This is a genomic window from Corynebacterium sp. HMSC11D10 (assembly GCF_001806995.1).
Taxonomy (GTDB): Bacteria; Actinomycetota; Actinomycetes; order Mycobacteriales; family Mycobacteriaceae; genus Corynebacterium; species Corynebacterium coyleae.
The window spans coordinates 1-114,000 of sequence record NZ_KV787090.1; the positions used below are offsets into that span (position 1 = coordinate 1).

Genomic DNA, 114,000 nt, shown 5'->3' on the forward strand with positions numbered 1-114,000 from the left:
ACAAACGGCTACACCACTACACGGGACTTGACCTTTCGAGATTTCGCTTGATCGAAGGAGCGAGTAAAGCCTCATCAGGAATCAAAAAACGATTCTCCCGCTCTCGCACTAAAGGAAACTCAAATAGGGGACTTGACCCCTCAACAAGCATCGTGCCGACGTGCTTTTCAGGAAGCTCGGAAAGATTGATTGAAAAATCCTCCAGAATTTTTTGCACGACCGGTTCGGACTGGCCGGTGCTTTGAGCGACCTCTCTGGCGGAAAGCGTCACATCTTTGAAAGGCGGGGCAAACATGCGCGCCAACGCCCGCATTACTCGTTCAGCATCTTTGTCCGACAATTGAAACCGCTGGTTAAACAGATCAAGGAGCTGATCGGCAGCATTATTAAACCGGTCATCCGCCGAGTGCGCTAGCCAACCAAAGACCCTCTCAACGTCCCCAAAGGAATATGATCGATTGACCATGAGTAGCTCATCAATACTCGCCGCACTGAACAAGTCGTGGTTTATTTCCATCAGGACTGAACTGTAGGTGGACTCCCGAATCCACTGCCTGACCGCTGAATGACGCGCTGCTATCTGAGCTTGTGAGGACATCTGCCCAGTCTTGTTCAGTTGGAGGGCGGTGACTACCAATCGAATCTGCCGCATGATTTCAAAAAACTTTTCCGCTGCTTCATCCACCACTCCGTTACCGATAGCTGGTTCCGGAAAGCTATCTGCGTCTCTCACTTGAGCACCGCAGTAAAGCACAAGCGTTGCGGCTTCCACCAAGGAGATCGAATAATCTCGTCCTTCATTCAGTCGCTGGTACGAAAGCTGGTTACGGGCATTCACAAACGACAGCATGCGCATGACCCCAATCACGCGCGCTGGGTCATAGTTTCCTGCTAGCTCTCGGAATTGTTCGATTAAGCTATTTAACTTTGATTCTAGGAAACTGCGTTGATCTGTCGATTCATCGTAGTCCTCGGTGATTCGACCGAGCATTTCGAGTTGGTGCTCGATTGTCCACAACTCAGGATTCTCAATCAAAGCTGCCGCTCGGCGCTCCTCGTCCTTACGCGAGCGAACCAGGGCCTTGGTTCGCTGCTTCGACTTCCGATAAGCCATTAATCACGCCCTGTCTTTTAGCGCTGCCGCCGTGTACCCAATCGAAATTCTTCGGCTAAATCATGCATTGAGCTGCTAGCTTCCTTGATCTTCTCATACATGGCAAGCAACTTTTGGTTGGGCAGCTTAAGCATTCAGTTTGCTTCAACTTCGGGTTAAGTAGCAAAAAGTGTGTCCGCCCCGCGACACGTGGAGCGGACACACTTTTTGCTACTTAACCCACGAGCGACCTACTGGCCAATCTCAAACCGCCAGTTGCGAACTACCACACCCGCGGCGTACCGATAACTACACCACCGTGGGCGTTCATTTGAGATCCATCGGCTTCCATGCCGACGATCTCAACTCTGATGTTCTTCCCACGTTCGGTGAACTTGTGCTCAACGTACTGTGGCTTCCCCGCAGTAATCTCGACGTTCTTGACAGTCTTGCCATCAACACGGAAAATCAGCACTGCCTTTGCAGGCACCGGACGCGAGCGGCCATTGCCTTGGTCTTGAATTCCGACCACGGCACCAAATGCGTCGATTTCGTCGCCAGCAAATTCGAAATACCTTGTTCCCCATCCGCTGAAGATGCCGGTAGTTACAAGAGAGTCCATGTAGGTTTTCCCACCGAGTGAAAATGGGCCAAAACCTTGCATGTCATCTGCTCCGACTCGCAGGTCAGAGAGCAGCTTTCCCTTTTCGTATTCAGGCGATGTCTTAACCGTGACGGGGATGGTGCCGAAGTCTTCGCCCAAGCACGAGCTCAGCTCCGTCGCCGAAACCTCCGAGCTACCGCAATCCTTCGAGCGTGCAACTAGAGCGGCGATTGCCACCGCTGCACCAATCGTCACCTGCACTGCGAGAGCGCCCGCCTCAATCATCGAGTAGCGCTTGCCGAAAACGACGACATGCTGTCCGTCAACATAGAACGGGTTAGACATGTCCAGGCGCGGTGTTGCATATGGAGCGGCAACGTCTACCACTTTCGCCCCGCCAATCTGTGCCTGGGCAGGTGCGACACTTGTTCCACCAAACACAAGAGAGCAGGAAAGCGCAATTGCGATTCCTGCCCTGGTTTTATGTGAGGCCATTAGCTGGTTCCTTCCACAGAGATATCTACGATCATTCGCAGATTACCCTAAGGAAGTTACTAATATCCAGTATTTCTTCTGGAAATATTAGATTTCAGCGAGCTTAAAGACGCCCCTACACCCCAATCTCCGCCGGCGTACACACCGGCACCTCACGCATGAACGCCTCCGGCGCACCCTGCTGGCGCAGTTTGATGCCGTTGTAGCACGCCTGCGTCATGCCCGTCCGCTTCGTGCCATCCGCCGGAATCTTGGCCCACTTGCCGTCCGTGTTCTTGAAGAACAGGATCCAGTCCGTCCCCTTCGCACCCGCAACGGCCCACTTGCCGTCGCAGAAGTTCACGGTCGTACCGAACCCCGCCGGCCACTCCGGCACAACCGCGTCAAACGCGCTTGGCGAGCACGAGTTCCCCGCCGGTTTCGCATTCTGCTTCGGCGCAAGCGCAGGCACCGACAGTGCCGACGCGATCGCCGCTAGCCCACCAAGCACCTGAGCGTTGAGCGGCTCCGGTAGTTCCAGCCACCCCTGCTGTACCGCAACCGCCCCACCAATACCAACGGCTGCCAGGACACCCAGCGAGATGCCCACAATGGCGCCATTGCTTAACGACGACCCCTCATCCCCCGCCGTACCTTCCTCCCGAGTAACAGCGCTATCGCTTTGCGAGTCGCTACTTTCCGCAAACGCATACGGAGCAACAACAGCAGAGGTGGATACGGCGGCAGCGACGCCGAGAGCAAGCATCGGTTTCTTCATGTCGTCCACCCTACTCACCATCACCGCTTATGTCGCGGGAAATAGCGCAATTCCCCACACCCCAAGCGCAACCGCCGCAGCGATGAGCAACCACCACACCACCCCACGAGGCCGCCGAAACCAGCGATCCGCCACAAGCCACACCACCGACGGAATAATCAGCGCCAGGGCCAAGAACGTCAGCGCCCGCCAATCCTCAAAGCGCGGCGCTGTAAACAAGAACACGACACCCAGCCCAATCAGGCCACCAGCAAGTGCGTGTGGACGAACCCCACCAACAGGAATAATCATAACCGCCACATTAACGCACAATTACCCATATTGACCAGGCGATTTTGCACCTACAACAATCCACGCTATTGTTATCTCTCGTTGCACAGCAATGAGCAACATAACAAAATATTCCTCCATAGCTCAGTTGGCAGAGCATTCGACTGTTAATCGAAGGGTCACTGGTTCGAGCCCAGTTGGAGGAGCAGCAAAACGCCCCGCTCTCCGCATGCGGGGCGTTTTGGCGTTCATCACGGGTCAAACGGGGGTTAAGGCGGGTTAAGGCTCAAAAGTGTGTCTACTATCGGCGTGTCGCGGGGGTTAGATGTGGCCCTTTTGGATGTTGCGACCGCGTTTCTGGTAGCGGCGGTGTGACTTTCCGGTAGTGATTCAGTGGGTATCGGGTAGCAGTGTCGGCTGTGGGTTCTTGGTACCGGTGCTCCGAAGACTCGGTACTGCCCCGTCCCGAGTAGTTGGTACCGCCACCGTCACCAGAGCCGAGCCACCTGTCGCAGCCCGGCTGTATGAACTAGTACTAGTTGTCGTTCAGGTCTACTGGGACAGGAGCCTTGCGCACGGTGAAGTTTTTAAGCGGATTCGGTGACTGCGGTGTTGCAGCCGGAAATTCGGCAGCGGTGTTCGCGATCTTCCGGTGACGGTTTGGTAGGCCTCCTGGCAGCTCAGAACGCTCTGGGTCTCTCCCACGGAGCCACCATCACGTTGGTGGCTCGGTATCGGGACGGCATTGCATCTCGCGAGCAGGTCTCCAGACGGTTCCTTCCAAGCGGGAGCTGACAACGCAGACACAGGCCACCGAACGACGGTACTTCCAGCATCAACAATGGGAGAAAACTGAAGCGTCCAGGGTTTGGTTCCGCTTCTTTTATGGCCTTGTGTTGATGGGCTCGGTGAGATAATACTCGGTTTCTATTTCCTGTGGGGTGGCGTAGTCCAAGGCTTCGTGAAGGCGTTTGGTGTTCCACCAATGCACCCATCGCAAGGTGGCAAGCTCGACTTCGCCGACCGACGTCCACAGGCCGTGCGCATGGATAAGTTCAGCCTTGTAGAGACCGTTGACCGTCTCCGCCAGCGCGTTGTAATAGGAATCGCCAACGGTGCCGACACTCGGCCGGATTCCGGCTTCAGCTAAAGCGGCGGAGTACTTCAACGACACGTACTGACTTCCCCGATCACTGTGGTGTACCAGCTGATCGCCATGGATTCGACCGGCAGTTGTTAAAGAATGTTCCAAAGCCTCCATCGGCAGCGCATCGGTACGCATCGTAGAGCGTGTGGCAACACCGACTATTTTGCGGCTGTAGACGTCAGTGACAAACGCTGTGTATGCAAACCCTGACAGGGTGCGAACGTAGGTAATGTCGGTCACCCAAAGCCGTCCAGGTGCTGTTGCACGAAAGTTTCGCTCTACCAAGTCCGGGCGATGATCCGGTGTCTTGGCACTGATCGTAGTTATCGGGATTCGTCCACGTCGCCGACCAGAAACACCTGCAAGCTTCATCAAGCGTGCAGTATTGTCACGGCCGGCATGAAAGCCTTCGCGGTTCATCGCGTGCCACATCTTGCGGATGCCTTGGACCGAGAAGTTTTCCGCATGCACGCGTTGAATCTCTGGGATAAGCAGACTATCGCTTAACGCTGTCGCACTCGGGACACGAGTAGTGGCTTTGCGGTAGCCGCGAGAAGTGATGAATCCACGATCTGCCGGTTTCAAAACACGGCAGATGGCCTCGAACCCAAACTGATCTTTGTGCGCGTCGATGTAGGCGATCATTTGGTCGTGGGTCGGTCGAGTTCCGCCGCGAAAAAGTCGAGGCAGTCTTGAGGATTGCGTTGGCTCGTTTCAACTCGCGTTTTTCTGCGCAGCCGCTTAAGCTCTTCTTCCAAGGTTTCACCACCTGAAGGCAAAGCCTGCTCGTTGACTGCGATGCTGTCGCGGTATCAAGCGCGCAACGTGTGGTGGGACACGCCAAGAAGCTCTCCGACTTCCTCGTAAGCGCGTTGCCGTGAGCACGACTCCAAACGGATCATCTCAACGACTTGATGAACCGCCTTCTCCCTGAATTCGACGGAATACTTTCTGGGCATAATGCCAATCCTTCCTTAGCAGAGGTAGGAACTAAACCCAGGACGCTTCATGGCCCGTACTTAACTGGAACCCGCGTCCCTCTAATGCGATGCGATACGTGAACCTAAAGGGCAACGCCTGCCCCCAGAGATGACGACTTGATTTTGCAGCCCGTCTACTCCTTCTTTCTGTGCTGAAGCAGTTAAAAAGCTTTCGCTCGGGACGGAGAGCGATGCCTCCAACCGCTATTTACCCTGGAGGAGGAATGCTGTAGTGTTCTCAGAATGCTTAGACGAGACCTGTCACGTTTCGAAAACGTTTGCTCGTATCGGAACTTGGGCGACTTTTTTGCGTCTTCGCCCGATGCCGAGTTCATCACTGTCGAATACGGCGACAGTGAGTTGGATCTTCTTCACATTGATCGCGGGGCAGATACAACAATAGTCTGCTTTCACGCTGCACTCGCGCATGGGAAAGTATCTTCCTACCCGCTCTTCTCCGCTCTAAACGTTACCTCTGGGTTCAATGTAAATGTCATTTGCATTTCCGATCCCGTCCTATCAATGGGTCTCAGCCTTGGGTGGTTTGCGGGCACGAGATCACAACCTCTGCAAAGAGATCTGCCAAACGTCATTCGCCACCTTCTCAGTAGCTACGAAAAGAAGCAGCGCGTAATTTTCTTTGGAGCTTCGGGCGGCGGATTTGCAAGCCTCTTCTACTCTCACGGTTTTCCAGGTTCCATTGCACTGGCCATGAATCCACAAACAGACATCGCTGAATACAATCCCGACGTGGTCGCCGACTACGTCGAGACTGCCTGGGGGCAGTCGAGCCTTGAGTCGCTACCTATCGTTACCGATTTAGGCGAGTTATACCGAGACGGTTTCCCAAACACTGTGTACTTCATGCAAAATGTTTTTGATGGTCATCACCGCGACCGGCACGTCGCCTATTGGATGCGGAAGATTCCTGCCGAATCCAACAGGTTGAATCTGCTTATGGACGATTGGGGGCAAGGCCACGTCCCACCACCTATATCTCTAATTGAGTCCACTATCGGCGCAATTATCGCAAATGACCACGAGAAACTGGCATCTTTTGGTTTTGTCACCGCACCGGCGGTTGATGAACCAGCGCGACAGTTCCTTTCCCGCCGGAGTACGTAAATGCCACGGCCGCTTCTTCTCGCAACAACCCCACCGCAGTGGTAGGTGGCCCAACAATCCTGATTACACTCACAGACTTCTCCCCTGGCCACTACGACGGCGGGAATGCTATTTGCGACGATAGATATTCCAGTCACTTGTGCGTAGTAAATGCGGCCGAAACCGCATGAGTCGTTATAGCAAGCGATGCTGTCATTATTCGCCTTGACCTGAAGTATCGCTAAGGCGCCGACAGTTCTGTGATGGCTTTCTTACCGGTGTGCACTAGAGAAGAGCTTGGTCAGCCCCGTGTCGGGATCGGAAAGGGATCCCGCTTCATAGATGATATGCGAATTCACCTTCATAACTGACCGCTCGTTAAAGCTAACAAAGTCGCGGATCGGCGGTGAGTAGTAGCCAGGTGCGTAAAGAGCGATCATTCACTCTGCCTGAGCTGTTAGCAAGTCGCCAGTCTCGAGGCCGAAAAACTCCACTCTAGCTGACCGAACGGCTTCAAAGACTTTCGGCCTATCCGCACATACCCCAAGGAATAGTGGGTCTTTCAAGTACGCGCCATTCGTCATGAGGGCATGACAACTAACTATTCTGTCCCGTAACTTCCTACGAAGTGTAGGCTACCAGCACGCGACGGGTGGCAAAAGATAGACTGCAGGCATGATCTTTTTCGCGCTATTCCCCAAATCATCTGCAGCGAACGACCAGAACAGTCTCACTTCGCTCGCAGAGACGGTTTGTCGGTCCTTTGCCCCGTTCTTAGGTCCTCGCTATTCGCGGACTGCGATATACGACCACGACATCACGACAACCGGGGGTCTCTTAATTAGATTTGAGCCTTCGGCGCAGCAAAATCAGCCCTTCCACCGCGTACGAAAAGGGCGTTGGGCAGTCGCGACGAGCCCCAACGTCGTCGACGAGATCCTTACTTGTGTGACCAGCAAGACTGGCAGATTGCGTTACGAATCTTCCGTGTGGGGTTCATACGCTACTTTGGTCGGTGATAAGGGAACAGATCGTATCTACGGTTGGGCTACTGTACCGTCCCTCGAAACCCTCCACTATGGGCAATCCGATCAATTCATTGTTGTATCGAATCGACCTCTTCTCGCAGCGCTGACACTCAATGACGGTTCCCTGCACCGGATCCAACTGGATGACAAGTATGCATTAGAGTACCTCAATTTCGGCTACTCGGTTTCAGGGGTTACTCCCTTTCACGGGGTCACTACTTTGCCACCACGCTCGAGTCTGCAAATTGCCGGAGGGTCCCTCTCTATAGGAGCTGCGCCCGAAGAACCGGAATTGACGATTGAGGAGAGCAAGGACAGATGGTCCGAAGGTGTACCTGAGTTAGTCAACGCCTTTAAAGCATCCGTTCAACGGTCCGTTGCTAATCGTTCGACTGATTCGGTTCAGCTACGATTGAGTGGCGGACTTGATAGTCGCCTAATGCTTGGTCTTTTCAAGGATATCGAAGGAATCGAACTAACTGCGGTTACCCAGGGCAGTAAAGACTCTCAAGAAGTGATGGTTGCGGCCGAACTCGCAGAGCGGGCCAAAGTCAGTCACTTGGTTGTCGTCCCAAGCCCTATTGATCCCAGTAGTTGGATCAATTCTTTGGCGGGGAGCATCAGAGAATCGCAGGGAATGATTCCGTCTGAAAGTCTCGTCGCTCCGTACAAGAGCGCCGCGCCATTATCGCCTGGTGAAAATCTGGTAGCAGGACAATGGCCATTATTCAAAGGCGTTCTAGATAAAGCTGCGAATAACTCTTTGGATCGCGTCCGTGCAACTTTTTCCCGAATAGACGCGCAGCTACTGAACCCCGAGTTAAATGTGTACACCCAAGACGTTTTTGGTCAATGGTTAAGCTCCGTTGCTGCGCTATCTAATCTTGAGCTTTTGTACATGCACGGCTACGACCTCCGCTCATCTCGCTATTTGCAACCACACAGTATCCAAATCGACAGAGAATCGCAGGTGATGTACCCATTCTGCGATAGCGAAGTGGTTGCCGCCGCTAAGTCTTTGCCCACGATTAACCGCATGCAAAACATTTCCGCTTTTCTTGCTCTTCGAGAGATTTGGGAAGAGTCCCTAAAGGTCCCGCACGCATATGGGAAGGGCTTCCGTTTCGAGGCTAATCAACCTCTGAGTGGCGTCTCAGGGCCCGATTATGAGGCTCGATACGGCGCTCCCCGGCCCTATAACGGCCCGGTCTGGAAGCAGAGCGAAAACGGACCGGACTTTTCGCGCTACTTCACGAATCCGATCGGCGACACCGCAGCTTGGATTGTTCGGCACACCGAGTGGGAGGATGTCAAGGCCCTGCTCTCCGACGAGTTTTCGCAGTCGATAGAGAGAGTTGCTGGCTCTCCCTCGAACGTGGTCACGGAGCTTTTCCCAGTTCGAGCAGGGCGAAAAATCTTCAACCTGCGTCTTCAGCGGGTTGCCCTAGTCTTGCTATGGCGTACAAAGAGCTGGCTTGAGTAAACTTCTACATTGAGGTATTTGAACGCAGGGAGACCGCCATTTGGCGGCCTTCCCATCTCAATACCCTCCTCTATTGCGAAAATGCGCGAGACGTCAGACTCTGCCTAAAATTGAGGTAATCGTCCGGGGCAGGAGTCTCAATTCGACCGGACAGAACAAGTCGGAGATTTATGGCCACTAGGTCGTAGGGGGTAGGCACATAAGGTGGAGCAACGTCCAACTTTTCAACTACCTGCGACGAATACTCGGCAAGCACTGGTATCCGAGCTGCAAATGCACTTTCCGTGAGACTATCCCAAACTCCTCCACTTAAGGAGTCGATAAAGACGGAAACTTCTGCTGGCGTTTTTGCATCCGAATACTCAACGAAATCAATCATTGGATAGTCCAACTTCAGTTGCTCAAGAACCTCAATTTCAGACGCAGATCGCTCAGCAGGACCGATCATAACAACCACGCGCCCCTCGTCGTTTGACTGTTTTATGAGCGGAGTAGCATTCACCTCGCCTGGCAACCAAATAGAACTCGACGAAGCGACGAGGATGCTCGGTTGATCGGATATCAATGTAGAACACCGTGTCTCGCTAATCTCGATGGCTCGGGTTTTCATCTTCTCGGCACGTGCACTGCTGTTGCTATGCGCCGGGGCCTGTTCACGAGCGATGGAGTCTGCTTTCAAAATATCGCTCGCCGTGGTCCAGTTATAAAAACCGATACCAGCCTTCTCGAGCTGTCTACTGAGATTCTGCCCTACTCCCATTGCTTCGACGAACAACGGTTCAAAATCAGTTGCCACAAGAACGTCAGCCATAGACACTAGTTTGCGCCAAGTTTTGAAAGTCTCCTCAGCAGTACCAATTGCGGGTCCGAGGGTCCACCATTCCCCGTCCTCATCCTGCAGATAGATCTGCGACTTTTTAGCTAGCGCGACTCGCTGGGAACTGGCATGCATCGCTAAGAACAAGGGCGCCAGCTTCTTCGATCTCGCACGGGAAAATACCGCACCGGCCTTCACAAGCCCAAAATCCTCACTGCTTTCCGCTTGCTGCTGACTCTTTGGTGGCTCATGCGCTACTCGGCTCCACGCCTTCGCGAGAACAACTTCTTGCCTCTCCCACGTGTGCTCGTCGCGGATCTTCGTCACGTTCAATTGCAATTGCGGAAGGTCTGCGAGCGCCCTTTTGATGGCCTCAGCCATCGACCGCGGATCATTTGCGTCATGGGTTTCTCCAATTGAGTGTTTGCGGATGAAAGTCCCCTGCGCTTTAAGATCACTTCCCACAATCGGCAATCCCGCAACAATATATTCGCGAATCTTTGTCGCCAGTGCCTGCTCATGAGCAGGCGTACTGTACAAGGGGCTCAACCCAATATCCGCCGAAGAAATATAGCTGGTCACATAGCTGGACGGAACGTAGTCAACGATGCGGACCCGGTCAGAGACCTTAAATTGAGCAGCCAGATTGAAAATCTGATTTCGCGGCTTGAGATCCTTTGATCCGACAAATGCCAAATGAAGACTTGGAATCTTGGACACCGCTTCCACCGCGTCGTAGATACCACGTCGTTCGGCCAGTTTGCCCACGTACACGGCCAACGGAGCACCGTCTGGAATCCGGAGTTCCTCCCTCAACGATTGTCGATCGGGATCGTGATTCAAAACGTGGGCAGCAAGAGGTGCGTTTTCTACAACGAACGGTTTTGCACTCAAGTGGTGGCGATTTGCCAAAGACTCTGCGAGATCATTCGAAACCGTGATTACTGCGTCGGCCTGGTGAATCATTTCCGATTCTAGGCTCAGCCACCCATATCTATGTTGAGCGGGGCCACTAAACCGCTGACCGGGAAGAAACTCATGCGCATCATAGATCCAGGGCACCTCAATTCCTTTTTCGCGCATTTCGTCCGAGTACCGAACTGCCGCCGACATTGGATGTCTGTCATGGACATGAATTATGTCAGGCTCAATCAGACGTAACGCGGAGAGAAAGGCCTCCTCGAATCCAGGAATCTGGGGCCACAGGTTCTTCCACTCACCTGGAATTGCACTCTTACGCCAACTGCTTGCATTTTTCGCGTTTACTGTTGCACGAAGCATGCGCTGATACTGTTTTCGAATTGGCTGGGTCGCACGGTGAATGCACTGTTCCCAGTCATGCGTCGGCTGCGACGGGGCCCTAAACCTCTCAGGTGCCAAGAGGTGGGGCAACGCCTTGGCGGATTCCAACTCCGCCGATAATTTGGAGAATTTCACCTCCCAGCCACGAAGGACATTATTGAATTCCTGTTGCTTTCGATCAATGAAATCTTCCGCAGGCTCAGCCTCGGTATTCAGTGTCCTGCGCCACGCGGTATATTCAGAGAAATCTGGAACTGGCCTGAAGATCGGTATCGATTGGTATGAACCAAACTGGGGAACGGTTTTATTCTTGATTCCGACCAAATAGACATCGTGACCTAAGTTCTTGGCAGAAACGGCTGCTTTTTCGACACGTGAATCACCTTCAACCGCATTCCCAACCAGCATTGCCATTTTGCGTCGTTCGGCCATACTCTCTCCGCACTCTCCAGCCACTCTTACTGCAGACTACTTGCTTCCTGCAAGCTTTTGCTCATGCAAGTATAGTCTGCAGACGAAACGGTGGAAGATCTTGCCCTACGGTGGTGGCGAGTGGATCCTTGGATCCTAGCTCTACAGCCACGCACCTTCAGCCCACATTGCTGCGAGGGCCAAACGCGACAACGCCACTCTTTTGCTCTTCTTCTCGACGTAACTGGTAAACAGGCTCGCCGATCGGCTTGGCCCAGCTGCCACCACAGTCTCAACAAGTTGAACAGTAGAAGAGTCCAGCATCGGTCTGAGTTTTTGCCAAACAGAGCTCTGCGCTACATACTCAGCTGCATAAAACTCAATTGCCCCCATAACCTTGGCAAAATCAGTCCCTTTATAGACAGGCTCGTGGACGAAACCTGTAAATGGAGAAGGTTCGCCCCTCCTGTTCTTGAAAGACAGTCCAGATACGCCTGCTAGCGGACCATTCGCCTCAAAACGTAGAGTTTTGGTCGTGTTAAGTGGCACCGTTAGCGCCTCCGGCCAAATCTGCTGAAGCGCGAAGAAACTCACATAGTTCGGCGCGCGGTTTTCGATCGGGATCGCATCACTTAAAGCAGTAACTTCAGAATCTGCCATTGGGTAACTCACCTGGCAATCTCGGTCCGTTTGGCTAGTTTGCGCCTCAAGGTAGCGACTCGACCGCATATCTCGCGCAAAGTTATATAGGACCTCCGCGTTGGAGACCGCAACCATAGAGCTCAGCCACCTCTCAAGGACATCCGAGCAGTACTCTGAGAGTTCATCGTTCACTAAACCACTCCCGCGGGTGAAAATCCGATAAAGCACTTCGTTTTCATCAGTAGTTGGGACGCTGTCCAGATACCCTTTAAACAGAGGCCATTGACCGAGGGTGATTGCGCCCCCGTTTGAGGACGGGTTAGTGGGAGAGAAAGGCGCCACAAGAGACTCCGAGGGAATCAGCCCGCCACTGTCTTTAATGGACTTAACGAGCGACGAGAGGTAGTCGAAACGGACCAGCGGTTCCGGCGCCTTGATCACGTGAGACACTCCCGCCATTGATGCGAGTTGGGAAGCTATTGCAACTTCTTTGTCGCTAGCAACCCCATGAGTTACACACTTAATTTCGTCGAAATCTGTTTTCGAAAAGAGGCCTAACAGAAACCTCGAGTCCAATCCCCCACTGAGCCTAATTTGCAGATCTCCATAAGATGATCGCGCGTAACACCGGCTGGCAGCATTTTCTAGAGCAGTAGCTAATTCAGGCGCTGCGTACCGGCGAGGATCCGACTGTTGATCAATCTCCGGTGTCGATTGGATAGGCGCAGCAACAAACGTAAAGCTCCTGCCGCTAATTGATAGAGCAGAACGCGATGGGAGTGTTGTCACGCTCTGGAACGGCGAGATTCCGGAAATCGAATAGCCGAATTCTAGGTACTCCGCCAGATACGCATGGTTAAGGTCCTCAATGCGGACTCGTCGTTTCAGTTCAGCGAGTTTGCAAATGATAGGCCGATTGCTGATTAGAAAGTGTTCCTGGGAATCGCAGAAATAGATGGGGTCCATAGCAGGGACTGTGTTCCATGCCAGAACTCGTTTAGCACTCGAATCTCCGTAAACTGTCGCAAATGAACCCCAAACTGGTTCACTAAAATACGCAGCCCCTGCACGAGATCTAAGGTTTCGCGCCAAGCGAGATGCAGTTTGATTCGCGGAAGAAACACACCACCTGCCGCCAGTCTTTGCAAAAGTGTCGTAGTCTTTCCCATTGGCGGCATGCCATTCTGCGATCCAAGCACCGCTGGGGTTGAGATCGGTGTGGACTACGGGGGTCTTCGCATATCGCGGTCCTAGAAACAGGTCGCTGTTACGATTTAGCGCTTCGAGAGTTGATTCCCTATCCTTACTAGTTTCTGCATTATACTTGGGAATTTTAACGATAGACAGCGACACTCTTCTACCCTCTAGATCAACTTGAATTACGTTCTTCCCACGGTTCAGTGGCTAAGGCTTTAAGCCTTTAGGGATCCTCGCGGTCGGCCACTTGGGCGAGCTTCCTAGCTGTTGAAAGACGGTTAGCCCAGGAATGCTCGTGCCAAATCGAATTCCAATCGGCACCACCGTGGCCGAATAACTTGAGCTGTATCAGAGTTTCAGCCAAGCTCGTTACATCAGCTTCACACGGTATAACCACACCGCTTGGCCCGAAAAACCTTTCAACAGGCGATCCGCTGAATGCGAGGAATCGCAGCCCTTTCTCTATGTAGGAAACAGACTTATAAGGAAACGCTTGACTAGCATAAGCTGATTCAAGCAACAGCACCCCAACAGTCTCCTGCGTTCTAGGTTCATAGCTGTCGAAGTCCCCGTTAAGAATCCTGATGTCGGGATGGTCTGCAATTCCACGTTGCAGCAACTCATCCAGAAGAATGTGCTGTTCAGCGGGGCGTACCAGAAAGTCAAATAGTAGAGATCTGTCACTCAGTCCTTGATCTTCGGAAAGTAGGTATTGCGCCACCGCGTCTAAATAGCTGGGCATCTTGTACGCACTGCCGATGCCGCCTGAATAGAGTAGTGTGACGCCAAGCTCCTCGCCTTCAATCCTTACGCAGTTTGCATGGTTTACTCCCGGCGGGAGTTCATCATTAGTAAATTGCACGTCGATTTCGCGGGCCACGAGCTGGTTGAAGAGCCGCGCACTTTCTTGCGAAGGACTGAGAATTGTACCAAAAGAACGGCTTATCCGTTCTAGCTCGAATTTTCCAGCAGCCCTTGCTTCCTGCGTACTTCCGCGCGAAACAATCTCTTCATCCAACCAATGCAAGTCGCGAACAAACCAAGCGGATGGGGTTGCTTGGCGAGCAGACAAGTGATCTAAAAGGCGATATAGCATGATAATGCTATCTTTCGCTCTAACCGGATTCGTCGAATTCTCCCCATACACGAAATCGCACCTCATACCACGTGAGACATATTCGCGAACTAGCTTTTCTCGACGCGCTAACACTCGTTGTTCAAAATTGAGTTGGATGGTGAGCGAGTCTTCTGACAACGCCAGGAACATATTCCGAATGCGTTGCGGGCGGGCTCCATCGGATCGGTTCTCAACTGCAGCGACGCTTGGAAAAAGTGAAAAGCTTCCGACGTCGCCGTAGTCTTCCCAAAACCATGGGACCTTCGTGCCTTCAAGGACGCTATCAAGAATCTCCCAGAAGGGACGCCCAACATCGATCTTGGGATCGATGTCAACTGGAGTCACTACCCGTTCAGGACTAATCAAACGGTAGGCCCACGTGGACGGGCTACCAACCACTACCCTCCGCAATGTTCGGGATGTCAAGCTTGCGCCAACCGTAGGGCGCACGACGATCGGATGCGGAGAATCAACGATCCCCGAGTAAGCTGCGACGCTATCCGCATCATCGTCCCAGAAATAGAGATGCGAGACCCCTCTCAGTCGAAGGGACACGGTACCCGAGTAGCTTCTAGAGGCCATAAAGTCCTTGTACCAATAGAAGGCATTGGACTCCATAAAACGAAGAGACACACCAAGAATGTCGACAACTTCTTGAAGCGCCACGATCGACGGCTCCAGCCGTAAGTCTTCGAGCTTGCGCTGCCGAGAGTCATATACGACAGCTACATCTCCGCTTGCGGAGGTGAACGGAGAGAGATCCAATGAGTTCTTAGCCGGATTCCAAAGAAACTGGGGAATTGTGGATCCGTGAGAAATAGCCTTTGTCATATCCCACTCGTTCATCAAAACAAGCGCTTCAGAAGCTTGACAAATGCTCTTGAATTGGACCACACGTTTACGGTTGCGACCACTAAAATCCAGATCGCCGTGCATCAAAACAGTTAAGAGCTTTACGCCCTCGAAGCGCTCAAGCGCAGTAACCGCAGCCTCAAACCCAAGCGCGACAACTAGATTCGGTAGAGATTCGGCGCCTGAATTATAAAAACGCTGCCGAATGAGTGAACTTACTCCCGGGGCCCAGGCTGGGGAGGTTAATTCTGGACCAAGAAAACGGTCCTCACGTTGGAAGTGCACGGAAGGCACCAACTGAAGGGCTTTCAGCTCATCCAACAGAAAACCTAAAATCGGGGAAATCCGATCAGTTGTAATCAGAATGTTCATTACAAACCCTTCAGCGCGTCATTAATTCGATTTCGCGAGCTACCGTTGCCTCCGCACCATTTAAATCTGCGCTTCGTTGGGCAGCGGCACGAGACATGGCCGAGAATAATTCTGGATCTCTAGCAACACGTAAGTACTCCTCAACCGCCGTTTCCACTTCGTCCTCCGCAAAGAGAATAGAGCAGCTGCTATCAGCAAACTCGGGAACCGCAGTCACCGGGCAAGTAATGGGCACAAGACCAGACGACATTGCCTCGTCACGTGAAACGCCCTGAGTATCGAATCTCGTGGGGACGATAAACATGCCAAATCTCTTGTGAAGATCCGCAATCTCCTCTTGTTTAATGAAATCCCGTCGCACGGTAACAACTTCATCGTCACGAAATTCATCGAATTCGTTGAAGTACTGACCATCTCCCACGATCAGAACTTCAAGATCTGCCCAGACAGGGGTCAGTTTCAGCTGGCGTAGGAACTCGGCGGCGATGTCCGCACCGTAGTTGTGGGCGTTAGCACTACGGACCCAAAGCAACTTGAATCGTTGCTGGGGATCCTTCTTCTCGTAGGCGAAAATCCGCGTGTCGACAAAGTTGTGAATAACTTCGCTGTTTTCTGAGCCGAAGTACACGCCCAGGTCATCCATGGCAGCTTCACGCCACCAGTCCGATACGAAAATAAACCTGTCTACGTTTGAGTTGACGATTTCTTTCCATACATCCTCAGTCCGGAGACTGCGCTCAATTCGAGCATTCAGCATGGCGACATCACGGATCCCGTAGGGCAACCTGGACCAATTCCTAGCCTCGTATCCGTGAATATAGAAAACTAGGTTCGCCGAATCGCGGATGTTTCCCTTGAGAACTTTCCACATCTCGGAGTTTGGGAAATGGACACTCACAGATGCGTATTCACGGGTGGAAATGAGGCCGGCTAGTTCGTTGACGTATCCGGCAAGTACTTTCACTCCGTCAAAATCGTACACGTCTGGTCGAACACGTTTGCCAAAAGCAACGACGTCGACTTCCAACCCCGCTTCTTGATAAAATTTTACGCGGCGATGCACAAAACCATTGGCGTACCGCTTCTCCTTCGACGGGTACTCGTTTGCGATAACAAGATGGCGTTGTCCCATCTCCTGTTTCGAGGTTTCACGAAGAAATTGTCGAGTAAAGCAGTATCGCTCTTCGCTCTCCAAGAGCTCTCCGGAGGGCAATTCAAGGCCTGGCCCCACCGTAAAGGTCTTACGGTGGGATTTTAAGTACTCGTTTTCTAGATAGAGTCTCGTGACGAGATCATCGTCTGAGTAACTAGGGGCAATTATCGACCGAGGGAGTGGGAGGTCGAAGTTCGGGTTCATTGTCTTCGCTATCCGATAGTCAGCCGTGCAACTCCATCCCATTTCTGGGGCTGGGTGACGTTCCTGCCGTCAAAGAGGACCTTCACACCAGGGATATCGCTCGGACTCAGTTCACGGTACTCGGCGTGGTCGGCCTGAATAATGGCTGCGCCCGCCTGCTCTCCAAGGTGGAACGGCTCCCACCCAAAGTTACGCAGTTCATCATCGGAATACATCGGATCATGAACCTTGACGATGGCACCCCGGCTCTGAAGGGCTCCAACTGTGGCGAAAACGCCGGAGAACGCGGTTTCCTTGACCCCACCTCGGTATGACGCACCAAACACCACGACTGTCTGGCCGTTGAGAGCCCCAGATTCCTTCTCCAGTGTCTGAACACAGTACTCGGGCATTCCTGCGTTGAAGAGTCTGGACTCGCGCACTATCGAGGCATCGGGATCGGTGGATAGGTACAGTCGCGGATAAACTGGGATGCAGTGGCCACCTACTGCGATTCCAGGACGATGGATGTGGCTGAAGGGCTGTGAATTACAAGCGTCGATAACAGAATTTACATCGATTCCTTCCTTATCAGCGTAAACAGCGAACTGGTTTGCCAATCCAATATTCACATCCCGATATGTTGTCTCGGCGAGCTTTGCCAGCTCCGACGCCTCAGCAGACCCTAGGTCCCATACCCCGTTTTCCCTCGGTAGATCATCGCGCTCATCAAACTGCAATGCACCCGCGTAGAACTGTCGGGCAAGATCAGCACCTTCCTCAGAGAGCCCACCTATCAGTTTCGGATACCGGCGCAAATCCTCAAAGACTCGCCCAGTCAATACTCGCTCTGGGCTAAATACCAAGTGGAAGTCGTGCCCCTCTTTAAGGCCACTGATCTTTTCGATCATTGGCTTCCAGCGGTTACGGGTTGTACCAACTGGAAGAGTGGTCTCATACGAAATAAGGGTTCCCGGCGTGAGGTGCTCCGCCAAGGACTGCGTTGCTGAATCCATCCACCCAAAGTCAGGCTGCCACGTCTCCTCGTCAACAAAGAGGGGTACTACCAGGACGATGACATCAGCATCAGGAATGGCTGCGCCATAGTCTGTGGTAGCCCTAAGATGGCCACTGTTCACAACCTCCGCAAGATACTCCTCAAGGTGAGCTTCTCCGGGGAAAGGAGCGATGCCAGCGTTCACCTTATCGACTGTCTCCGCGTTCACATCGACGCCAGCAACTTCGAATCCGGATCGCGCGAACTGAACGGCCAGCGGAAGGCCGATCTTTCCAAGCGCGACAACTGCAACTTTTTTCATTTCTAAGCCTCCAAAAGGACAGTCTGGTTAGAATTTGCGGACTCAAGGGCAGCTTCAACAACGCGCATGGTCCGCAGCCCCTCAGCGAATGTAACGATCCCAGGTTTACCGTTCACGACCGCATCGCGGAATGCGCGGTGTTCCACAGATAGGGGCTCGGGCTTACTGATCGCGTAACGAATGACTTCGCCTTCAGAAACACCGCGGAAGTTGGATATCTGATCCCACTCGATTTCGTCGATACCGTTCTTGTAATAGGTAAGGTCACCCAGCACCGTTTCTGCGACTAGTGCGCCGTTCTCCCCTGTAACCACGGTCTTGCGCTCCTTGTAAGGGCTCATCCAGTTCACAAGGTGGTTGACGATGACTCCATTGGCGAGGATACCGTTGATCGACACAAAATCCTCGTAGTCACGTCCAGACGCATTGTTGGTAGTCGCCGAGATCGACTGATACTCACTCTTGGCTACCCAAGCTGTCAGATCGAGATCGTGTGTAGCCAAATCCTTGACTACGCCAACGTCTTTAATACGCGCTGGGAAGGGCGACTGGCGCACGGTTGCAATCTGATGGATCTGCCCCAGAAGGCCTTCTTCAATCTTCTCACGCATAGCGCGAATTGCCGGATTACAACGTTCCACGTATCCGACAGCCCCCACCACTCCATGTTCCTCAACAAGTCCAGTGAGCTCTCTAGCTTCTTCAATGGTGGCGGCGAGCGGCTTTTCGACTAATACGTGAATGCCATTTTCAATGAGTTGCTTCGCAACAGCATGGTGTTCCGACGTGGGGACTGCAACCACTACTGCGTCGACACCAGCATCAATCACCTGGGCAACGTCCGTGAACAGCGGGGTATCCCCTGCGACACCAAATTTATCTCCAAAGGGATCGGCAACTGCAATCAGTTCGGCACCATCGAGCGAACGAATGTTGCGAACGTGGTGCCGCCCCATCGAGCCGAGGCCGACTACTCCGTATCGCAAATCGGCCATTACGCACCAGCCTTAGCAACGAGGTTAACTGCTTCAACAATGCGGTTCAGATCTGCCTCACTCAAGCTCGGATGAACGGGTAGAGAGAGGCACTGCTTCGCATACTTTTCCGTCTGTGGGAGATCCACACCTTCTGCGAATCCATTGAGAGAAGGCAGGCGGTGATTCGGCACCGGGTAATACACGCCCGATCCAACACCATGTTCATCAGCCAACGCCTTCTGGAATCCGTCACGGTCTTCTTCAACCAAAACCGTGTACTGGTGGTAGACGTGAGTTGCCTCCGGATGCACCTTTGGAGTGACGACCTCAGAAATGTTCGAGCTTAAGAAACTTGCATTTTTCTGGCGAGTTTCGGTCCAACCCGCCAGCTTCTCAAGTTGAACTAGCCCAATTGCCGCGTGGACATCCGTCATCCGGTTGTTGAAACCCACGAGTTCGTTCTGATAGCGAACCTCCATACCTTGGTTCCGCAGAAGCTGAACTTTGCGCCGAACATCAGGATCGTTCGTCGAGACAGCTCCGCCTTCAGCAGTTGTCATATTCTTCGTGGGATAGAAGCTAAATGCACCGAACTTGCCGAAGGTACCGACTGGCTTCCCACCCCAAGTCGCTAAGTGAGCCTGTGCGCAGTCCTCGAAGACTTCAATTCCCGCTTCATCTGCGACCTGCTGCAAGGCCGTAAGATTCGCGGGATGGCCGTACAAATGGACCGGCATAATACCTTTGGTTCGATCTGTGATGCGAGACTTCACGTCTTCGGCATCCAAGCAGAAGTACTCATCAACGTCTGCGAAGACCGGGGTTGCTCCAACAGCTGCGACAGAGTTACCGGTGGCGGCAAAAGTAAACGACGGGACGATTACTTCATCACCCGGGCCAATACCAGCAGCCAAGAGGCCAAGGTGCAGCGCCGAGGTGCCTGAATTGACCGCGACCGCGAAACTATCCGCCAGGGCTTTCTCCCCAAACTTGTTTTCAAACTCTTCAACCTTAGGGCCCTGCGCGATCATGCCTGATGCGAGAACGGCGTCAACCGCCCTTCGCTCATCGTCACCGATAATCGGCTTCGCAGAGGGAATAAACTCAAGGTTAGGCATTTTAGATCTCCTTTAACTGATCGTCGGTTTCACGGAATTTTTTGCCTGTAACTGGGCACTGATAAACCGCTGTTTCACCATCTACTTGTCGAAGTGGCTGTCCAGCAGGGCCAACCCAACCGACTTGGCGCGCAGGCGTGCCGGCAACGATAGCGAAAGCCGGCACATCCTTTACTACGGTCGATCCAGCGGCAACCAATGCCCACTCACCGATCGTGACAGGAGCAACTAGAACGCTGCGCGCGCCGATAGCGGCCCCCTTCTGCACCGTAACTCCCACGGGCTCCCAGTCGGATGCGGATTTCAATGAACCGTCTTCGTTAATCGCGCGCGGATACTGGTCATTCGTGAGCACTACTGCAGGCCCGATAAAGACTCCGTCGTTCAGTACCGCCGGCTCATACACCTGAGCCAGGTTCTGAATTTTGCAGTTATCACCAATGACAACACCTTCACCGACGTATGCACCTCGCCCGACGATGCAATTTTCCCCCAGGCGGGCGTTTTCTCGGACCTGCGCTAGGTGCCAGATCTTTGTCCCATCACCAATTTCGCATTGCTCCGAAACATCCGCGGTGGGTTGGACACTCGTTGCCAACTTTTTCTCCTAATCTACGCACTGGTCGACGCTCAATCCGACCAGTTATGAGTATTACTTTAACGCGCGGCATTGAAGTTCTCTCACCAAGGTCACGCTAATTCCGCAAGAGTTCAAGCGAAACCTTGACTAAAGCGTTTCACTCCAGGCGGCTATCACTTTTTCGATATCCCAATCCTTTGCATAACGCTTTGCCGCTGCAGAACTCTTCTGGAATTCACTCCTATCTCGCAACGACAAAATCCTTAATGCTGCTTCGTCAATTGAGCTGAACACATTCTTTGCTCCGAAGATTTGCGCGGATCCTTCTCGCTTTCTCACAATCGGAACAGCTCCTGACGCCATCCCCTCGGCCGGCGCAAGATGGAAACTTTCCAAATCGCTAGGTGAAAGCACGAACCCCACGCGCCGGAGCCAGTTTCCCATGTCAGGGCTGAAGGGCTCGAATCTCACCGAGTCTTTCAGTGCAGGGTTTGACCCGATCCGATTAAAGAACGTCAGGTACCGCTGTTTTTGAACTGGCTTGTTCCATTCGTACGGGTACTCCCATGGCATTCTGCCCTTGAAGTGAAGTTGGTAACGATCGTCTTCTTCGATCAACCGCTCGAGCAATCTGACCGCCAAGTCCGGCCTCTTAAGAATCGGAACGAAGCCGATTACCCCTAGATGAAATTGAGCGTCACATTCTTTAGGTCGATCCAGATCAACGGTGTCTACTGCGTTGGGTATAACTTTCGTTTTTTCCCTGGGAAATTTCAGCTGACGAACGGCATCTTCGCGAATAAACTCCGATACGAAGATAAGCTGATCCACTTGGTCCCACGCGACGGCTTCCAACCATTTACCACCGAGTTCGAAGCGATGAAGTCGTGAAATTAGTTTTTGCCCGGGTTTCTTATTGTTTGAATACCAGACTAAATTTGGCCCCGCCCATTCGCAAAGTACGGTATCGGCCCAAGCAACATCTCGAGAACTGGACCGCTCATCATGCTGATGTAGGGACTTCCAACCATCAATGCGCAACCTGACGCGGTCATCGACGGTCCATCGCTCCATCAATTCCCCCATGAACTTCAAATCATGGGAAGCGATTAGCAAGTTCTTAGTCCCCCGGCGATCGGGAGTAGGGTCACCTACGGCTACGCGGTCGAAATGATCTCGGAATCTTTTAGTTGCCTCGTGAAAGGTGTACGCGCTTGCCGTATGCAATGCGACCCTTGCGCTTTCCGTCAGAGCAGACAGGTTTTGAGCGATGGTTCCTGCAAGATCAGCCGGTGTATCATCCGCGGAAGCAAAGAAGGGGTATTTAGCCCCTAGAAGCTCGACATGGTCACGCGTTCTATTGACGATAGGAACCGTGTGGTTCAGCCCATATTCCAATGCTTTGGTCGAAACCTCGAGGCTTGAATCAAGCTCACTGGTTCTCCACCCAACACCCAAGTGGGATTCTTGAATCAACTTAATCGAGTCGGATCTCGACAAAGATCCGTGCCAGGTCACTCCACTTCCAGGGTCACTGTCGTATGACTTCAGCGCCTCCAGCATCCGACCGGCCCATTCTGGATCGCCTTTTTTTGCGTTTACCTTCGCACCTGCCACATCAAGGGTCGCGCGGACTCCCAATCGAGCCAGCGCAGCAGGAAGTTCGAGCATCTCGAGAGTCTTCCACTGTGCTGCCATTTTTCCAGCGTAAACTAGCCGAACTGGGCGATCATGCGTACCAAGCTGCTCTGGGAACTCTGTGAGTACGGATCCAAGCTCTGGCACGGGAATCATCGGTGGAGTCACGATAGTTTTTCCGGCCGCCGAAGGCACAATGCTTTCAAGATACGCGCGTGCTGCGTCGGTTTGAGCCAGCATTCTGCGACTGCAACGTGCTACCTCGTCAACTTTCGCGATCCGCTCTTGATCCGCAGCGGATGGCGGGAACGGTAGGTCTGTTATGTAGCTCCACAGCTTTGGCGCGAGGGCAGTCCGTGCTGCAAAAGTAGTGCAGGCCTCTAGCCCTCGTACTATAACAGCATCCACGTGGTTTTCCGCTACAAACCTATCCACCCATTCCGCAGCTTGACTAGGAGTAAGGATATTGTTCCCCCTCCCCTTAGGTTCGTGCAAGGTAACCGATGGAATCTGCAATAATTGTTGAGTCAGTGTGTGGTCGTTAATCTTTGCTTTTAGAAAAACGTGAACCTCATCCACGACACTGGCCAGAACCTCGGATATTGAGCTGAGCCAAATCGAGGATCCGTCTATGAGATTGGGGTTGACATCACCGTAAAGAACCACTCGACTCATAGCTTCCCTCCAACGCCAACGTCGCGTATTCCTAGCGAAGCTAGCAACACAGCCTGCTCAGCAGACAGATGAGTCTCATCGAGAACGATATCTGCCAGCGAGAAAAGATCTGCTGAGAAATGATCTGGCAAAGATCCCGGAATAACAACAATGGGGATATGAATCTCTTTGCAGCGATGGAGGAACTCTCTAAGTATTAAGAATTCGGTTGTTCGGCTTGCATTTACGACGTCGCTCCATGGGTTTTGGCGCGCTTTTCGAAGATCAATAAGACAGCAGCTTGCGTCAAACGGGGGCTCTCCGATCGCAGAAGCGTATCCAACCCGAAGAAACTGTGCATTACCGCAAAGTGAGATTGAGTCCGGGGACCCGCCGATGAAGAGTATGTGCCTGATTCGCGACCGCGGGTCGGCCTCAAGGAGGTACGAAAGTTTCCAACGGTCATTCCCACTCATCTGCTGCGACGCCGCCTGGCGTCCGGCGTAGTGCGAATCCGGTTTTGAGATTATTCGAGTTTCAGGAATGGTCGCAGCCCCGAAAGTAGACATTGAGTCAGATCGGGCTCGCCCGATCGTCCCCTGCGCCTGTCCACCGAGACGGCCGAGCGTGTTGAGCAATTCCTTTGCTACGGCATTAGATTCCCGACGAAACTTCTTACGCTCAGCCAATTCAAGCTTCCATGCGCTCGCAAATGCGCAAAAACCTAAAGCGCACAAACTGATCCCGGTCGCGGTGAACAGCGACGAGACAATTCCCGCGGAAAATTGTGCGAACACAAGGCAAAACGCACTGGCGATGATGAGGGCAAGCAGTGAGCGCCCTTTTGAAAGCAGCCTAGCAATTCTCTTGATCTTCAACCGCATGGAACCCGACCTCCGTTCGCCATGCTCCACAGGTATCAATGATCACCGCACCCGGTTCAATTTCCTCCTTACGCGAAAGGAATTCCCGATGTCCAACTAGGAGCAACACGATATCCGCTCCCTCCACTGCCTCTCCGAAGCTCGAAAGAATGAGGTTTTTGTTGTGAACGAGCGATCCAGGAAGCTCACGAACGTTCGGTTCTACAGCGAAAATAGACGCGTCCGGATATTTTTTTGCAAGTGCAGCTGCAATATGGACAGCCGGCGACTGCCGGAGGTCATCTATGTTCGCCTTAAACGCTAAGCCTAAAAGAGCGATCTTCGGATTCGACGTCTCCCTGAGTGCTTCGGCGACCTGTTCGAGAACGAACCGCGGCTTCGAATCGTTTCTTTCTCGGGCTGTTCGAATTAGCTTCGCGCTCTGAGGGGAGGAAGAAACAATGAACCACGGATCCACGGCGATGCAATGCCCACCTACTCCTGGACCGGGATTCAAGATGTTCACTCGTGGGTGACGGTTTGCTAGCTCAATGAGCTCCCAGACGTCAACCCCAAGGTCCTCGCAGATCATGGAGAGCTCATTAGCGAACGCGATATTCACATCTCGGAACGAATTTTCGGTCAGCTTAGCTAGCTCTGCAGTTGTTGCGTCCGTAACGAGAAGCTCGCCGGTTACGAATTTCGAGTACAGTGAGCTTGCTCGATCGGCACTTTCGGAGTTGATTCCGCCAACGATACGATCGTTTTCGGCCATTTCTGCCATGACGTTTCCAGGCAAGACACGCTCCGGGCAGTGGGCAAAGTAAACAGAATTGTCACGCCCCGGTTCGAGCGTGAGGTCACTCCGTAGCGAGGAGACAAGTTCTGCGACCTGTTGCGTGAGTCCTGGAGGTGAAGTCGACTCCAGAATTATCAATTCCCCGCCGGTGAGTACCGGAGCTATAGAACGGGTCGCACTGTACACGTAAGTGGGATCAACAGCGTGGTCCTCACCGAACGGAGTAGGAACCGCGATGACAAACGCATCCGCTGCTGGAACATCGGTTTGGGCGCTCAGATTGCCACAATCCACAACACGAGCAAGCAATTCGTTCAACCCCGGCTCCACAAACGGCAGCACGCCGTCGTTCACCATCTGAACAACTTTGCGGTTGACGTCCACACCAACGACTGACATACCTGTGTCGGCGAGGAAAGCTGCGGTTGGAAGGCCAATGTAGCCCATTCCTACTACGCAGACCGAAGCTACTTCTGCTTGTCCCGGCACCTCTACCAAACCTCTCAATTATCCACTTCCTTCAGGCTCAATATACTCCGGCACATTTTCTCAAACGTGTCCACTAGCTAAGTTCGATGCAAGGTTCATGGTTGTTTGATCGCACTTCTTGCATCAACCGATTCGCTTCATCTACTTTTCCGTCCGAAAGCAGATTGGTGAATGCCCGATAGTCTGCAATCACTTCACCGCAGTCGCCATCTTCGATTAACTCACCTTGGTGGATCCAAATTCCGCGTTCACACGTTCCCTCGATCATCGACGTCGAATGAGAAACTAAGAAAAGATTACCAGCGCGTTCAAGCAGCTCGTTCATACGAGCTTGCGCCTTCTTTGCAAATGCGGCATCACCTGTTGAAAGAGTCTCGTCCACCAAGAGCACTTCGGGTTTGACAGCGGTCGAAATGGCGAAACTGAGCTTCGCAGACATACCAGACGAATACGTACCCATTGGCCGCAGAGCAGCCTCTCCCAATTCTGCCCATTCTGCGATCTCTGGAACCGCGGCTTTCGCTTCATCCGGTTTCATCCCTAATGCCAAACATCCGAGATAAATGTTCTGTTCACCAGTGAGCCAAGACTGAAGTGCAGGCGCGACACCTAGAAGGGTCGGTTGGTGCCGAACGAAGATCTTGCCATTGGAAGGCGCCTCACCTCCGCCAACCAGGCGTAGCAGCGTAGATTTACCCGAACCATTACGTCCGATGATGCCAATCGATTCACCTTGCCGAGCGACAAAAGAAATGTTTTTCAGAGCGTCCACCGTCTTGGATCCCCGACGCCGGAGGGCCTTCCGGCTCGACGCACCAGGCAAAGTGTAAGTCTTCGAAACATTCTTGACTACTACGGATGGATTAGCGACGGAGCTGTCGCTTCTCCGCTCGACTAACGGATCATTGCTTGACTCGGACATAACGAGACTCAGCCTCCCAGAAGAAAACAAAACCCAGAACAAACGCACCCAACGACCAAGCCAACAGGGTTAACCATGTAGACGCTGACGGCACCTCACCGTAGATAACAACGCCTCGAATAGCGGTCAAGAAGATGTAGGCAGGGTTATTTGTCATCACCGCGCTCATTAATGGCGAACTTGCATATCGCTCGACAGAGAAAAACACTCCCGAGGAAAAAAACCATGCCCTCATGGCTAAGTTAATTAAGACTTTAGCGTCTGGAATGAAAGCCGTGATTCGCGCGACTATGAACATGAATCCGGTCCCGAACATCCACATAAGAAGGGTGATGGGTATGAACAGCGGAATAGTCGGACTGAGCGGCTTTCCCCACTGGGCACACAGCGCAAACACCACCGCAACCAAGATCGGAGTGATGTTATCAATCATGTACCTAAGCGATTGTGAAAGAACCAAAGAGGCTCTCGGAAATGAAAACGCGGTAATGAGGTTTCTCGATGTCTGGATCAGTGACTGTCCACCGCCAACCAGCGAAGAGACAAAACCAAAAAAGGTCACACCGAGAACTAGAAAGCCGATGAAATTATCGATCCCCCTGGAAGTCTTGAGCACGAGACCAAAAAGGACTCCGTACATAGCAGCTTCCAGCAAAGGCTGCGCAATCAACCAGAATCTCCATAACCGGTAGCTTTTAACTGTTCGAAAAGCTCGGTACCGCGCATCTGCGACAATAAAATGCCGACGCTCAATCAGCTGCTTGACATAGAGCCCCAAAGTCGGCCGAATATTGAGCTTTCGCAATCCGGACATATCAACTCGGGTCACGTCTCTGGCTGAAGCATTACTTTGAGCAGATACTACAGCAGACAGAGACCTGTCGCTTTCGCTGTTGTCACTCACCGCTTTAGTCTCCATTTCCAAATATGGTGTAGTCGCTGGGCTAGCAGCGGCTAGTATCGTAAAAATCGTACCGAAGGAGATCAGAGGATCAAATGCGACCGCAGTTTTCCGTGTCAACTCGCAACGTTCGTAGGCGCTTCCAAACCTGGGTCAAAGGACAGTTTTTTCGATACGCCCCTGCTGGCGTCGCTGCGTGGGCGCGGTCGACGATCTCTAAATGGCGAAAATTGCAACAACGCAGAGCCGAAGCAGATGGCTTCCCTGATTACGAGCCCACGCTCTTCGGGGGTCCCGCAAGCGTTGCCCCCCATTTCCCTTTCACTGTTGGAACCATTCTTGACCCATTTTCCGAGTCGGCATGGTCGAGCGAATTTAACCTCGTTGCACTTACACCAGCTAATTGGCGAGACGAATTACCAAGATGCGATTTTATACTTGCTGAATCTGCCTGGGAAGGGTCCTGCGGCCAATGGCGTTATCAGCTGGCAGGAACTTCCGCACCTTCAGCTGATCTGCAAACACTGCTCGCAGCTGCCACAGACAAACAGATCCCGTCAGTGTTCTGGAATAAAGAAGACCCAGTACATTATGAGGAATTTCGGGATACCGCCAAGCTTTTCGATTACATCTTTACTACGGACGAAAACTCGCTCCCCCGCTACCAGTCCGAAATTGGTCATAGCCGTGTTTTTGTGCTGCCGTTCGCTGCACAACCGAGGATTCATAACCCTGCACGCCGCGGAACAAAAGAGGACGTAAACCCCGAAGGAATTGCTTTCGCTGGAACATACTTCCGCCACAAGTTCCAGGACCGGCGAGCCCAAATGGACCTGCTCCTCGGAGCTGCTGCAAACGTAGCAAAAGGATATGACGTTCCATTCACTATATTTTCGCGCCACGCCGGCGGCGATCGGAAATACCAATTTCCATTGAAATGGTCGAAATACGTCAGTGGGTCACTTCCTTACTCTCAAATGCTTACTGCATATCGTCGATTCGCGCTGTTCCTAAACGTCAATTCCGTAACCACAAGCCCATCGATGTGTGCGCGCCGAATTTTTGAGATTGTCGCGTCCGGAACTGCCGTGATTTCCACGCCGTCTGCAGCAATACGAAACTTCTTCAATGCAGACGAAGTTCCCGTTGTTACAGACAAAGACCAAGCGGAGCGCACGATACGGGCAATCGTCAACTCACCAATGTTGCGGAGTCGTATGGTGCATAAGGCTCAGCGGCAGATTTGGGAGCGCCATACTTACGCGCACCGCGCTGCAACCATTCTGGATACTTTGGAGTTAATGCCCCCTCAGACTGATGACAAACCCCTTGTATCCGTTATCTGCTCCACAAACAAGACAAACCAAATTGGGCATGTCATCGAACAGGTTGCGCAACAGAATTACCCAAACGTCGAACTGCTTTTAGCCGGCCACGGCGTAGCCCTTGATCCGGCGGTCGCAGACACAGCTCGTGACAAAGGAGTCTCTCGCATCGAATTACTGCAATTCGATAGCGACAGCACACTGGGGTTGTGCCTGAATGAGCTTGTTAAGAAGAGCTCGGGCAAAATCGTGGCGAAATTCGATGACGACGACTTCTATCTCCCCAATTATTTACGTGACCAGGTGAATATTCTGCAAGCGATGGATGCAGACTTAGTCGGTAAAGCTTCAATTTATTTCCACCTCAACTCAAACAATGCCCTAGTAAAGCGATGGCCCCACCGCGAACATACGTGGTACGGCTTTGTTGCAGGCGCAACGTTAGTCGGATGGCGAGATACGTTCGTCCGCGTCCCCTTCCCAAATCGCTCTAGGGGGGAGGACTCGGTATTTCTTAAAGAGCTAGAGGCAACGGGGATGCGCGTTTACTCAGCAGATAGTTTCAACTATGTCGCAGTTCGACGAGGATCTGGCCACACCTGGGATATCTCAGACACTGACATTCTCGCGTACTCCCAAGTTGAAACGTTTGGTTTGAACCTGAAGCACGTCGAGGTGTAACAGGTCCAAAAGCGTCACCCTCCTCAGTCCATTCGATCTTAAAAAGGCACCGTCGGACCTGACAACAATTCCTTACAGAGAGGAGTATGCCGCTAGGTAACTAGTGGCGACCGCGTCCCACGTACGAGAGTAAATCCAAGATGGCACCCTCCGCTTCATTGCGAGCGTCTTTTTGATCCCCCCAGCCAGTGCACTTGGATCACCCGCCGGTACATACTCTGCTTCCCCTGCGGTGACTTCTCTTAGTGCTGGAAGGTCGGAGCAGACAATCGGCACACCCTGAGCCGCTGCTTGCAGGGCTTTAATCGGTGTCACTTGCGCTGTTACAACTGAGCGGATTCGTGGCACAACAAACACATCAAGTGCCGAGTACCAAAGTTCAATCTCATCAGTTGGTCGCCGCCCTGTGAAAATTACGCGGTGTTCCACTTTCTTTCGCTTGGCGAGTTTTTCGAGGTCAATTCTTGCGGTACCGTCTCCGACAAGAAGGACGTGAATCTCATCTGGCAAGTGTTCAAGTGCCGAAATCAAAGTACCAAGTCCTTCGTATTCCACTAGTGAAGTAATAGACCCAACAAGTGGTACATCGGGAAGTCCAAGGCGGCGCTTTGCATCCCCCGATTCTAATCCGCCCCCAATCTCCTCCTTGCTAATTGAGTTCGGAGCGACAAGCAGCTTCTTTACCCCGATCCCTCGCTGAAGGATCTCTTGTTTCAACGTCTCGCTGAGAGTGGTCACCAAGTTCGCAGATGCTATAGCCTCGTTTTCCTTCTCTCGAGTTCGACGGAAATACTCACTTCCAATCGCCCCTAGTTCATCGGGCTGAGTCGACGCCCAGGTGGCTTCCGGAATGCCCCGAACCTCATACACCCAAGGCACCGATAGTTGCTTGGCAGCCCAAGATACTGCCACAGCATTCCACCACGGCGTGGTTGTGTGTAACACAGAGATATCGTTTTCCTTGGCTTCATCCACTATGCACTGGGCCATAATTTCTGCTTGTCGCATTCGGGAACGCGGGTAGTGCCGAGGAATAGCTCGTTTGTAGACTACCCCGTCTATATTGTCAGCCCGTCGGACCGGCACTCGTCCTATCGAGAGCGGATAGCCGAGACGCGTCATCGCTGAAGCGTCGACCCCTACCGACTGAATAGCCTGAATCACCTTGTGACTGCGCTGTGCATAGCCAGCAGTTGAGTAGGGAAAAGAATTGGTTAAGACGAAAAGTACATTCCCGTTAAATCGAGCTGCTCCAACCGCTTCAACACTCGCTATCGGGGGCTGAAAATTCGCTTTAGGCACACGCTGTTTAACCACAGGTTTCCCCAGGACACGTCGTGAAGCCAAGTTTAGAAACGCGACTGGGTCTTCTGATGCAAGAGAGAACATCACTGAAGGCAAAGAAGCTAGTGCTGCAAAGTCAGCCATTTCGCGCGCCAAACTCCAAATCTAAGCTGTCAAGGCACTGCTTAAGTTCAGAAGGAGCAACGATGTGTCGCTCTTTCTCTACCCAGTTGCGCCCTCTAGAGTCGACGTTGAGTCTATGTGGGTTACGGGCTAAATCGATCCAAAGTGCTGCAAGCTGACTGGGGTCTTCAGGTGGCACGATGTCGCCAGCGCGCAAATCCTGGATGATTTCTGCAGCCTCTCCTTTGATGGCTGCAGATATATGGATTCCTGCAGACATCAGCTCGTAAGTCTTCGACGGAACTGCCCTCTCCAGTGGCTTCCAGTCAGTGAGATGGACGAGGGCCGTGTCAGCCCACTCATAGGCCTCTGCTAATGACTCCGCCTTTCTACGCTCTTCGAACCTGCAGTTAAGGCCTCGCCTCTCAGCCATACGTTGCAGTTCTGCTTTCTCCGCACCAGTCCCAATAAAACGAAGGTGCACATCCAACCCCTGTGCCTGGGCGATGTCCGCTGCTGCTAGAGCATTTGCAAGGTGCTGTGCTCGACCAATAGTCCCGGCGTAGAGAACTCGAAGACTTTGCTCGCCGTTATCCCTCTCACCTCGTGTTCGCATGTGGGGTTGAGTCTCACTCGGAAAAACGTTGCGAACCGTATAGACCTTCTGTGCGAGCAATTCTCTACGCAAATAGCGTTTGTGCTTGTCGGAGGTGACTATCACTGCTTCAGCGTTTTTCAAGCTCAAACGCATGACGCGCTCTGTGAGCAAGAGGACCAACTGTAGAGGTCCACGGTTAAGCACCCGTTCCCGTATCGAAGTGCGCCCAGTGCCCTTATTCCACTCACCCGAGTACCTAAGTAGTTCAGGCCAGGCATCGCGTAGATCAATAACATATGGAACACGGAAAATACGAGAAGCGAATTGTGCTACTGCGGCCGTTGGTAGAGATGGCACCGTTCCGATCACCACATCGGGTGAAAAGGAGCGGAGCGGGCCCCTTTTAGCAAGCAGCACAGTAAGTATTCCGGCGGCGACACCTACCTGATTTACCACTTTTGCAGTGATTGAAGAGCCCCCTGGAACGAAGCCCGTCCGAACGATGGTTTCACCGTTAGGACCAGGTTCCGGACGCGCAGCTGGCCGATACCCACCTGATGAAAACCAGTCCTTAGCACTCATACGTCGTTGATAATGGGGAGGAGGGGAAACTACTAACACCTCGTGACCCGCATCCCTTAGGACACTCGTCAGCCAAGACCATCGACGCTGAGGTACGCCGTTCTCCGGCCACCAGTACTGGGAGACGACGAGTATCCTCACCGGTATTTTCTCCCGTCGTTGCAATTCAGTGTCGTACGTGGGGCTAGCGGGGCTCGAACCCGCGACCAACGGATTATGAGTCCGCAGCTCTAACCGACTGAGCTATAGCCCCATTCCCTAGTCCAGATTAATTATTGAGGACTGGATTCACTATAACGAGCTATCAAGACTATTTCGTAATCACTCCCAAAATTGTCAGATGACGCTAAAAGTCCAGTTTCGATTCGAGCGGTAGGAAGTCAGGAAGCCTCTTCCCAATTCCTAAAAGTTCGGAGGTTGCCGCGACAACCCGCTGAGCCGCCTGCCCATCACCGTACGGATTCACGGCGTTGGCCATTTTCGTGTAAAGGTCTGGATGCTCAATCAATCTGCTGGTAGCTCTAACAATTGTGGCTTGGTCAGTGCCAACCAATTTTACGGTGCCCGCTTCCACAGCCTCGGGCCTTTCCGTGTTTTCACGCATCACCAGTACAGGTTTTCCGAGCGAAGGAGCTTCTTCTTGGACTCCACCTGAATCAGTCAACACGATATGAGATTTCGACATCAACGAAGTGAACTGATCGTATGGCAGCGGGTCTGTGACGCATACATTTTCAAGATTAGAAACTTCAGGCAGGACTGCACTCCTCACCTCCGGATTGGGGTGTAGTGGCAGCACGAAGATTGCCTCCGGGAATTTGAGTGCCAACTCATGCACTCCACCACCTATCGACCTCATAGCGCTGAGATTTTCTCGCCGGTGCGTGGTCACGAGGATAATCTTTCGGCGACTCGCAACGACCTGCCTCAGACGTGAGTCTATGAAATCCACCTGCCAGCCGCTGGCTGCCAGCAACGAATCGATCACCGTATTGCCTGTGATGGCGATACTCTCAGACCGTACCCCCTCCTGTATTAAGTTCTTTTTTGCATCCGCAGTCGGTGCAAGATGCAAGGTCGAAATTTGACCAATAATCTTTCGGTTGGCCTCCTCTGGAAAAGGGGACAGGATGTCTCCAGTTCGCAAGCCCGCCTCCAAATGGGCAATTCTCACCCCACGGTGGAACCCGGCAAGAGCCGCCGCCATGGCAGTAGATGTATCACCTTGAGAGAGAATGATGTCGGGGTGTTCTATCTCAATGATCTTGTCAAGACCTTCAATAGCCCGGGTGACTAGCTCATTGAGAGACTGACCCGGTTTCATCAACGCCATGTCATGGTCAGGCTCTATCCCAAACCGAGCATTGACCTGTTCAAGAATCTCTCTATGCTGCCCAGTTGATACAACTATCGGATTAAACCGCTCGTCTTGCTTGAAGGCGGCTACAACAGGCGCCACTTTAATCGCTTCCGGCCGAGTGCCGTAGATAGTCATCACACGCGGTTTAAAGGCAGCCACGTCACTCTCCCTCGACGATCAATAATGTAACGCTACTCCGACGATGGTATCTGTAGCTCATTTCAAACGTTACAACCGGCCAATGAAATATGTCGGCTTGCAAGCTAACCACCATGTGCCAATACGTTGTCGGGGCCGCCGCCGGGCATTTGCTCGGCACGAAAGCCGGCCGGAAGGACTACCACCAGATCGTCAACGCCGCGCAGGCTGCTGCCAACTCGCCGGTAACCAAGCAGGTCACTGCCTCCGCCCGCCGGGCTATCGCGAACAAGATCGATCCGGAGCCGCGCATGCGCAAAGTTAAAGACCTGTGTAAGGGCAAAAGCTCCGTGGCGGTTCGGACAAGCAGATCGAGGACACGATCTACGAGCCGGACCAGGATTAAGCCAACCCAACGACGATCCCGTCGAGGATGTCCTTTTCGCTGATGATGAAGCGGGTGGCGCCAGCTTCGCGCTCGAAGACGTCCATGAGCTGCTCAACCACCGTGGAGCCGGAGCCGATGACATCGGCACGCCCTGGATGCACCACGGGATTGCTCCGACGTTCCTCTGCAGTCTTGCTTCGCAGGTCTTCTGTGACCTCGCGGATACGGTCAAAGGAAATCTCCGACATGTGAATCCGTTTCGGATCATAGGAATCGAGATCCTGAGCAAGCGCAGAGAGCGTCGTGAATGTCCCGGCACAGCCGACGAAAGTATTCGCCTGGGCAAACGGCACCACCTCTGCTGCTTCGGCGATCCGCTCATTGATGTAATCGCGAGCGGCAGCGGTTTCTTCTGCGGTGGGCGGATCGGTACGCATAAACCTCTCCGTGATGCGCACGCAACCCATCTGGGTGGAAACTGCATGCAGTTGGTCAGCGGTCTGCATGACGAACTCGGTGGATCCGCCGCCGAGGTCAATCACGCAGAACGGGCCGCGTTCCGGGTCGAGGTCGGCCGTGGCGCCGGCAAATGAGAGTGCTGCTTCCTCCTCGCCAGAGACCACTTCGGCTTCAGTACCCGGTTGGATGTTGCCGAGGAGTTCTCGGGTCATGGCGAAGAAATCCTCGCGGTTGCCCGCGTCGCGCGTGGCGGAGGTGGCCACCATGCGCACACGGGTGACGTTTTCGCGCTGCATTTCGTCGACATAGTCCGCAAGAGCCACACGAGTACGTTCGATGGCTTCTGGCGCGAACTTGCCGGTCTCGTCGACACCTTGGCCGAGGCGCACAATCGTGTTGCGGCGGCACACTTCGCCGGTTTCGGTGTCGTGGATAAGCAAGCGAATGGAGTTAGTACCGCAGTCTACGGCGGCGACGCGGGTCACTGCAGCCCCTCCCCTGCTTCAGCAAGTGTGATGCCGAGATCCTCAAGCGTCGGCCAATCCTCCGGAATCGCGGTGCCCCGCAAATCGCCATGCTCTGCGGCGAGGGCGACAGCCTCGGTGCCGAAGCGGACACGCTCGGGTCCTTCTGCGAGCGCGTAGGCAATCAGCACGTGGAGGCACTTCACACGCTCCGGCATGCCACCGCCGGAAAAGTCGGTGCCGAGGTCTTCGATGGCGTTGCGCTCTGCGAGGAAGTGTTCGTGGGCGGCTTGGTAGTCGCGTCGCAAAGCTTCGCCCTCGTCGGAATCGGCGTTGAGGCGGGCTTCCATCCACTTCATCACCTGCGCCACCTCGAGGCGTGACGCTTCGGCGGTAAGGCGCGGATCGGTGAGGTAGTAGAGGGTGGGGAACGGGGTGCCGTCGTCAAGTTTTGGCGCCGTTTTCACCACAGCCGGTTGATTGTCCGGCGTGGTGTAGGCAATCGCGAGGACACCGCGCGGGGTGCGGCCGAGCTGCTCAGCGACAACGGCGAGCTGTTCATCGGTGGGAGGAGTGTGCATGAGGCCCATTGTTTCATGAACCACAATCCACCACGGCGTTGAAGGGGTCGGCTAACCCGGATTGGGACACCCCGAGGTTATTTGTCATTATTTAACGGACTGTTCCCGAGAAAGGTTGACTAATGAGCGTTCCCGCGTTGCATCCCGGCGCGCTGCCAACCCCTGAATTCCCGTTGGTGTCAACCGGCACTGAGTCCCGCCACTTGATGCCGCCTCCCCCACTGCACAGCGCAAATACGGTGGCTACAGCCGGGTACATCCAGGCGGTAACGCGCATTCTGAAGAACGGTCCGCTAACAGCAAGCCCCGGCGTGTACTGGACTGAAGACCAGGTCTTCCACACTGCTGCTGGCACGGTGATTGCTCATAATCTGGACGAGCTTGCGCAAATTGTTCAGGCGCTAGGGCTGAGCGATGGTGTGCGCGTGCAATGGTCGGCAGTTGACCATGCAGAACTTGCGACGCGGATGCTGACAAAGAGCCGGGAACTCGGGTTTATCGACTAGCGGTTTCGCGCTACTGCGCAGGAGCGTCAGGTGCAGGCGCTTCGGCGGGAGCCTCACCGGCTGGTTGTACCGGCTGTTCTGCGCCCGCTGGTGCTTCCGGTTGCGGGGCGTCGGGTTGTGGTGCTTCTTGCTCGGGCGCATCGGTTTCGGGAGACTCAGGCGCCTCTACTTCGGGGATGTCGCGGAGCGAATCCCACAGCACCTCGGACCACTCGCGGTCGTCCGGAATCTCGTCGGCGGCGGTGGGGAGGTTGTCGGGGGCGGACATGCGTGGATCAAGGATGCGCCAGACGGTCTCCCCCTCTTCCACCACGCCCAGGCGGCGGCGTGCTTCTTGGCGCATAAAGGCATCGTCTTCGTACATGGCGATGTCGCTTTCAAGCGCCTGCTTGCGCGCCTCCAAGCGTTCGATGGACTCCTGGGCGCGGGCGATCTCAGCGCGTCCTTCGTAGTAGTTCCGAAGCGGGGCGGCAATGGCGAGGAGGACAAGCAGGACGACGCTGATCAGGATGACCACGCTCGCCATGTCTTGCTTTGGAAACACGCGCGCCCGCCTCGTGCGGGAGCGTTGCTTGCGCTCTGCAGCGCGCTGGGCACGCTCCGCGTCGCGGCTGGCGACGGGCACCGTGTGCGACTTGCGGGGACGTGGCGGGCGCTTCTTCATAGGTAAGCAGTCTAGATGCGCTTGAGGATTTCGCGGACTGCGGCGCGGCCAGCGGAGCGGTCACGGGGTCGTCGATACGCTTGCTGCAACGCTCGGCGGCCGCGGCCTCGACAGTGAGGCTGGGGAACATGTTGCCCATCCCACCGGGCTGCGGAGAGTTCTCCAGCAAGCGTTGGGCTGAGCACTTCCGATGCAAACGCAGTCGCCTGAGCGAAATCGTGATACTTCACGGGCAGACCGTCTCGCCGCTACTTATCGCCATTGCCCACCTGCCTTGCGATCTCTTGCATTTGCTTGCGAAGTGGCTCCACTTGTTCAGCGATTCGCGCGTTGATGACCGCCAAGCTCTCCTCAAGACCCTTAAATACGCTCGGGTCAATTGATACGCGTTCAACGGCGTGGCCAATGAGCGCGAGACGATTGCGCCACTCCGCGCTGTCTTCCACAGAGGACGCTTCAGCGCTTAGCTCGGTGACCAATTGTTTGCCGGACTTCGCCTCGTAGTAGCGAGCTGAAGGAGCGAGCTTGCTCGCGAGGTCGTCGATACGCACGCCCTCCTTCCGGAGAGCATCCGCGACAAGGTCTGCGAGGTACCCGCGCTCAATCTTGGCCTCGGCCAAATCACCAACGGTGCGTGCGACACTGGTCACCGGCAACCCGTCTACTGACACGATGTCCTCCTCAGGAAGATCACGACGGGTGCGGATGCGGACTCCTTGCTGCCGCGTCTGCTTCGTGCCGCCGGTTGAAAACGTGAACTTCGGCGGAATCAAACGGCCGATCCCGTGGATGAGAGCAGCCGACTCGTGCGAGACCACCACGGGCTGCTCGTCCTCCCAGCGCTCGTCGATGAACTTCTTTGGCTCGAGAGATAGCCACGCCGCCCGAATCTCATCGTGGGGTCCACCCTGATGGGACGGCAGCAGATAGACGCCATGCCGCGCTCGGTCAAGATCACCGCGCTCCACGAGGCGGGACAGCTGCAGGCGTTCAATCCCCTCCCGTCCCGCTTGGCCGGTGGTGACGATCCCCCACTGGTCGGAGGCGACCATCTCTAAGGTCGCTAACACATCTGCACGCTTCACCGACCCCTCCTTTTGCGTTTGTATCCGTGATTGCGGACGATTGTATCATTCAAGCGATACAATCGTCCGTTCGTTTCGATACAAACGTCAGATTTGGGCATAAAGAAGCGGCCCCGCACCGAAAACGGGCGGGGCCGGGACGTAGCGGTGAGCTACTGCCTACTTCTTAAAGCGCGGGAAGGCGTCGCGGCCGGCGTAGACGGCGGCGTCGCCAAGCACCTGCTCGATGCGCAGCAGCTGGTTGTACTTCGCCACACGTTCGGAACGAGCCGGGGCACCGGTCTTGATCTGGCCGCAGGACAGGGCGACGGCCAGGTCGGCGATGGTGGTGTCCTCGGTCTCGCCGGAACGGTGCGACATCATGGTGCGGAAACCGTTGCGGTGCGCCAGCTCGACGGCGTCGAAGGTCTCGGTGAGGGTACCGATCTGGTTCACCTTCACCAGCAGAGCGTTTGCGGCGCCCTTCTCAATGCCTTCGGCGAGGCGCTTCGGGTTGGTGACAAAGAGGTCGTCGCCGACGATCTGGATCTTGTCTCCAAGCTTCTCGGTCAGGGCGACGTAGCCGTCCCAGTCGTTCTCATCCAGCGGGTCCTCGATGGAGACGATCGGATACTGCTCCACCAGGTCCGCGTACACCTGGATCATCTCCTCGGCGGAGTGCTTGCCACCCTCGAAGTTGTAGGTGCCGTTTTCGTAGAACTCGGAGGAGGCGACGTCGAGGGCGAGCGCGACATCGCTACCAAGCTTGTAGCCCGCCTTCTCAATAGCCTCGACGATCAGGTCGAGGGCGGCCTTGGTGGAGTCGACGGACGGGGCGAAACCGCCCTCGTCGCCAAGACCCGTGGACAGGCCCTTGGACTTAATCACGGACTTCAGCGCGTGGTAGACCTCAGTGCCGATACGCAGCGCCTCAGCGAAGGTTTCCGCGCCGATCGGGGCGATCATAAACTCCTGGACGTCCACACCAGAGTCGGCGTGTGCGCCACCGTTGAGGATGTTCATCATCGGCACCGGAAGGGTGTGTGCGTTCGGGCCGCCGATGTAGCGGAACAGCGGCAGCTCGGCAGCCTCAGCGGCAGCCTTCGCCACAGCCATGGACACACCCAGCAAGGCGTTCGCGCCCAGGTTCTTCTTGTTGTCGGTGCCGTCGAGCTCGATCATCGTGTTGTCGATCAGGCGCTGATCGTCCGCCTCAAACGCGATCAGGGCATCCGCGATGGTCTCGTTGACGTTCTCGACAGCCTTGAGGACACCCTTGCCGTCGTAGCGGTCGTCGCCATCGCGAAGCTCGTGAGCCTCATGCTCACCCGTCGACGCACCCGACGGCACCGCAGCCTGGCCATGCGAGCCATCCGACAGCAGCGCCTCCACCTCCACGGTCGGGTTACCGCGCGAATCCAGAATCTCGCGAGCAAAGATGTGCATGATGTCAGCCATGAGTTCTCCTTAACGTGGATATAGGCGTGGAAAATGACTTGGCGAAAAATTCCGACAACAAGTCTAGCCGTTGCCCTACCGGTGGGCAGGCTGGTTCATGGCATAGTTGGCCGCCGCGTCGCGTACACGGGCGAAATAGTCGCTGGACTGGTTATACGCGTAGATAGCCTGGGTCCACCCCTCCTCGGTAGACAGGTCGCGGGGTGTGCCGCCGGAATTGCACAGGAGGTTCGCAGCACCTAAGGCGGCGTCGTCGATCTGCTGGGGGTTCGGGGTGCCATCGCCGTTGGCGTCGCGACCAAAGCGCGCCCAAGACTCCGGAATGAACTGCATCGGGCCGACGGCGCGGTCGAACTCCGTGTCGCCGTCCAGCTGACCATGGTCGGTGTCCGGGACCTTGGCAAAGCCGTCCCCGTTGAGCTGCGGACCGATGATGGGCGGTTGCGGGTAGCCGTTCTCGTCCAGTTTGGAATAGTCGAAACGGCCGCCGTACGTGCCGTGGCGGGTCTCCACCCAACCGATGCCGGCGAGCGTGTTCCAGGTCAGGTTGCAGTGGGGCCAGGCCTCCTCGGCGATCAGAGCGGCGTTGGCGTAGGCGCGCACGGCCTGGCCGGACATGTTCGTGGCCTCGCCGATGCTTTGCGACCAGTCAAAGAGTTGGTCGGAGGTTCTGCCCGGCGCGTGGACGTCGATACGCGGGGGCGCCTCCGCAGCCGCAGGCGGGACCGTGAGCGGGGCTTTTTGCTTCGGCTCTGTTGTGTCGAAGTTGAAGACAGACAGCAGCCACGCGATAAGCGCGACGACAAGAATAACGGCCATGGCCGCGCCAAGAATGCCCACGCAGCCACAGCCGCGAGCAATGCGTCGCGGTGTGATCATGGGCGCAAAGTGTACCGGGCGCGGTTACCGCGCCGTGCGGGGGTTAGGCGGTGCCAGAAGTTACAATTTTCACACAAACCACAACAATCACAGCTGTAACAGTTATGATGCTTTGCGACCTACCAAACTTCCCCGAAAGGACACCCCATGCGCCGCATCACCGCAGCACTCGCAGCAGGCCTCATCGCCGTCACCGGTTTCGCAGGCACCGCAACCCCCGCCAAGGCACAGACCCTCGAACTCGTCCGCCTGCTCAACGGCAACATCGCCAACACCAACTGCGACAGCCTCCGCACCGGCCTGACCGCCACCCGCATGGTGAACAAGGACACCACCCGCAGCCAGCTCGTCATCAACCTCAACACCGTCGTTGGCAACGACGCAGCCCTGCGCCTCGTCTCCGCAAGCACCGTCGGTGCGGTTGCAGACCGTGCGCTGGAGTGCGGCATCGTCAAACCGGACCCGGTCACCCCACTCGACCAGCTCTTCGCCGGCTCCTCCCAGATGTCCTCCAAGGCAGGCCTGCCGGACATCCGCACCCTCATCCCAGCACTGCCGGCTATTCGCTAGCCTTCCCCTCGACCCACAGACGGTCCTGCGTCCCCTTATCCACAGGCCCGTCTGACCCGTCGAACAAGTACGGCGCACGGCGGCGCATCTTATCGACGAACGCCCCCGCCACATCCCCAAACCCAAAGGCACCCCGCTCGTCCGCAATCTCCGCATGGAACAACACCTGCAGGAGCACATCCGACAACTCCTTCTTGAGTTCCGCGTCGGGCGCCTTTGCGCGAATCGCATCCGCGACCTCACCAGCCTCCTCCGCCAAAAACGGCAGGAGGCTTTCGTGCGTCATCTCCTGTTCCCACTCACCCCGGCGTCGCGCCTCACGCATCGTCTCTACAGCCTGCAACACAGGATCCTCGAGGGAAGGGACTTTGATCAGGGTGGTGGAGTCGTCGTCAAGCAAACGCTCCGCGAACTTCGGATCCGTAGTCACAATCCAATGCCCGTCGCCGTCTACAACATCCAACGCCCAACGCACCGACACCGGCACCTCCGGCGAAAACTCCACACGACCACGAATCTGGCCAACGAGATTGAGCGGGATCATGTCGGGCCAACGGGCATCCAGAAGCAACACGGTCGCAGTCATGAAGGGAAGTCTAAGGCCTCTATGATGGAGCGCATGACTCAGATCGCCGAAGCACTCGAAGCCATCAAACCCAGCGCCCAAGACGCACTGCAAGACTCCGTCACCTTCTCCCCCATCCGCTGGAAAACCGGCTGGCCCCACCACCTCCGCCGCGTCCCGCCCTTCCGCGACGACGCCACCGCCTCCATCACCCGCGCCGAAGTCTTCTCCTTCGCCTCGGATGTCCGCTCCTCCGACTTCGCACGCGAGCAGATCATCGACTTTTTGGGCGCCTGCTTCGCCTACGTCGCCGGCCAATCCAACCAGGTCATGCAAAAGCAGGCGTTCCTGCGCAACAAGGGCAACGCTTCGAAGTTGCTGAGCGCGATCCGCAAGCTTGGCGGGTTGTCGCCTGTCGACGCCTACGCCTCCTTGGCCGCCACCGGCCTGGCACCGAAGTACGCGTCCGCCGTGGCGTACTTCCTGGCAGGTGAGCAGGATGCTGCTGGCGCTGCCGACGGTGCTGCTGCGCCGGCGATCATCTGCTCCAACCGCGCGCGCCTGGCTGGCCTGGCGAAGGACGCCGACTGGACCGCCGACGAATACAAGGAGTACCTCGACGCCTTGACCGCTGCTCGGGACGCTTACGACTCTTCGCTGCCTTTGGACGCGGTTGAGTGGGCGTTGCGGGAGTTTGCTCGTCGCGAGGAAAAGTAGCGCTGAGTTTTTAGGGGGGCGCCTGTCGAGCCCACGCAGGGGTACATATGTCGCCCGGCGAGCTTAGGGGCAAACCCGAACTCGCCGGGCTTTGGTTTTGGTGGGGGTTAAAGGGACACCTGCTGATTGCCCTCCCTCAAACATAAAAATACCCAGTACCGAGTTCCCGGTACTGGGCTGAATGCAAAGTGCTCTGACTTACTTAATCGGATAGACCTGCGTGCCTTCAGAGTTCTTCAAAAGCAAACCTGTCTGCGCAGAAAGAGCAACAGGAAGATCCTCGTCATTAAGCTCGTACGCGAACTGAGCAGTCACCTTACCGCCTGGCTTCACCGTGATCTGGTCTGCAAGATCATCGGTGTAGAACAGTGCCGTCCGCAAATCATGGCGGACATTTTCGTCTTCCTGTTTTGCACTGAACGTCGTAAGCCATGCCGTAATGGTGTCAATCTCACGCGCACGTTTGTTGGTGAACTCGTAGGTGAACACAATCACTGGCTTCGAACCGAACAGATTCTCACGGCCACCCGCTGGAACAACGTTTACCTTTGTAATCTCAAAACGGTACTCATGCGAATCGAAAATGTTGTTCTCAAATTTTCCGGATGGCTTCTCCGACGTTGACGGTGCGGGTTGTGCCGCGGTGGTCTTTGTTGCCGTAGTGGTTGGCTTAGCCGTGGTAGACGGAGTCGGGCTGGCGCCATCTTCACTGGAGCCGGCACCAACGCCAATCAGAGCAAGCAACAGAACTACCACACCGATGATGGGACCTGCCAGCTTGAGGAGCTCTTCAGGCTTGTTTGGGAGCTTGAAGTCCATCAGACTTCCTTTCAAGAACCATTGAGGAGTCCCTGTGACACCTCGCCGAATTATGACTTTAGCCTGACAGTCCATCCATTGACCAGCTTTCATCAGCGACGGTCAACCAGTCGAGTTGCTGCGTACTACCTGGGAAACTCCAACTGGCAAATAGCCCAACCACTTGAGGAACACCCCCACTAGAGGATCTGCCAGAACTCCAAGGACGGGCAGTCTTGCTTCGCACTAGTGGCGCTTCGGGGCGATGCAAGATGTTGCAGGGCCGGGGGATCCGACCTGCACGGAGTGTAAAAACCGGCAGGTGAAAGTGTGGGGTTTTACACAACCGAAATATGTAAAACGGGGTGTTGGGGCCTAGCGCCCACGGAAGGCGCGGTCGTTGAGGTCCCTGCGGGCCTGCTCCAACGCAACCAAGTCGGAGAAGAGGGCGTTGTAGGCCTCTTCGTCGTCAGAGGGGCGCATGCGCTGCAGCTGCGCCTTGAGCTGAGCGATCTGCTCGCCGACGCGGGTCTCCTGCAGGCGGGAGAGGACGGAATCGGCGTATTCATCGAGGTCGTCGGCGTGAATGGGCTCGACGGCGAGTTCGGAAACAAAGTTGCGGCCGGAAAGGTCGCGCATCTCGCCGGCGACGGCAGCGATCCAGGAGGCGCCACCGTCGGGGGCAGAGTCGGTGGGCGCAGCGCCAGCGGGCCCTGCGACAGCAGCGGCACCAGCGGGCCCTGCGGCAGCAGCGGTACCAGCACCGGCACCCGCGCGGGCGCAGCCGCCGGCGGCGGTGATGGCCTCGCGGACCTGCTGGTAGGCGTCGTTGGTGAAGGCGTCCGGGTTGATGCCGTCGAAATAGTTGCCGGCCTTGGACGGGTGCTGCAGAGCGATCTTTAGGGCTTCGCGCTGGGGCCACAGCAGCGGGTCGTCGGGGCGGGGCGGGATCAGCAACTCCGCCTGGCGGCCGGAGGAGTCGGGGCCAGCGGCGGCCTGCCGGGCGGCAAGGGAGACGCGCTGGCGCTTCTCCTTTTTCGGCTTCTTCGCCTCGGCGCGGACCTGTTCCAGCACTTCGTCGGGGTTGGGCCAACCGACCCAGCCGGCGAGGCGGCGGGCGTATTCCTGTTGGAGAACTTTGTCGTCGATGGAGGCGACGACGGGGACGGTGCGTCGTAAAGCTTGGACGCGTCCTTCGGCGGAGTCGAGGGAGAAGTTCTTCAGCAGGGACTCGATGACGAATTCGTAGACGGGGATGCGGGAGGCGACGAGGTCTCGAAGAGCACTGTCGCCCTTCTCCAGACGCAGGTCGCAAGGGTCCATGCCGTCCGGGGCGACGGCCACAAACGACTGGCCACCGAACTCCGTATCGGTGTTGTAGGCGCGCATCGCAGCCTTCTGGCCAGCCTCGTCGCCGTCGAAGGTGTAGATCAGTTCGCCGCGGAAGAAATTATCGTCGAGCATCAAGCGGCGGATCAGGCTCATGTGCTCGGAGCCGAACGCGGTACCGCAGGTGGCCACGGCGGTGGTCACGCCGGCGGCATGCATGGCCATGACATCGGTGTAGCCCTCCACCACCACTGTCTGGTGCTGGGTGGCAATGTTGCGCTTCGCCTTATCGATCCCGAAGAGCACCTTCGACTTGTGATACAGCATCGTGTCGGAGGTGTTCATGTACTTGCCCATGGGGTCGTCGTCGAAAAGTTTGCGCGCGCCGAAACCGATCGTGTTCGACGCGGCATCCTTAATCGGCCAAATCAGACGACGGCGAAACTTATCAATCGGCCCGCGTTTGCCCTGCGAGGAAATACCGGCGTCGATGAGTTCCTGGACCTCAAACCCCTTACGCAGCAGGTGCTTGGTCAGCGTGTCCCAACCGTCGGAGGCGTAACCGCACTCGAAATCCATGATCAACTCGCGCGAAAACCCACGATTGAGCAAGAAATCGCGTGCGACCTTCGCCTCAGGCGTTTCCAACTGCTCGCGGTAAAACTCGTGCGCCGCCTTATTCGCCGCCAGCAGCCGCTGGCGCGTGCCCGGCTTCACATCACGCGCACCCGTAGAACCGCCCTGGTAATTAATGCGGTACCCAATCTGATCCGCAACCGCCTCCACGGCCTCCGGGAAGGTCAACTGCTCCATCTCCATCAAGAACGAGAACACATCCCCGCCCTTGCCCGTAGAGAAGCAGTGGTAATAACCGTGAGCAGGGCGAACGTGGAAACTCGGGGTCTTCTCGTCCTTAAACGGACTCAGGCCCTTCAGCGAATCGTGCCCGGCAGGCTTCAACTGCACATACTCGCCCACAATCTCGTCGAGCGGTGCGCGCTGACGGATAGCCTCAATGTCACTATCCGGAATTCTGCCCCTTGCCATGGCGCTCATCGTAGCGTGTGCAACGATATGGGCCTATGAAGCGCCCGATTATCCTGCTGACCTGCCTCGCGTTGAGCAGTTGCGTATCGACGACCCCCTCACCCACCCCGGCACCAACCACCACCGTGGCGTCGACCGCGACCTCCAGCGCGACCGCCTCGGGGCTGCCGGCGTGCGACTCGCTTCCCGACGAAGCCTGGGACACCGTCGACCTCATCGAAGCCGGCGGCCCCTTCCCCTACCCCGCCAACGACGACAAACGCTTCGGCAACTACGAACGCGTCCTCCCCCAGGAGTCCCGCAACTATTACCGCGAGTACACCGTGGACACGCCGGGGCTGCGCCACCGCGGGGCGAGGCGCATCGTCACCGGCGGCGCTGGCGGCAATGCCAGGAACATCGAGGCCTGGTACTACACCGACGACCACTACGAATCCTTCTGCGAAATGGAGGTCAACTGATGAACCCGATCTTTATCGCCAACCCCGTCCACACGCTTGAGGACCTCGCCCGTGGCATCCTCACCGCCGCCTACGGCCCCAAAGACGCCGCCGACCGGCCCGTGCCCACAAACCTCGACGCACTCGCCGACCTGTTGCGGGAAACCCAAGTGAAACGGGTGGTGGTGGCTGTCTGGAGGGTGGAGGGGTCGTCGACAAGCAAAATGCGCGCAGTGTTTGAGGACGAAGGGGTCGAATTGGCAGCTTAGGGGCAAACCCGAACTCGGAAATGTCCACTATATTGTGCACGCGAGGGGTTCCCAACGCAGCCGCCAGGCGCGATACTGGCTTGCATGGGGTATGCAGAAATGGCTCACCTTCGGGGGTTGAGAGCAGATTTTGACGAGCAAGCCAACGCGCCCAGCGCGAACCCGCGCTATGTGACGCGGACAACCACCGTCGAGAAAGAATGGTGGCAATCGCTCCCACTGCGCGACCAAATGCTGGTCCGCGGTGCGGGAGTCTCGCGCGACAGTCGCAAAGCGATCCTCCTCGGTCGCTGGGCCGCAGTGCAACACGGCATGTGGATCGGGCCATTCACCGACTGGACCGTCGATGTCGCACTACCGTCCGGAAAACCGCCCGCCAAAAGCAAATGGCCCTATCTGACACGATTCCGCTCAGTGCCCGTGCGTGACGACGAAACCATCACCGCCCACAACATCCGCTACACCGACCGACTCCGTACCTACATCGACCTGTTCCGCTTCGGCACCATCACCGACCAACTCACGGCAACCGATTGGCTCCTGTCGCACTACTCACGCCGCACAGTGCACGATTACATCGACGGGTTCGAAGGTTGCCGGCCCGAGATTCTCAAACGGGCGCACAGAATGGTCGCTGGTGTGACACCGCTGCCCGAGTACCGGTACAGCCTCGCCCGCGCCGTCCTCTCCTCACACCGGATTGACTGTTACCCGGTGTTCCTAAAACCATGGGTCACATCCGGGCCTCTGATTGTCGACTGCGGCGGGATGCGCAACATCGCCATCATCATCGACGACGCCACCGGCTCCGATTTCGACTTCGGTTTCCCCGAAGACACGCGCGCCTCCTGGACCTCGCACCACAACTTCCCGACAGTCCGCTGGGACTTCTCAGATCTCTTCTTCAGGCCGGACCTTTTCATGAGGGAAGTAGGCCGGGCGCGTAATGCCGTCATATATAAGCACTCGCTGCCAAAGTGGGAGTGGTGAGGCGGTCGCCGGCTGTGTGAGCGCGTTGTGTGGGCGGTGTGTGAGCGCTGTTTGAGCGCGGTGAGGCGACCGCCCTGAGGGGTGGAAGGTGTCCGATTGGCAGCTTAGGGGCAAACCCGAACTCGGATGCGCGGCACGACCACAGTGGACCGCAGTGGAACGCAGTGAAGGCCGGTAGGAATCGCCGTCGGTGCGAGTTCGGGTTTGCCCCTAAGCTCAGTTTTCGCACATGTGCACCCCGGCGGGGGATGTGGCCCGGTGTGGACGCTCCGGGGTGGAGGGGTCGTCGACAAGCAAAATGCGCGCAGTGTTTGAGGATGAAGGGGTCACGCTGGTCGCGTAACCACGCACGCGTCATCTGACGGGTCGAGCCACTCCAACTCTTTGCAATCAACCCCCTCGGCTATAGCAGTCGCAGTTTCCTTCCATGCTGTGAACTCGGCTGCCAGCAGGCTGGGGTCTTCCGAAGTAATCGCTTCTCGAAGGTCACGCGCGCACGCCTCTCGGTCGTCCGGGGAAAGCGAGACCATCCACGGAAACGCTCGAGTCATTCGTTCCACGCGATCAAACAAATGCCTTCGCCTTTCGATACAGCTAGAAAAGTTCTACTACGCAAACTTATGCGGTCATCGCGCGGAAGTCGAGGGGTATCAGACATCCCGCTCACGTAATACAGCGCATAAAAAACACCCAAATGGAAACTTAAGAGTGTGCTGTGTGTCATAATTCGCAAACTGTGAACCACGACACGAATGGAGGACGCCCATGAGCTCGCTCATCCTAGTGCTCGTCGGCCTCGCGATGATGGCCGCCGGCTACCTGCTGTACTCGAAGTTCCTGGGCAAAAAGGTGTACCAACTCTCGGACGCCTACTCCACGCCCGCCCACACCATGGAAGACGGCGTGGACTACGTGCCCACCAACAAATACGTCCTGTGGGGCCACCACTTCACCTCCGTGGCGGGCGCGGCGCCGATCATCGGCCCGGCCGTCGCTGTGATTTGGGGGTGGGTGCCGGCGTTTCTGTGGGTGACGCTCGGCACGGTGTTCTTTGCGGGGATGCATGACATGGGGGCGCTGTGGGCGTCGCAACGCCACCGCGGGCACTCCATTGGCACACTGTCCGGCCGCTACGTCGGCGCGCGCGGACGCAACCTGTTCCTCATCGTGATCTTCCTGCTGCTGCTCATGGTCAACACGGCCTTCGCGGTCGTGATCTCCAACCTGCTGATCTCCACCCCAACCGCCGTCATCCCGACCTGGGGCGCGATCCTGGTCGCCTTGCTGATCGGCCAGGCGATCTACCGCTTGAACTGGAACTTGCCGCTGGTGTCCTTCGTCGGCGTGGCGGCTCTCTACGGCCTGATGATCCTCGGCGACCGCATGCCACTCGCCCTGCCCGAAGTCATGCTGGGCATCCCTGACCGCGGCTGGTGGATCATCTTCCTGTTCCTCTACGCCTTCATCGCCTCGCTGCTGCCGGTGTGGGTGCTGCTGCAGCCGCGTGACTACATCAACGGCCTGCAACTGTTCGTCGGCCTGATCATTCTGTACGGCTCGTTCTTCGTCGTCCGCCCAGAAGTTGTCGCCCCGACACTTCGCGACACCGTCCCCGACGGCACCCCCGGCATCTTCCCACTCCTGTTCGTCACCATCGCCTGCGGCGCGATCTCGGGCTTCCACGGCATTGTGTCCTCGGGTACGTCGTCGAAGCAGATCGATAAGGAAACCGACGTGCGCTTCGTCGGCTACTTCGGCGCCGTCGGCGAAGGCCTGCTCGCGCTGGGCACCATCGTTGCGACGACCGCCGGATTCAACACCATCACGGATTGGGAAAACGTTTACAACGAATGGAACGCCGGCGGCGTGGACGCCTTCATCCAAGGCGGCGGCGCACTGATGAACGAAGGCCTGGGCATCCCGCAGTCCCTGTCCGGAACAATCTTGGCGACGATGGCCGTCCTCTTCGCCGCTACCACCATGGACTCCGGTATCCGCCTGCAGCGCTTCGTCGTCACCGAAATCGGCGACCTGATGGGCTTCAAACTTTCCGGCCTTATCGCCACCATCATCGCGGTCGGCTGCGCACTCGGCCTGACGTTCTCCATGGGCATCGACGGCTCCGGCGGCATGCTTATCTGGCCACTGTTCGGCACCACCAACCAGCTCATGGCGGGCCTGACCCTGTCCATCGTGGCGATCATGCTGACCAAACTGCGCCGCCCTTCCTGGCCGGTGCTCGTCCCGCTGGTGTTCGTCACCGTCATGTCCCTGTGGGCTGCCGTGCTGCAGGTACGCACGTTCTACAACTCCGGCAACTGGCTGCTACTCGTCCTCGACGTGATCATCATCTGCTGTGCAATCTGGGTCATCGCCGAGGCATTCACTGCGATCTCAAAGGCACGTCGCGAGCCCGCAGTGATCTGGCGTGACGACGAAACCATGCCCGGCGAACACGCTGCCGCCGCAGCTGACGCGGACGCTGCAGATGCTCGAGCGCTTTAAAGCCTTCGCGGCCGGCCTGGACGAGTTCTACAAGGCGCCTTATCGTCGAGAATTTGCCCGCGCCGCCCGCGAAGAAGACGACCTGTTCACACTGCTCGTCGCCTCCGAAACGCTTGGCATCCCCAACCCCGCCTCCTTCTACACCCTCGAGCTCATGCCATTGCTTTACGACGAATTCCACGCCTGGCACACCCGCATGGGCATGTCCCACTCCCCCTTGGACGGCGTGCGATGCTGCTAGAAACCGCACCCGTGATGTTCTTCGGCGGCAAAGGCGGCGTGGGCAAAACAACCGTGTCTGCCGCCACCGCGGTGCGCCTCGCCGAGACCGGCCGGCGCGTGCTGCTGGTGTCCACCGACCCGGCGCACAACCTCGGCCACATCTGGTCAGTGTCGCTCTCCGACACGCCCACCGAACTCGAACCCGGGCTTTCCGTCGTCGAACTCGACCCCGCCACCACCACCGAACGCCACCTCGCCGACGTTGAGCAGTCCATGCGCGCAATGATGCCGGAACGCATGCACCCCGAAATCCGCCGCCACCTGGACCTGTCACGCAACTCCCCAGGCATGCACGAGGCAGCGATGCTGGAACGCGTGGCGGAACTTGTGGACACGCAAGGCGTCGACCACATCATTTTCGACACCGCCCCCTCCGGCCACACCTCCCGCCTCCTTGCCCTGCCGGAGTTGATGGCGGCCTACACCGGCGGGCTGATGCAGCGCCGCGAACAATCCGACAAGTTCTCCCGTGCCCTGCGTGGTCTCGGCGGCGCGGACCAAGACCCGGTGCAGCGCCGCAACCAGCAGATCCGCACCACGCTGTTACGGCGGCGTCGCAAGTTTGAGCGCCTGCGCGACATTCTCACCGACCCGGCCGCCTGCACGTTCACCATCGTGCTCACCGCCGAGCGGCTCCCGGTACTCGAGAGCACCGAACTTTACGACGACCTCACCCACCACCACATCCGCGTCTCCGGCCTCGTCGTCAATCGCCGCAGCCCCGCCGACACCGCTGGGGCTGGCACTGGCGCTGGTGCTGGCGCTGGCTCGAGCGCCAGCGAGTTCTTGGCTGCCCGGCGCGCCGTGGAAGACGACGCGCTTGCCCTTCTGGACGCGAAACTGCCCAACGTGCCGCGCGTGGAACTGCCGTGGCTTCCCGGGGAGATCGGCACCCGCGCCGCGCTCGCCGACATCGCCGAGCGCCTGTAGCCTCCCCGAGCCCCCGCTCCGAGGAGTGGAAGGAGTCCGATTGGCAGCTTAGGGGCAAACCCGAACTCGCTTCGAAGCCCTTTTTCATCTGGCCGGCTGAGTTCGGGTTTGCTCCTAAGCTCACTTTTCGCCGTATTCCACCTCGGCGCGGGTTAGGCTCACTCGCAATATCTGCGAGTGAGAGGAGACCCTATGTGCCGTCCCGCCCCCTGCACAACCTGCGGCAAGCGGCAACGGCCGCGGGCCTAGTAGAAGCCTTCGAAGGCGCTGGCTTTCTTCGCGGTGCGCTCGAGGCGAGACTCGGTCATGGAGGCGATTTGGTCGATGATCACGCGCTCGCGCTCGGCGTCGGTGTCGGCCGCTTCGAACCAGGCACGGAACATCGTGTCCAGGGTGCCCGGGGCGCCGGCGCGCAGGTACTCGTGGACGCGGTAGATGCGGTCGCGCTGGCGGTCCTGACGCGCGAGATGGGCGGGCACATCCATGACGTAGAGCACCGCCACGGTTTTGAGCAGGCGGACTTCGGCCTCGACGTCGGGAGGAACGATGAGGCGGCCGTGCTGGCGCCCCATCAGGCCCGAACCGGCGCCCACGCCGCCCGCGCCGCCCGCGCCCGCGCCGGCAGCAGCGTCGGTGCCTAGGTTCCCGTCGAGGGTCGCCTTGGTCACGCCGCCGATGTAGCGCCCCACCAACTGCGACGTCAGCCCCTTTAGGCGAACCCAGGAGGACAGGGTGTAGTCGAAGTCGGCGGCGGCTGCGATGGCCGGCAGGGCGCGGAGGCGGTCGGCGGCGTCGACGAGTGAGTCGGCGTCGCCACCAAAGGCGGCGGCGCCCTTCTCGGCAAGCGCGGCGAGTTCGACGAAGTCCCACAGCACCTGCAGGGAGACGCGCCCGGAGACGATGCCGTCTTCGACGTCGTGGACGGAGTAGGCGATGTCGTCGGAAAAGTCCATCACCTGCGCTTCCATCGGCGGCATGTCGTCGGTGTGGCCTTCGCGCGCCCACGCAAGCACCGCTGCATCCTCGTCGTATGCGGAGTACTTCCGGTTCAGGGTGCCGTCTGGGTTGGTGCGGGTCACGGGGTATTTCACGGCGGCATCGAGGGAGGCGCGGGTGAGGTTGAGGCCGTACGAGTGGTCGTCGATAAGCACTTTGGGCTCAAGGCGCGACAGGATGCGCAGAGTTTGCGCATTGCCCTCGAAGCCGTCGGGCGCGACCTCGTTGAGCGCGACCTCGCCGTTGTGGCCGTACGGCGGGTGGCCAATGTCGTGGGTGAGCCCGGCCATCTCGCAAAGATCGGGGTTCAGGCCGAGGCCTTCGCCGATGCCGCGCGAAATCTGGGCGACCTCCAACGAGTGCGTCAGGCGCGTGCGCGGGGTGTCACCGTCGCGCGGGCCAACAACCTGGGTCTTGTCCGCTAATCGACGAAGCGCCGCCGAATGCAGCACACGGGCCCGGTCACGCGCGAACGCCCCGCGTGAATCCGGCGCAAGCTGCGCCCCCTTTGGCCCCTCAGCGGTGCGGCGTTTCGTATCGTCGGCGTTATAGGCGTACACGAAGCGCTACCCTAGTCGCATGACTAGCCGTTACCTTCGCGTCCTCGCCGTCGGCGGCATGCTGTTTCTCGCAGCGCCCGCCTCAGGTTTTGCCGAAACGCCCGCGCTTGCGCAAGGCGTAGCCACGGAAACTAGCGTCCAGCCAGGCCTTTTAACCAAGCCTGTGACCGACGACGCCGGCGTGCTCACCGATAGCGAACGCGCCGAGATTGAACAGGCGATTCAGCAGGTCAGCCAGTCCCAGGGTAAGTCGGTGCGTGTGGTGTTCCTGCGTACCTTTGGCGACATCAGCCCGTCCGACTGGGTCGACCAGGCCATCGCTGCGAATGGTTCCAACACCGCCGTGCTGGTGATTTCCCCCGACGAGCGCGCCTACAACGTCGGCGGTGGCGAAGAATGGACCCAGGCCGAGATCGACCGGATGAACGAGGCCGCCTACGCGCAGCTAACCCAACTCAATTGGTCGCAGGCGGCGCTGAATGCGGTTGAGTCGGTAGGTGGGTCGTCGTCAAGCAACGGTGACGGCGCAGGCTGGGTCGCAGGCGGCCTCGGTGTCGCGGCGCTCGCCGGCGGCGGCATGTACGCGGCAACACGCAAGGGCTCGCGCAAGCAGCAAGCGAAGCAGATCGCGTCTGCGAAGGCGCTCGATCCGGCGGATACTGACTCGCTCGGCCGCCTGCCCACCGCGACCCTGGAGGAGGTCGCGCGCGACGCGCTCGTGTCCGCCGACGAGTCGATTACCCAGGGCAAGGAGGAGCTGAAACTAGCCACATCCGAGTTCGGCGCCGAGCGTGTCCGCCCGTTCACCTCCGCCATGAACGAGGCCACCCGCACCCTGCAGCGCGCGTTTTCCACCCACCAAAAACTTTACGACGCCATCCCCGAAACCGAACCCGAAAAACGCGCGATGCTCGTCGACATTATTTCGTCGTCAGGCAAAGCTGAGCAGGCACTTCGCGACAAAACCGCTGAGTTCAACGACATGCGCGGCGTGCTCATGCGCGCACCCGACGAGGTGGACAAGATCCTCGCCCGCACCGTGGACATCCGCGCGCGCCTCGAGCCGGCCCGCGCCACCCTTGCGCAACTGCGGGAGACGCACGCGCCGGAGATGTTGTCGTCGATCGTGGACAACGTCGATGTTGCGGAAGCCTCCCTCGACGAAGCCGAGAAGGCACTTAACGACGCCCGCAGCCTCGCCGCCCAGCCCGCCGGCCGCCAAGGCGCACTCCTGGACACGCTCGCGGCTGCCTCGCACGCCGTGGAGGTCTCTGACACCAACCTCAACGCGATCGAGCACGCGGAAGAGAACATCCGGGCGGCGAAAACCAATTTGCCAGCGCTTATCGACGAAATCCGCGCCGAACTCCGCGACGTCGAAACCGTCAAGGGTGCCCGTGAGCAGGGCGCGCGTATCGACGTCGCCTCTTTGGACGCGGTTTCCGCCAAGGCCCAGCGCATGCTCGACGCGATGGGCAACCGCGCCGACACCGACCCGCTTGCCCTCTACGAGGAACTGGCGAACATGGACGCCGAAATCGACGACGCCCTCGACCGTGCCCGCGGCGTCGCCGGCGACCAAGCCCGCGCCCTGCAACTGTTCGACCAACAAATGCAGGTCTGCACCGCGCAGATCCAGCGCGCCGAAGACTTAATCCGCTCCCGTGGCCGCATCATCGGCTCGCACGCCCGCACCTTGCTCGCCGAGGCGAAGCGCCAGCACGCCCAAGCGATCCAGCTGCGTGTGCGCGATACGCGTACAGCTATCGACGCCGCCCGCACCGCCACCGACACCGCCCGCCGCGCCGAGCAGGCCGCTAACGACGATATCCGCCGCTACCAAGCGGCCCGCAACCGCGAAACCGCCGACTCCCTGGCCAGGGCGGTGCTGTGGGGCACGCTGCTCTCCGGCGGCGGAGGTGGCGGGGGTGGCTTCGGGGGAGGCGGCGGAGGTGGCTTCTCCGGCGGGCGCCCCTCTAACCGCGGCGGCACGTTCTAGGCCGCGCGGGGCCGCACAGCCAGGCTGACGCAGCGGTGGTGCTGGCCCGCGCTGGGCAGCCGCGCTGCCGGGCCGCCGCGGCGCTAAATGCGGGTGCGGCGCGCGGGCGTGTCCACGAAAGTGAGCGCCCACGTCATGAACACAAGATCCTCCATAGGCAGGTCGGCCTCGGCTGCAGCGTCGACATCCGCTTTGACCTCAACGTGGAGGTCACCCGAAGCCTTGCCGCGGGTGATGGCGACGAGGGTGCCTGCGGCGTCGCGGATCTCGCGGTGCAGGCCAGAACGGTTCAGGGTGTAGCGGCGCCCGTCGCAATCCGCGGTGTAGCGCGCCACCGTAAACCCGGCCTTACGCAGCACGAACTCCCCGCCCGTATCCGCATCGACGGCCTTAAACCGGCGCGCGCTCCCGGCGGTGATGCGCAGCACCGCGCTCGGGTGTGCCCCACCGACGGTGATGGTGTCGGCGGTGGCGGTGGCGCGGGTGCGGGAGTCGTCGAGAAGCGTGGCGCCCTGCCAAATCACAGCAACGCCACCACAACGATGAACAGCGACAAGAACACCAAAGTGCTGATCAGCGCGGTCGAATTGACCATCTTGCGGGCCTCAAGCACCTCGCGGGTCAACCACGCAAGGCCGGCAACCTGGGTGGGCGGCAGGTCGGTCTCGCCCTCGAACTCGAGGATCGCCTTGCGCACACCGTTGTGGTCCTGGGTGAACTGGGCAACCTTCTCGCCGCTCGCATCCTCGACCACCCAGTTCTTGGAGGTCTCCGGGACGAACGCGTAGGCGTGGCCCTCGATGACCAGGTCGATGCGCTTCGCGCGCTTCAAACTGTTCGACGTGCGCACGATCTCCTCGCCGCGGCGCGTCGCTACCGCACCCGATTCGGGGTGCGACACCAACTGCCACTCCTCGCCGCCCACAACGGCGTGGTCGTGCGAGAACACACCCAACACCTCGGGTCCGTCCTCGGCGAGCAACTTCGGCGCGTCGCGGTCCGTGCGATCCCAGCTGACGTAGTGCATTAGCAGCCGATCAGGCGGGCGGCCAGGTAGGCCTCCAGCTCGTCGAGAGGCACGCGCTCCTGCTCCATCGTGTCGCGCTCGCGAACGGTCACAGCGTTGTCCTCAAGGGTGTCAAAGTCGTAGGTGACGCAGAACGGGGTGCCGGTCTCGTCCTGGCGACGGTAACGACGACCAATCGCACCCGAGGTGTCAAAGTCCACGTTCCAGTACTGGCGCAGCTTGGTGGCCAGCTCCTCGGCGGGGCCGGCGAGTTCCGGCTTCTTCGACAGTGGCAGCACGGCAACCTTCACCGGCGCGAGGCGACGGTCCAGGCGCAGCACGACGCGGGTGTCGGTGCCGCCCTTGGCGTTGGGTGCTTCTTCTTCATCGTAGGCGTCGATAAGAAATGCCATCATGGCGCGGCCCAGGCCAGCGGCCGGCTCGATGCAGTACGGGATCCAACGCTCCTCGTTCTGCTGGTCGTAGTACGACAGGTCCTCGCCGGACGCCTCGGAGTGGGTCTTCAGGTCATAGTCCGTACGGTTGGCCACGCCTTCGAGTTCGCCCCACTTGGAGCCGGTGAAGCCGAACGCGTACTCGATGTCCACGGTGCGCTTGGAGTAGTGCGACAGCTTCTCCTGCGGGTGCTCGTACAGGCGCAGGTTCTCCGGGTTGATGCCCAGGTCGACGTACCAGTTGAAGCGGTTTTCAATCCAGTACTCGTGCCAGGTTTCGTCCTCGCCTGGCTTGACGAAGAATTCCATCTCCATTTGCTCGAACTCGCGGGTGCGGAAGATGAAGTTGCCCGGGGTGATTTCGTTGCGGAAGGACTTGCCGATGTTGGCGATGCCGAACGGCGGCTTGAGGCGCGCGGACGTCATCACGTTTTTGAAGTTAACGAAGATGCCCTGCGCGGTCTCCGGGCGCAGGTAGTGCAGGCCTTCCTTGTCGTCGACGGGGCCGAGGTAGGTCTTCATCAAACCGGAGAATTCCTTCGGCTCGGTCCAGTTGCCCGGCTGGCCGGTTTCCGGGTCGTTGATGTCGGCGAGCCCGTTTGCTGGCGGGTGGCCGTGCTTCTCCTCGTACGCTTCGATCAGGTGGTCGGCGCGGTAGCGCTTGTTGGTGTAGAGCGACTCAACGAGCGGGTCGGTGAACACCTCGACGTGACCGGAGGCTTCCCATACGCGGGTGGGCAGGATGATGGAGGTGTCGACGCCGACGGTGTCGGGGCGGGAGGTCACCATGTGCTTCCACCACTGGCGCTTGAGATTTTCTTTCAGCTCGACGCCGAGTGGGCCGTAGTCCCACGCGGAGCGTGTTCCGCCGTAAATCTCACCTGCGGGGTACACCAAACCACGGCGTTTGCAGAGGTTGACGACGGTTTCGATCTTGGATGCGGGCATCACAATCTCCTGCGTGTAATACGGTTGCCAAAATACGTCGATCAGTCTAGCCGTTTCACTTTGCGACGACGCAGACGACCCTTTGGACATAAGTCCCACCTTTACGCCTGCTTCGAGTAAACTGTGTGACAACTGTGTAGGACTGTCGTCGAAAGGGGCCGCCCATGCGTGACGACCTTCGCTTTTCGCCGGAGGAGTTAGACCACACTGCCGCACTGATCCGAGTGCTGGATTCGGAGATGCGTCTTCGGATTTTGCTGCTGCTGCACGATTCACAGCGCGCGGTCCATGAGTTGGTGGGGATTTTGGGGAAGTCGCAGCCGCTGGTGTCGCAGCATTTGCGGGTGCTTCGCGACGAAGGCCTAGTCGCCGCCAAACGCTGCGGCCGCGAAGTCGCCTACGAACTTGCCAACCCCACCGTGATCCGGATTATCCACGCGCTCGTAGACCATGCCTGCGAGTTCTACGCGCCGGCCGCTGACACAACCCGGCGCACGTCGGTGCCGGGCCAGGACTAGCCCGAATCAGCACTAGCCCGAATCAGCACTAGGCAAGATCCGGCTAGGCCTCGTCCCAGTCGAGCGCCATCCCGGCTAAGCTGGCCCGGTATGAAACACCGCCCACACAGCACGCGTCCGGTCCCGAAGCTTGGCCCGAGGATGACTAAGCAGCGCGCGGCGGTCGTCGATACGCTGCGTGGCTTAGACAAATTCGCCTCCGCACAAGCCATCCACGAGATCCTCACCGAACAAGGCGAGTCCGTAGGACTGACCACCGTCTACCGCACGCTGCAATCACTCGCGGACGTCGACGCGGTGGACGTGCTTTACTCCCCCGAAGGCGAAACGCTCTACCGCGACTGTCTCGCCGACCACCACCACCATCACCTCCTGTGCTCCAAATGCGGGCGCAGCGAGGAAATCGAAGGCGGCCCGGTAGAAAGATGGGCCGAGGTGATGGCGAAGCACTACGGCTACGAACTTGTCGGCCACGACGCCGAAATCTACGGCGTATGCCGCGACTGCCAGGCGAAACGCTAGTTATCGAACTTATCTACCGCACCGCCGAAACGCCGGTCGCGCTTCGCGTACTCCAGCACCGCATCCCACAGGTCCTGCTTAGTAAAGTCCGGGAACAGCACGTCCTGGTACACCATCTCCGCGTAGGCCGACTGCCACAGCAGGAAGTTTGAGGTGCGCTGCTCGCCCGACGGGCGCAAGAACAGGTCCACGTCGGGCATGTCGGCGCGATACAGGTAGCGCTGGATGGTTTTTTCGTCGACGTGGCGCACGTTGTCGTCGATAAGCGCCTGCACTGCGTCGGTGAGTTCGGCGCGACCGCCGTAATTGACGCACATCGCAAGGGTGAGCCCCGTGTTGTGCTTCGTGAGCTCCTCGGCGACCTCAAGCTCCTCGATCACGCTGCCCCACAGCTTCGGGCGGCGCCCACACCACACCACGCGCACGTTCTTCTCATGCAACTCGTCACGCTGGCGGCGCAACACGTCGCGGGTGAAGTTCATCAAAAAATGCACCTCGGAAGGGCTGCGCTTCCAATTCTCCGTAGAAAACGCGTAGGCGGACAGCCACTCCACCCCACCAAGTTCGATGCAGGCATCGACGGCGTCCATGAGCTTTTCCTCGCCCACCTTGTGCCCCTCGGTGCGCTTCAAGCCCCGTTGCTGCGCCCAACGGCCGTTGCCGTCCATCACCAGTGCGATGTGTTTCGGGATGAACTTCTTGTCAATCTTCGGTGCGCCCATGGGCGTTAATTATGCCTGCTCCATGATCTTCAGGCTCTTCAGCCCGGCCTCAAGGTTGTGCTGCACGTGCGCCACGGTCGCGCGGTGAATCTGCGCAACGCGTATCGACGACACCCCGTACCCACCCCGCAACAACCACATATCGTGCAGCGTCTCCGGATCCACATCCATCGAGCCGGTGGGGCGGCAGTTGTTGCACACCGCCCCGCCGACGGTGGCGTTGAACGCCCTGTGCGGGCCCGGGGCCTGGCAGTTCGCGCAGTTAAACAGGCTTAAACCCCAGCCGGCGTGCTCGGTGGCCCTAAGCATGAACGCGTCGAGCACCAGCGTCGGATGCTGGTCGGTCTGCAGGTTGGTCAGCGCCTCCTGCACGAGCCCGAACAGTTCCGGGTCCCCCTGGTCGTAGGAAAGCTTCTCGGCGACCTCCATGACGGCGCAGGCGGCGGCATAGCGGTCGAAGTCGTCGATAATGCGGGCACCGTAGTAGGTGACGGTGTCTGCGCCGGTGATCGTCGATAAGCCTCTGCCCGGATACACCTGCACATCCACATCCACGAACGGCTGCAGGCGCGAGCCGAAGCGGCTTTTCACCTTGCGCACGCCCTTCGCCACCCCGCGCACCAGGCCGTGGTTGCGGGTCAGCAGGACGATGACGCGATCCGCCTCACCGAAATCGTAAGTGCGCACCACAAAGGCGCGATCGCGCCACGACGGCCTAGAAGCCAAGTCGGCCCAACGCCTTCGGATCCTGCTGCCAGTTCTTCAGGATTTTCACGCGCACGTCCAAGTAGATGTTCTGGCCGACCAGGTCGATGATCTGCTTGCGCGCACGGTGCACAATGCCGGAAAGGCGCCGCCCGTCCGGGCCCTCAATGATGCGCTTCTGGCCCGGACGCTCCAGGTACAGCACCGCGTAGATCATGGTGCGCTCCGGATTGTTCGGGTCTGGGTGCATTTCGTCGATTTGTACGGCGACGGAGTGCGGGAGCTCGTCGCGAAGACCGCGCAGCGCCTCCTCACGGATCAACTCGGCGATACGCGTCTCCACATCCTCATCCGTGGTGTGGCCCTCCGGGTAGAAACGCGGACCTTCCGGCAGGTGGTCGATGAGAATGTCCAGCAGCGTGTCCGTCTGCACACCTGCGGTTGCGGAGACCGGCACGACCTCGCAGTCGGGGCCGAGCATGTCGTGCAGTTCGAGCAGGCGCTCGCCGACAGCGTCCTTACCGGTCTTGTCCAGTTTGGTCACAATGCCCACGATCGGCGTGTTCGGCTTCGTTTTGCGGATCTCCTCGAGGATGAAGCGGTCGCCGGGGCCGATCTTCTCGTCCGCCGGCACAGTAAAGCCGATGACGTCCACGTCCGCGAACGTGTCCTTCACCACGTCGTTGAGCCGCTCGCCCAGCAACGTGCGCGGGCGGTGAATCCCCGGCGTGTCCACCACAATGACCTGCGCACCGTCGCGGTTGATCACGCCGCGGATCGGGTGGCGAGTCGTCTCCGGCTGATCGGCCATAATCGCGATCTTCTCCCCCACCAGCGCGTTGGTCAGCGTGGACTTGCCGGTGTTCGGCCGCCCGACGAAGCTGACAAAGCCCGACTTGAACCCTTCCGGCGTGTTTGTGAAACCGCCGTCAGCGATCGCGTCTTCTGGCAGGTTGTCCGGGAAATCAATCATGGTGCGCATCCTACCGTTGTGGATAACTTTTCTTGACGCGTGGGAGTTATCCACAGATTTTTTGCGGGGTCTTGTGGGGGTTGCGGTGGGTTTCTAGCGTCTGGTGCATGGATTTTTTGGAGTTTTGTCAAGCGGGCGTGGGGATGCTCGCCGGGTTTTCTCGTGAGGCCGCAGTTGCCGCTGGCTTATCGACGACACGAGCGCGACCTCGCCCGCGTCTTCGATACGTACTATGGCCCGACCAAGTTCACGCGCAAGCAGGCTGATGCGCTGGCGTTGGCGGAGGGGTTGCCGATCGACCAGTTGGTGCTCATCGAGAAGAAGTTGGTTGTGGTGGGCTCGGCTGCTGAGCGGTGGCGCATCCGGTTGGATCTGGTGCGGCATCGTGGTTCGTTTCGCTCGTTGTCGAAGCGCATCAGCAGGCTTATCGACGTCCCCGTGACCGCCCCCAAACCCTCCTGCCGGTTCACGCGCTCGCGTGAGGGCATGCGTACCATGACGCTGACGTACAACGAGCGCGATCTGGCCGACTTGGAGCACACGCTGCGTTCCATGATCGATGAGGATCGGCCGGCTGCGGAGCAGATGGCCGGCTCACTGTTCCGCCTGTTGCGCGAGGGCGGCGGGGTGCCGCGCGCGGCGCTGCGGCCGATGATTTTGGTGCCGATCCAGGCCTACACCCGCATCATGGACGGCTGCGGCGACGACGTCGAACTTGTACTTACCGACGGCACCACGATGACCGGCGCCGAGTTTTTGACCCGCGAGTTCGGCGACGTGCTTGAAGTGGCCGCTTTCCACCCGCAGGCCGGCGCAGTGAACCTGTATCGGACGCAGCGGCTGGCGAATGGGAAGCAGCGGACGATGTCGAAGTTGATGTCGCCACGTTGCGCCTTCCCCGACTGCAGGCATTCCGCCGAAACCACCCAAACCCACCACATGCACGCCTGGAAACATGGCGGGATGACCAACATGGACAACCTGGCGCAACTGTGCGCCTACCACAACGGGGTCAACGACGACGACCGGTGGCGGGCGATCCGCGGGCACATCGACAACCCGAACGGGCGCATCTGCTGGATCGCACCCAACGGGACCGAAGTGCCCACCGTGACGGGGGCGATGGAGCTGCTGTTCGACTAATCGATTCACCCGGCCCCGAAAACGCGAAAAACCCGCCCGGGTGGGCGGGTGACGCGGTGTGCCTGAAACCGGTTAGAGGGCTTCGACCTCGAACTGGAGTTGCGGGTTGGCGTAAAACTCCTGGGCCTCGACCAACTGGAGCTCGTTCGCGTCGGCCTCGAAGGTCACGCGCAGCATGTCGTAGACCGAGGAGGCGGTCTTTGCCAACGCGTCCTTTGCGTCGTGGCTGCGCACGTAGTGGCCGGTAAACAGCGCTGCAGTAACATCGCCGGAGCCGTTGCGCTTAAACGGCAGGCGCGGGGTGCGCACGATCCACTTGCCGTTGTCGTCCACGGCGATCATCTCGATCGCATCCTCGGGCGTTTCGGGGCGCTCCACCGAAGTCACCAGCACGGTCGACGGGCCCATCTCACGGGCCGCGTCCACGGCGGCGAGGGTGGAGTCGAGGTCGGTGACGTCGCGCTCGGTGAGGTAGCCCAACTCGAACTGGTTCGGCGTAATGATGTCCGCCGCCGGCACGATCGTCGAGCGGAACAGCGGCGGGATCGTATCCGCCACGAAGCAGCCCGACTTCGCCGACCCCATCACCGGATCGCACGCATAGAGCGCATCCGGGTTTTCAGCCTTGATGTCGCGCACGGTGCTGACGATCACGTCGGCGATTTCCGGGGAGGCCTGGTAGCCGGTGAGGATGGCGTCGATAAGCGGGAACGCATTGCGGTCGCGGATGCCCTTGAGCACCGCCGCAACGTCGGCGGCCGGAATGATCGGCCCCTCCCACGCACCATAACCCGTGTGATTGGAGTAGTTCACCGTGTACACCGGCCACACCTCGTGGCCGATGCGCTGCAAAGGAAAGACCGCCGCCGAGTTGCCAACATGGCCAAACGCGACGGCGGACTGGATCGAGAGAATATTGCTCATAGGAGCATTTTAGAGCTCCGGCGACACCAGAATCTTCACTGCGGTCTCGTTGCGGTTAATCAGGGTGTCAAAGCCCTCGTCGACGACACCGTCGAAGCCGATCTTGCCGGTGATGAACGGCTTCAGATCAATCTTGCCGGACTCCACCAACTTGATGGTCTGCGGGTGATCGTGGGCGTAGCCGATGATGCCGCGGATGGTCAGTTCCTTCATCACGAGCGCGTGGATGTCCAGCTCGGCCTTCTTCGACCAGATGGACTCGACGACCAGGGTGCCCTTGAGCTTCAAGCAGTCGATCAGCTGGTCGAGCACAACGTTGACGGAGGTGCACTCGAATGCGACGTCGACGCCCTTGCCGTCGGTGATCTTTTCGATCTCTGCCTTGAGGTCGGTTGCGCTCGGGTCGATCGCGTAGTCGGCGACACCTGCGTCGAGCGCCTTCTGGCGACGCAGCTCGGAGAGCTCGGAGACGATAACCGTCAGGCCGTACGCCTTCGCTACAGCAGCGGTGAGCACACCGATCGGGCCGGCGCCACCAATGAGGGCGACGTCGCCTTCCTTCGCCTCAGACGCAACGAATGCGTGGTGGGCGACGGACAGCGGCTCGATGAGCGCAGCCTCGTCGAGCGGAACATCGTTGGAAATCGGGTGAACCCAGCGACGCTGCACAGCGATCTTCTCGGAGAGGCCGCCGCCACCACCTGCGAGGCCGATGAAGTTCACGTCCGGGTGGAGGTTGTACGGGCCCGGCTCCTTCGGGTCGACGTCGTCCGGCAGGACGTACGGCTCGACGACGACGTGCTGGCCGACCTCGAGGTCGTCGACACCCTCGCCGAGCGCCGAAACAACGCCGGAGAACTCGTGGCCGAGGGTGATCGGCGGCTCCTCACCGGTGATGGGGTGCGGATGGCCAGGCTTCGGGCAGAAGATCGGGCCTTCGAGGTACTCGTGCAGGTCAGTGCCGCAGATGCCGCACCAGGCGACGTCGATGAGCACCTCTCCCTTGCCTGCAACCGGGGCGTCGATTTCCTCGACGCGGATGTCCTTCTGGCCGTAGTAGCGAACTGCTCGCATGGTGGAACTCCTTTCGGTTGGTTACAGGTGCTACGATACCCCGTTTTCGGGTTCCTCGCCGACGGCGACGAGGACGGTGCGGGTCTTGATGCGTCCGCGTCGGTCGCGGCCGCCTTCTGCGGTGTAGCGGATGCCGTCGCGAAGAATGGAGGCGCCGGGAAGGGGCACGCGGCCGAGTTCGTACGACAGCAGGCCGGCGACGGTGTCCACATTGTCGACGACCTCCTCCGAGTACTCCAGCGTGTAGTCGAGGTGGTCGGCGAGGTAGTGCACGAGGTCGTCGAGAGGCAGGCGCGCTTGGACGCGGAAGACGCGCTCGTCGATTTCTTCGATGGGGGCTTCTTCATCCTCGTCGTATTCGTCGGTGATCTCGCCGACGATTTCTTCAAGAAGGTCTTCCATGGTGAGCAGGCCTGCGACGTTGCCGAACTCGTCGATAACCACCGCGATGTGGGTGTTCTGCTGCTGCATCGCGCGCAACAGCAGGTCGAGCGGCTTGGAGTCCGGGATGAACATCGGTTGGCGCATCAACTCGGTCAGTGGCGTGTTCGGGTCGACGGGCGCGCCGCGGTCGGTGAACATGTCTTTGAGGTAGGCGACACCGATGATTTCGTCGACGTTTTCGCCGATGACGGGCACGCGGGAGTGGCCGGAGCGCACCATGAGTGCGGTGGCTTGGCGGGCGAGTTTTTCGCCTTCGATCCACACCATTTCGGGTCGCGGAACCATGACTTGGCGTGCGGTGGTGGAGGCGAGGTCGAAGATGTTTTGGATCATGCGGCCTTCGGTGGTTTCCACCACGCCTTTTTCTTGGGCGACTTCGACCATTTCGCGCAGTTCGATTTCGGTGGCGTATGGCCCGTTGCGGAAGTCTTCGCCGGGATGGAACAGGTTGCCGATCCAGATGAGCAGTTTCGCCACTGGTCCGAGCACGGTGTGGAAGATGTGCAGGCCTTGGGCGGCTTTGAGCGAGATGGTGTACGGGTTACGTTTGCCGGCGGTGCGTGCGAACACGCCGATGATGGAAAATTGCAGCAGCGTCACGACGATTACCGCCACCGCAATCGCCCACGCATCTGACGCGATGACGTCCATGGCCAGCATCGCCGCCGAGACTGCCGCCATGACATCTAAGACGGTGCGCAGCAGCACGAGGGTGTTGATGTGATTCGCGCGATTATCGACGACGCGCAGCAACGCATCTGCACCCGGCGTCTCATCCTTGACCATGCCTTCCACGCGGGCACGCGAGATGGGTGCCAGGGCAGATTCGACGGAACCGAGCAGGCCGGAGAGCAGTAGCGCAACGACGGTGATCGTTGCGAAGGTGATGGTCAGTGTCACTCGGCGCCCTTCATCAGCTTGTCGAGCTCGTCGCGGTCAGCGGCGGACGGGAAGGCGTGTGGGCCGGTCGGCTTCGGCTGGTATGCCACCCCGCGACGGGCCAGGTCGTCGTACCAGTCGGCGAGGATCTCGTTTTGCAGCGCGAACATTTCCCGTTCGTCTTTCGGCTCGATGTGGTCGTAGCCGAGCAGGTGCAGCACGCCGTGGACGGTCAGCAGCGCCATTTCGTGGGCGAGGTCGTGGCCGGCCATCTCGGCCTGTTTGCGGTCGTAGGCCGGGCACAGGATGATGTCGCCGAGCATCGCAGGTCCCGGCATGTCGGCGTCGGGCCGTCCCCCACCCGGGGTGAGTTCGTCCATGGGGAAGCTCATCACGTCGGTGGGGCCGTCGAGGTCCATCCAGCGGACGTGGAGGTCGGCCATGGTGGCTTCGTCGACAAGCGTGATGGTTGCTTCGGTGTCGGGGTGGACGTCCATGGTGCGTAGGGCGTAGGAGGCGACGTCGATAAGCATTTGCTCGTTGACTTCCGCCTCGCCGGACTCGTTTAAGACTTCAATGCTCACTGCGCTGCCTCCGCTTCGCGCTCTGCTTCAATCTTCTGCTGCCGCTTTTCGTAGCGCAGCGCGTTCTGGGCATCGTGGTGGTCGTAGGCGGCCACGATGCGGGAAATCAGGTGGTGGCGCACAACGTCGTCGGCGCGCATCTCCTGGAACGAAATGTCCGGAATGTCGCTCAGGATGCGACGCGCCACACGCAGGCCCGAGACGGTGCCGCGCGGCAGATCCACCTGAGAGGTGTCACCCGTGACCACCATCTTCGAACCAAACCCGAGGCGGGTGAGGAACATCTTCATCTGGGCGCCGGTGGTGTTCTGGGCCTCGTCAAGGATGACGAACGCGTCCGACAGGGTGCGCCCGCGCATGTAGGCCAGGGGCGCGACCTCGATGATGCCGGCCTCGATGAGTTTCGGGATGGCCTCTGGGTCCATCATGTCGCGCAGCGAGTCGTACAGCGGGCGCAGGTACGGGTCGATCTTGTCGGAAAGCGTGCCGGGGAGGAAGCCGAGTTTCTCACCGGCCTCTACGGCGGGACGCGTCAGGATGATGCGTTTGACCTGCTTGTTCTGCAGTGCCTGTACCGCCTTCGCCACCGCAAGGTACGTCTTGCCGGAGCCGGCCGGACCGATGCCGAACGTGATGGTGTTGTCGTCGATCGCATCCACATAGCGGCGCTGACCGGCAGTCTTCGGGCGGATCACCTTGCCGCGCCGCGCAATGATTTCCTCGCCGAGGATGTCCGCGACCGAGCCGGGGGCTTCCATCTCCATGAGTTTCACCGCCTCCACGACGGTGTCAGGGCGAAGCGGCACGCCGCGTCGCGCCATGGACTCCAGCTCCTCCACCACGCGCAGCGCGTGCGCCACGTGGGCGGCCGTGCCGCGCACCGACAAGGTGGTGCCGCGGGCGTGGAAACTCACGTCCAGATAGCGGTCCAGCAGTTGGAGGTTGTTGTCGTTGATGCCGAGAACGGATTGTGCGTACGCCGAGTCGAGTTCGACCTTGCGCGTCACCATTTCTTCCATGTGCGTTTACCCTACCAGCGGTTTGTCAGCGCGCCGATCGCGCTGAGCGCCGCGAACGCTGCTGTTGCGGTGCGCAGGACTTCGGGGCCGAGTTTCACGGCGTCCGCGCCGAGCAGTTCGAGTTCGTCTTGCCCGATGCCGCCTTCGGGGCCAACGATAAGCCAGATGTCCTCGCCGAAGTCCACCTCACGCAGCGGCACGGTGGCGTCCTCATGCAACACGAGCGCGTGACGCTCGTCCCTCGCATCACGCAGTATTTCGGACAACTGGTTCGTGGTCACCGGCTCGTGGATCTCGGGCACCCACGCGCGGCGCGCCTGCTTCGCGCTCGCCAGCGCTTGCGAGCGCCACTTTTCCACCTGTTTTGCCTGCTTGTTCGCCGGCCAGCGCGCAATGGTGCGGTGCGAAATCCACGGCACGATCGCATCCGCGCCGCCTTGGACAGCGAGGTCGACGGCAAGTTCCGCACGCTCGCTTTTCGGGATCGCCTGCACAACCGTCACGCGCGGTGTGGGACGCTCCACGAACTCATGCCTGTCGACGACCCCCTCAACCCTTGAGGCATCCACCCGCGTGACGGTGACTTCGGCGCGGTTGCCGGCGCCGTCGAAAAGCATGATGCGCTCCCCCGGCTGGATTCGCTTGACGTGGGCGTGTTTTGCCTCGGGGCCTTCGATGATGCCGGAGGTGGGGTCGTCGCTAAGAAAATAGGGCAGGCTCATCGGCGGAAACGATCACGCATCCGGGAGAAGAAACCATCGCCGTGCTCGCCGCCCTCCGAGTGGACCTTAGGGTCCTCCGGGTGGCCGGCGCGCAGGTCCTCGAGTGCGGCGCGCTCCTCGTTGGACAGGGCGGTGGGCACAGTCACCTCGATGTGCGCGATCATGTCGCCGGCGCCCTCCTGGCGCAGGCGCGGCATGCCCTCACCGGACAGGACAACGCGGTCGTCCGGCTGGGTGCCTGCGGGCACCTCGATGCGGGTCTCATCGCCCGTGAGGTTCTCCACGGTGAGCTCGGTGCCCAGCGCCGCGTCATACATGGGCACAGTCAGGCGCAGGTGCAGATCGTTGTTGTCGCGCACGAACACCGGGTGCGGCTCGACGTGCACCTCGACGTACAGGTCGCCGGCGGGACCGCCGCCGTGGCCGACCTCGCCCTGGTCCGCCATGCGGATGCGCATGCCGTTATTAATGCCGGCCGGGATGTTGACCACCAGGTCGCGGGTGGCGCGCACGCGGCCGTCGCCAGCACACTGGGCGCACGGGTCGGTGATCACTTCGCCGAAGCCATGGCACTTGTGGCACTCGCGGGTGGTCATCACATTGCCCAGGAAAGACTGCTGCATCTCCTGGACCGCGCCGTGGCCCTGGCATACGTCACAGGTAACCGGCTTAGCCCCTGACTTGGAGCCGGAGCCGTGGCACTTGTCGCACAGCACCGCGGTATCCACGGTGACGTCCTGCTTCACGCCCGTGAACGCCTCTGCGAGCGTGATCGAGGTGCGCAGCAGCGCGTCGTTGCCCGGCTGCACGCGCGAGCGCGGCTGGCGAGCACCACCGCCACCGCCGAAGAATGCCTCGAAGATGTCGCCGAGGCCACCTCCGCCAAAACCGGCGCCGCCCATGCCGCCGCCGGCCTCCATCGGGTCGCCGCCGCGGTCCACGATGGAACGCTTCTGCGGATCCAGCAGCACCTCTTGCGCTGCCGCGATCTCCGCGAACTTCTCGGCAGCTTCCTCGGACGGGTTCACGTCCGGGTGGTATTTGCGTGCGAGCTTGCGGTACGCCCGCTTAATTTCCTGCTCGGTGGCGTCCTTGTCCACGCCGAGGATGCCGTAGTAATCGCGAGCCATATCTTCCCTTCTATTCACCCCGCAGTGTGCGGCTGATGTAACGAGCCACGGTGGCAACCTTCTGCATGGTACCGGGGTAGTCCATGTGGGTTGGACCGACTACCCCGAGGCCGCCGAGTGCTGCATCGCCTGCCCCGTACGCTGTTGTAACAATTGAGGCGCTGGATAATTCCTCGTCTTCGTTTTCGCGGCCGATGCGCACGGAGACACGTTCGAGTTCTTGGGCGCCGGCGAGCAGTTTCAGTACGACAACTTGCTGCTCGAGGGCGTCGATGACGTCCTGGAGGCCGCCGGAGGGCACGAGCAGGTTTGAGGAGCCTGCGATGATGAGGCGGTCGGGGGCGGCGTCGACAAGTGTGGTGATGAGCACTTCGGCGGCGCGCGTGGTGGGTTCGGTCAGGTGCGGCGGGGCGCTGACCGCCACGCCGGCGAGTGAGGCGGAGGCGTCGCGCATGTTCTTGCCCACAAGTGCGTCGTTGAGGATGTCGCGAAGGATGCGCACGCCGTCGTCGCCAATTGGCGCGGCGAGATCAACGTTGCGTTGGTCGACGCGGCCGGCGTCGGTGATGAGCACGAGCAGCAGGCGCGTTGGTGTGAGTTCGACAACCTCACAGTGTTTCACGCGCGAGGCGGACAGGTTCGGCAGTTGCACCACGGCGGCTTGGTGGGTCAGTTGAGAGAGCAGTTGCACGGAGCGGCGTAGCACGTCTTCGAGGTCCACCCCGTCTTCGAGGAAGTCCAAAATCGCGTGGCGCTCGGCGGCGGACAGTGGTTTGACGTCGTGGAGCGCATCCACGAACTTGCGGTAGCCGGCCTCGGTGGGGATGCGCCCGGACGAGGCGTGCGTCTGCGAGATGTAGCCCTGCTGCTCGAGCACCGCCATGTCGTTGCGGATCGTGGCCGACGACACCCCCATGTTGTGCCGTTCCACCAGCGCTTTGGAGCCGACGGGTTCTTGGCTGGCGATGTAGTCCGCCACGATCGCCCGCAGCACCTTTTGGCGCCGCTCGTCTGCTGCGCTCATGATCGCCTCCTTACTCGGCTGCCAGGATATCGGTGATGATGCCGTCTGCAAGCAGTCTGCCGGTATCAGTCACGCGCAAGCGCTCTCCCCGCTCTAGGAGCCCCGCGCGCACATGCTTATCGACGACCCCACGCGCCCGATCCCCAACCCACCCGGCCGGAATCCCCTCACGCAGGCGAAGCCCGAGCATGATCGCCTCCATGTGGGCTTCGTCTGCGGTGATGGTTTCGGTGTCCTGGATGGGCAGGGTGTCGTCGTGAAGCAGTTGCGCGTAGCGCTCGGGTCGCTTGACGTTAAAGAAGCGCTCGCCGTCGACGAAGCTGTGCGCGCCGGGGCCTGCGCCCCACCAATTCTGGTTGTGCCAGTAGATGAGGTTGTGGCGACACTCGCCGCCGGGTTTGGCCCAGTTGGAGACCTCGTACCAGTCGTATCCGTTGCCCTCCAGCGTTGCGGCGATGATCTCGTAGCGGTCCGCGTAGACGTCCTCTTGCGGTGCGGGCAGTTCGCCGCGGCGGATCTTGCGGGCCATGGCGGTGCCATCTTCCACGATGAGCGAATACGCGCTGACGTGGTCGACGCCGGTTGCAAGGATGGCATCCAGGGTGCGGCGCACATCATCGTCGGTTTCGGTGGGCGTGCCGTAGATCATGTCCAGGTTCACGTGCTCGAACCCGGCCGAAAGTGCCTCGCGGGCGGCGGCGACGGCGCGGCCCGGGGTGTGCTGGCGGTCTAGGACTTTCAACACCGGCGTGGAGGCGGACTGCATGCCAAGCGAGACGCGGGTAAACCCGGCATCCAGCAGGCCCGCGAAGTAGTCGGGGCTGGTGGATTCAGGGTTGGACTCGGTGGTGATCTCCGCGCCCGCCGCGATACCGAAGGTGTTGCGGATGACGCCCAGGATGCGGCCGAGGCCTTGCGCGCCGAGCAGGCTCGGGGTGCCACCGCCGATAAACACGGTTTGGGCTTCCGGCAGGCCGCGGGCGGCGGCGAGCTCGAGTTCGCGCTCCAGCGCGTCGAGGTACTGCGCGTGCGAGGAATCCACCTCGGTGGGCGTGTACGTGTTGAAGTCGCAGTAGCCACAGCGCGTCGCACAAAACGGCACGTGGATGTACACGCCGAAGGAATCCATCACGGAACCCACCACGGATCCCACCTAAGCCCCGCGCAGGGAACGCTTCGCCGCCACCTTCGCCACAATGCGGTCGATGCGGGCGCGCTCCTCCAAAAACTCCGGCGGGTTGGATCCGCGCATCGTGCGCACGAACGCCGGGTGGTCCAAGCAGACGGTTTCGACCCAGCCGATCACAGCTTCCTCGACGATCTCGCCGACGCGTGCGTACAGGTGCGGAAGCGACACCACGCCGAGTTCGCGGGCGACCATGTCGGTCTGCTCCAGTGTGAACGAGACGATCTCCTCCAAGTGCTGCACCACCAGTTCGGTGCGGCCGACGAGTGCGTCGTGCATCGTCTGCACCGAAAATGGTGCTTGCAGCGGGAAGAGGTCTTTGAGGCCGGCGGCGTCGAGAAGTTCAGGCTGCGGGATGCGCTCCTCTGGGCGCACCCCCACCGACAGGTAGCCGGCGGCGCGGCCCGAGGTCAGCGCTTGGCGCAGGCCGATTAACTCGGCGACGATGCGGCGGGCGTCCTGGCGGGCGTCGTCGACAATCTCCTCGAACTCTGCCAGGCAATCTTCGGTGAGCTCACCGTCATAGTCCGCAATCGACTCGGCGACGTGCTCGATGTACTCCGCAACCTCGTCGCCGATGTTGTAAATCTCCTGGGTAAGTTCACGGTGACGCAGCACGGCTGCAGTTTTGTGCACGGCGTGAACCCCCTTAAAACGGACTGTGGAAGTGACAAAATGGGATGCTATGCCACAGCGTGAGCCGATGAGGGTAGGCGCGCCGTTAACGCTGATACAGCTTGTCGATGTCCTCCTGGAAACGCTGGAACACCACATTGCGCTTCACCTTCATCGTCGGCGTCATCTCGTCGTGCTGCTCCGACAAGTCGCGGTCGAGGATGCGGAACTTCTTAATCGCCTCCGCGCGCGAGACGGTCGCGTTGGCCATGTTCACCGCGTCTTGCACCTCGGCGCGCAACGCCGGGTCCTGCGCCAGATCCGACACCTTCTTGTTCGCCGGGATGTTGTGGTTCGCCTTCCAGCGCTTCAGTTCCTCCTCGTCGAGGGTGACCAGCACGCCGACGAACGGTTTACCGTCGCCGACCACCAACGCGTTAGAGATCAGCGGGTGCTGGCGGATGATCTCCTCCATCGGTCCCGGGGAGATGTTCTTGCCGCCGGCGGTGACGATGAGGTCCTTCTTGCGGCCGGTGATGGACACGAAGCCGTCCTCGTCGACCTCGCCAAGATCGCCGGTGTTGAACCAGCCGTCCGTGAGCGCTTCCTCGGTCGCGGCCGGGTTGCGCCAGTACTTGGAGAACACGCCGGGGCCTTTAAATTCGATCTCGCCGTCGTCGTTAATCCGCACCGAATAGCCGTTGACAGGACGCCCGACGGTGCCGATCTTGTTGCTGTGCGCGTTGTTCACACACGCCGCAGCGCACGTTTCGGTCAGGCCGTAGCCTTCGTAGACCGGCACGCCCATGCCGCGGAAGAAGTGCGACAGGTCCGAGCTCATCGCCGACCCGCCGGTGATGCCGTACCAGACGGAACCACCCATGGCCTCCTTGATCTTGGCGTAGACCAGTTTGTCGTAGAGCTTCACCTTCGCCTTTTGCACGCGCGACGGGCCGTCCGGCGTATCCAGCGCCTTGGAGTACTCAATCGCGGCCTTTTCAGCTTCGAGGAAGATGCGCTTGCCCACCGCAGACCCGTCGGCGGCCTTGTTGTACGCACCCTCGCGCACCTTTTCAAACACGCGCGGCACGCCGATGACCAGGTTGGGGCGTGCGCGCTGCAGCTCCACGGTCAACGTCGAAGTATCCGACCAGTGCGACTGTGTTGCGCCCGAGATCGTCCACGCCAGCGCCACAGCGCGCGCGAGCACGTGCGCCAGCGGCAAAAACGTCACCATGCGCTGGCCCGGGAAGGACACGGAGCCGATCTCGTTTTCCAGCAGCGCCCACGCCTGGTACGCCCAGTTGCCGTGGGTGATCTCCACACCTTTGGGGCGGCCGGTGGTGCCGGAGGTGTACACGATGGAGCCCAGATCGGGGTGGCGGGTGGCGGCCACGCGCTCGTCGATAAGCGACTGCTCCACCTCGCGGCCCTCAAACTTGATCTGCTCCACGGCGGCCGAGTTGAACTCGTAGATGCGCTGCAACTGCGAGGTCGAGTCGGCCATGCGCGGGGTGCCGTCCTCGCCGAGGAGGAACGGGCTCATGAGCATCGTGTGGTCGCGCGTTTCCGTGAACGCGATTTTCGCGCCGGAGTCCTCGAGGATCCACTGGATTTGGTGCATCGAGGACGACGGGTAGATTGGCACGGATGCGGCGCCGGCGGCCCAGATGGCAAAGTCGAGCAGCGCCCACTCGTAGCGCGTGCTGGACAGGATGGCCACGCGATCGCCGGGTTCGATACCTGCGGCAATCAGCCCCTTGGCCACGTCGTAGACTTCTTGCAGGAACTCCCCTGCCGTGACCGAGACCCATTCGTAGTTGCGGGGGCGCGAAAACAGCACGAGGTGCGGGTGCTTCTCGCACATTTCGATGAGTCGGCTCAGGCACGTTTCCGTGTCGTTGAGGGTGAATCCAAGTTCCGTCGTGTGAGAAGTCGATGGCATGGTGCCCAACATTACCGACGTTTTGGCAGAATGCGGAAGCGTGACCAACGTGGAACTGCTGCACGCCCTTGCCGAGTCCTATGGCTTCGGCACCTCCTACCGCGCGACTGACGGGAAGATGGTGTCGCCGCCGCCGGCGTCGTTTGTTGCGTTGTTGCGGGCGTTGGGGCTTTCGCTTGACGACGACCCCACCGACGAGGAACTCCACTTCCACCTCGACGCCCGGCGCGAACACTGGGCCACGCGCCCGTTGCCGCCGACGGTGGTGGCCACGGAGGGCCGCGAGCAGCATTTCAACGTGCACGTCCACGACGGGCACCCGGCGCATTGTTGGATCCGGCTGGAGGATGGTTCCTCGCGGGAGTGCTACCAGGATGAGAATTGGGCGCCGCCGCATACGGCTTCGGACGGTGTGGTGTGGGGCGAGGCGACGTTCCATACGCCTGGGGATCTGCCGCCGGGCTGGCACGAGCTGCACTTGGAGTCGGACAATTTTGATGCGGTATGCACGTTGCTCGTGGTGCCCGATTGCTTGTCGACGAACTCCCGAGTCGTCCAGCACCCCGTCTGGGGCGTGATGGCGCAGTTGTATTCGGTGCGCTCGGCTGCCTCGTGGGGGTTGGGCGATTTTGGGGATCTGGCGTTGCTCGCGGAGACGGTCGCCGCGCAGGGGGCCGATTATTTGCTGATCAATCCGGTGCACGCCGCCCAGCCGGTGCCGCCGGTGGAGGATTCGCCATATTTGCCCACCTCGCGCCGGTTTATCAACCCGCTCTACATCGCGGTGGAGCAGGTGCCGGAGTTCGAGCTGGTGGACGACAATCTTCGTGCGGCGATCGCCGAGTTGGCCGCGCCGCTGAAGGACCTGAACACTTCGCCAGCGCCGCTGGATCGCAACCGTGTGTTCGCCGCGAAGTTGGCGGCGCTGCGCGAGCTGTTCTGGGCCTCGCAGGCCGATGCCGCGCGCACCCACGACTTTGAGCTGTTCTGTCTGGACGAGGGCGAGGGCCTGCGCGAGTTTGCCACCTGGTGTGCTGCGCAGGCCGCCGAGTCGGAGCATCACCCGGAGCATCGCTCGCGGCACGCCGGCGGCGACATCGAGGACCTCGTGCAGTTCTATATGTGGCTGCAGTTCATCGCCGACGAGCAGCTGCGCCTCGCCCAGGAGCGTGCGAAGGCGGCCGGGATGTCGATCGGCATCATGACGGACCTTGCGGTGGGCATCCACCCTGGCGGCGCGGACGCGGCGACACTGCGCGAGGTGCTCGTGCCCGATGCGTCGGTGGGAGCTCCCCCGGACCAGTACTCGCAAAAAGGCCAAGACTGGTCGCAGCCGCCGTGGAACCCGCAGCAACTCGCCGAGTCCGGCTACGGGCCGTGGCGCGACCTGCTGCGCACAGCGCTGCGCCACAGTGGCGGCATCCGCGTCGACCACGTGCTCGGACTGTTCCGCCTGTTTTGGGTGCCACGCGCCGGCACACCCGCTGGCGGGGTGTACATGAACTACGACTTTGAGGCCATGGTGGGCACCCTCGTGTTGGAGGCGCAGCGCGCCGGGGCAGTCGTCGTCGGCGAGGACTTAGGCACGTTCGAGCCGTGGGTGCAGGACTTCCTTCGCGACAAGGGCATTTTGGGCACCTCGGTGCTGTGGTTCGAATCCATCCCGCCGGGCGTGCCGCGCCCCTCGCAGCAGTACCGCCACCTGGCGCTTACGGCTGTGGGCACGCACGACCTGCCGCCCACCGCTGGCTACCTCAAGGGTGCACACAACGAATTGCGCCATGAGCTCGGGCTTGTCGACGACCCCGTGGAGCACCTCAACGCCACCGACCGCATCTGGATCGACCAGGTGCTTGGCCTCGCGCGGGAGGAAGGTGCGCTTACCGGCGACGACGAAAAGGCACTGATCACGGGACTGACTCGCTTCGTCGCCTCCACCCCATCGGCGATGACGTGTACGAACCTGGTGGACATGGTTGGCGACGAGCGCATTCAAAACCAGCCCGGCACCAACGGCGAGCAGTACACCAACTGGCGCATGCCGCTTTGCGACGCCACCGGCACCCCCGTGCTCATCGAACACCTACCGGAGATGGAGTTGTTTAAGGCGGTGGCGGAGGCGTCGATACGCAACTAAAGCGCGCCGATCACCGCAGCAACAATGACAAGAGCGATGAGCACCCACATTGCTTGGGTCACCCGCGACTGCGGGTACTTACGCTGCGGCTTGGGCAGCTGTTGATCCTGCTTGCGCAGCTCTTCAGGGTTGGCCATGGTGCCCAAGCCTAGACCGAGCCGGTCGACGACCCAAAGCAGCACATAGGACACCGCCGCGCACGCCGGCAGCGCCAGCACCACAATCAGCGGCACCTGCAACCACGGGCTCAACCCCATTAACCAGCCCATTTAGACCGCTTTCAACGCCATCATCACGATCGGGCTCACCGCGGCAACAACCACCAAAATGCCGATAATGATCCCGATAACTTGCGACGCCGACGGGCCCGACGGCGCCTGCTCCGCCGCCTTCTGCCTTGGTGCCACCGTCGGCACACTCGTCGGCGTCGCGGCACCAGACTCAAACGTCGCCTGCGCAGGCGTCCTTCGCGGCACCAAGGTCGGCGTCAACGTGATCGTGCCACCCGGCGGGTTGGTGATCGTCGTGGAGTAGCGCAGCGAATACTGGTACTCCAAAAAGTCGTCGACCTGCTCCTCCCCGTACACCGGGCCACTGTCGAGCGAACTGGCGCGCTGGAACCCAATCAACTGATGGTTATCCTCGCCCGCGACATAGTTCGCGCCCGAGATCACCCCCACCAGGCCGCGGCCCGGGATGTACACCGGCCCACCGGAGTCACCTGGCACCGGCATCTTCGGCGCGTCGAAGTACGTGGTGTTTTCAACCGTGCCGACGAACTTGCCGCACGTCGAGGCATCCGAGCGCCCATGGGTGGAGTACCCGCGGAAGCAGATCGTGTCGGTGCTGCTGATCTTTTCCACCGGTATAACCGTCCCGCCATACGGGTTGCCGCCAACACGAACGTCTTCGAACCAGTAGATCACCGCCCAGTCGTTGGCGGACGTCTTCGGCGAATACGCCCGCGCGGGGAAGATCAACCCTGCGGGCTCGTCGATTTGTTTGCCGGCGCTATCTGCAAGGTAGACCAGCGCGCCCTGGGGGAAGTACTGCTCGTTTTGCACCACGCAGTGGGCGGCGGTGTAACTGCGGCGGTGCTCGACGTCGTTGAAGCCAAGCGTGCAGGCGGTGAGGCGGTTAGAGCCTAAATTATCGACGAAAATCCGCCCACCCTGCGCTGCATTCAACGCAGGCGAAGCAGGCGCGACTGCAGGAACCACCGACGCCGCAAGCGTCGTGGCAACCACCGCAGCCGCGCACCAATGCTTCACACTTCCGCGGGACATGCCGCCAGCGTAGCGCAGGCCGTTAACCGGCTATGCCGATACGTCGGAGCCCGCCAGGCCGCGACGCTCCAGCAACGGACGCGTGTCCTTGTCGCGGCCACGGAACGCACGGTAGGCCTCGGCGTAGTCGCGCGAGGACCCCTTGGACAGGATGGTCTCGCGGAACTTCGCGCCGGTGTCGCGGTTGATGCCTTCCTGTTCGACCAACTGGTAGCCGTCGGCGTCGAGAGCTTCTGCCCACAGGTAGGAGTAGTAGCCCGCCGAGTAGCCGCCGGCGAAGATGTGGTTGAACCAGGTGGAGCGGTAGCGCGGCTCGAGCCCGTCGATGTCCAGGCCAACCTCGCGCAGGGCTTCTTCCTCGAAGGTTTGGATGTCGGACGGGGTGTCCTCGGTGATCGAGTGCCACGCCAGGTCGATCGCGCTGGCCGCGAGGTACTCGGCGGTGAGGAAGCCCTGGCCGAACTGACGCGAGGCCTTCAGTGCGGCGAGTTGCTCGTCGGAAATGACCTCGCCGGTGTCCACGTGGCGCGCGTAGTTGCGGGCGATCTCCGGGGCGAACGCGTAGTTCTCGTTGATTTGGGAGGGGAACTCCACCCAGTCGCGCGGCACGTTGGTGCCGGAGTTCGACGGGTAGCGCACGTCCGACAGCAGGCCGTGCAGCGCGTGGCCGAACTCGTGGAACAGGGTGGTCACTTCGTCGATAGTGAGCAGGTTCGAGGTGATCGACATGACGTTGACCACCACCGGTTTCGTGCCCGCCAGGTGCGACTGGTCCACAAAGGAGCTCATCCAGGCGCCGCCGCGTTTCGACGAACGCGCGTTGTAGTCCGTCAGCAACAGACCAATGCCTGTGCCGTCTTCCTCCTTGACCTCCCACACATCGACGTCGTCGCGGTAACCGTTGAGGTCCTCGCACTTTTCCACCGTGATGCCGTAGAGGAGGTTGGCGGCGTAGAACACGCCGTCGGTGAGCACCTGCTCGAGCGGGAAGTACTTGCGGATCTCCGCCTCGTCGATGCCCAGTTCCTGCTCGCGACGCTTCGCCTGCCAGTAGGGCCAGTCCGCGCCGTCGAGGTCTTCACCGGCGAGTTCGGAGGCGAGCTTGCGCTCCGCCTCGGCGTTCGCAGCGGCGGCAGGCGCCAGGTCCGCGATCAGTTGGCGGGCGGCGGCCGCGTTGCCTGCGGTCTCCTCGGCGATGACGTAGTCGGCGTGCGAATCGAAGCCGAGCAGCTTCGCACGCTCGAGGCGCAGCTTCACCGACTCGGCGACGATGTCGGCGTTGGTGTCGCGGCCGCGGGCGCGGGAGGCGTCGAAAAGCTTGTGGCGCGCGCCCGAGTTTTCGAGTTCGGCCTGCAGGGACTGGGTGGTCGGCAGTTCGATCGGCACGACGAAGCGCTCGCCGTCCTGGTAGGCCTCGATCTGTGCCTCGGATAGGCCCGCAAGTTCCTCGCGGGTCAGTTCCACGGCGAGTTTCTTCGTATCTGCCAGCAGGTTGCGGCCGAAAAGTTCGGAGAGTTCCGACAGGCGCTGGTTGATCTCCTGCAGGCGCGTCTTGCCGGCCGCATCCAGGTCGGCGCCGCGGCGTGCAAACCGGCGCTTGAGTTCGTCGTGAAGCCGCTGCGATTCCTCATCCTCCGGCGTCGTGACCTGCTGGATGCGGGAGTAGAGCTCGCTGTTTTGGTAGATCGAGTCCACGTGCGCGGACAACTTCGGCACTATCCGGTCGGCGACGGCGTCGAACTCGTCGGTGGAATCGGTGCCCTGCAGGTTGAAGAACCACGCCATGACACGGTCCAGGTCCGCACCGGCGAGCTCGAAGGCCTCGACGGTGTTCTCCCAGGTTGGGGTGTCTTGGGTGGTGATGTCCGCGATTTCCTGCACGTGGTTGACCAACGCCTGTTCAAAGGCGGGTTCCACATGCTCAAGCCGGATTGCGGCGAAGTCCGGCAGGTTGTAGGGCAACGTCGATGGCGCAAGCAAAGGATTTGTCATGCGCGACAGTCTAATAGCTCAAATTGCCCTTGAATGTGACGTTGCCAACAGTGAACTCGGCGTCCCACAGGTTGCCCTGCGCGACCTCGAAGGGGAACTTCGCGTTCGTGGTGGCACCCGGGCCGAGCGGCATATCGATGCCGACGACATCCACCTGGGCCTTCTCCGCATTGGAGATGTAGGAGGCGTCGGTGTGGGAGGAGCCGTCGGTGCTGTAGCGCAGTTCCGGTGTCAGCGCGTCGACAGGCAGTGGCGCGTCGGACGTGTTGGTCACCGCAATAACGCCCACGGTGCCCACGCCTGTCGACGACGTCCCCTGCCACTTGTACGACAACTCCATCGCCGGATCCTTGACGGACTTGCCGGTGAGCTCGTCGGTGACCTTCGGGTCGGTTTCCTCAACGTTGAAGGTGGGCTTGTCGTTGACCTTCGATTCGACGGATTCTTCGAGGTTCTGGCTGGTTTCGTCGCCAATCGGGTCTTCTTGTTGGTCCACGCAAGCTGCCAGCGGCATGGTCGTGGCCAGGATGACGGCGGCAAGCCGGGTGCTCGTGCGGATGGACATGTGCGCCTCGTTTTCTGTCGCGTAACTAGTGCTTCGCTGCACACAATACCGCGCAGGTACCCTGTGGAAATTATGCAGTCTTTGATGCGCGTCGTTCGCAGTGCTTCCGCGTTGTGGCCGTTTTATATCGCGGTTGTGGTGGTGTCGTCGATAGTCGCGGGGCTTGGGCTTATCTCCCCGTTCCTCATTCGGGAGGCAACCGACACGATCATTGCGGCGCTTGGCGACGAGCCCGTGCCCGACGCAACCCGCACCGTCGTCTGGCTCGCCATCGCGCTGTTTGTCGCAGAGGCGTCCGCTTCCATGCTGCACAACGTGTCCGGATACCTGGGCGATGTGATGGTGGCGCGCATCCGCCAGATTCTGTCTACGCGCTACTTTGCCAAGTTGCTCGCACTACCGCAGCGTTACTACGACAACCAGGTCACCGGCACGATCATCGCGCGGCTGGACCGCTCGATTGCGAACGTCACGCAGTTCATCCAGTCCTTTACTAATAACTTCCTGCCGATGCTGCTGCAGGTCGTGGCCATTTTGGGCATCACGGCCTACTACTACTGGCCGCTGACGGTGCTGCTGGCGCTGCTGTTTCCGTTGTATACGTGGCTGACGGCGTTGACGTCGAAACGCTGGCAGGTTTTCGAGCAGGAAAAGAACGCCAATATCGACGAGGGCAACGGGCGTTTCGCCGAGGTCGTTGGCCAGGTGAAGGTGACCAAGTCCTACGGTGCCGAGGTGCGCGAGTTAGAAAAGTTCGGCCGCCACTACACCAACACGGTGGACATCACACGGCCGCAGTCGCGCTGGTGGCACTCCATGGATACCGCGCGCGGCGTGGCCATGAACCTGATCTTTTTGGGGATTTACCTGATCCTGTTCACGCGCACGCTCGACGGGCATTTCACGGTTGGCGAGATGGTCATGCTCATCCAAATGGTGACCATGGCGCGCCAGCCGGTGACCATGATGAGCTGGATCGTCGATTCTGCGCAGCGCGCCATCGCGGGCTCGCGCGACTACTTCAAGGTGATGGACGAGCCGGTCGAGCCGACTGCGAACCGCCAGCTGGTCGCTGCAACGGAGGCTTCGGTCATGCCGGCGCTCGACGCAACGCAGCAGACACCGCTGAGGGTGCGCGAACCGGTCGTCGCATTCGACAACGTCACCTTTGAGTACATGCCGGGTGAGCCGGTGCTGCACGATGTGACGTTTACCGCCCGTGAGGGCGAGAAGATCGCGCTGGTTGGCGAGTCCGGCGGCGGCAAGTCCACGATTGTGAACCTGCTGCTTGGCCTCTACCCCATCACGCGTGGCCGCCTTGAGGTGTGCGGCGAGGAGATCTCGCACCTGGACGTGGAGAAGCTGCGCGCCACCACGGGTGTGGTGTTCCAGGAGGCGGCGCTGTTTTCCGGCTCGGTGTTTGAAAACATTGCCTACGGCAAGCCGGACGCGACGATGGAAGAGGTCGTTGCCGTGGCCAAGCGTGCGAACGCGCACGACTTCATCATGAAGTTCACCGATGGTTATGACACGATCATCGGCGAGCGCGGCCTGCGCCTGTCGGGTGGTCAGCGCCAGCGTGTGGCGGTGGCGCGCGCGATGCTCAAGGACGCCCCACTGTTGATTCTCGACGAGGCCACCTCCGCCCTGGACACCAAAGCCGAGCGCGCCGTCCAAGCCGGCTTGGATGAGCTCATGCGCAACCGCACCACCATCATGATCGCGCACCGCTTATCGACGATCGCCGGCGTGGACACCATCATCACCCTGCGCGACGGACGTATCGACGAGATCGGCTCGCCGGCAGATCTGGCTGTCTCTGGCGGTATTTATTCAGAGCTGTTGCGCCTGACGGCATCCTCTTCTGCTGCAGATAGGAAGCGGTTGAAGGCATTTGGCTTCGCCGCCGACGGGGGCGATGACGACGAGTACGACGAAGATGAAGACGAGGGCGCAACGGACTAAACCGAAATCACGTTCAAAAGCTCTTCAAGACCTCTAAAGTCCTGCGGATTCCTCGTATACAAATCAAGCCCTTCCGCCACAGCAGTGCTTGCGATCAAGAGATCAAACGCACGCCCTCGTGGCTTTCGCCCGGCACGGATCACTGCCCCATATACAAGGGCATAGGCTTGTGCTGCACGATCGTCGAACGGAATACACTCAACTAGTTCAGCGATTGCACGGGCCTGATTTGATCGGCGGGCACGCTCCAAAGGATCCTGCGCTGCAACAGGGCCGACAGCCAGCTCAGCGAAAGCGATAGACGAGATTGTCCACTGCTCTGGCAGTAGATTTGGATCTATTTCATCGAGATCGAAGAGCACTGATGTATCCAACAAGCCTCTGCTAGTCACGCGGATCAATTCGTTGGTCTACATACTCGTCAATATCGGCCCGGAACTTTTCAAAATCGACTTTCGGAAGCCGCTTGACCGTTGCTAACAAGTCTTCTTTTCGAGCGAATCGTGGCTTTCGTAATGGTCGCAATTCACCCACCGGTTGCGAGTTGCTCGTAATCACAAATGTCTCCCCCTCATCGAGCGCTCGCATGATACGCCCGCTTTCATTGCGCAGCTCTCGCTGGCTGATTGTCTCCGTCATGTACTGACCGTAGCACCACGCGCTACGGCATAAAAGGGTCCGCAAAGGAAAAATCTCACTACCGTAGGGCGCATGCAATTTCCCAGCCTTGAAAACCTGCAAGCCCGCGGCACGCGTAAGTGGACACAGTTCGACGCTGACGTGCTGCCGTTATTCATCGCGGAAAGCGACTTCCCCACCGCCCCGGCGGTAAAGGATGCGATTGCGGATGCGGTGGAGCGCGAGATGTTCGGCTACACCCCGGCGCCACATGCGCACCATTTGGGTGAAGCGGTAGCTGGGTTCTACGAGCACCGCTACGGCTGGCGCCCGGACGCGGCAAAGATCTTCCCGGTTGCGGATGGGGTGCGCGGTGTGATGCTGGCGATCAAGTACTTCACCGAGGGTGATGTGATTGTGCCGGTGCCGGCGTATTTCCCGTTCCTGGATGTGGCTCAGGTTGCGGGCCGCAAGCGTGTGGATGTCTCCAGCGCGGGCGGGATCGACCTGGATGAGGTGGACGCGGCGTTTGCGGGCGGCGCGAGCAGCATCATCGTGACCAACCCGTTCAACCCAGGCGGATACGTTTTTACTGCTGATGAGTTGGATGCCGTCTGCGAGGTTGCCCGCAAGCATGGCGCGCGGGTCATTGTCGACGAAATCCACGCGCCCCTTGTCTTCGACGGCACCCACGTCTGCGCCGCGGCAAACAACCCGGACGTGTGCATCACGGTGACGGCAACGTCGAAGGCATGGAACGTGGCGGGCTTAAAGTGCGCGCAAATGATCTTTACCAACGACGAGGACGTTCGTACGTGGAACGCGATGTCGGGGGTAGCCAAAGACGGCGTGGGCACCCTCGGCATTGTGGCCGCGGAGGCCTGCTACACGCATGGTCGTGAGTTCCTCGACGAAGAGGTAGAACAGCTGCGGGCCAACCGCGACTGGCTGGTGGAGCACCTCCCCAAGGCCGTGCCGGGTATTGCAATTGAGGTGCCGCAGGCGACCTATTTGATGTTCCTGGACTTCTCAAAGACCAAGCTTGTGGATGAAAAACCGGCGACGTGGCTTCGTCGTCACGCAAAAGTTGCGATGAATGAGGGCGTGGACTTTGGCCCTGGCGGAGAGCACCGTGCGAGGATGAACTTTGCTACTTCTCCGGCGATTCTCCAGGAGGCTGTCAAGCGGATCGGGGACGCAATCAACACCATCTAACGTCCCACCTATTGGAACTTAGTTCCCATCTAGCGGGCGTGTGGTCTATGCTAAGGCAACTGCACACTAGCTAGAGAGGTTCTCCCAATGGGTTCCACAGCGATTTCACGGGCAGACGGCCAGTCAACGAATGGACGCTCCACCAGCGCCATCATCGTGACTGCGCTCGCCCTGTTCTCAATGTTCTTCGGCGCGGGAAACCTCATCTTCCCGCCAATGCTGGCCGTCCAGGCCGGTGACAACTTCTGGCCGGCACTCATCGGCTTCCTCATCACCGCATCGCTGCTGCCGGTGCTCGCCGTGATCGCGATTGCACTGTCCGGCTCGAACCTGCGCGACCTTGCACAGCGCGCCGGCACCGCCTTCGGCGTGGTCTTCCCGGTCCTGGCATACCTTTCCATCGGCGCGTTCTACGCACTGCCACGTACCGGTGCCGTCTCGTTTGAAACCGCAATCACCCCGCTGTTCGGCTTTGACTCGCTGGTTGCCTCGGGCATCTTCAACGTCGTGTTCTTCGGCATCGCCCTGGCGCTGTCCTGGAACCCGACCACCATCATGGAGAAACTGGGCAAGTTCCTCACCCCGGCGCTGCTCGTACTGCTGATCGTCATGATCTCCGTGTCCGCATTCCGCTGGAGCGCCGAGCCGGCCACCCCGCAGGAGCCGTACGACAACGGCCCGCTGACCTCCGGCCTGCTCGAGGGCTACCTGACCATGGACTCCATTGCCGCACTGGCGTTTTCCATCGTGGTGATTTCCACCCTGCGAGGCCGCGGCTTCAAGGAAGGCACCCCGCTGGTCAGCGGCACCATCTACGCAGGTGTTGGCGCCGGTGCCATGCTTGCGCTGGTGTACGTCGGTCTTGGCGTCATTGGCCGTGTCATGCCGGGCGCATCCAACTTTGACAACGGCGCAGGCTTGCTCGCCGAAGCCTCAAACCTGACCATGGGTGGTGCTGGACAGGCAGTGTTCTCCGCAATCGTGCTGCTCGCCTGCCTGACCACTGCTGTCGGCCTGATCACCGCAACCGCCGAGTACTTCTCGGAGCAGTTCCCGGGTTCCTACCACGTGTGGGCTGTCATCTTCGCTGTCGCTTCCATGATCATGGCAACCCAGGGCCTGGACTTCGTTATGGCGATCGCTGCTCCGGTGATCGGCTTCCTGTACCCGCCGGCGATTACCCTGATTGCCCTGACGCTCATCGAGCCGGCCTTCCGTGCACGTACCCGCTTCAGCTGGGCGTTCTTCGTCCCGCTGTGGGTCGCCGTGGTCTGGTCCGCGATCGAGACCTTCATCTCGCTGGACTGGGCAGCCGATGCGCTGCGCCCGATTGTGCAGTGGGCCCCGTTGGCCGCTGAGGGCCTCGGCTGGGTTGTTCCGGTTGTTGTGGCCTTCATCATCGGTTTGATCGTGGACCTGGCCAAGCCGAAGCCTGCGATGATCCCGGGCACCATGGAGTCCATCGAAGGCGAAGACCTCTCCGCCGAAGGTGACGCTGCACCGGTACTGCAGTCGTAGTCACACCTGACTCTCCTGCGAGGCCCCACTGTTCGCAAAACGCGTACGGTGGGGCCTTATGCGTACGCCACTTTCTCTGATCGACTTCTGCACCCGCTACCCCGACGAGTCCGTCGGCGAGGCGATGAAGCGCTCCGTTACTTTCGCGCAAAAGGCGGAAGGGTTGGGCTACGACCGGATTTGGTATGCGGAGCACCACAACATGTCGAGCATTGTGTCGTCGTCACCCGCAGTGCTCATTAGCCACATCGGCGCGAAGACCGAGCGCATTCGCCTCGGTTCGGGTGGGGTGATGTTGCCGAACCACTCCCCGTACGTCATTGCGGAGCAGTTCGGAATGCTCGAGGAGCTCTACCCCGGCCGCATCGACCTCGGTTTGGGGCGCGCGCCCGGTACTGATCAGCAGACGTTGGGCCGTGCTTTGCGACGAGACCCTGCCGCCGCCGAGCGCTTCCCCGACGATGTTCTCGAGCTGCAGGCCTGGCTGTCCGACGAGTCCCCACTGCCGGGCGTGACGGCAATGCCCGGGTTTAACACGAACGTGCCGCTGATCATCCTGGGTTCGTCCATGTTCGGCGCATCCCTGGCCGCGAAGCTGGGCCTGCCGTACGCGTTCGCCTCCCACTTCGCGCCGCAGCACTTGGAGCAGGCCACCACCTACTACAAGGAGAATTACCAGCCGTCGGAGCGCTACCCGGAGCCGTACTGCATCGCCGCAGTCAACGTCACAGCCGCCGATTCCGAGCAGGAAGCCGAGGAGCAAACCCGTATCGTGCACCGCAACCGCGTGCGTGCATTCATGGGTCGTCGTGGCACTGCACTTTCGGACGATCAGCTCGACGCCGTGGTCAATTCCTTCCAAGGCCGTCAGATCACGGACATGCTGCGCTACACCGCGAAGGGCACCGGTGAGCAGGTTGTGGAGTACCTCGAGGCGTTCCAAAAACTGGCCAAGGCAGACGAGTTGATGATCTCGTTGCAGTCCGGCAGCCACGATGCAACTCTGCGCAACATGGAAATTTTGGCCGATTCCTGGGGAAAGTAAAATTCTGGTGAACAGTGGTCTAGGATTTGGCTATACAAATCCGCGCCGATACCGAAGGATCTGACCCTCATGGCTCAATTGCCCACCGGTCCACTACGCCGCCCGCAGCAGCACGAAGAGATCGCCGATTATCTTCGCGACGAGATCTTCGCAGGTCATATCCCTGCGGGTGAGTCACTGCCGAGTGAGGTCGAACTGTGCGAGCAGTTCAACACCTCCCGCGGACCGGTGCGTCAAGCGGTAGCGACGTTGCGCGCGGAGGGCCTGCTTTCCTCGGGCCGTGGGCGTCGCTCCCTGGTGCTGTCGAATACCCGCACTGAGACGTTCGAGGAGATCCTGTCCACCACCTCGTGGCTGTACCGCATGGGTAAGAACCCGGGCGAGGTGGTGAACCGCCGCGGCATCATCGAGGCGGACGAAGACGTCGCCGACAAGATGCACATCGCTCCTGGCACGGACGTCTACGTCCTCGACCGTGTACGCAGCGCCGACGACGAGCCGCTGGTGGCCGAAGTGATGTACTTCGACGCTTCGCTGACTGATGTGATTGAGACGGTGGACACCTCCGAGGATTCCATCCACCGCGAACTCATTCGCGCGGGCGCGGACTTTAACAACCTGTCGCGTGCCTTCACGGTGGAGCGCGCCGATGCGCAGCTGGCAAAGCAGCTCGGCATTGAGGAAAACGACCCGGTAGTTGCGGTGGCGCTGAAGGCGCTGACACACAACGGTGACGTGCTGGAATACGCCGTACACATCTTCCGCGCGGACAAGGTGACCTTCGGATTGAACAATGTTCGGGGGCACTCGTCCCCCCTGTGGTTCCAGGTGGACTCCGACATCCACTAATCTCACAGCATGCTTTCAAGGACGCTGGTCGCAGCCACCGTCTGTCTTGCTCTGCCGTTGGCTGCCTGTACCAATTCCGAGACCCGTGATGAGGTGGTGGTTGCCGCTTCCGCAGCCCCTGCCGGTCTCGATTTCACAACAACTGGCGGTGCCGCCGCACCCCAAGCGCTCGTGGGCAATGTGTACGAGACGCTGGTGCGTATCGACGACAACGGCCAACCCATCCCCCACCTCGCCTCCTCATGGGACCGCGACGGCGACACATTCACGTTCCACCTGCGCGACGACGTGACATTCTCCGACGGCAAAGCGTTTACCGCCGAGGATGCCGCGTTCTCCATCGATTACGTGCAAAACGAGTGGACGAATGGATTGAAGGCCCAGATGGCTCCGGTCGTCGATACGCACGTGCTCGACGAGCACACCTTGGCCGTCACCGTCGAGGGTGACGCGGATGCGTGGCTGTGGTCCATGGCAACGCTGACCGGCGCGATGATGACCCCGGCGAGCATCGAGCGGCTGGCCACCGACCCGCTGGGAACCGGCCCTTACACAGTGCAGCGCTTCGACATCGGCGAGAAGATCGTCTTCGACGCCCGCGAGGACTACTGGGATGGCCCCGTCGAGCGCGACGCCGTGATGCGCTACTTCGACGACCCGGTATCTGCCGTCAACGCGCTACGCGTCGGTGACGCCGACGTGGTGTGGGCGATGCAGGCCCCGCAGTTGATAGCAACGCTGCCCGAGGACATCCGGGTGGAAGTGGGCACCACCAACGGCGAAGTGCTGCTGAGCATGAACAACCAGCGCGCCCCATTCGACGATCCGGACATCCGCCGCGCCGTGGCGTACGCAATCGACCGCGACGCGATCAACGAGGTGGTCTACAACGGTCTGGCCACCGACACCGGCGGCGCACCCGTCCCGCCGACCGACCCGTGGTTTACCGGACACAACTACTACCCGTTCGACCCCGACAAGGCCCGCGAACTGCTCGCCGGGCGCACCCCGGAGGTCACCATCACAGTGCCCAACCTCCCGTACGCGCAGACCGCATCCGAGCTGATCTTCTCGCAACTGCGCGACGTCGGATTCAAGATCAACCTGGAAACCGTCGAGTTCCCCGCCGTATGGCTCAGCCAAGTCCACAAGGGCCACGACTACCAGTCCTCACTCATCGCCCACGTGGAGCCGCGCGACGCCGCCCAACTGTTCGGCAACCCGGACTACTACCTGGGCTACGACTCGCCCGAGGCCCAGCAGCACTTCGCGGACGGCGACATCAAGGCCGCCATCGACCAAGTCATGGCCGACGCGGCGTCGCTGACCCTGGTCAACGCGCCCAATATCGTGCTCTACGCCCCGGGTGTCAGCGGTCTGAACCCCAACGTGGTCACTGATTCGCTACGGCTTAACGAGGTGACAAAATGATCCGCACCATCAGCAAACACCTCCTGCGCTTTGTGCTGCTGCTTGTCGCCGCCAGCCTGATTATCTTCACGCTGCTGCGCGCAGTACCCGGCGACCCGGCGCGCATCGCCCTCGGGGTGGCGGCAACCGAAGCCGACATCGCAGAATTGAACACCCGCCTCGGGCTCGACCGCTCGTTGCCGGCGCAGTATTTCGACTGGATCGGTGGCCTGATCACCGGCGACTTTGGGGTTTCGTTGTCTTCGGGCAAGGAAATCACCGAGTCCGTCATAGAGCGCGCCGGGGTGTCACTCACGCTGACGTTGCTGGCCATGGCGGTGTCGCTGCTCGTTGCAGTGCCGGCTGGTGTGTACATCGCGGGTCGACGCCGCTCCGTGGGCTCGGCGGTGGTCAGTGGACTGTCGCAGGTGGGCATTATCGTCCCGTCGTTTCTTGTCGGTATTGCGCTGGTGGCGTTGTTCTCCGTGCGACTGGGCTGGTTGCCTGCCAATGGGTGGGGAACGCCTGCCCACGTGGTGCTGCCGGTGGCGGCGCTTTCGCTTGTGCAGGCGTCGATTCTGACCCGCTACATTGCGGCGTCGGTGCGTGAAGAGTTGGGTAAGGATTATGTGCGTACGGGGCGGTCGCAGGGGTCGTCGATACGCGCAGTGCTCTACTCCTCTGCCCTGCGCAACGCAGCACTGCCGGTGATCACGGTCGTGGGCGTGCAACTGGCGTCCTTGGTGGTTGGTGCGGTGGTCATCGAGCGCGTGTTCACGATTCCGGGGTTGGGCACAATGCTTCTCGACGCCGTGGGCAACCGTGACCTCACCACCGTCCAAACCGTGATGATGCTGGTCGTGGCATTCACGCTGGTGGTCAACCTCATTGTGGACCTGACGTATGCGGTGGTTGATCCGCGGATTCGGAGGCGAGCATGACAACACAACGCAAGATTGGCGGGGTGATCGTCCTGGCCGTCGCGGCGGTCGCTGTGCTCTCACTGGTGTGGACACCGTTCGACCCGCTACAGGCCGACGTTCACAACCGCCTGCAAGGTTCCTCGGTGAGGCACTGGATGGGCACCGACCAGTTCGGTCGCGACATCACCTCGCGTGTCATGGACGGTGCGCGCCTGACCCTCACGGTGGCTATCGGCGCAGTCGGTTTGTCGGCGCTGGTCGGTGTGCCGCTGGGGATTTGGGCCGGCATGCGCCGCGGTGCATCCCGGTTTGTCATGGCCGGCGCTGACCTGTTGCTCGCGTTCCCGGCGCTGCTGTTGGCCATCGTGTTCACCGCCGTGTTTGGTGCCTCGATCTGGATCGTCGTGTTGGCCATTGGTATCGCCGGCGCACCCGGGTTCGTCCGCGTCGCCCGCGCAGGCACGCTGCAGGTGATGCAGAACGACTACATTCTGGCCGCGCGCATTGCCAAGGTGTCCGGAGCCAGGATCGCGTGGCGCCACGTGCTGCCAAATATCTGGCCGATCGTGCTCACGCAGGTCTCCGTCGCCGTTGCTCTTGCCATTCTCGCTGAGGCCGGCCTGTCCTTCCTTGGTCTTGGCTCCCCCGCACCGTACGCGTCGTGGGGCCGCATGCTGCAAGCCTCGCAGCCGTTCTTGGCCACCTCCCCGCACCTCGCACTGTGGCCGGGTCTGGCCATCGCAGTGACCGTGTTGGGCTTCAACCTGCTTGGAGGCACCAATGATCGACGTTAAGCACTTCAGCATCGACGGCATTGTCCACGACATCACCTTCCACATCGCCCCCGGCGAACGCGTGGGCATCATCGGCGAATCCGGATCCGGCAAGTCCGTCACCGCGCTGAGCATTATGGGGTTGAGTGACTTGCCCGCGACCGGTTCCATCACCGTCAACGGCACCGAGATGGTGGGCACCCGCGACCGCGTGCGCCGCCGGGTACGCGGCAAGACAGTCGCCATGGTGTTCCAAGAGCCGATGACCGCACTCGACCCGCTGAAAAAGATCGGCCGGATCGTCTCACGCGACCTGCTCCGAGACGTCGGCGTGGACCGTCCCGACGCCTACCCACACGAACTCTCCGGCGGCCAGCGTCAACGCGTGCTTATCGCGCTCGCCTTGTCGCAGAACCCGGACGTGCTCATTTGCGACGAGCCCACCACCGCCCTCGACGCCATCGTCCAGTCCGACATCCTCGACCTGCTCGACCGCCTTGTTCGCGAGCGCGGCATGGGCCTGCTGTTCATCTCCCACGACCTGGCCGTGGTGCGCCGCATGACCGACCGCGTATTGGTGTTCAAGGACGGCCGCATCGTCGCACCTGACTCCGACTACGCCAAAGCCCTTTCCGCCGCAGCGGAGCCCGGCGCGCCCGCTGCCCCTGTCACGCTCGGCGAGCCGGTCGTCGAGCTCGACCACGTCTCCCTGCAGCGCGGCGCCACCATGGCGGTAGACAACGTCACCCTCACCGTGCGCGAAGGCGAACGCCTGGCCATCGTGGGCGGCTCCGGCTCGGGCAAGACCTCGCTGCTCCACCTGATTGCGGGGCTGCGCCAGGCCACATCCGGCACCGTGACAGTCGCAGGGGACGTGCAGATGGTGTTCCAGGACCCCTACTCCTCCCTTGATCCACGAATGGAGGTTGGGGCGTCGATTCGTGAGGCGGGCGTCGATAAGCAACGCTCCGACGAAATGCTCGAACGCGTCGGCCTCGCCGGCACAGGCCACCGCAAGCCCGCACAATTTTCCGGCGGGCAGCGCCAACGCATCTCAATTGCGCGCGCCGCGGCGCCTCGCCCGAGCATTTTGCTTGCCGACGAACCCGTGTCCGCCCTCGACGCCACCATCCAAAACCAAGTGCTCGACCTGCTCCGCGACACCGTAGGCAACCACACCCTCATCTTCGTCACCCACGACTTAAACGTCGCGCGTGAACTGTGCCCCACCGTTGCCGTCATGCAGTCCGGGCGCATCGTCGAGCAGGGTCCAACCGAGGAAATCTGGGCCAACCCGCAACACGCCTACACCCGGGAGCTGCTCGCCGCCGTACTATAGGCACCCATGAGTGCCGCAAAAATCTGCGTGGTCGGATCCATCAACGCCGACCTCACCGTCAATGTTGACCGACACCCCACCCCAGGCGAAACGCTGCTCGGCTCCGGCGGAGGCATCACCGCCGGCGGCAAGGGCGCGAACCAAGCCTGCGCCGCAGCACGCCTCGGTGCCCCCGTCGCACTGGTCGGCGCGGTAGGCACCGACTCCAACGCCATCCCGGCAACCGCGCTGCTGCGCGAGGCGAACGTGGACCTCACCCACGTCGAGGAAGTCAACGAGGTCACCGGCCTTGCCGTGATCGCCGTCGCGGCCAACGGCGAAAACACCGTCCAGGTCGTCCCCGGCGCCAACGCGCTCGTGGACGCCGATTTTGTCTCCCGCCACGCCGAACCCGTCGAAGCCGCGGAAGTGGTCCTCTTGCAAGGCGAAATCCCGGCCGACGGCTTCGCCCGCGCCGTCGAACTCGCACGCGGACGGGTGGTGATCAACCTCGCCCCCGTCGTCGACGTACCGCGCGAGGCCCTGCTCGCCGCGGACCCGCTCATGGCCAACGAACACGAAGCAGGCCTGATCCTCGACCAGCTTGGCTACGACTCCACCGGCACCCCCGAGGACCTCGCCCGCCGGTTGAAGGACGCGGGCTTCGCCTCCGTCGTGCTCACCCTCGGCGCGGCAGGCGCACTCGTCGCTGACGACAACGCGCTGACCCACATCCCCTCCCCACAAGTCGAAGCCGTAGACACCGTCGGCGCCGGCGACTCCTTCGCAGGCGCGTTCTGCGCCCGCATCATCGAAGGCGACACGATCGTGGAAGCCTCCTCCTACGCCTGCCGCGTCGGCGCGTTCTCCGTCACCCGACCCGGGGCACAACCGTCCTACCCCACCGCCACCGACACCCTGCCTGGAGCGTAAACCCAAATGAGCCCTCAGATGATGCCGCGACGGTCGTCGTCGACAAGCAATAAACGCCCCATGCGCGTCCAACGCACACAAGGCGTCTACCCCGACGACATGCACCCCGGCCTCGTCCCGGGCATCAGCGTCGAAGAATCACGCCACAACTTCAGCCTGGACAAAGTCGTTTTCGGCGTGACCGCCGCAGCCATCCTTGCCTTCATCATCTGGGGCGTGACCTCCCCAGAACAGGTCGGCTCGAGCGCGTCAAGCGCACTGTCATGGGGCCTTCGCAACTTCGGCTGGCTCTTCAACATCGTGCTCGTCGCCTGCGTCATCATCATGGCAGTGCTGGCGTTCTCTCGCTTCGGCAACATCACACTGGGCAAAGACGACGAAGAACCCGAATACTCGTTCTTCTCCTGGGTCGCCATGATGTTCGCTGCAGGCATCGGCGTAGGCATCTTCTTCTTCGGCCCCTCCGAACCACTGACCATGTACCTCGACCCGCCACCGCTGACCGTCGAGGCCGAAACCGAAGAAGCACTGCACCGAGCAATCGCCCAAGCCAACTTCCACTGGGGCCTCTCCCCGTGGGCGCTCTACGCACTGGTCGGTGGCGCCATGGCCTACTCCTGCTACCGCCGCGGACGACCCACGCTTATGTCGTCGCTGTTTACCCCGGTGTTCAAGCGCTCAGGCCCTTTCGGCACCATCATCGACATCCTGGCGATCGTGGCCACCCTGTTCGGCACCGCGGCCACGCTGGGTATTTCTACCCTGCAGATCGGCGACGGCATCGCCATCATGCGCAGCGGCGACTCCGCCCCCATGGGCGTGCTGCTGACCGTCATGGGCGTGCTCACCATCGGCTTTGTTATCTCCGCCGTCTCTGGTGTGGGCAAAGGCATCCGCATCCTGTCGAATATCAACATCTCGTTGACGTCGGCGGCCATCCTGTTCATCTTCGCCACCGGGCCAACCCTGCTGCTGGTCAACCTACTGCCGTCAGGCACCCTGGTCTACGCCGACCGCTTCTTCGACATGGCGTCGCGCTCCTTGTCCTGGGGTGAAGACACCCTCGACTTCCAGTCTGCCTGGACTGCCTTCTACTGGGCGTGGTGGATCGCCTGGGCACCGTTCGTCGGCATGTTCATCGCACGAATCTCCCGCGGACGCACTCTGCGCCAATTCGCGGTAGTGACCACGCTCGTCCCCACCGCCGTGCTCATCTGCGCGTTCACCATCTTCGGCGGCACCGCAATCACCTTCTCCCGCGAAGGCCGCGAAGGCTTCGACGGCACCGCCACCCCGCAGCAAGTGCTCTTCAACATGTTCGGCGAAATGCCGCTGGCGGAGATCACCCCGTACATCCTCATCGGCATCCTCGCGGTGTTCTTCATCACCTCCGCAGACTCCGCCTCCACGATCATGGGCTCCATGTCGTCCAAGGGCGACCCCGAGCCGAACAAACTCGTGGTGGTCTTCTGGGGACTGGCCATGATGGGCATCGCTGTGGTCATGCTGCTCTCCGGCGGCGAAGACGCCCTGTCCGGCCTACAATCCCTGACCATCCTATCCGCAATGCCGTTCTCGGTGGTCATCCTGTTGCTGATGTACTCGTTTATCAAGGACCTCTCCACCGACCCCATCGCCATCCGCAATTCCTACGCCCGCAACGCGGTGAAGTCCGCCGTCATCCGAGGCATCGAAGAATACGGCGACGACTTTGAAATCGTGGTCGAGCCCTCCGCAGCAGGCGAAGGCGCAGGTGCCGAGTTCGATTCCACGTCCGACGAATACACCGACTGGTATCGACGCACCGACGAAGAAGGCACCCCCGTCGGCTACGACTACGAAACCGGCGAATGGTCCGACGGCTACCAGCCCGAAGAGGAAGACAGCACAACCGCCGAGAACGACGGCGCCGCCGAAGACAACCGCGGCTAGCTACTTCCCCGCCATGTCCAGCAGGCGGCCAAGCACCGCCTTGCCGTGGCGGCGCAGCCCGTCGTGCTGGAACTGGTCCGTCTCAAACACCTTCGCACCGATGACATCCGCAGTTTCCAGCGACAGCTCGCGCGGCACGTAGATGTCGTCGGTGTACACCGCCGCGTACGCATCGTGGCCCCCACCGAGCCCGCCATACAGGTTGTCCCAGTCATCCTTCTGCGCCAGCTGTTCTGCCACAGCCTTGAACGGGCGTAGCTCCGGATCCTCGTCGAATTGGAACGGGAAGATGTGCTCGCCGGTGAGGTAGAACTCCTCGTCGTTAGGGCTGGCGTCCGGCGCGAACCCTGTAAGTTCGCGGGAGACCCGCTCCGCCGCCCAGTTCGTCGCCCCCGGCACCGTGCCGCCGTAGATCGACTCATGCACCGCCGCATACAGCGGCCCCTTGGCAAAACTCACGCGCTCCCCCACCGACGCCAAAAAGTCCGTGCGCAGCCTGCCGTTCGGGTGGAACGGCGCCTCAAACAACTGCGCCAGCGACGCGAACCCATCCTCGCGCCCCAACTCGATGCCGAGAGTGCGCAGGCGCCGCGCGCTCAGCCGCTCGCCGGTGGGCAGCAGTTCCTCCTCCGCCTCCAGGTGGCGGCACACCTCGCGGATCGTCCGCTCGGCTTCCGGGTACTGCTCGTTGAACTGCAGGTGGCGGTGCTTGAGCTTGGCAAAGGTCGCACGGTAGACGCTCTCTACGCCCTCGCTTATCGACGGCAACCCGCCCGTAAACAACGCCCTCCCCACACTCTCCGGGTGCACGGCCAAATAATGCGTCAGGCAGAACCCGCCAAAGGACTGGCCCAACACATCCCACTGCTTCAGCCCCATCTCCTCACGCAACGCTTCCGCGTCGGCGATGATGTCGCTGGCGCGAAGCTGGGTGAGCACGGTGTCGTCGATAAGCGACGGCGTCGCCGAATCAATCCTGGTCGAGCGGCCCGTCCCGCGCTGATCCAACATGACCACCTGGTAGCCGCGCTCGAGCGCAGTTTCCACCCACTCGAACCGCTCACGCGGCGCCGGAAAACCCGGGCCACCCTGCAGGAACAACAACGCCGGGGCATCCGCCTCACCGAAGATGCGGGCGAAGATGGAAAAGCCGCCACGGTTCAACACAATTTCACGCATACGGCGATTGTAGGAACCGGGGCGAGAGTTTCCACGTCAAATAGTTATGTACGACGGAATGAACATCGAATTCCCGCCAACCATCGTCAATGCGTCCCAGATGGAACGCGGACAAAACTACCTGCCTGTTAGCAAACAACGCTTCATCCACGAGCGCCACAGCCTGGAACAATGGGCAGTCCAACTCGCGGCACGACACCACCCGCACAACCAGAAATACGACGTGCCCGCAGCCGTGCGCGCCGTCGTCCACGCGTACGAACGCCCAGGCAGCGTGGTGTGCGGATTCTCCGCGCTCGCTCTCTACGGATTGCCGTATCTCGTTGAAGGCGCAGACACTACTCTGCGAGCACCCACACCCCAAAAACTCACCGCTTCCGCTATACGTCCCTCCGTCGCACGACTCCACGCCCCACACACAGAAACATGGACCCTCACCCACCGCGGTGTGCCCATCCGCGTTTCTCGACCATTACGTGCAACCGTGCAGGCTCTGCAACAGATTCGACGAGGCGAACACTCGTGGCAGACAGAGCCAATCCCCGGTGTGAGCCCAGAAATGGTCAAGGCTGTACAACTTGTCGACTGCGCCCGTCGACACCTCGGACTACAGGCGGAAGACATTCGCGCCAGCGCCCTTCGGCAAATCAATCAACGGTGGCTGTCTCGGGTGCTCGATCTGTCCCGTTCAACTGCCGATTCGCCGAAAGAAACCGAACTGCGGTTGCTCCTCCAGCCAGTGGTTCGCAACTACGGCCACACGCTCGTAGAGCAGTATCCGCTGACAGTGGGCGGCAAAGCCATTACGACCTTTGATTTTGCCATCCCCGAACTCAAGATCGGGATCATGTTCGACGGCCGACACCACTGGGAGTACGACCAACGACAGTTAGATACGTCCATCAACCTGACATCGATGCTTCATGGTTGGACGGTTCCCCGGGCGGGGTCGAAAACCATGCAGCAATGCGTCGAGGTCGTGGAGAAAACGATCCGGCAGGCGCGTCGGCCCTAGCGCGATGCAAGATGTTACAAGGCCCACGGTAGCGACCTGGGCAAAGTGTAAAACCACGCAGGCGGTACTGCGTGGTTTTACATCAAACTAGGGCGCCGAACTACTCCTCGTCGGTGGACAGCGCTGCCACGAACGCTTCCTGCGGCACGGTGACCGAACCGATGGACTTCATGCGCTTCTTACCGGCCTTCTGCTTCTCCAGCAGCTTGCGCTTACGGGAAATGTCGCCGCCGTAGCACTTCGACAGCACGTCCTTGCGCAGGGCGCGGATGTTTTCACGGGCGATGATCTTCGAGCCGATCGCGGCCTGGACGGGCACCTCGAACTGCTGGCGTGGGATGAGCTCTTTGAGCTTCTTGGTCATCTTGTTGCCGTACCACTGGGCGGAGTCCTTGTGCACGATGGCGGAGAACGCATCGACGGGTTCGCCCTGGAGCAGGATGTCCACCTTGACCAGGTCGGCTTGCTGCTCGCCGGCTTCTTCGTAGTTGAGAGAGGCGTAGCCCTTGGTGCGGGACTTCAGCATGTCGAAGAAGTCGAAGATGATCTCGCCGAGCGGCATGAGGTAGCGCAGCTCCACGCGGTCCTCGGAGAGGTATTCCATGTTCTTCATCTGGCCGCGCTTGGACTGGCACAGTTCCATGGTGGTGCCGACGAACTCCTGGGGCACGATGATCGTCATGTTCACGATCGGCTCGTACACCTCGGGGATTTTGCCGCCGGGCCAGTCGGACGGGTTGTGCACCATTTGTTCGGTGCCGTCTTCGGCGATCACGCGGTAGGTGACCGACGGTGCAGTGGAGATGAGGTCCAGGTCGAATTCGCGCTCGAGGCGGGTGCGGGTGATCTCCATGTGAAGCAGTCCCAAGAAGCCGCAGCGGAAACCGAAGCCGAGGGCGACGGAGGTTTCGGGCTCCCAGGTGAGGGAGGCGTCGTTAAGCTGCAGCTTCTCCAGCGATTCGCGCAGGGCCGGGAAGTCCTCCTGGGACACCGGAAACAGGCCCGAGTACACCATCGGCTTCACTTCCTCAAAACCCTCCAAGGGTTGCGAAGCACCTTTAGAAGCCCAGGTGACGGTGTCGCCGACGCGGGTCTCGCGCACGTCCTTCACGCCGGTGATCACGTAGCCGACCTCGCCCGGGCCAAGCCCCTTGGTCTTCTTCATCGTTGGGGAGACCACGCCGATTTCCAGGATCTCGAGCGTGGTGCCGGTGTTCATCATCTGTACCTTCTGGTTCGGCTCGAGGCGGCCGTCCATCATGCGCACATAGGTGACGACGCCGCGGTAGGTGTCGTAGACGGAGTCGAAAATCAGGGCGCGGGCCGGCGCCTCTGCGCCGTGCTCGGACTCCGGAGCCGGGATCAGCTCAACGACGCGGTCGAGCAGTTCCGGCACGCCCTCGCCCGTCTTGCCGGACACGCGCAGCACGTCTTCCGGTTCGCAGCCGATGATGTTGGCGATCTCGAGTGCGTACTTTTCCGGGTCGGCTGCCGGCAGGTCGATCTTGTTCAGGACCGGGATGATTTCCAGGTCGTTGTCGATGGCCATGTAGAGATTGGCCAGGGTTTGGGCTTCGATGCCTTGGGCTGCGTCGACAAGCAAAATTGCGCCCTCGCACGCGTCGAGGGAGCGGGCGACCTCGTAGGAAAAGTCCACGTGGCCTGGGGTGTCGATCATCTGCAACACCATCTCTTCACCCGCGTGCGTGCCGGTTTTGGGCACCCACGGCAGGCGAACGTTTTGGGCCTTGATGGTGATGCCGCGTTCGCGCTCGATGTCCATGTTGTCGAGGTACTGGTCGCGCATCTCACGCTCGTCCACCACGTTGGACAGTTGCAAAATGCGGTCTGCCAGCGTGGACTTACCATGGTCGATGTGGGCGATAATGCAGAAGTTACGGATGCGGGCGGGGTCCGTGAACGTATTTTCCGCGAAGTTCGTCGATTTGGCAGCCATAATTGCTTCATCTTACGTGTCGCGCGGCGCGCTAACGTGTGGGCATGCCAACTGAGTTTCACAGAGCTGGTTTAACGCACCGTTTGCGCAAGCCTGCGTGGTGGCGTCCGCTCGTCGAGTTCGTGGTGCTTGCTGTGTGCATCGCAGCGTTCACGATGGCGATGGCGGTGCCGATCGGCCTTGCCGCTGGGTTCTACGGGCTGGGCGATCTTTTCGACGAAACCTCCTCCGACCCGCTTGCCTCCCTGGTGCAGGTGTTGTTCATCGCGGCTTGGCTGCCTGCGCCGTTTATCGCCGCGCGGGTACTCGGCCGCAAACCTGGTGCGCTCTCCAGCATCGAGGGGCACTTCCGCTGGGGCGTTGCTGGGCGCGCGTTCGTGGTGGTCGGCGCGATCTATGGGGCGCAGGTGCTTCTCGACGCCCTCCTGTTCGGGACCGGCGACCTTTCGCTGAGTCCTCGCGAATGGATGCTGCTCGCCGCCTTTGTGGTTGTCGTCCCGCTGCAGGCCGCGGCCGAGGAGTACGTCTTCCGCGCGAGCCTGCCGCAGATCCTCGGCCAGTGGATCTCACCTGGCTGGATTTGCTACGGGCTGCCCGCCGCCGTGTTCGTGGCGTTGCACTTGTACAACTGGATCGGCCTGCTCGACATCGCCATTTTCGCCCTGTGCGCCGCACTGCTGACCTGGCACACCCGCGGTGTGGAGGCGGCCGTAGTTTTGCACGCGGTGTCCAACACCATCGTGTTTTCCTACGGCACGCTGGGATTGACTGATCCAGGCGAAACAGAAATCACCCTGCCTCAAACGGCCGTCTCCGCGTTGCTCACCATCGGAACGACCGCGCTACTCATGTGGGTGCTGCGCGACGTAGGGAAACATTCGCAGCAAAAAGTGGTTGTTCCATCCCCCGCGAAGGCTTAGAGTGGCCAGTGACCATAAACCGGAGGTGAAACCGTGGCGTTTGAGCGCTTTAAGCGAAAGAGGAAACCCGTCCTCGACCACGGTTTTACGCTGCTTGGTGATCGACTGACATCCCAGATCCAGCAACGCCGTGGTCGTGCCCCGCAAGTCTCGGTGCGCCCCACCGACTCCGTGTGTCGCAGCATCTACTACGCCCCGGACATGGACGGCACCGCCGAACCAGGCGAGGTTGTTTGGGTCACCGTCCCTTCACATCCGCCGCGGCAGCGCTCGATCCTGATCGTGGGCCGCGAGCGCCACGACGTGTTGGGGTTGCTGATCTCCCCCGAGCGGGAACACGAAAACGATGAGCGGTGGTTTGAAATCGGGCCGGGCGATTGGGAATCCTCCGGCCAGCCATGCTGGGTGCGTTTGGATAAGACCCTGGTCGTGCCGGAATCAGACGTGGAACGTCGCGGCACCACCGTCCCGCCACGCCGCTTCCAGCGGGTGGCCAACACGCTGCGCGAACGCTTCAACTGGTCGTAACTCCAACAGTTTGGTTTGTGCAGTTCACACTGTTATTCTTTCGGGGTTGTTCGCATCCGGCGCTCAATAGGGTGTGCGGTGCTACGCGGACAGGACCTTGGGTTCGCGTTTGATACCCAAAGCACTGCACGCAATGCCCTGCCAGATGCCGCGACATGTACATGTTCGATTGAGAAACCAAGAGGTATTTCACGATGGCAAACATCAAGCAGCAGAAGAAGCGCGTTCTCACCAACGAGAAGCGTCGTCAGCGCAACAAGTCCTTCCGTTCCGCTACCCGCACGGAGATCCGTAAGTTCCGTGAGGCTGTGGAGTCCGGCGACAAGGCTGCCGCTGAGGCACAGCTGCGCGTTGCTTCCCGCAAGCTGGATAAGGCTGTGACCAAGGGCGTCTTCCACCGCAACTCTGCGGCGAACAAGAAGTCCAACATGGCTCGCGCCCTGAACAAGATGGACTAATTGCCGTTGTTCACAGGTTGATCCCGCCCAGGTTTATTCGGGGCGGGATTTACTTGTTTCTAACGCCGCGTGCGGCCCGACAAAAGAGGAACTTCCGTGAAAATTAAAAAGCGTGCGGTTGCGGCCGCGCTGACGTTTAGCCTGATGGCATCCCCTGCAATCGCTCCAGAGGCGAAGGCTGCAGACCCGTCCGTTTCGGCATCCGTGGATGCAGCTGAGCTCGTTTCGGCATTGTCGAAACTCCTTCCGATGAATAACCCGCAGGTCAAGCAGGCGCTTGGCGTGTTGACGTTGATCATCGCCGGTATTTTGGTTGCGGTGCCGATGGCGGAAGCGGGGTCGTCGATACGCAATGGCGCCGTGGGCGACAAGGCTCCGGGCAAGCACACGCGCCGCATCGTGGTGGATGGCACCTCGCGCTCCTACGATGTGGTCCTGCCGTCGAACTACTCCGAGGGCGTCGCCTACCCGGTGATTCTTGGTTTTGGTGGCTGGCAGCACACCGCAAGCCAGACGCGTGACTACCAGAAGTTCGAAACCGCAATCGACAACACGATTGTGATCTACGCGCAGGGTGTTGACAACGCGTGGGCTGGAGCGCCGTATGCCCGCACGTCGCTGAATGAGGACATCGCCTACACGCGCGCCATTATCGACGACGCCGCCACCCAGTACGGCGCCGACCCGAACCGTGTCGTCGCAGCCGGCCTGTCCAACGGCGGCGGATTTGCGGCCGCACTTGCCTGCCACGCCCCCGACACCGTCAAGGCGGTCGCCTCCGTCGCTGGTGCGTTTTACAACCCGACCGTGACCGGCTGCACCTCCGGATCGGTGCCCACGCTGATCATGCACGGCACCAACGACAACGTAGTGGGATACAACGGCGGTATCCGGCACGGTGCGTTCTACGAGTCGGTGGATAGCGTCATGCGCACCATGGCCTCGAAGAACAAGTGCTTGGGCACGACCACCCGCTCGCGCTCCGGCAACGTGACCACGTTTGAGGCGCAGGGCTGCGACGCGGCCACGCGCGTGGAGCGCATCGAGGGTGGCATCCACACCTGGTTCACCGACCCGAGCGCAACCGCCCACACGGTGCGCTTCCTCCTGCCCTACCTGTAAACGGCGAGCCGTTTACAGGGCGGTTAGAGCGCCAGCGCCCCGCGCACGATCAAGGTCAGGCCGACGATAACGAAGAACGCGCCTGCACCGATGTCGATGTAGGGGCCGGCGCTCAGGAACTTCCGCCGCACCCGCTGGGTAGAGATCACCTGGACAAAGACGGCGAACAAGACGAAGGAACTCAGCCACAGCGCAAACGTCACGATAAGGGCGGTGCTCAGGCTGGGGCTGGGCGGCAGCAGTGGGGCGATCATGGCGGACAGCGCGATGACGATCTTGGGGTTGGCGAGGTTCGTCGCTAAGCCACGCATGTATGCAGAGCGCACCGTGCCGAGCCGCTGCTCCGCCTCTTCGAGGGTCATTGGTGGGTTGTGCCGATCCGCGAGACCACCACGAACGTTGCTCGCACCCATCGCAATCAGCACTGCACCACCCACCAGTTGGACGTAGGTCAGCGCGTCTGGGAACGCGTTGAGCAGCGCCGCAGCACCAAAGACGGTGAGCGCGCACCACATGAGCACGCCAGTTTGGATGCCGATGGCGGTTGCCCACCCGTGGCGGCGCGAACGCGTCGCGGTGCGGGTAATCAGCACCACGTCGGGACCTGGCGCGGCGGCACCGATGACGTTGAGGCCGATGATGACGGCGAGATCTCCCGGCGCGATCATACGAGCTCCGCGATGCGTCGCACGGCGTTTTCCAGGGCGAACTCGGCGTCGCCGCCTTGGCCTTTCACCTCTGCGTCGAGGTCAGCCACGATGATCACCGCTTCGGACACCGCTCGGCCGGACCAGTGGCGCGCCACCTGCATGGTTTTCTTGGCCACGTACGGGTGCATGCCTACGGTGCGTGCGATCTGGTCGGGGTTGCCGCGCACGCCGTAAAGTTTCGCGATGTCGCCGATTTTGTGGGCGAGCGCTGCGGCGATGGTGGCCGGTTTGACGCCCAGTTGAAGTGCTCGGCGCGTCGATGCGAGTGCGCGGTCGGCGCGGCCGGCGACCATTTGGTCGGCGATGTCAAAGCCTGCGACCTCCGCGACGCCAACGTAGTATTCGCGCACTGCGGCGACGGTGATTTCCCCGTCGGTGTCGGCGACAAGCTGGCTAACGGCGGAGGCGAGTTCGCGCAGGTCTGAGCCGACGGATTCCAGGAGTGCGGCAACCACATCGGGGGTAGGGCGCACGCCGTGGGAGCGGAACTCTTCGGTGACCCAGGTGCGACGTTGGCCGTCGTTAAGCGGATTGGCCTCGTGCACATCGGCGAGTTTTTTGAACTTGGGCACCAGCGATTTCTGCCGCCCACCACCGGTGTGCTGGATGATGATCACGATGCCGGGCGCAGGATCCACGCACGCTTTCAGCAGTACCTCGGTGGGTTCTTTGCCTGCGAGTTCTGCGTGTTTGACCAGTACGACGCGGTCTTCGGCGAACAGTGACGGGCTGGTTGCCATGGCGATTTCGCCTTCGGTGACGTCGCCTGCACGCAGGGTGGTCACTTCGATGCCGTCGCCAGCGTCGGCGATGATCTTTTTTGTGGCACGCTCGGCGAGGAATTCGTCTTCGCCTAAGACAAGGTGCACGGGGTTGAGCATGACGACCATCTTAAAACTCTCGCCGCGGCAGCACTTGGGTGCCATCCGGGTAGATGGCAACGTTGCCGTCGCGGTTGGGAAAGATCACGGGGATGCCCTGGTCAGTGACCACGGGTCTTCGGTGGGGGCGGCCCTTTTCAAGCACGACAACAAGCTGCGTGCCCGGCGGAATGGGCAGGGCATCTTCTTGCTTTTCGACGACATGAGCACGCAACCTGCCCACATCCACGGGCGTGCCCGCCGGCGCCTGCGACAGGACCACACCAAACCCGCACACAAGCGCCGCCGCCAGAGTGGTCTTCGGGTATCCGGCAAACAAGCCCGCGAGGAACCATCCGTAGACAACCACGACGACGATGGGTTCCGTCTCTACCGTGGCACCGGGAAACCGTGCACCGTTTTCTGCGACCACACGCACCCAATAGGCCATGGGTTCCACCACCCACAGCACAGGTGCAGCCAACCCGCCGTGGATGAGGCTGAGCAGCACCGCCGCAAGGCCGAGCACAGTCACCGGGCCGGTCACCGGTGCGACGATGACGTTTGCCACCACAGAGACTAAAGAAACCCGGCCGGCCATCATGGCGACAATCGGCATCGTCGCTACGTCGGCGGCAACCGCAACGGCAAGTGCACGCACGAGAATGTCGGGCCAGCCCGTGGCAGCAAGGACGCGGTACAACAGCGGAAACAGCGCGACGATGCCCGCGGTCGCCGCTACCGAGAGCGCGAACCCGTAATGCACCGCCAGGTCTGAATCCACCAGCACTAGGCCGATCACCGATAAACACAGCGCGTGGATCGGCTCGGACTGGCGTGAAGCCAACACCGCAGTCAACCCCACCAACCCAGACACGGAAGCGCGCAGCACGCTCGGCTCGGGTCCGACCAGCGAGGCGTAGAGCAACAGCGCCGCAGCCGACGCCACGATACGGCCCCGCAGCCCCAAGCCCACTGCCGCTGCGGCAATCGCTGCGAACGTGGTCACGATTGCCACGTTCGCACCAGAGACTGCTGACAGGTGCGAGAGGCCAGTGTCGATGTAATCCTGCTGTTCTTGGCTGGTTTGCAACGAGACGTCCCCGAGCACCATGCCCGGGATCAGCCCTTGGGCGGACTCCCCCACGGTGGCCTGGACAACGCCGGCAAACGTTTCCCGGGTGTGCTGCGCAAACGCAGCCAACCCCTGCGGTGGGGAGACCACCTCAACTGACCCGTTGACCGCGATCGGGTTTATCCCGGCCATCTCCGATTCCTTCACCACGCCGCGCACAACCACCTGGGCGCCGGACACGGCAGTGTCCGGCACTTCATCGACAAACACGGGCGTCAGCGTCGGGTTGCCGTCTACCTGCACGCGGACGATGAACCCGCCGGTGCTCGTCTGCTTCGGCGCGCCCGATACCCGGCCCACGAACTGACCCGCGGGCTCCCACGCGCGTGCGATGTGCAGTCGCACCCCGGTGGTCACGACGGCGGCCGCACCCATCCCCGCAATGAACACCGCCTGCCCGTAGGCGCGCAGCACCACAGCACCGATAACGGCCACCAGCACCACAACCACCGCGATGCCCACTCCGAGGGTGATCGCCACCGCAGCCGCTGCCCACACCACCAGCGCCGCCGGGACAAGCCTGATCTCCCCCACTTACCCCACGCCCCCGTCTATAAGCCGACCTGGTCGCGCATTGCCGCAAGTTTCGCCGGTCCAATTCCTTTCACGTCCGTCAACGCATCTACCGACGCAAACGGCCCGTTTGCCTCACGGTGCGCCACGATCGCGGCTGCGGTTGACGGGCCGACTCCGGTAATCGTCGTCAATTCCTGCACCGATGCGGAGTTGATCGACACCACCCCACCCGCCGAAGCGGCAGCGCCACCAGCGCCAGCACCGCCACCGGAATCCGTGGCGGCCGGTGGGGCGTGTTGGGAGCGGACGTGGATCTGTTGGCCGTCGACAAGCAATTGCGCATGATTGATCGAGATCAAGTCAGCATCCGGCAATGGCCGGGCCGTCTGCAGCGCATCCGCGACCCGTGCACCCTGGTTCAACGTGATCAGGCCCGGGTTTTCCACCTCACCAACAACAGAGACCACCACGGTGCCTGTGACCTCGGTGGGAGAGGCGACCTGCTCCCACGCAACGCCCTCATCATCCACGGGGCCGGATCGGGTCACCGCCCATCCGCCGACGGCGAGCAGCACTGCACCGGCGGCGGCCGCAGCTTGTTTCACAGGGATGCGCACCCGCGGCTCTGGGTAGCGCACCGTCAGGAGGTCTTCTTCCCCGGTGGGCCGGGTGAGCTCCTTGAGTCGTTCAGTGGCGTTCACACCAAAAACGCTATAAACCCCCGGCACACGCGCCAAGGGGTCAGAAAAAATCTGTGGATAACCCGCCATCTACGGGCGACGAAAACAACAGTTATCCACAATTACGAGATGAGAACACCACCGACAGGCCTATTGCCCCTTCGCCGGTATGCATCGCGATCACCTTCACCAGCGGCTCGACCATGACCCGTGAGCCTTCCGGAAGTGTTTCGCGCAGCAGATCCGCGAGTTGCTCGGCGGCGTCCGGCACGTCCGCGTGCTGCACTGCGGCGAAAACGGGCTCGTCGCACGCGCGCTCTTCTACCAACTCGGTGAGTTTGGCAAACGCCTTCGACTGTGTGCGAGTCTTGCCCGCGAGTTCGAGCTTGCCTTCCCGAATGTGCAGGATCGGCTTGTTTGCCAGCAGCGCAGCCGAGAGCATCGCGGTGCCGGCAGGCAGGCGGCCGGACTTGCGCAAATCGTCGAGTTGGTGCAGGTACAACCACGTTTCGGAGCGCGCGATGGTGGACTTCGCCATCGCTTCGCACTCGTCTAACGTGCCGCCTTCCGCCGCAACAGTCGCGGCTGCCATCGCTGCGGCGCCGATCGCCATGCCCGCGGAGTGCGTCTCCACGACACGGACCGTGCCTGGGAACACCGCAGAGGCGGCCACCGCAGCCGACCAGGTGGACGAGAACGTCTTAGCAAGGTGGAGGGCGATCACGCCGTCGTCGCCACCACGCTCGAGCTGGCGGGCATAACAGGCGGCGAGTTCCAGCGACGACAACCCAGACGAGGACTCCCCTTCTGCGCCCTCGACACGGTGCAGGTCAACGACGCAGATATCGAGTTCCTCCACGACCTCCTGCGGCAACCCCGCGGAGGAATCCACCACGACGCGAACACCCATTAGTTACGGCCTCGGTTCCAGGCTTCGATGTACCACTGGGTCTTGGTGTCGTCGTCAATGCGCGGCATTGCCACCAGCCGCGACGTGTTCGCGTTACCGAGCCCCTTGAACAGCGGATACTGAGACACCTGCAGACCAAGCAGCGTGGCGGTCAGCGCGGCGATGGTGCCTCCGTGCGCCACGAGCAGGACAGCAGCATTGTCCCATTCATCGTGGTCACGCATGAGTTCCATGACCACTTCGCGGGAACGTTGCGCAACGTCGATGCGGCTTTCGCCCTCTGGCGGCGCCCAGGTGGGGTCGGTGCGCCACAACGCACGAGCCCCGTCGTGGGCGGTGTCCACTTCCTCGTGCGTCTTGCCTTGCCACTGGCCAAGGTGGGTTTCGCGCAGACGCTTATCGACGACTACCTCAAGGCCCAAATCTGCCGCCACCACATCAGCCGTATCCTTCGCACGGATGAGGTCAGACGACACGATCTTGTTAATACCCAAGTGCCGCAGGTCCTCTGCCGCAGCGTGCGCCTGGGCGCGTCCGCGCTCGGACAGTTCAGTATCCAGCTGGCCCTGCATGCGGCGAGTTGCGTTATAGAGCGTCTCGCCGTGACGCAGCAAAATCAGTCGGCGCTGCATGGGTCTTAGTACTCGTCGTCTGCGGCTTCGGGTCCCTCACCTGCCAGAGGAAGGTCCTCGATGGTCTGGGCTTTGCGCAGGTCGGCTTCGTCGCCAAACGCTGCGGGACGCTCGTAAGGCTCGAGCCCTTCGACCTCAATGGCCGGGCAGTCTGCGTACAGGCGGTCCAGGCCGTAGAACTCGCGCTCGGCTTCGCGCTGGATATGGACCACGAAGTTGCCGTAGTCAAGCAACACCCAGCGGTTTTCGCGGTTGCCCTCACGGCGCTTCGGTTCAACACCCAGGTCGGTCAGGTCGCCTTCGACCTCTTCAACAATGGCGGCAACCTGGCGTTCGTTATCTGCAGAGACGATGACGAACACGTCGGTGATCGCCATGACGTTAGACACGTCGATAACAGCGATATTGGTGCCGAGCTTCTCGTCGGCGGCCTTCGCGGCTACCTTGGCGCGGTCAATGGAGATCTGCGGGGCAGTCAAGTGGCAATCCTTATTCAGGTCATGGACAAATCAACTGGGCCATTGTCCCACGTATGACCGCAACATTTCCAGTTCAGGGGTCGCGCCTAGGGTGCGTAGAGCGAATTCTTCGCGATGTACTGCACCACACCGTCCGGCACCAGGTACCAAACCGGGCGCCCATTGGAGGCGCGCTCGCGGCAATCGGTCGAAGAAATCGCCATGGCGGGGATCTCCACGAGGTGCACGCGTTCCTGGATATCCGCAGGCAGCATGTCTTCGCGCAACTCGTAGCCGGGGCGCGTCACGCCGACGAATTCGGCGAGTTCAAACATTTCTTCCCAGTCGTGCCAGGACATGATCGACGCCAACGCGTCCGCGCCCGTGATAAAGAACAGGGCCTCGTCCGGGAATTGTTTTCGTAGGTCCCGCAGGGTGTCAATCGTGTAGGTGGGTCCCCCACGGTCAATATCCACCCGTGAAACGGAGAAGCGCGGGTTGGACGCGGTGGCCACCACGGTCATCAGATAGCGGTCTTCCGCCGGACTGATGTGCCGGTCGGCCTTCTGCCACGGCTGGCCGGTGGGTACGAAGATGACCTCGTCGAGGTTGAAGCGATCCGCCACCTCACTCGCGGCAACGAGGTGGCCGTGGTGGATCGGGTCGAACGTGCCACCCATCACCCCGATGCGCCGGGCGTTGTCCAGCGATGCCGCGTAGTGCTCAGCCATTGGGTGTTTACCTCCGTCCTGGCAGTGGCTGGATGTTAATCGACTCAATAAACAGCAAAGACATGCCGATGACGCCTGCGACCAGCGCGCCGAGAATACCCAGCACCGTGCCGATGATCACCGGACGATTCGACTCGTCAGCCCACTTTGCCTTGTTGGAGCTGCCCGGCTGGGACACGGTCTCCGTGACACAGATCTGCTCGCCCTTGCTGTTGGTCACCGGGACGGGGTTGCCGCCCTCCTCATCAACTTTCCACTGGCACGTCTCCTTGACGGTTTTCGTTTCCTCGGTCTTGCGCACAAACTCTGCGGCCGAGGCAACAGTAGGCGTCGCGCCAGCCAACAACGCGGCAGCGACAGTAGCGGAAATGATGCGGTTCATTAGCGGTAGCGTACCTGATCAACAAATCGGCCGAAAGCATCCGAGACTTGGTTGTCCCAGCGCGATGGCCAACGGAAGTAACGCGCGTGGTTGCCACCAGTTGGCTGGGATGCCTGCAGCGTCTGAATGGACAGGTCACACACGGAGTCCTGCGGCAAGCAGTAGTTCACGCGGTTCGGGGTCGCCCCTGCGGTCTTGGTGTTAAACGGCAAGAAGCCAAGCATGCCTCCGGCACCACCTGCTGGCACGCCGACGGTGGACCAATCCCCCGCCGCCGTGTTCGGGTTGCCAAAGTAGACCACACCCGCCAACTGGCCACGGCGTGCCAGTTCGCGCTCGTGCTCAAGCAGAATCATCGCGCCTTGCGAGTAGCCGGACAGGATGTACTTCGGGCGGCAACCACTGCGATGCTCGTAGTCATTGACCATCTGCATCACACCGGTGCGTCCGATCTGGACCGAATCCACGAACTCTGTGGCTACTCGCCTTGCCATCATCCACACCGGGTTGGCGTACTGCAGCGCAAGAGCCAGTGCCTGCAGGATGGTGCTTGGTACGGCAACCGACGGTACGTCGTATTCGGGGAACGTCGCCGGGTAGTAGCGCGGCTCCAGGCCGATGACCTCGACGTCCTTCATCAGCGAGTTACCGCCGTGGGTGGCTGCGTAGCGACGCTCCGCATGCTGCAGGAACGCACGAATCGTCTCACCCTCCCAACCGTTGGAGGTCCACGGCGCAGCCCACGAATACTTCGTGCGGTAAATCTGCGTGTTCTGGCCCGAGCCGCGGGCAGCGATGACGGCGACCGCCGGACAGCGCGTCTGCGCGTCTGCTTCGGGGGTCGGTGCGACGGGGCTCAACGTTGCGGTCACAGCCGTCGCAATAGCCGTGGCAAACAGCGCAAACTTGGCGCGAATGGAGGTCCGGGATTTTAGCACGCCGATAGACTAGCGCACCTGGCCATTACCTTCCAGAATCCACTTCGTGGTGGTCAGCTCCGGTAACGCCATGGGTCCGCGTGCGTGAAGCTTCTGTGTAGAGATGCCGATCTCTGCACCCATGCCGTATTGCTCCCCATCCGTGAATGCGGTCGAGGCGTTGAGGACGACGGCGGCGGAGTCGACGGCGGCAGCAAATCGTCGCAAAGCATCTGCGTCTTGGGCTGCGATCGCATCCGTGTGGCCGCTGGAGTAACGCGCGATGTGCGTGGTCGCACCATCGACGCCGTCAACGATGGCGCTTGCGATGTCCATGCTGAGGTATTCCTCGGCGAAGTCCTCCTCCGTTGCGGGTTCTACGGTGGCACCGAACGCAGCATGCTTATCGACGTCACCATGCACCACCACACCAGCCTCCTGCAGCGTCGCGATGATGGTGTGTTTGTCGGTCTCGGACAGGTGGGCGTCGATAAGCACCGTCTCTGTCGCGTTGCACACGCTGACCCGGCGCGTCTTGCCGTTGAGCAGCATCGCGATCGCCTTGTCCAGATCTGCGGACGCGTCGATGTAGAAGTGGCAGTTGCCGGTGCCGGTCTCGATGGTGGGCACGGTCGCGCCGGTCACCACCGCGTTGATCAAACGTGCACTTCCGCGCGGGATGACCACGTCCACCAGCCCGCGAGCGGTGATGAGGTCCTGGACAGAATCGTGGCTCTCACATGGCAGGAGCTGCACGGCCTCGCGCGGCAAATCGTTGGCAGCGAGGACGTCCTGCAACACGGCGACGAGCGCCTCGTTGGAGTGGCGCGCCGTCTTGGAGCCACGAAGCAGGGCCACGTTGCCCGACTTCAGCGCCAGGCCGAACGCGTCGACGGTGACGTTCGGGCGTGCCTCGTAAACCATGCCCATCACGCCGAGCGGGACGCGCACCTTCTTCATCTGAATCCCGTTGGGCAGCGTACGTCCGGTAAGCACCTCGCCCACCGGATCCTGCAGGCCCGCAACCTGGCGCAGCCCCCCGGCGATGCCGTCGATGCGTTCCTCGTCGAGCGCCAGCCGGTCCAACACCGACTCCGCCAGCCCGTTCGCGCGACCCTCTTCGATGTCGCGCGCGTTGGCTTGAAGGATTTCACCTGCGCGCTCGGCCAGTGCCTGCGCTGCCGCCAACAGCACCGCATCCTTCGCCGGTGTCGGCAGCACCGCAATCGTCGGGGCAACATCCTTGGCACGCTGTGCTTTCTGGAGTACCTCGTCGCGCTCGGCTTGGCGTTGCTGATCAGTCTGTTGGGCAGTCATGCGGCAATCGTAGCGTTAATGCAACTGCCAAGGTCTTGACACCGACAGTGGGCTGGCGCACCATTTTTTCATGTCCGACAAGCACACGCCCGACCCTGAAAACGTAAAACGATCAGAAGCCTTAGCGCGACTTACCAAACTTCCCCGGGTGGACACCGGGCAAGAATCCGTCGCAGACGCGGTGCGCTCAGAGCGGGACTCTGCCGCACTGACGTAGTGGTGATCTAGTACCCGGCCTCGACGTCGACCTCGGTCGACATCTTCTCCCCCGCTTCGAAGAGGCCCCAGTTCTTCAACGCCAGCGCCCCGATGCGGCGTTCCATGTACCGCGGGATATTCGCGGTGTGCGGCGTGATCACACAGTTATCCAGGTCCCACAGCTTGTGGTCCGCCGGCAGCGGCTCCGGCTCCGTCACGTCAAGACCAGCGCCACGGAGCTTGCCGTTGACCAGTGCGTCGGTGAGCGCCTCCGTATCAATCAGCGGACCGCGCCCAACATTGACGACGACCGCCGTGTCCTTCATCTGCTCAATCCGATCAGTGTTCACCATGTGGCGGGTCTCCTCCGTCAACGGGGTAAGCAGGACAAAGTAATCGTGATCGGCCCAGACCTCGTCGGCATCCTTCATGGCAACGGTCCGGTCCGCACCGTCCACCGGGTTGCCCGAGCGGTTCACGGCGGTGATCTCCATACCGAACGGCTCCAAGAAGCGGATCAGGGTTTTACCGATACCACCAGCACCAATCAGGGCGAGCTTCTTGTTATCGAAGAGGTACTCTTTCTCTTTGAACAGCTGTGTGTTGTTCCACTCGCGGTCCACGGCCTTCATACGGTGCTCCACGGCAAGCAGGAGGGCGAGGGTGGATTCGGCCACGGTGTCGTCGTAAAGCCCACCCGCATTAGCAAAGCGCACACCGTTGGCCGCATGTTCAGCCAGGATGCCAGCCTCCAGCAAACCCTCGATGCCGGCGTACTGGATCTGCACGACCTTCACGCTGTCGGGCAGCTCATCCGGGAAATCCTTCGGACCGCCGCCGAACAGTACCAAGTCCGGGTTGTCCTCGAGAGCGACATACTCATGGCCCTGTGCCTCCAGCGCGGCGATGGGCTCGTCTTTGGGCTTTGGCAAATACGTGAACTTCATGCCTGCCCAGAGTACGGAAGAACCCGACCCCCGGCACCGACATTGGAACTATTCGAGTGTCCACGATCGCACGGGCGCCACCCCTGTAAGGAAGTTAACAGTGCCCGTCAAGAATTCCTCAAGAAAACTCATGTGATCACACCTATAGGACCTGTAGTGTTTCCCCGACACCTGTAGAAGAAAGTGCATTGCCTATGACAACTCCCCTCTCGCCCGAGCTCGTGATCTACATGATGGAAAACGGTTACCGACAGGTAGAAATCGCCCGTGAGTACAACGTTTCCCGCCAGTACATTCATCAACTGGCAAAACAAGCCGGCTACACCTCTCCAATCACCACCGTCCAAGAGAACCTGCCCTGGGACGTCGATCCGGCCCTCACCAAAAACGCCACCTTCGTCGCTTTCCGGCTCATCGGCCACGAAATGGTCGCGCCCGGAAAACTGACAAACGAGTCCCGCGAACGCGCCAACGGTCTCATGAAACGCCTCCGCCAATTCGACGTGGTCATCGACTACGACCCGTCCTACCCGCCCATCATGGGACTGACCAACACTCCAGGATTCGCCTACCTTCCGCGCACAGCTAGCGACGAAAACTTCCTGATGAAGATCAAACCCGAAACCCGCATCACCCCACTCGGCGAAAAAATCTGGCGGATGCCCACCGAACTGTTCCGCTAACGCCTACAGCCTGGACTACAACCTGGACGCGTAGTTGCTCAGGTAGTCCGCGTGGACGACTGGGCGGCGCTGGTGTTCGGGCAACTCGTCGGAGTGGCGACCCAGCATCCCGGCGAGTTCGGCGGCGTCGTACGCCACCTCGCCACGGCCAATGGCTTCAGAGTCGGGCCCGAGGATCTCCACGATGTCGCCAGCGTGGAACTCGCCTTCGATCCCGGTGATCCCCACCGCGAGCAGGCTCGTGCCGCCACGTGTTACGGCTTCAACCGCACCGTTGTCCAGGCGCAGCACACCCTCCGCGTCTGCCGCGTAGAGCGCCCAGAACTTCCACGCCGAAAGTTTCCGGCCCGGGCGCGTATGGAACACGGTGCCCACCTGGCCGTGGTCGAGCGCGGCGTCGATGTTCTCCGTTGCAGTGAGCAGCACCGGCACGCCGCCACGTGCAGCCAGGCGAGCCGCCGACACCTTCGCGGCCATGCCACCGGTGCCGAAGACACCGCCGTCGCCGGCTTGGACGGCTTCGAGGTCCTTGCCGGTTCGGACTTCGTCGATACGCACTGCCCCGGGCTCAGCCGGGTAGCGGTCGTAAAGCGCATCCACATCAGAGAGCAGCACCAGCGCGTCCGCAGCGATGAGCGTAGCGACGATCGCCGACAACCGGTCGTTATCACCAAAGCGCATCTCAGAGGTGGCAACCGTGTCGTTTTCGTTGACGATCGGCACCGCCCCCATCTGACGCAGCCGCTCGAGTGTGCGCTGCGCGTTGCGGGCGCGCTCACGCGAACCTGCATCGGACTGGGTGAGCAACACCTGGCCAGTCGTCCGGCCATAGCGGGCGAAGGAGGCACCCCACACCTGAGCCAGGTGGATCTGGCCAACCGAGGCTGCGGCCTGCTTCGTCGCGAGGTCTCGCGGGCGCGTCTTCAACCCGAGCGGGACCATGCCGGCGGCGATCGCACCGGAGGACACGACAACCACGTCGGTACCGCGGGCGATGCGTCCTTCGATGGCGTCGACGATGCGGTCGATTTTTGCTGGGGATACCTGCCCGGTGTCGTCGACAAGCGAACTGGTGCCCAGCTTCACCACAATGCGACGTGCGGACGCGATCTGGCTGCGAAGATCCGACATCCCTATCCCTGCCAGCGCTCGCGATCGGCCTCTTCGCCGGTGCCGTAGTCGTACTCGTCGATCAGGCCACGACGAGCCTGCGATGCACGCTTGCGCTCCGCCGAGGACACACGGTCGGTGCCACCAAGACGCGCGTCCTGGCCACGGCCGGCAAGGGTCGGGTCGCCACCGATCGATGGCTCCCAGTCGAAGGAGATCTCACCAATCGTGACCGTATCGCCCTCTTCCGCGCCGAGCTTGCGCAGCATTTCCTCCACGCCAGCTTTGTTCAGACGGTCAGAGAGGTAGCCGATGGCCTCGTCGTTTTCAAAGTCGGTCTGGCGGATCCAACGCTCAGCCTTCTCACCGGTAACCAGCCAACCCTCCGGGTACATCGGGTCGCGGGTGACCTCGATGCCGCCACGGTTGGAACGACCCACGGCGCGCGGACGGATCACCTCAGCCTCAGCGGTGCGCTCCGGCTTCGGGCGAGCCTTGCGGGCCTTCTTGACGATCTCCCACATCGCCCACTTCAGCTCATCAAGACCTTCGCGGGTGGCGGTGGAAATCATGTAGATCGGCCAGCCGAACTTCTCCTCGATGTCGTCCTTGAGGAACTCCGCGAGCTCCTTAGCCTCCGGCACGTCCATCTTGTTCAGCACCACAATGCGGGGACGCTCGCGCAGATCGCCCAGGCCGGTGTCCATATCCAACGCCTCGGCGTAGGTATCCAATTCGTGCTCCAGCGCCTCGATGTCAGAGATCGGGTCGCGCCCCGGCTCCATCGTGGCCACATCCACGATGTGGGCCAGCACGGCGGTGCGCTCGATGTGACGCAGGAAGTCCAGACCAAGCCCCTTGCCCTGGCTTGCCCCCGGGATCAGCCCGGGCACATCGGCGATGGTGAACGTGTCATGGCCAACGTTAACCACACCCAGGTTCGGCGCGAGCGTGGTAAAGGGGTAGTCCGCAATTTTCGGCTTTGCCGCGGAGAGCACTGCAATTAACGACGACTTCCCCGCCGACGGGAAACCCACCAGGCCCACATCAGCCATGGACTTCAGTTCCAGGATCAGGTCCAGCGCTTGGCCCGGTTCACCCTTGAGCGCGAAGCCCGGCGCCTTACGCTTCGCGGTAGCCAACGCCGCGTTACCGAGGCCGCCGAAGCCGCCTTCCGCAGCGATGAAGCGGGTGCCAGGCACGGTGAGGTCTGCGAGCACCTCGCCCTCTTCGCTGCGCACAACGGTGCCGACCGGCACCTCGAGCACGAGATCCTCGCCGCGTGCACCGTTGCGCCAATCACCCGCGCCGTTGCCACCACGCTTCGCCTTCACATGCGGGCGGTATTGGAAATCCAGCAGGGTGTGGACCTGTGTGGAAACCTCAAGGATGATGTCGCCACCGTGGCCGCCGTTGCCACCGTCCGGACCGCCGAGGGGTTTGAACTTTTCGCGGTGGACGGACACACAGCCGTGGCCACCATCGCCGGCTTGGAGGTGCAGGGTGGCACGGTCAACGAATTGAGCCATGGTTGTTTTCCGCCTTTCTGTAACACGGACGATGATATGCAAAAAGCGCCGCAAGCCCGAATGCACGGGACCTGCGGCGCCGAAGCGTTACACGCGCTTACGCGGTTGCGGTGTTTTCCTCAACAACGCCTGCTGCCTCAGCCTGCTCGAGGACCTCGGAAGCAACACCCTGGCCGTCAGCCGGGATGATGTTGACAATGCGACGCTTGCGCTTGATGCCGAACTGCACGGAGCCGGAGGCCAGTGCGAACAGCGTGTCGTCGCCACCACG

105 protein-coding genes, 2 tRNA genes and 2 pseudogenes (1 of these 109 only partly in view) are annotated in these 114,000 nt (G+C 60.3%); 36 read left to right on the forward strand and 73 right to left on the reverse strand.

The genetic code is table 11. The features are described from left to right. Positions 1-16 precede the first annotated feature (16 nt). The 4 genes from HMPREF3120_RS10960 to HMPREF3120_RS10975 all read right to left on the reverse strand — a co-directional run bounded on the left by HMPREF3120_RS10960 (position 17) and on the right by HMPREF3120_RS10975 (position 3,240). On the reverse strand, positions 17-1,114 hold the full coding sequence (locus tag HMPREF3120_RS10960; protein ID WP_070453425.1) for a hypothetical protein: 1,098 nt from the start codon (positions 1,112-1,114) through the stop codon (positions 17-19). Positions 1,115-1,376: 262 nt separating this feature from the next. Further along, a complete protein-coding gene (locus tag HMPREF3120_RS10965) occupies positions 1,377-2,192 on the reverse strand; it encodes a hypothetical protein (RefSeq protein ID WP_070453428.1) in 816 nt (271 codons plus the stop codon). Between the two features lie 115 nt (positions 2,193-2,307). Then, the gene (locus tag HMPREF3120_RS10970; protein ID WP_141739440.1) at positions 2,308-2,949 is read right to left on the reverse strand and encodes a hypothetical protein; all 642 of its coding nucleotides are present in this window, start codon (positions 2,947-2,949) and stop codon (positions 2,308-2,310) included. A gap of 27 nt (positions 2,950-2,976) precedes the next feature. Continuing rightward, complete coding sequence (locus tag HMPREF3120_RS10975; protein ID WP_070453434.1) at positions 2,977-3,240, reverse strand: hypothetical protein; 264 nt, start codon at positions 3,238-3,240, stop codon at positions 2,977-2,979. 112 nt (positions 3,241-3,352) lie between these two features. Between HMPREF3120_RS10975 and HMPREF3120_RS10980 the strand changes: the two genes are divergently transcribed. Next, a tRNA-Asn gene (locus HMPREF3120_RS10980) sits at positions 3,353-3,425 on the forward strand. A 677-nt stretch (positions 3,426-4,102) separates the two neighbouring features. On the opposite strand, the pseudogene HMPREF3120_RS10985 reads toward HMPREF3120_RS10980, so the two are convergent. Continuing rightward, a pseudogene (locus HMPREF3120_RS10985) lies at positions 4,103-5,325 on the reverse strand (IS3 family transposase). A gap of 264 nt (positions 5,326-5,589) precedes the next feature. Here HMPREF3120_RS10985 and HMPREF3120_RS10995 point away from each other — a divergent pair. Both HMPREF3120_RS10995 and HMPREF3120_RS12045 read left to right on the forward strand, forming a co-directional pair. Further along, positions 5,590-6,471 carry a hypothetical protein gene (locus HMPREF3120_RS10995; RefSeq protein ID WP_070453442.1) on the forward strand — a complete coding sequence of 294 codons (882 nt, stop codon included), beginning with the start codon at positions 5,590-5,592 and terminating at the stop codon, positions 6,469-6,471. A gap of 927 nt (positions 6,472-7,398) precedes the next feature. After that, positions 7,399-8,961, forward strand: coding sequence for an asparagine synthase-related protein (locus HMPREF3120_RS12045; protein ID WP_167594455.1), 1,563 nt, complete (start codon positions 7,399-7,401; stop codon positions 8,959-8,961). A gap of 70 nt (positions 8,962-9,031) precedes the next feature. On the opposite strand, the gene HMPREF3120_RS11005 is transcribed toward HMPREF3120_RS12045, so the two are convergent. The 13 genes from HMPREF3120_RS11005 to HMPREF3120_RS11065 form a co-directional block, all read right to left on the reverse strand. After that, positions 9,032-11,512 (reverse strand): glycosyltransferase family 4 protein, encoded by a 2,481-nt coding sequence (locus HMPREF3120_RS11005; protein ID WP_070453447.1) that lies wholly within the window; start codon positions 11,510-11,512, stop codon positions 9,032-9,034. A 141-nt stretch (positions 11,513-11,653) separates the two neighbouring features. After that, positions 11,654-13,099, reverse strand: coding sequence for an asparagine synthetase B family protein (locus tag HMPREF3120_RS12050; protein WP_141739441.1), 1,446 nt, complete (start codon positions 13,097-13,099; stop codon positions 11,654-11,656). Between the two features lie 454 nt (positions 13,100-13,553). Next, positions 13,554-15,671, reverse strand: coding sequence for a hypothetical protein (locus tag HMPREF3120_RS11015; protein WP_070453453.1), 2,118 nt, complete (start codon positions 15,669-15,671; stop codon positions 13,554-13,556). A 10-nt stretch (positions 15,672-15,681) separates the two neighbouring features. Further along, on the reverse strand, positions 15,682-16,866 hold the full coding sequence (locus HMPREF3120_RS11020; RefSeq protein WP_210384518.1) for a glycosyltransferase family 4 protein: 1,185 nt from the start codon (positions 16,864-16,866) through the stop codon (positions 15,682-15,684). Between the two features lie 170 nt (positions 16,867-17,036). Beyond that, entirely contained in the window at positions 17,037-18,326 is a 1,290-nt protein-coding gene (locus tag HMPREF3120_RS11025; RefSeq protein ID WP_070453459.1) for a nucleotide sugar dehydrogenase, read from the reverse strand. A gap of 2 nt (positions 18,327-18,328) precedes the next feature. Continuing rightward, positions 18,329-19,321, reverse strand: a complete 993-nt coding sequence (locus HMPREF3120_RS11030) for a Gfo/Idh/MocA family protein (RefSeq protein WP_070453462.1) — start codon at positions 19,319-19,321, stop codon at positions 18,329-18,331. Then, positions 19,321-20,421: a DegT/DnrJ/EryC1/StrS family aminotransferase gene (locus HMPREF3120_RS11035; protein ID WP_070453464.1), complete on the reverse strand. Its 1,101-nt coding sequence runs from the start codon at positions 20,419-20,421 to the stop codon at positions 19,321-19,323. Before HMPREF3120_RS11035 ends, HMPREF3120_RS11030 begins: the two co-directional genes overlap by 1 nt. Position 20,422: 1 nt before the next feature. Next, entirely contained in the window at positions 20,423-21,019 is a 597-nt protein-coding gene (locus HMPREF3120_RS11040; RefSeq protein WP_070453466.1) for an acyltransferase, read from the reverse strand. Positions 21,020-21,148: 129 nt separating this feature from the next. Beyond that, positions 21,149-23,314 (reverse strand): glycosyltransferase, encoded by a 2,166-nt coding sequence (locus HMPREF3120_RS11045; RefSeq protein ID WP_070453469.1) that lies wholly within the window; start codon positions 23,312-23,314, stop codon positions 21,149-21,151. After that, a complete protein-coding gene (locus tag HMPREF3120_RS11050) occupies positions 23,311-24,177 on the reverse strand; it encodes a hypothetical protein (protein ID WP_070453472.1) in 867 nt (288 codons plus the stop codon). The genes HMPREF3120_RS11045 and HMPREF3120_RS11050 overlap by 4 nt, the downstream gene beginning before the upstream one ends. Continuing rightward, positions 24,149-25,462, reverse strand: coding sequence for a UDP-N-acetyl-D-mannosamine dehydrogenase (wecC, locus tag HMPREF3120_RS11055; protein ID WP_244268627.1), 1,314 nt, complete (start codon positions 25,460-25,462; stop codon positions 24,149-24,151). The genes HMPREF3120_RS11050 and wecC overlap by 29 nt, the downstream gene beginning before the upstream one ends. Before the next feature lie 55 nt (positions 25,463-25,517). After that, complete coding sequence (locus HMPREF3120_RS11060; protein WP_167594457.1) at positions 25,518-26,216, reverse strand: ABC transporter ATP-binding protein; 699 nt, start codon at positions 26,214-26,216, stop codon at positions 25,518-25,520. 130 nt (positions 26,217-26,346) lie between these two features. Continuing rightward, the gene (locus HMPREF3120_RS11065; RefSeq protein ID WP_083284907.1) at positions 26,347-27,285 is read right to left on the reverse strand and encodes an ABC transporter permease; all 939 of its coding nucleotides are present in this window, start codon (positions 27,283-27,285) and stop codon (positions 26,347-26,349) included. Positions 27,286-27,497: 212 nt separating this feature from the next. Between HMPREF3120_RS11065 and HMPREF3120_RS11070 the strand changes: the two genes are divergently transcribed. Continuing rightward, positions 27,498-29,273, forward strand: a complete 1,776-nt coding sequence (locus HMPREF3120_RS11070; RefSeq protein WP_246815483.1) for a glycosyltransferase family protein — start codon at positions 27,498-27,500, stop codon at positions 29,271-29,273. Positions 29,274-29,345: 72 nt separating this feature from the next. Here HMPREF3120_RS11070 and HMPREF3120_RS11075 read toward each other — a convergent pair whose 3' ends face one another. The 4 genes from HMPREF3120_RS11075 to wecB all read right to left on the reverse strand — a co-directional run bounded on the left by HMPREF3120_RS11075 (position 29,346) and on the right by wecB (position 33,355). Next, on the reverse strand, positions 29,346-30,701 hold the full coding sequence (locus tag HMPREF3120_RS11075) for a glycosyltransferase (protein WP_092100394.1): 1,356 nt from the start codon (positions 30,699-30,701) through the stop codon (positions 29,346-29,348). Continuing rightward, positions 30,694-32,001, reverse strand: coding sequence for a glycosyltransferase family 4 protein (locus tag HMPREF3120_RS11080; RefSeq protein ID WP_070453487.1), 1,308 nt, complete (start codon positions 31,999-32,001; stop codon positions 30,694-30,696). The genes HMPREF3120_RS11075 and HMPREF3120_RS11080 overlap by 8 nt, the downstream gene beginning before the upstream one ends. Before the next feature lie 38 nt (positions 32,002-32,039). Then, positions 32,040-32,113 (reverse strand) — tRNA-Ile (locus HMPREF3120_RS11085). Between the two features lie 93 nt (positions 32,114-32,206). Further along, positions 32,207-33,355: a non-hydrolyzing UDP-N-acetylglucosamine 2-epimerase gene (wecB, locus tag HMPREF3120_RS11090; RefSeq protein ID WP_070453705.1), complete on the reverse strand. Its 1,149-nt coding sequence runs from the start codon at positions 33,353-33,355 to the stop codon at positions 32,207-32,209. A 137-nt stretch (positions 33,356-33,492) separates the two neighbouring features. On the opposite strand from wecB, the pseudogene HMPREF3120_RS12430 reads away from it, so the two are divergent. Next, a pseudogene (locus HMPREF3120_RS12430) lies at positions 33,493-33,764 on the forward strand (hypothetical protein). Here the strand turns inward: HMPREF3120_RS12430 and HMPREF3120_RS11095 are convergent. Together HMPREF3120_RS11095 and HMPREF3120_RS11100 are read right to left on the reverse strand one after the other, a co-directional pair. After that, a complete protein-coding gene (locus HMPREF3120_RS11095; RefSeq protein WP_070453490.1) occupies positions 33,761-34,690 on the reverse strand; it encodes a Ppx/GppA phosphatase family protein in 930 nt (309 codons plus the stop codon). The pseudogene HMPREF3120_RS12430 and the gene HMPREF3120_RS11095 overlap by 4 nt on opposite strands. After that, positions 34,687-35,250 (reverse strand): DUF501 domain-containing protein, encoded by a 564-nt coding sequence (locus HMPREF3120_RS11100; protein ID WP_070453708.1) that lies wholly within the window; start codon positions 35,248-35,250, stop codon positions 34,687-34,689. The genes HMPREF3120_RS11095 and HMPREF3120_RS11100 overlap by 4 nt, the downstream gene beginning before the upstream one ends. A gap of 122 nt (positions 35,251-35,372) precedes the next feature. Here HMPREF3120_RS11100 and HMPREF3120_RS11105 point away from each other — a divergent pair, with 122 nt between their 5' ends. Beyond that, on the forward strand, positions 35,373-35,756 hold the full coding sequence (locus tag HMPREF3120_RS11105; RefSeq protein ID WP_070453493.1) for a hypothetical protein: 384 nt from the start codon (positions 35,373-35,375) through the stop codon (positions 35,754-35,756). A 10-nt stretch (positions 35,757-35,766) separates the two neighbouring features. Here HMPREF3120_RS11105 and HMPREF3120_RS11110 read toward each other — a convergent pair whose 3' ends face one another. The 5 genes from HMPREF3120_RS11110 to HMPREF3120_RS11125 form a co-directional block, all read right to left on the reverse strand. Further along, positions 35,767-36,420: a septum formation initiator family protein gene (locus tag HMPREF3120_RS11110; RefSeq protein WP_070453496.1), complete on the reverse strand. Its 654-nt coding sequence runs from the start codon at positions 36,418-36,420 to the stop codon at positions 35,767-35,769. Positions 36,421-36,431: 11 nt separating this feature from the next. Beyond that, on the reverse strand, positions 36,432-36,650 hold the full coding sequence (locus tag HMPREF3120_RS12055; RefSeq protein WP_141739442.1) for a hypothetical protein: 219 nt from the start codon (positions 36,648-36,650) through the stop codon (positions 36,432-36,434). An 18-nt stretch (positions 36,651-36,668) separates the two neighbouring features. Beyond that, positions 36,669-37,505 (reverse strand): type IV toxin-antitoxin system AbiEi family antitoxin domain-containing protein, encoded by an 837-nt coding sequence (locus tag HMPREF3120_RS11115; protein WP_070453499.1) that lies wholly within the window; start codon positions 37,503-37,505, stop codon positions 36,669-36,671. A gap of 159 nt (positions 37,506-37,664) precedes the next feature. Further along, on the reverse strand, positions 37,665-38,942 hold the full coding sequence (gene eno, locus HMPREF3120_RS11120) for a phosphopyruvate hydratase (RefSeq protein WP_070453502.1): 1,278 nt from the start codon (positions 38,940-38,942) through the stop codon (positions 37,665-37,667). Positions 38,943-39,017: 75 nt separating this feature from the next. Beyond that, positions 39,018-39,821 carry a lytic transglycosylase domain-containing protein gene (locus HMPREF3120_RS11125; protein WP_070453505.1) on the reverse strand — a complete coding sequence of 268 codons (804 nt, stop codon included), beginning with the start codon at positions 39,819-39,821 and terminating at the stop codon, positions 39,018-39,020. 147 nt (positions 39,822-39,968) lie between these two features. On the opposite strand from HMPREF3120_RS11125, the gene HMPREF3120_RS11130 reads away from it, so the two are divergent. After that, positions 39,969-40,391 (forward strand): hypothetical protein, encoded by a 423-nt coding sequence (locus HMPREF3120_RS11130; RefSeq protein WP_070453508.1) that lies wholly within the window; start codon positions 39,969-39,971, stop codon positions 40,389-40,391. Here the strand turns inward: HMPREF3120_RS11130 and HMPREF3120_RS11135 are convergent. Beyond that, a complete protein-coding gene (locus tag HMPREF3120_RS11135) occupies positions 40,381-40,977 on the reverse strand; it encodes a MazG nucleotide pyrophosphohydrolase domain-containing protein (protein WP_070453511.1) in 597 nt (198 codons plus the stop codon). The two genes, HMPREF3120_RS11130 and HMPREF3120_RS11135, sit on opposite strands and share 11 nt — an antisense overlap. A 33-nt stretch (positions 40,978-41,010) precedes the next feature. Between HMPREF3120_RS11135 and HMPREF3120_RS11140 the strand changes: the two genes are divergently transcribed. After that, positions 41,011-41,673: an 8-oxoguanine DNA glycosylase OGG fold protein gene (locus HMPREF3120_RS11140; RefSeq protein ID WP_070453711.1), complete on the forward strand. Its 663-nt coding sequence runs from the start codon at positions 41,011-41,013 to the stop codon at positions 41,671-41,673. Between the two features lie 198 nt (positions 41,674-41,871). On the opposite strand, the gene HMPREF3120_RS11145 is transcribed toward HMPREF3120_RS11140, so the two are convergent. Beyond that, entirely contained in the window at positions 41,872-42,492 is a 621-nt protein-coding gene (locus HMPREF3120_RS11145; protein ID WP_070453514.1) for a DUF5067 domain-containing protein, read from the reverse strand. A 354-nt stretch (positions 42,493-42,846) separates the two neighbouring features. Further along, positions 42,847-44,847 (reverse strand): DNA primase, encoded by a 2,001-nt coding sequence (gene dnaG, locus HMPREF3120_RS11150; protein WP_070453517.1) that lies wholly within the window; start codon positions 44,845-44,847, stop codon positions 42,847-42,849. 35 nt (positions 44,848-44,882) lie between these two features. On the opposite strand from dnaG, the gene HMPREF3120_RS11155 reads away from it, so the two are divergent. The 6 genes from HMPREF3120_RS11155 to HMPREF3120_RS11180 all read left to right on the forward strand — a co-directional run bounded on the left by HMPREF3120_RS11155 (position 44,883) and on the right by HMPREF3120_RS11180 (position 50,263). Further along, positions 44,883-45,308, forward strand: a complete 426-nt coding sequence (locus tag HMPREF3120_RS11155; protein WP_083284911.1) for a guanyl-specific ribonuclease — start codon at positions 44,883-44,885, stop codon at positions 45,306-45,308. Then, entirely contained in the window at positions 45,308-45,556 is a 249-nt protein-coding gene (locus HMPREF3120_RS11160; protein ID WP_070453521.1) for a hypothetical protein, read from the forward strand. The genes HMPREF3120_RS11155 and HMPREF3120_RS11160 overlap by 1 nt, the downstream gene beginning before the upstream one ends. Positions 45,557-45,673: 117 nt before the next feature. Continuing rightward, a complete protein-coding gene (locus HMPREF3120_RS11165; RefSeq protein WP_141739443.1) occupies positions 45,674-46,546 on the forward strand; it encodes a hypothetical protein in 873 nt (290 codons plus the stop codon). 765 nt (positions 46,547-47,311) lie between these two features. Next, entirely contained in the window at positions 47,312-49,051 is a 1,740-nt protein-coding gene (locus HMPREF3120_RS11170) for a carbon starvation CstA family protein (protein ID WP_070453527.1), read from the forward strand. Further along, the gene (locus HMPREF3120_RS11175) at positions 49,035-49,292 is read left to right on the forward strand and encodes a cory-CC-star protein (RefSeq protein ID WP_070421363.1); all 258 of its coding nucleotides are present in this window, start codon (positions 49,035-49,037) and stop codon (positions 49,290-49,292) included. The genes HMPREF3120_RS11170 and HMPREF3120_RS11175 overlap by 17 nt, the downstream gene beginning before the upstream one ends. Next, complete coding sequence (locus tag HMPREF3120_RS11180; protein WP_070453530.1) at positions 49,283-50,263, forward strand: ArsA family ATPase; 981 nt, start codon at positions 49,283-49,285, stop codon at positions 50,261-50,263. The genes HMPREF3120_RS11175 and HMPREF3120_RS11180 overlap by 10 nt, the downstream gene beginning before the upstream one ends. A 245-nt stretch (positions 50,264-50,508) precedes the next feature. On the opposite strand, the gene HMPREF3120_RS11185 is transcribed toward HMPREF3120_RS11180, so the two are convergent. Next, the gene (locus tag HMPREF3120_RS11185; RefSeq protein WP_070421361.1) at positions 50,509-51,819 is read right to left on the reverse strand and encodes a deoxyguanosinetriphosphate triphosphohydrolase; all 1,311 of its coding nucleotides are present in this window, start codon (positions 51,817-51,819) and stop codon (positions 50,509-50,511) included. Between the two features lie 19 nt (positions 51,820-51,838). On the opposite strand from HMPREF3120_RS11185, the gene HMPREF3120_RS11190 reads away from it, so the two are divergent. Next, positions 51,839-53,818, forward strand: a complete 1,980-nt coding sequence (locus HMPREF3120_RS11190; protein WP_070453532.1) for a TPM domain-containing protein — start codon at positions 51,839-51,841, stop codon at positions 53,816-53,818. A gap of 83 nt (positions 53,819-53,901) precedes the next feature. Here the strand turns inward: HMPREF3120_RS11190 and HMPREF3120_RS11195 are convergent, their stop codons facing one another. Genes HMPREF3120_RS11195 through HMPREF3120_RS11205 form a run of 3 tightly spaced genes read right to left on the reverse strand, consistent with a single transcriptional unit; the run spans position 53,902 to position 56,227 of the window. Further along, on the reverse strand, positions 53,902-54,342 hold the full coding sequence (locus HMPREF3120_RS11195) for a hypothetical protein (RefSeq protein ID WP_070453535.1): 441 nt from the start codon (positions 54,340-54,342) through the stop codon (positions 53,902-53,904). Next, positions 54,339-54,845 carry a hypothetical protein gene (locus HMPREF3120_RS11200; protein ID WP_070453538.1) on the reverse strand — a complete coding sequence of 169 codons (507 nt, stop codon included), beginning with the start codon at positions 54,843-54,845 and terminating at the stop codon, positions 54,339-54,341. Before HMPREF3120_RS11200 ends, HMPREF3120_RS11195 begins: the two co-directional genes overlap by 4 nt. Beyond that, entirely contained in the window at positions 54,845-56,227 is a 1,383-nt protein-coding gene (locus HMPREF3120_RS11205; RefSeq protein ID WP_070421399.1) for a glycine--tRNA ligase, read from the reverse strand. The genes HMPREF3120_RS11200 and HMPREF3120_RS11205 overlap by 1 nt, the downstream gene beginning before the upstream one ends. A gap of 164 nt (positions 56,228-56,391) precedes the next feature. On the opposite strand from HMPREF3120_RS11205, the gene HMPREF3120_RS11210 reads away from it, so the two are divergent. Together HMPREF3120_RS11210 and HMPREF3120_RS11215 are read left to right on the forward strand one after the other, a co-directional pair. After that, on the forward strand, positions 56,392-56,745 hold the full coding sequence (locus tag HMPREF3120_RS11210; RefSeq protein WP_070453541.1) for an ArsR/SmtB family transcription factor: 354 nt from the start codon (positions 56,392-56,394) through the stop codon (positions 56,743-56,745). 90 nt (positions 56,746-56,835) lie between these two features. Beyond that, the gene (locus HMPREF3120_RS11215) at positions 56,836-57,267 is read left to right on the forward strand and encodes a Fur family transcriptional regulator (protein WP_070453544.1); all 432 of its coding nucleotides are present in this window, start codon (positions 56,836-56,838) and stop codon (positions 57,265-57,267) included. Here the strand turns inward: HMPREF3120_RS11215 and HMPREF3120_RS11220 are convergent. The 3 genes from HMPREF3120_RS11220 to era are packed head-to-tail and all read right to left on the reverse strand — an operon-like array spanning position 57,264 to position 59,667. After that, positions 57,264-57,989 carry an isoprenyl transferase gene (locus HMPREF3120_RS11220; RefSeq protein ID WP_070453547.1) on the reverse strand — a complete coding sequence of 242 codons (726 nt, stop codon included), beginning with the start codon at positions 57,987-57,989 and terminating at the stop codon, positions 57,264-57,266. The genes HMPREF3120_RS11215 and HMPREF3120_RS11220 overlap by 4 nt on opposite strands. Positions 57,990-57,998: 9 nt before the next feature. Continuing rightward, positions 57,999-58,715: a DNA repair protein RecO gene (gene recO, locus HMPREF3120_RS11225; RefSeq protein ID WP_070453550.1), complete on the reverse strand. Its 717-nt coding sequence runs from the start codon at positions 58,713-58,715 to the stop codon at positions 57,999-58,001. Then, positions 58,705-59,667: a GTPase Era gene (gene era / locus HMPREF3120_RS11230; RefSeq protein ID WP_210384519.1), complete on the reverse strand. Its 963-nt coding sequence runs from the start codon at positions 59,665-59,667 to the stop codon at positions 58,705-58,707. Before era ends, recO begins: the two co-directional genes overlap by 11 nt. 162 nt (positions 59,668-59,829) lie before the next feature. On the opposite strand from era, the gene HMPREF3120_RS11235 reads away from it, so the two are divergent. Beyond that, positions 59,830-60,810 (forward strand): HNH endonuclease signature motif containing protein, encoded by a 981-nt coding sequence (locus HMPREF3120_RS11235; RefSeq protein WP_070453556.1) that lies wholly within the window; start codon positions 59,830-59,832, stop codon positions 60,808-60,810. Between the two features lie 72 nt (positions 60,811-60,882). Here HMPREF3120_RS11235 and pdxY read toward each other — a convergent pair whose 3' ends face one another. The 11 genes from pdxY to HMPREF3120_RS11290 all read right to left on the reverse strand — a co-directional run bounded on the left by pdxY (position 60,883) and on the right by HMPREF3120_RS11290 (position 72,356). Beyond that, positions 60,883-61,734: a pyridoxal kinase PdxY gene (pdxY, locus tag HMPREF3120_RS11240; protein ID WP_070453559.1), complete on the reverse strand. Its 852-nt coding sequence runs from the start codon at positions 61,732-61,734 to the stop codon at positions 60,883-60,885. Positions 61,735-61,743: 9 nt separating this feature from the next. Further along, a complete protein-coding gene (locus tag HMPREF3120_RS11245; protein ID WP_070453562.1) occupies positions 61,744-62,808 on the reverse strand; it encodes a 2,3-butanediol dehydrogenase in 1,065 nt (354 codons plus the stop codon). Between the two features lie 30 nt (positions 62,809-62,838). Further along, positions 62,839-64,152, reverse strand: coding sequence for a hemolysin family protein (locus tag HMPREF3120_RS11250; RefSeq protein WP_070453566.1), 1,314 nt, complete (start codon positions 64,150-64,152; stop codon positions 62,839-62,841). Further along, complete coding sequence (gene ybeY / locus HMPREF3120_RS11255; protein ID WP_070453569.1) at positions 64,149-64,715, reverse strand: rRNA maturation RNase YbeY; 567 nt, start codon at positions 64,713-64,715, stop codon at positions 64,149-64,151. The genes HMPREF3120_RS11250 and ybeY overlap by 4 nt, the downstream gene beginning before the upstream one ends. Next, positions 64,712-65,734: a PhoH family protein gene (locus HMPREF3120_RS11260; RefSeq protein WP_070453572.1), complete on the reverse strand. Its 1,023-nt coding sequence runs from the start codon at positions 65,732-65,734 to the stop codon at positions 64,712-64,714. Before HMPREF3120_RS11260 ends, ybeY begins: the two co-directional genes overlap by 4 nt. A gap of 11 nt (positions 65,735-65,745) precedes the next feature. Beyond that, positions 65,746-66,456: a 16S rRNA (uracil(1498)-N(3))-methyltransferase gene (locus HMPREF3120_RS11265; RefSeq protein WP_070453575.1), complete on the reverse strand. Its 711-nt coding sequence runs from the start codon at positions 66,454-66,456 to the stop codon at positions 65,746-65,748. Next, the gene (dnaJ, locus tag HMPREF3120_RS11270) at positions 66,453-67,586 is read right to left on the reverse strand and encodes a molecular chaperone DnaJ (protein WP_070453577.1); all 1,134 of its coding nucleotides are present in this window, start codon (positions 67,584-67,586) and stop codon (positions 66,453-66,455) included. Before dnaJ ends, HMPREF3120_RS11265 begins: the two co-directional genes overlap by 4 nt. Positions 67,587-67,596: 10 nt before the next feature. Then, the gene (hrcA, locus tag HMPREF3120_RS11275; protein WP_070421398.1) at positions 67,597-68,613 is read right to left on the reverse strand and encodes a heat-inducible transcriptional repressor HrcA; all 1,017 of its coding nucleotides are present in this window, start codon (positions 68,611-68,613) and stop codon (positions 67,597-67,599) included. Between the two features lie 7 nt (positions 68,614-68,620). After that, entirely contained in the window at positions 68,621-69,739 is a 1,119-nt protein-coding gene (gene hemW, locus HMPREF3120_RS11280) for a radical SAM family heme chaperone HemW (protein ID WP_210384521.1), read from the reverse strand. Between the two features lie 24 nt (positions 69,740-69,763). Continuing rightward, positions 69,764-70,432 carry a hypothetical protein gene (locus tag HMPREF3120_RS11285; protein WP_070421344.1) on the reverse strand — a complete coding sequence of 223 codons (669 nt, stop codon included), beginning with the start codon at positions 70,430-70,432 and terminating at the stop codon, positions 69,764-69,766. 85 nt (positions 70,433-70,517) lie between these two features. Then, complete coding sequence (locus HMPREF3120_RS11290; protein ID WP_083284912.1) at positions 70,518-72,356, reverse strand: AMP-dependent synthetase/ligase; 1,839 nt, start codon at positions 72,354-72,356, stop codon at positions 70,518-70,520. On the opposite strand from HMPREF3120_RS11290, the gene malQ reads away from it, so the two are divergent. Further along, on the forward strand, positions 72,355-74,493 hold the full coding sequence (gene malQ, locus HMPREF3120_RS11295) for a 4-alpha-glucanotransferase (RefSeq protein WP_371441211.1): 2,139 nt from the start codon (positions 72,355-72,357) through the stop codon (positions 74,491-74,493). The genes HMPREF3120_RS11290 and malQ overlap by 2 nt on opposite strands. Here the strand turns inward: malQ and HMPREF3120_RS11300 are convergent. From HMPREF3120_RS11300 to HMPREF3120_RS11315, 4 genes are read right to left on the reverse strand one after another with little or no spacing between them, the layout of a single operon-like run. After that, the gene (locus HMPREF3120_RS11300) at positions 74,490-74,762 is read right to left on the reverse strand and encodes a hypothetical protein (RefSeq protein WP_070421342.1); all 273 of its coding nucleotides are present in this window, start codon (positions 74,760-74,762) and stop codon (positions 74,490-74,492) included. The two genes, malQ and HMPREF3120_RS11300, sit on opposite strands and share 4 nt — an antisense overlap. Beyond that, entirely contained in the window at positions 74,763-75,779 is a 1,017-nt protein-coding gene (locus tag HMPREF3120_RS11305) for a trypsin-like serine protease (RefSeq protein ID WP_141739445.1), read from the reverse strand. Between the two features lie 30 nt (positions 75,780-75,809). Then, complete coding sequence (locus HMPREF3120_RS11310) at positions 75,810-77,771, reverse strand: M3 family metallopeptidase (protein WP_070421340.1); 1,962 nt, start codon at positions 77,769-77,771, stop codon at positions 75,810-75,812. Between the two features lie 10 nt (positions 77,772-77,781). Next, positions 77,782-78,336, reverse strand: coding sequence for a hypothetical protein (locus tag HMPREF3120_RS11315; protein WP_070453586.1), 555 nt, complete (start codon positions 78,334-78,336; stop codon positions 77,782-77,784). Between the two features lie 72 nt (positions 78,337-78,408). Between HMPREF3120_RS11315 and HMPREF3120_RS11320 the strand changes: the two genes are divergently transcribed. After that, complete coding sequence (locus tag HMPREF3120_RS11320) at positions 78,409-80,301, forward strand: ABC transporter ATP-binding protein (RefSeq protein WP_070453719.1); 1,893 nt, start codon at positions 78,409-78,411, stop codon at positions 80,299-80,301. On the opposite strand, the gene HMPREF3120_RS11875 is transcribed toward HMPREF3120_RS11320, so the two are convergent. Both HMPREF3120_RS11875 and HMPREF3120_RS11880 read right to left on the reverse strand, forming a co-directional pair. Then, positions 80,298-80,693: a type II toxin-antitoxin system VapC family toxin gene (locus HMPREF3120_RS11875; protein ID WP_336621406.1), complete on the reverse strand. Its 396-nt coding sequence runs from the start codon at positions 80,691-80,693 to the stop codon at positions 80,298-80,300. The genes HMPREF3120_RS11320 and HMPREF3120_RS11875 overlap by 4 nt on opposite strands. Further along, the gene (locus HMPREF3120_RS11880) at positions 80,686-80,940 is read right to left on the reverse strand and encodes a type II toxin-antitoxin system Phd/YefM family antitoxin (protein ID WP_070772102.1); all 255 of its coding nucleotides are present in this window, start codon (positions 80,938-80,940) and stop codon (positions 80,686-80,688) included. Before HMPREF3120_RS11880 ends, HMPREF3120_RS11875 begins: the two co-directional genes overlap by 8 nt. A 72-nt stretch (positions 80,941-81,012) precedes the next feature. Between HMPREF3120_RS11880 and HMPREF3120_RS11325 the strand changes: the two genes are divergently transcribed. The 10 genes from HMPREF3120_RS11325 (at position 81,013) to HMPREF3120_RS11370 (ending at position 92,835) form a co-directional block, all read left to right on the forward strand. Beyond that, positions 81,013-82,134, forward strand: coding sequence for a MalY/PatB family protein (locus HMPREF3120_RS11325; RefSeq protein ID WP_070453590.1), 1,122 nt, complete (start codon positions 81,013-81,015; stop codon positions 82,132-82,134). A gap of 87 nt (positions 82,135-82,221) precedes the next feature. Beyond that, a complete protein-coding gene (gene brnQ / locus HMPREF3120_RS11330; protein ID WP_070453593.1) occupies positions 82,222-83,652 on the forward strand; it encodes a branched-chain amino acid transport system II carrier protein in 1,431 nt (476 codons plus the stop codon). 58 nt (positions 83,653-83,710) lie between these two features. Beyond that, entirely contained in the window at positions 83,711-84,697 is a 987-nt protein-coding gene (locus tag HMPREF3120_RS11335; RefSeq protein ID WP_070453596.1) for an LLM class flavin-dependent oxidoreductase, read from the forward strand. Between the two features lie 69 nt (positions 84,698-84,766). Next, the gene (locus HMPREF3120_RS11340) at positions 84,767-85,546 is read left to right on the forward strand and encodes a GntR family transcriptional regulator (protein WP_070453599.1); all 780 of its coding nucleotides are present in this window, start codon (positions 84,767-84,769) and stop codon (positions 85,544-85,546) included. A gap of 9 nt (positions 85,547-85,555) precedes the next feature. Then, positions 85,556-86,977 carry an ABC transporter substrate-binding protein gene (locus tag HMPREF3120_RS11345; RefSeq protein WP_083284913.1) on the forward strand — a complete coding sequence of 474 codons (1,422 nt, stop codon included), beginning with the start codon at positions 85,556-85,558 and terminating at the stop codon, positions 86,975-86,977. Beyond that, entirely contained in the window at positions 86,974-87,897 is a 924-nt protein-coding gene (locus tag HMPREF3120_RS11350; protein WP_070453602.1) for an ABC transporter permease, read from the forward strand. Before HMPREF3120_RS11345 ends, HMPREF3120_RS11350 begins: the two co-directional genes overlap by 4 nt. Further along, entirely contained in the window at positions 87,894-88,673 is a 780-nt protein-coding gene (locus HMPREF3120_RS11355; RefSeq protein WP_070453606.1) for an ABC transporter permease, read from the forward strand. Before HMPREF3120_RS11350 ends, HMPREF3120_RS11355 begins: the two co-directional genes overlap by 4 nt. Next, on the forward strand, positions 88,660-89,991 hold the full coding sequence (locus tag HMPREF3120_RS11360; RefSeq protein WP_070453609.1) for an ATP-binding cassette domain-containing protein: 1,332 nt from the start codon (positions 88,660-88,662) through the stop codon (positions 89,989-89,991). The genes HMPREF3120_RS11355 and HMPREF3120_RS11360 overlap by 14 nt, the downstream gene beginning before the upstream one ends. A gap of 6 nt (positions 89,992-89,997) precedes the next feature. Continuing rightward, positions 89,998-90,903 carry a ribokinase gene (locus HMPREF3120_RS11365; RefSeq protein ID WP_070453612.1) on the forward strand — a complete coding sequence of 302 codons (906 nt, stop codon included), beginning with the start codon at positions 89,998-90,000 and terminating at the stop codon, positions 90,901-90,903. A gap of 21 nt (positions 90,904-90,924) precedes the next feature. Beyond that, entirely contained in the window at positions 90,925-92,835 is a 1,911-nt protein-coding gene (locus tag HMPREF3120_RS11370; protein ID WP_083284920.1) for a BCCT family transporter, read from the forward strand. Here the strand turns inward: HMPREF3120_RS11370 and HMPREF3120_RS11375 are convergent, their stop codons facing one another. Beyond that, positions 92,836-94,014: an alpha/beta fold hydrolase gene (locus HMPREF3120_RS11375; protein ID WP_070453615.1), complete on the reverse strand. Its 1,179-nt coding sequence runs from the start codon at positions 94,012-94,014 to the stop codon at positions 92,836-92,838. It abuts the gene before it with no gap. A 58-nt stretch (positions 94,015-94,072) separates the two neighbouring features. Between HMPREF3120_RS11375 and HMPREF3120_RS12060 the strand changes: the two genes are divergently transcribed. Next, positions 94,073-95,029, forward strand: a complete 957-nt coding sequence (locus HMPREF3120_RS12060; RefSeq protein WP_141739446.1) for a hypothetical protein — start codon at positions 94,073-94,075, stop codon at positions 95,027-95,029. A 100-nt stretch (positions 95,030-95,129) separates the two neighbouring features. On the opposite strand, the gene lepA is transcribed toward HMPREF3120_RS12060, so the two are convergent. Further along, positions 95,130-96,986, reverse strand: coding sequence for a translation elongation factor 4 (gene lepA / locus HMPREF3120_RS11390; protein WP_070453623.1), 1,857 nt, complete (start codon positions 96,984-96,986; stop codon positions 95,130-95,132). A gap of 44 nt (positions 96,987-97,030) precedes the next feature. On the opposite strand from lepA, the gene HMPREF3120_RS11395 reads away from it, so the two are divergent. The 4 genes from HMPREF3120_RS11395 to HMPREF3120_RS11410 all read left to right on the forward strand — a co-directional run bounded on the left by HMPREF3120_RS11395 (position 97,031) and on the right by HMPREF3120_RS11410 (position 100,014). Further along, positions 97,031-97,906, forward strand: coding sequence for a CPBP family intramembrane glutamic endopeptidase (locus HMPREF3120_RS11395; protein ID WP_083284914.1), 876 nt, complete (start codon positions 97,031-97,033; stop codon positions 97,904-97,906). Between the two features lie 33 nt (positions 97,907-97,939). Then, entirely contained in the window at positions 97,940-98,434 is a 495-nt protein-coding gene (locus HMPREF3120_RS11400) for a type II toxin-antitoxin system PemK/MazF family toxin (RefSeq protein WP_070453629.1), read from the forward strand. 194 nt (positions 98,435-98,628) lie between these two features. Next, positions 98,629-98,892, forward strand: coding sequence for a 30S ribosomal protein S20 (gene rpsT, locus HMPREF3120_RS11405; RefSeq protein WP_070421324.1), 264 nt, complete (start codon positions 98,629-98,631; stop codon positions 98,890-98,892). A 96-nt stretch (positions 98,893-98,988) separates the two neighbouring features. Then, complete coding sequence (locus HMPREF3120_RS11410) at positions 98,989-100,014, forward strand: CE1 family esterase (RefSeq protein ID WP_141739447.1); 1,026 nt, start codon at positions 98,989-98,991, stop codon at positions 100,012-100,014. 23 nt (positions 100,015-100,037) lie between these two features. Here the strand turns inward: HMPREF3120_RS11410 and HMPREF3120_RS11415 are convergent, their stop codons facing one another. The 12 genes from HMPREF3120_RS11415 to HMPREF3120_RS11470 form a co-directional block, all read right to left on the reverse strand. Continuing rightward, positions 100,038-100,682, reverse strand: coding sequence for a LysE family translocator (locus HMPREF3120_RS11415; protein WP_070421323.1), 645 nt, complete (start codon positions 100,680-100,682; stop codon positions 100,038-100,040). Further along, the gene (gene holA, locus HMPREF3120_RS11420) at positions 100,679-101,614 is read right to left on the reverse strand and encodes a DNA polymerase III subunit delta (RefSeq protein WP_070453632.1); all 936 of its coding nucleotides are present in this window, start codon (positions 101,612-101,614) and stop codon (positions 100,679-100,681) included. Before holA ends, HMPREF3120_RS11415 begins: the two co-directional genes overlap by 4 nt. Before the next feature lies 1 nt (position 101,615). After that, positions 101,616-103,253, reverse strand: coding sequence for a ComEC/Rec2 family competence protein (locus HMPREF3120_RS11425; protein ID WP_070453635.1), 1,638 nt, complete (start codon positions 103,251-103,253; stop codon positions 101,616-101,618). A gap of 17 nt (positions 103,254-103,270) precedes the next feature. After that, positions 103,271-103,936 (reverse strand): ComEA family DNA-binding protein, encoded by a 666-nt coding sequence (locus HMPREF3120_RS11430; RefSeq protein ID WP_070453729.1) that lies wholly within the window; start codon positions 103,934-103,936, stop codon positions 103,271-103,273. A 91-nt stretch (positions 103,937-104,027) separates the two neighbouring features. Further along, the gene (locus HMPREF3120_RS11435; protein ID WP_070453638.1) at positions 104,028-104,825 is read right to left on the reverse strand and encodes a DegV family protein; all 798 of its coding nucleotides are present in this window, start codon (positions 104,823-104,825) and stop codon (positions 104,028-104,030) included. After that, positions 104,825-105,457, reverse strand: coding sequence for a histidine phosphatase family protein (locus tag HMPREF3120_RS11440; RefSeq protein WP_070421318.1), 633 nt, complete (start codon positions 105,455-105,457; stop codon positions 104,825-104,827). The genes HMPREF3120_RS11435 and HMPREF3120_RS11440 overlap by 1 nt, the downstream gene beginning before the upstream one ends. A gap of 5 nt (positions 105,458-105,462) precedes the next feature. After that, positions 105,463-105,936, reverse strand: coding sequence for a ribosome silencing factor (rsfS, locus tag HMPREF3120_RS11445; RefSeq protein ID WP_070421317.1), 474 nt, complete (start codon positions 105,934-105,936; stop codon positions 105,463-105,465). 86 nt (positions 105,937-106,022) lie between these two features. Then, positions 106,023-106,646, reverse strand: coding sequence for a nicotinate-nucleotide adenylyltransferase (nadD, locus tag HMPREF3120_RS11450; protein WP_070421316.1), 624 nt, complete (start codon positions 106,644-106,646; stop codon positions 106,023-106,025). A 7-nt stretch (positions 106,647-106,653) separates the two neighbouring features. Next, positions 106,654-107,028 carry a hypothetical protein gene (locus HMPREF3120_RS11455; RefSeq protein ID WP_070453640.1) on the reverse strand — a complete coding sequence of 125 codons (375 nt, stop codon included), beginning with the start codon at positions 107,026-107,028 and terminating at the stop codon, positions 106,654-106,656. Continuing rightward, a complete protein-coding gene (locus HMPREF3120_RS11460; RefSeq protein ID WP_083279295.1) occupies positions 107,028-107,966 on the reverse strand; it encodes a cutinase family protein in 939 nt (312 codons plus the stop codon). The genes HMPREF3120_RS11455 and HMPREF3120_RS11460 overlap by 1 nt, the downstream gene beginning before the upstream one ends. 9 nt (positions 107,967-107,975) lie before the next feature. Next, entirely contained in the window at positions 107,976-109,262 is a 1,287-nt protein-coding gene (locus tag HMPREF3120_RS11465) for a glutamate-5-semialdehyde dehydrogenase (RefSeq protein ID WP_070453643.1), read from the reverse strand. 224 nt (positions 109,263-109,486) lie between these two features. Next, the gene (locus HMPREF3120_RS11470; RefSeq protein ID WP_070453649.1) at positions 109,487-110,407 is read right to left on the reverse strand and encodes a D-isomer specific 2-hydroxyacid dehydrogenase family protein; all 921 of its coding nucleotides are present in this window, start codon (positions 110,405-110,407) and stop codon (positions 109,487-109,489) included. 194 nt (positions 110,408-110,601) lie between these two features. Here HMPREF3120_RS11470 and HMPREF3120_RS11475 point away from each other — a divergent pair, with 194 nt between their 5' ends. Continuing rightward, positions 110,602-111,090, forward strand: a complete 489-nt coding sequence (locus HMPREF3120_RS11475; protein ID WP_070453651.1) for a hypothetical protein — start codon at positions 110,602-110,604, stop codon at positions 111,088-111,090. Between the two features lie 15 nt (positions 111,091-111,105). Here HMPREF3120_RS11475 and proB read toward each other — a convergent pair whose 3' ends face one another. From proB to rpmA, 3 genes are all read right to left on the reverse strand, one after another. After that, positions 111,106-112,221 (reverse strand): glutamate 5-kinase, encoded by a 1,116-nt coding sequence (gene proB, locus HMPREF3120_RS11480; protein ID WP_070453654.1) that lies wholly within the window; start codon positions 112,219-112,221, stop codon positions 111,106-111,108. 2 nt (positions 112,222-112,223) lie between these two features. Further along, positions 112,224-113,729 carry a GTPase ObgE gene (obgE, locus tag HMPREF3120_RS11485; protein WP_070453657.1) on the reverse strand — a complete coding sequence of 502 codons (1,506 nt, stop codon included), beginning with the start codon at positions 113,727-113,729 and terminating at the stop codon, positions 112,224-112,226. A gap of 97 nt (positions 113,730-113,826) precedes the next feature. Then, a protein-coding gene (gene rpmA, locus HMPREF3120_RS11490) for a 50S ribosomal protein L27 (RefSeq protein WP_070421309.1) crosses the window boundary here: on the reverse strand, positions 113,827-114,000 show its 3' portion. It continues 156 nt past the right edge of the window; the window shows 174 of its 330 coding nt (coding positions 157-330); the start codon falls outside the window, past its right edge — the gene reads right to left on this strand; the stop codon is at positions 113,827-113,829.

What these genes read in the sequence shown, in the direction of transcription:
- HMPREF3120_RS10960 (WP_070453425.1), bottom strand. Translation starts at nt 1,114, where the DNA reads ATGGCTTATCGGAAGTCGAAGCAGCGAACCAAGGCCCTGGTTCGCTCG.
- HMPREF3120_RS10965 (WP_070453428.1), bottom strand. Translation starts at nt 2,192, where the DNA reads ATGGCCTCACATAAAACCAGGGCAGGAATCGCAATTGCGCTTTCCTGC.
- HMPREF3120_RS10970 (WP_141739440.1), bottom strand. Translation starts at nt 2,949, where the DNA reads ATGAAGAAACCGATGCTTGCTCTCGGCGTCGCTGCCGCCGTATCCACC.
- HMPREF3120_RS10975 (WP_070453434.1), bottom strand. Translation starts at nt 3,240, where the DNA reads ATGATTATTCCTGTTGGTGGGGTTCGTCCACACGCACTTGCTGGTGGC.
- HMPREF3120_RS10995 (WP_070453442.1), top strand. Translation starts at nt 5,590, where the DNA reads ATGCTTAGACGAGACCTGTCACGTTTCGAAAACGTTTGCTCGTATCGG.
- HMPREF3120_RS11005 (WP_070453447.1), bottom strand. Translation starts at nt 11,512, where the DNA reads ATGGCCGAACGACGCAAAATGGCAATGCTGGTTGGGAATGCGGTTGAA.
- HMPREF3120_RS12050 (WP_141739441.1), bottom strand. Translation starts at nt 13,099, where the DNA reads ATGGACCCCATCTATTTCTGCGATTCCCAGGAACACTTTCTAATCAGC.
- HMPREF3120_RS11015 (WP_070453453.1), bottom strand. Translation starts at nt 15,671, where the DNA reads ATGAACATTCTGATTACAACTGATCGGATTTCCCCGATTTTAGGTTTT.
- HMPREF3120_RS11025 (WP_070453459.1), bottom strand. Translation starts at nt 18,326, where the DNA reads ATGAAAAAAGTTGCAGTTGTCGCGCTTGGAAAGATCGGCCTTCCGCTG.
- HMPREF3120_RS11030 (WP_070453462.1), bottom strand. Translation starts at nt 19,321, where the DNA reads ATGGCCGATTTGCGATACGGAGTAGTCGGCCTCGGCTCGATGGGGCGG.
- HMPREF3120_RS11035 (WP_070453464.1), bottom strand. Translation starts at nt 20,421, where the DNA reads ATGCCTAACCTTGAGTTTATTCCCTCTGCGAAGCCGATTATCGGTGAC.
- HMPREF3120_RS11045 (WP_070453469.1), bottom strand. Translation starts at nt 23,314, where the DNA reads ATGAGTCGAGTGGTTCTTTACGGTGATGTCAACCCCAATCTCATAGAC.
- HMPREF3120_RS11050 (WP_070453472.1), bottom strand. Translation starts at nt 24,177, where the DNA reads ATGCGGTTGAAGATCAAGAGAATTGCTAGGCTGCTTTCAAAAGGGCGC.
- HMPREF3120_RS11065 (WP_083284907.1), bottom strand. Translation starts at nt 27,285, where the DNA reads ATGGAGACTAAAGCGGTGAGTGACAACAGCGAAAGCGACAGGTCTCTG.
- HMPREF3120_RS11075 (WP_092100394.1), bottom strand. Translation starts at nt 30,701, where the DNA reads ATGGCTGACTTTGCAGCACTAGCTTCTTTGCCTTCAGTGATGTTCTCT.
- wecB (WP_070453705.1), bottom strand. Translation starts at nt 33,355, where the DNA reads ATGACTATCTACGGCACTCGGCCGGAAGCGATTAAAGTGGCGCCTGTT.
- HMPREF3120_RS11100 (WP_070453708.1), bottom strand. Translation starts at nt 35,250, where the DNA reads ATGCACACTCCTCCCACCGATGAACAGCTCGCCGTTGTCGCTGAGCAG.
- HMPREF3120_RS11105 (WP_070453493.1), top strand. Translation starts at nt 35,373, where the DNA reads ATGAGCGTTCCCGCGTTGCATCCCGGCGCGCTGCCAACCCCTGAATTC.
- HMPREF3120_RS11110 (WP_070453496.1), bottom strand. Translation starts at nt 36,420, where the DNA reads ATGAAGAAGCGCCCGCCACGTCCCCGCAAGTCGCACACGGTGCCCGTC.
- eno (WP_070453502.1), bottom strand. Translation starts at nt 38,942, where the DNA reads ATGGCTGACATCATGCACATCTTTGCTCGCGAGATTCTGGATTCGCGC.
- HMPREF3120_RS11125 (WP_070453505.1), bottom strand. Translation starts at nt 39,821, where the DNA reads ATGATCACACCGCGACGCATTGCTCGCGGCTGTGGCTGCGTGGGCATT.
- HMPREF3120_RS11130 (WP_070453508.1), top strand. Translation starts at nt 39,969, where the DNA reads ATGCGCCGCATCACCGCAGCACTCGCAGCAGGCCTCATCGCCGTCACC.
- HMPREF3120_RS11135 (WP_070453511.1), bottom strand. Translation starts at nt 40,977, where the DNA reads ATGACTGCGACCGTGTTGCTTCTGGATGCCCGTTGGCCCGACATGATC.
- HMPREF3120_RS11140 (WP_070453711.1), top strand. Translation starts at nt 41,011, where the DNA reads ATGACTCAGATCGCCGAAGCACTCGAAGCCATCAAACCCAGCGCCCAA.
- HMPREF3120_RS11145 (WP_070453514.1), bottom strand. Translation starts at nt 42,492, where the DNA reads ATGGACTTCAAGCTCCCAAACAAGCCTGAAGAGCTCCTCAAGCTGGCA.
- dnaG (WP_070453517.1), bottom strand. Translation starts at nt 44,847, where the DNA reads ATGGCAAGGGGCAGAATTCCGGATAGTGACATTGAGGCTATCCGTCAG.
- HMPREF3120_RS11155 (WP_083284911.1), top strand. Translation starts at nt 44,883, where the DNA reads ATGAAGCGCCCGATTATCCTGCTGACCTGCCTCGCGTTGAGCAGTTGC.
- HMPREF3120_RS11160 (WP_070453521.1), top strand. Translation starts at nt 45,308, where the DNA reads ATGAACCCGATCTTTATCGCCAACCCCGTCCACACGCTTGAGGACCTC.
- HMPREF3120_RS11170 (WP_070453527.1), top strand. Translation starts at nt 47,312, where the DNA reads ATGAGCTCGCTCATCCTAGTGCTCGTCGGCCTCGCGATGATGGCCGCC.
- HMPREF3120_RS11175 (WP_070421363.1), top strand. Translation starts at nt 49,035, where the DNA reads ATGCTCGAGCGCTTTAAAGCCTTCGCGGCCGGCCTGGACGAGTTCTAC.
- HMPREF3120_RS11180 (WP_070453530.1), top strand. Translation starts at nt 49,283, where the DNA reads ATGCTGCTAGAAACCGCACCCGTGATGTTCTTCGGCGGCAAAGGCGGC.
- HMPREF3120_RS11190 (WP_070453532.1), top strand. Translation starts at nt 51,839, where the DNA reads ATGACTAGCCGTTACCTTCGCGTCCTCGCCGTCGGCGGCATGCTGTTT.
- HMPREF3120_RS11200 (WP_070453538.1), bottom strand. Translation starts at nt 54,845, where the DNA reads ATGCACTACGTCAGCTGGGATCGCACGGACCGCGACGCGCCGAAGTTG.
- HMPREF3120_RS11205 (WP_070421399.1), bottom strand. Translation starts at nt 56,227, where the DNA reads ATGCCCGCATCCAAGATCGAAACCGTCGTCAACCTCTGCAAACGCCGT.
- HMPREF3120_RS11210 (WP_070453541.1), top strand. Translation starts at nt 56,392, where the DNA reads ATGCGTGACGACCTTCGCTTTTCGCCGGAGGAGTTAGACCACACTGCC.
- HMPREF3120_RS11215 (WP_070453544.1), top strand. Translation starts at nt 56,836, where the DNA reads ATGAAACACCGCCCACACAGCACGCGTCCGGTCCCGAAGCTTGGCCCG.
- HMPREF3120_RS11220 (WP_070453547.1), bottom strand. Translation starts at nt 57,989, where the DNA reads ATGGGCGCACCGAAGATTGACAAGAAGTTCATCCCGAAACACATCGCA.
- era (WP_210384519.1), bottom strand. Translation starts at nt 59,667, where the DNA reads ATGATTGATTTCCCGGACAACCTGCCAGAAGACGCGATCGCTGACGGC.
- pdxY (WP_070453559.1), bottom strand. Translation starts at nt 61,734, where the DNA reads ATGAGCAATATTCTCTCGATCCAGTCCGCCGTCGCGTTTGGCCATGTT.
- HMPREF3120_RS11245 (WP_070453562.1), bottom strand. Translation starts at nt 62,808, where the DNA reads ATGCGAGCAGTTCGCTACTACGGCCAGAAGGACATCCGCGTCGAGGAA.
- HMPREF3120_RS11260 (WP_070453572.1), bottom strand. Translation starts at nt 65,734, where the DNA reads ATGGAAGAAATGGTGACGCGCAAGGTCGAACTCGACTCGGCGTACGCA.
- HMPREF3120_RS11265 (WP_070453575.1), bottom strand. Translation starts at nt 66,456, where the DNA reads ATGAGCCTGCCCTATTTTCTTAGCGACGACCCCACCTCCGGCATCATC.
- dnaJ (WP_070453577.1), bottom strand. Translation starts at nt 67,586, where the DNA reads ATGGCTCGCGATTACTACGGCATCCTCGGCGTGGACAAGGACGCCACC.
- hemW (WP_210384521.1), bottom strand. Translation starts at nt 69,739, where the DNA reads ATGGATTCCTTCGGCGTGTACATCCACGTGCCGTTTTGTGCGACGCGC.
- malQ (WP_371441211.1), top strand. Translation starts at nt 72,355, where the DNA reads ATGGTGCCCAACATTACCGACGTTTTGGCAGAATGCGGAAGCGTGACC.
- HMPREF3120_RS11290 (WP_083284912.1), bottom strand. Translation starts at nt 72,356, where the DNA reads ATGCCATCGACTTCTCACACGACGGAACTTGGATTCACCCTCAACGAC.
- HMPREF3120_RS11300 (WP_070421342.1), bottom strand. Translation starts at nt 74,762, where the DNA reads ATGGGCTGGTTAATGGGGTTGAGCCCGTGGTTGCAGGTGCCGCTGATT.
- HMPREF3120_RS11305 (WP_141739445.1), bottom strand. Translation starts at nt 75,779, where the DNA reads ATGTCCCGCGGAAGTGTGAAGCATTGGTGCGCGGCTGCGGTGGTTGCC.
- HMPREF3120_RS11310 (WP_070421340.1), bottom strand. Translation starts at nt 77,771, where the DNA reads ATGACAAATCCTTTGCTTGCGCCATCGACGTTGCCCTACAACCTGCCG.
- HMPREF3120_RS11315 (WP_070453586.1), bottom strand. Translation starts at nt 78,336, where the DNA reads ATGTCCATCCGCACGAGCACCCGGCTTGCCGCCGTCATCCTGGCCACG.
- HMPREF3120_RS11320 (WP_070453719.1), top strand. Translation starts at nt 78,409, where the DNA reads ATGCAGTCTTTGATGCGCGTCGTTCGCAGTGCTTCCGCGTTGTGGCCG.
- HMPREF3120_RS11880 (WP_070772102.1), bottom strand. Translation starts at nt 80,940, where the DNA reads ATGACGGAGACAATCAGCCAGCGAGAGCTGCGCAATGAAAGCGGGCGT.
- HMPREF3120_RS11325 (WP_070453590.1), top strand. Translation starts at nt 81,013, where the DNA reads ATGCAATTTCCCAGCCTTGAAAACCTGCAAGCCCGCGGCACGCGTAAG.
- brnQ (WP_070453593.1), top strand. Translation starts at nt 82,222, where the DNA reads ATGGGTTCCACAGCGATTTCACGGGCAGACGGCCAGTCAACGAATGGA.
- HMPREF3120_RS11335 (WP_070453596.1), top strand. Translation starts at nt 83,711, where the DNA reads ATGCGTACGCCACTTTCTCTGATCGACTTCTGCACCCGCTACCCCGAC.
- HMPREF3120_RS11340 (WP_070453599.1), top strand. Translation starts at nt 84,767, where the DNA reads ATGGCTCAATTGCCCACCGGTCCACTACGCCGCCCGCAGCAGCACGAA.
- HMPREF3120_RS11345 (WP_083284913.1), top strand. Translation starts at nt 85,556, where the DNA reads ATGCTTTCAAGGACGCTGGTCGCAGCCACCGTCTGTCTTGCTCTGCCG.
- HMPREF3120_RS11350 (WP_070453602.1), top strand. Translation starts at nt 86,974, where the DNA reads ATGATCCGCACCATCAGCAAACACCTCCTGCGCTTTGTGCTGCTGCTT.
- HMPREF3120_RS11355 (WP_070453606.1), top strand. Translation starts at nt 87,894, where the DNA reads ATGACAACACAACGCAAGATTGGCGGGGTGATCGTCCTGGCCGTCGCG.
- HMPREF3120_RS11360 (WP_070453609.1), top strand. Translation starts at nt 88,660, where the DNA reads ATGATCGACGTTAAGCACTTCAGCATCGACGGCATTGTCCACGACATC.
- HMPREF3120_RS11365 (WP_070453612.1), top strand. Translation starts at nt 89,998, where the DNA reads ATGAGTGCCGCAAAAATCTGCGTGGTCGGATCCATCAACGCCGACCTC.
- HMPREF3120_RS11370 (WP_083284920.1), top strand. Translation starts at nt 90,925, where the DNA reads ATGCCGCGACGGTCGTCGTCGACAAGCAATAAACGCCCCATGCGCGTC.
- HMPREF3120_RS11375 (WP_070453615.1), bottom strand. Translation starts at nt 94,014, where the DNA reads ATGCGTGAAATTGTGTTGAACCGTGGCGGCTTTTCCATCTTCGCCCGC.
- HMPREF3120_RS12060 (WP_141739446.1), top strand. Translation starts at nt 94,073, where the DNA reads ATGAACATCGAATTCCCGCCAACCATCGTCAATGCGTCCCAGATGGAA.
- lepA (WP_070453623.1), bottom strand. Translation starts at nt 96,986, where the DNA reads ATGGCTGCCAAATCGACGAACTTCGCGGAAAATACGTTCACGGACCCC.
- HMPREF3120_RS11395 (WP_083284914.1), top strand. Translation starts at nt 97,031, where the DNA reads ATGCCAACTGAGTTTCACAGAGCTGGTTTAACGCACCGTTTGCGCAAG.
- rpsT (WP_070421324.1), top strand. Translation starts at nt 98,629, where the DNA reads ATGGCAAACATCAAGCAGCAGAAGAAGCGCGTTCTCACCAACGAGAAG.
- HMPREF3120_RS11415 (WP_070421323.1), bottom strand. Translation starts at nt 100,682, where the DNA reads ATGATCGCGCCGGGAGATCTCGCCGTCATCATCGGCCTCAACGTCATC.
- holA (WP_070453632.1), bottom strand. Translation starts at nt 101,614, where the DNA reads ATGGTCGTCATGCTCAACCCCGTGCACCTTGTCTTAGGCGAAGACGAA.
- HMPREF3120_RS11435 (WP_070453638.1), bottom strand. Translation starts at nt 104,825, where the DNA reads ATGGGTGTTCGCGTCGTGGTGGATTCCTCCGCGGGGTTGCCGCAGGAG.
- HMPREF3120_RS11440 (WP_070421318.1), bottom strand. Translation starts at nt 105,457, where the DNA reads ATGCAGCGCCGACTGATTTTGCTGCGTCACGGCGAGACGCTCTATAAC.
- nadD (WP_070421316.1), bottom strand. Translation starts at nt 106,646, where the DNA reads ATGGCTGAGCACTACGCGGCATCGCTGGACAACGCCCGGCGCATCGGG.
- HMPREF3120_RS11455 (WP_070453640.1), bottom strand. Translation starts at nt 107,028, where the DNA reads ATGAACCGCATCATTTCCGCTACTGTCGCTGCCGCGTTGTTGGCTGGC.
- HMPREF3120_RS11465 (WP_070453643.1), bottom strand. Translation starts at nt 109,262, where the DNA reads ATGACTGCCCAACAGACTGATCAGCAACGCCAAGCCGAGCGCGACGAG.
- HMPREF3120_RS11470 (WP_070453649.1), bottom strand. Translation starts at nt 110,407, where the DNA reads ATGAAGTTCACGTATTTGCCAAAGCCCAAAGACGAGCCCATCGCCGCG.
- HMPREF3120_RS11475 (WP_070453651.1), top strand. Translation starts at nt 110,602, where the DNA reads ATGACAACTCCCCTCTCGCCCGAGCTCGTGATCTACATGATGGAAAAC.
- proB (WP_070453654.1), bottom strand. Translation starts at nt 112,221, where the DNA reads ATGTCGGATCTTCGCAGCCAGATCGCGTCCGCACGTCGCATTGTGGTG.
- obgE (WP_070453657.1), bottom strand. Translation starts at nt 113,729, where the DNA reads ATGGCTCAATTCGTTGACCGTGCCACCCTGCACCTCCAAGCCGGCGAT.